118 protein-coding genes, 1 tRNA gene and 1 pseudogene (2 of these 120 running past the window's edge) are annotated in these 106,958 nt (G+C 73.1%); 43 read left to right on the forward strand and 77 right to left on the reverse strand.

Annotation, left to right across the window (positions count from 1 at the left end; all coding sequences use genetic code 11):
- Positions 1-1,070 carry the 5' portion of a sodium/proline symporter PutP gene (gene putP / locus JQT67_RS00285; RefSeq protein ID WP_208063033.1) on the reverse strand. It extends 490 nt beyond the left edge of the window, so only the first 1,070 of its 1,560 coding nucleotides appear in the window; its start codon is at positions 1,068-1,070; its stop codon lies beyond the left edge, outside the window.
- 254 nt (positions 1,071-1,324) lie between these two features.
- Here putP and JQT67_RS00290 point away from each other — a divergent pair, with 254 nt between their 5' ends.
- The 3 genes from JQT67_RS00290 to JQT67_RS00300 all read left to right on the forward strand — a co-directional run bounded on the left by JQT67_RS00290 (position 1,325) and on the right by JQT67_RS00300 (position 4,881).
- A complete protein-coding gene (locus tag JQT67_RS00290) occupies positions 1,325-1,819 on the forward strand; it encodes a PadR family transcriptional regulator (protein ID WP_208063380.1) in 495 nt (164 codons plus the stop codon).
- A gap of 36 nt (positions 1,820-1,855) precedes the next feature.
- Positions 1,856-3,571 carry an AarF/ABC1/UbiB kinase family protein gene (locus JQT67_RS00295; protein ID WP_208063034.1) on the forward strand — a complete coding sequence of 572 codons (1,716 nt, stop codon included), beginning with the start codon at positions 1,856-1,858 and terminating at the stop codon, positions 3,569-3,571.
- A gap of 80 nt (positions 3,572-3,651) precedes the next feature.
- A complete protein-coding gene (locus JQT67_RS00300; RefSeq protein ID WP_208063035.1) occupies positions 3,652-4,881 on the forward strand; it encodes a cobalamin-independent methionine synthase II family protein in 1,230 nt (409 codons plus the stop codon).
- A 147-nt stretch (positions 4,882-5,028) separates the two neighbouring features.
- On the opposite strand, the gene JQT67_RS00305 is transcribed toward JQT67_RS00300, so the two are convergent.
- The 12 genes from JQT67_RS00305 to JQT67_RS00360 all read right to left on the reverse strand — a co-directional run bounded on the left by JQT67_RS00305 (position 5,029) and on the right by JQT67_RS00360 (position 17,276).
- Entirely contained in the window at positions 5,029-5,691 is a 663-nt protein-coding gene (locus JQT67_RS00305; RefSeq protein WP_208063036.1) for an alkylhydroperoxidase domain protein, read from the reverse strand.
- Positions 5,688-6,347 carry a CMD domain protein gene (locus JQT67_RS00310; RefSeq protein ID WP_208063037.1) on the reverse strand — a complete coding sequence of 220 codons (660 nt, stop codon included), beginning with the start codon at positions 6,345-6,347 and terminating at the stop codon, positions 5,688-5,690. The genes JQT67_RS00305 and JQT67_RS00310 overlap by 4 nt, the downstream gene beginning before the upstream one ends.
- Positions 6,337-7,398, reverse strand: a complete 1,062-nt coding sequence (locus JQT67_RS00315) for an LLM class flavin-dependent oxidoreductase (protein WP_208063038.1) — start codon at positions 7,396-7,398, stop codon at positions 6,337-6,339. The genes JQT67_RS00310 and JQT67_RS00315 overlap by 11 nt, the downstream gene beginning before the upstream one ends.
- Positions 7,398-9,059, reverse strand: a complete 1,662-nt coding sequence (locus JQT67_RS00320) for an ABC transporter ATP-binding protein (RefSeq protein ID WP_208063039.1) — start codon at positions 9,057-9,059, stop codon at positions 7,398-7,400. The genes JQT67_RS00315 and JQT67_RS00320 overlap by 1 nt, the downstream gene beginning before the upstream one ends.
- A complete protein-coding gene (locus JQT67_RS00325) occupies positions 9,056-9,901 on the reverse strand; it encodes an ABC transporter permease (RefSeq protein WP_031223167.1) in 846 nt (281 codons plus the stop codon). The genes JQT67_RS00320 and JQT67_RS00325 overlap by 4 nt, the downstream gene beginning before the upstream one ends.
- Complete coding sequence (locus JQT67_RS00330) at positions 9,898-10,833, reverse strand: ABC transporter permease (protein ID WP_208063040.1); 936 nt, start codon at positions 10,831-10,833, stop codon at positions 9,898-9,900. The genes JQT67_RS00325 and JQT67_RS00330 overlap by 4 nt, the downstream gene beginning before the upstream one ends.
- 4 nt (positions 10,834-10,837) lie before the next feature.
- Positions 10,838-12,487, reverse strand: a complete 1,650-nt coding sequence (locus tag JQT67_RS00335) for a TIGR04028 family ABC transporter substrate-binding protein (protein ID WP_374222112.1) — start codon at positions 12,485-12,487, stop codon at positions 10,838-10,840.
- A gap of 93 nt (positions 12,488-12,580) precedes the next feature.
- Positions 12,581-13,864: an O-acetylhomoserine aminocarboxypropyltransferase/cysteine synthase family protein gene (locus tag JQT67_RS00340; protein ID WP_021009351.1), complete on the reverse strand. Its 1,284-nt coding sequence runs from the start codon at positions 13,862-13,864 to the stop codon at positions 12,581-12,583.
- Positions 13,861-15,042 (reverse strand): MalY/PatB family protein, encoded by a 1,182-nt coding sequence (locus JQT67_RS00345; RefSeq protein WP_021009352.1) that lies wholly within the window; start codon positions 15,040-15,042, stop codon positions 13,861-13,863. The genes JQT67_RS00340 and JQT67_RS00345 overlap by 4 nt, the downstream gene beginning before the upstream one ends.
- Before the next feature lie 424 nt (positions 15,043-15,466).
- Positions 15,467-15,997 carry a DUF6328 family protein gene (locus JQT67_RS00350; RefSeq protein WP_208063042.1) on the reverse strand — a complete coding sequence of 177 codons (531 nt, stop codon included), beginning with the start codon at positions 15,995-15,997 and terminating at the stop codon, positions 15,467-15,469.
- A 27-nt stretch (positions 15,998-16,024) separates the two neighbouring features.
- Positions 16,025-16,282 carry a Rho termination factor N-terminal domain-containing protein gene (locus tag JQT67_RS00355; RefSeq protein WP_208063043.1) on the reverse strand — a complete coding sequence of 86 codons (258 nt, stop codon included), beginning with the start codon at positions 16,280-16,282 and terminating at the stop codon, positions 16,025-16,027.
- A 55-nt stretch (positions 16,283-16,337) separates the two neighbouring features.
- Complete coding sequence (locus tag JQT67_RS00360) at positions 16,338-17,276, reverse strand: EamA family transporter (protein WP_307864126.1); 939 nt, start codon at positions 17,274-17,276, stop codon at positions 16,338-16,340.
- 47 nt (positions 17,277-17,323) lie between these two features.
- On the opposite strand from JQT67_RS00360, the gene JQT67_RS00365 reads away from it, so the two are divergent.
- From JQT67_RS00365 to JQT67_RS00380, 4 genes are read left to right on the forward strand one after another with little or no spacing between them, the layout of a single operon-like run.
- The gene (locus JQT67_RS00365) at positions 17,324-18,100 is read left to right on the forward strand and encodes an EI24 domain-containing protein (RefSeq protein WP_208063044.1); all 777 of its coding nucleotides are present in this window, start codon (positions 17,324-17,326) and stop codon (positions 18,098-18,100) included.
- Between the two features lie 29 nt (positions 18,101-18,129).
- Positions 18,130-19,215, forward strand: a complete 1,086-nt coding sequence (locus JQT67_RS00370; protein ID WP_208063045.1) for a GNAT family N-acetyltransferase — start codon at positions 18,130-18,132, stop codon at positions 19,213-19,215.
- Entirely contained in the window at positions 19,212-20,264 is a 1,053-nt protein-coding gene (locus tag JQT67_RS00375) for a peptidoglycan bridge formation glycyltransferase FemA/FemB family protein (protein WP_208063046.1), read from the forward strand. The genes JQT67_RS00370 and JQT67_RS00375 overlap by 4 nt, the downstream gene beginning before the upstream one ends.
- Positions 20,265-20,304: 40 nt before the next feature.
- Positions 20,305-21,372: a GNAT family N-acetyltransferase gene (locus tag JQT67_RS00380; protein WP_208063047.1), complete on the forward strand. Its 1,068-nt coding sequence runs from the start codon at positions 20,305-20,307 to the stop codon at positions 21,370-21,372.
- 15 nt (positions 21,373-21,387) lie between these two features.
- Here the strand turns inward: JQT67_RS00380 and JQT67_RS00385 are convergent, their stop codons facing one another.
- Positions 21,388-21,852, reverse strand: coding sequence for an HD domain-containing protein (locus JQT67_RS00385; protein WP_208063048.1), 465 nt, complete (start codon positions 21,850-21,852; stop codon positions 21,388-21,390).
- A 34-nt stretch (positions 21,853-21,886) separates the two neighbouring features.
- On the opposite strand from JQT67_RS00385, the gene JQT67_RS00390 reads away from it, so the two are divergent.
- Positions 21,887-22,402 carry a hypothetical protein gene (locus tag JQT67_RS00390; protein WP_021009362.1) on the forward strand — a complete coding sequence of 172 codons (516 nt, stop codon included), beginning with the start codon at positions 21,887-21,889 and terminating at the stop codon, positions 22,400-22,402.
- Here JQT67_RS00390 and JQT67_RS00395 read toward each other — a convergent pair.
- Positions 22,360-23,412: an aromatic acid exporter family protein gene (locus JQT67_RS00395; RefSeq protein ID WP_208063049.1), complete on the reverse strand. Its 1,053-nt coding sequence runs from the start codon at positions 23,410-23,412 to the stop codon at positions 22,360-22,362. The genes JQT67_RS00390 and JQT67_RS00395 overlap by 43 nt on opposite strands.
- A gap of 59 nt (positions 23,413-23,471) precedes the next feature.
- Here JQT67_RS00395 and JQT67_RS00400 point away from each other — a divergent pair, with 59 nt between their 5' ends.
- Complete coding sequence (locus JQT67_RS00400) at positions 23,472-24,653, forward strand: phosphotransferase family protein (protein WP_021009364.1); 1,182 nt, start codon at positions 23,472-23,474, stop codon at positions 24,651-24,653.
- On the opposite strand, the gene JQT67_RS00405 is transcribed toward JQT67_RS00400, so the two are convergent.
- The 5 genes from JQT67_RS00405 to JQT67_RS00425 all read right to left on the reverse strand — a co-directional run bounded on the left by JQT67_RS00405 (position 24,650) and on the right by JQT67_RS00425 (position 29,949).
- Positions 24,650-25,687 (reverse strand): LLM class flavin-dependent oxidoreductase, encoded by a 1,038-nt coding sequence (locus JQT67_RS00405; RefSeq protein ID WP_208063050.1) that lies wholly within the window; start codon positions 25,685-25,687, stop codon positions 24,650-24,652. The two genes, JQT67_RS00400 and JQT67_RS00405, sit on opposite strands and share 4 nt — an antisense overlap.
- A 62-nt stretch (positions 25,688-25,749) precedes the next feature.
- A complete protein-coding gene (locus tag JQT67_RS00410) occupies positions 25,750-27,342 on the reverse strand; it encodes a ubiquinol-cytochrome c reductase cytochrome b subunit (RefSeq protein WP_208063051.1) in 1,593 nt (530 codons plus the stop codon).
- Complete coding sequence (locus JQT67_RS00415) at positions 27,339-28,451, reverse strand: ubiquinol-cytochrome c reductase iron-sulfur subunit (RefSeq protein ID WP_243755484.1); 1,113 nt, start codon at positions 28,449-28,451, stop codon at positions 27,339-27,341. Before JQT67_RS00415 ends, JQT67_RS00410 begins: the two co-directional genes overlap by 4 nt.
- Before the next feature lie 30 nt (positions 28,452-28,481).
- Positions 28,482-29,297, reverse strand: coding sequence for a c-type cytochrome (locus JQT67_RS00420; protein WP_307864128.1), 816 nt, complete (start codon positions 29,295-29,297; stop codon positions 28,482-28,484).
- Positions 29,298-29,304: 7 nt separating this feature from the next.
- The gene (locus JQT67_RS00425) at positions 29,305-29,949 is read right to left on the reverse strand and encodes a heme-copper oxidase subunit III (protein WP_208063053.1); all 645 of its coding nucleotides are present in this window, start codon (positions 29,947-29,949) and stop codon (positions 29,305-29,307) included.
- Positions 29,950-30,018: 69 nt separating this feature from the next.
- Between JQT67_RS00425 and trpD the strand changes: the two genes are divergently transcribed.
- Both trpD and JQT67_RS00435 read left to right on the forward strand, forming a co-directional pair.
- Positions 30,019-31,074: an anthranilate phosphoribosyltransferase gene (gene trpD, locus JQT67_RS00430; RefSeq protein WP_208063054.1), complete on the forward strand. Its 1,056-nt coding sequence runs from the start codon at positions 30,019-30,021 to the stop codon at positions 31,072-31,074.
- Positions 31,075-31,081: 7 nt separating this feature from the next.
- The gene (locus tag JQT67_RS00435; protein WP_208063055.1) at positions 31,082-32,026 is read left to right on the forward strand and encodes a hypothetical protein; all 945 of its coding nucleotides are present in this window, start codon (positions 31,082-31,084) and stop codon (positions 32,024-32,026) included.
- 57 nt (positions 32,027-32,083) lie between these two features.
- Here the strand turns inward: JQT67_RS00435 and glpK are convergent, their stop codons facing one another.
- Both glpK and JQT67_RS00445 read right to left on the reverse strand, forming a co-directional pair.
- Positions 32,084-33,595, reverse strand: coding sequence for a glycerol kinase GlpK (gene glpK, locus JQT67_RS00440; protein ID WP_208063056.1), 1,512 nt, complete (start codon positions 33,593-33,595; stop codon positions 32,084-32,086).
- A gap of 74 nt (positions 33,596-33,669) precedes the next feature.
- The gene (locus JQT67_RS00445) at positions 33,670-34,401 is read right to left on the reverse strand and encodes an MIP/aquaporin family protein (protein WP_374222113.1); all 732 of its coding nucleotides are present in this window, start codon (positions 34,399-34,401) and stop codon (positions 33,670-33,672) included.
- Between the two features lie 235 nt (positions 34,402-34,636).
- Between JQT67_RS00445 and dhaK the strand changes: the two genes are divergently transcribed.
- Genes dhaK through dhaM form a run of 3 tightly spaced genes read left to right on the forward strand, consistent with a single transcriptional unit; the run spans position 34,637 to position 36,941 of the window.
- Positions 34,637-35,641: a dihydroxyacetone kinase subunit DhaK gene (dhaK, locus tag JQT67_RS00450; RefSeq protein WP_021009374.1), complete on the forward strand. Its 1,005-nt coding sequence runs from the start codon at positions 34,637-34,639 to the stop codon at positions 35,639-35,641.
- Positions 35,638-36,258 carry a dihydroxyacetone kinase subunit DhaL gene (dhaL, locus tag JQT67_RS00455; protein WP_021064836.1) on the forward strand — a complete coding sequence of 207 codons (621 nt, stop codon included), beginning with the start codon at positions 35,638-35,640 and terminating at the stop codon, positions 36,256-36,258. The genes dhaK and dhaL overlap by 4 nt, the downstream gene beginning before the upstream one ends.
- Complete coding sequence (gene dhaM / locus JQT67_RS00460) at positions 36,255-36,941, forward strand: dihydroxyacetone kinase phosphoryl donor subunit DhaM (RefSeq protein ID WP_208063057.1); 687 nt, start codon at positions 36,255-36,257, stop codon at positions 36,939-36,941. Before dhaL ends, dhaM begins: the two co-directional genes overlap by 4 nt.
- Before the next feature lie 3 nt (positions 36,942-36,944).
- Here dhaM and JQT67_RS00465 read toward each other — a convergent pair whose 3' ends face one another.
- Positions 36,945-37,226, reverse strand: coding sequence for a GNAT family N-acetyltransferase (locus JQT67_RS00465; protein WP_021064837.1), 282 nt, complete (start codon positions 37,224-37,226; stop codon positions 36,945-36,947).
- 64 nt (positions 37,227-37,290) lie between these two features.
- Here JQT67_RS00465 and JQT67_RS00470 point away from each other — a divergent pair, with 64 nt between their 5' ends.
- Positions 37,291-38,184, forward strand: a complete 894-nt coding sequence (locus tag JQT67_RS00470; RefSeq protein WP_021009378.1) for a LysR family transcriptional regulator — start codon at positions 37,291-37,293, stop codon at positions 38,182-38,184.
- A 3-nt stretch (positions 38,185-38,187) separates the two neighbouring features.
- Here the strand turns inward: JQT67_RS00470 and JQT67_RS00475 are convergent, their stop codons facing one another.
- A complete protein-coding gene (locus JQT67_RS00475; RefSeq protein WP_208063058.1) occupies positions 38,188-38,886 on the reverse strand; it encodes a lysoplasmalogenase family protein in 699 nt (232 codons plus the stop codon).
- 198 nt (positions 38,887-39,084) lie between these two features.
- Here JQT67_RS00475 and JQT67_RS00480 point away from each other — a divergent pair, with 198 nt between their 5' ends.
- Positions 39,085-40,800, forward strand: coding sequence for a thiamine pyrophosphate-dependent enzyme (locus JQT67_RS00480; RefSeq protein ID WP_307864129.1), 1,716 nt, complete (start codon positions 39,085-39,087; stop codon positions 40,798-40,800).
- Between the two features lie 2 nt (positions 40,801-40,802).
- Here the strand turns inward: JQT67_RS00480 and JQT67_RS00485 are convergent, their stop codons facing one another.
- Both JQT67_RS00485 and JQT67_RS00490 read right to left on the reverse strand, forming a co-directional pair.
- Positions 40,803-42,980, reverse strand: a complete 2,178-nt coding sequence (locus JQT67_RS00485) for a protealysin inhibitor emfourin (RefSeq protein WP_208063059.1) — start codon at positions 42,978-42,980, stop codon at positions 40,803-40,805.
- A 71-nt stretch (positions 42,981-43,051) separates the two neighbouring features.
- Complete coding sequence (locus JQT67_RS00490; RefSeq protein ID WP_208063060.1) at positions 43,052-43,339, reverse strand: DUF1905 domain-containing protein; 288 nt, start codon at positions 43,337-43,339, stop codon at positions 43,052-43,054.
- A 65-nt stretch (positions 43,340-43,404) separates the two neighbouring features.
- Here JQT67_RS00490 and JQT67_RS00495 point away from each other — a divergent pair, with 65 nt between their 5' ends.
- The gene (locus JQT67_RS00495; protein ID WP_208063061.1) at positions 43,405-44,073 is read left to right on the forward strand and encodes a thioredoxin domain-containing protein; all 669 of its coding nucleotides are present in this window, start codon (positions 43,405-43,407) and stop codon (positions 44,071-44,073) included.
- A gap of 12 nt (positions 44,074-44,085) precedes the next feature.
- Here JQT67_RS00495 and JQT67_RS00500 read toward each other — a convergent pair whose 3' ends face one another.
- Positions 44,086-44,454 (reverse strand): DUF2255 family protein, encoded by a 369-nt coding sequence (locus tag JQT67_RS00500; protein ID WP_031223179.1) that lies wholly within the window; start codon positions 44,452-44,454, stop codon positions 44,086-44,088.
- Between the two features lie 34 nt (positions 44,455-44,488).
- Here JQT67_RS00500 and JQT67_RS00505 point away from each other — a divergent pair, with 34 nt between their 5' ends.
- Positions 44,489-45,358, forward strand: coding sequence for a hypothetical protein (locus JQT67_RS00505; protein ID WP_021009385.1), 870 nt, complete (start codon positions 44,489-44,491; stop codon positions 45,356-45,358).
- Positions 45,359-45,370: 12 nt separating this feature from the next.
- On the opposite strand, the gene JQT67_RS00510 is transcribed toward JQT67_RS00505, so the two are convergent.
- From JQT67_RS00510 to JQT67_RS00520, 3 genes are all read right to left on the reverse strand, one after another.
- Entirely contained in the window at positions 45,371-46,867 is a 1,497-nt protein-coding gene (locus JQT67_RS00510; protein ID WP_021009386.1) for a sodium:alanine symporter family protein, read from the reverse strand.
- A 79-nt stretch (positions 46,868-46,946) separates the two neighbouring features.
- Positions 46,947-47,741, reverse strand: coding sequence for a thioesterase family protein (locus tag JQT67_RS00515; RefSeq protein ID WP_208063062.1), 795 nt, complete (start codon positions 47,739-47,741; stop codon positions 46,947-46,949).
- 17 nt (positions 47,742-47,758) lie between these two features.
- Positions 47,759-48,277, reverse strand: a complete 519-nt coding sequence (locus JQT67_RS00520) for a hypothetical protein (RefSeq protein WP_208063063.1) — start codon at positions 48,275-48,277, stop codon at positions 47,759-47,761.
- Between the two features lie 40 nt (positions 48,278-48,317).
- Between JQT67_RS00520 and JQT67_RS00525 the strand changes: the two genes are divergently transcribed.
- Positions 48,318-48,887: an ASCH domain-containing protein gene (locus JQT67_RS00525; RefSeq protein ID WP_243755485.1), complete on the forward strand. Its 570-nt coding sequence runs from the start codon at positions 48,318-48,320 to the stop codon at positions 48,885-48,887.
- Positions 48,888-48,964: 77 nt separating this feature from the next.
- Here JQT67_RS00525 and JQT67_RS00530 read toward each other — a convergent pair whose 3' ends face one another.
- Positions 48,965-49,447 carry a pyridoxamine 5'-phosphate oxidase family protein gene (locus JQT67_RS00530; RefSeq protein WP_208063064.1) on the reverse strand — a complete coding sequence of 161 codons (483 nt, stop codon included), beginning with the start codon at positions 49,445-49,447 and terminating at the stop codon, positions 48,965-48,967.
- 66 nt (positions 49,448-49,513) lie between these two features.
- On the opposite strand from JQT67_RS00530, the gene JQT67_RS00535 reads away from it, so the two are divergent.
- Both JQT67_RS00535 and JQT67_RS00540 read left to right on the forward strand, forming a co-directional pair.
- Positions 49,514-49,936: a GNAT family N-acetyltransferase gene (locus JQT67_RS00535; RefSeq protein ID WP_021009391.1), complete on the forward strand. Its 423-nt coding sequence runs from the start codon at positions 49,514-49,516 to the stop codon at positions 49,934-49,936.
- Positions 49,933-50,682, forward strand: coding sequence for an alpha/beta fold hydrolase (locus JQT67_RS00540; RefSeq protein ID WP_208063065.1), 750 nt, complete (start codon positions 49,933-49,935; stop codon positions 50,680-50,682). The genes JQT67_RS00535 and JQT67_RS00540 overlap by 4 nt, the downstream gene beginning before the upstream one ends.
- Positions 50,683-50,735: 53 nt before the next feature.
- On the opposite strand, the gene JQT67_RS00545 is transcribed toward JQT67_RS00540, so the two are convergent.
- The 7 genes from JQT67_RS00545 to JQT67_RS00575 all read right to left on the reverse strand — a co-directional run bounded on the left by JQT67_RS00545 (position 50,736) and on the right by JQT67_RS00575 (position 55,643).
- Positions 50,736-52,175 (reverse strand): serine/threonine-protein kinase, encoded by a 1,440-nt coding sequence (locus JQT67_RS00545; protein WP_208063066.1) that lies wholly within the window; start codon positions 52,173-52,175, stop codon positions 50,736-50,738.
- Positions 52,176-52,231: 56 nt separating this feature from the next.
- Positions 52,232-52,750, reverse strand: a complete 519-nt coding sequence (locus JQT67_RS00550; RefSeq protein ID WP_208063067.1) for a metallophosphoesterase — start codon at positions 52,748-52,750, stop codon at positions 52,232-52,234.
- A gap of 35 nt (positions 52,751-52,785) precedes the next feature.
- Positions 52,786-53,289 (reverse strand): hypothetical protein, encoded by a 504-nt coding sequence (locus tag JQT67_RS00555; RefSeq protein WP_208063068.1) that lies wholly within the window; start codon positions 53,287-53,289, stop codon positions 52,786-52,788.
- A gap of 73 nt (positions 53,290-53,362) precedes the next feature.
- Positions 53,363-54,181 carry a nitroreductase family protein gene (locus tag JQT67_RS00560; protein ID WP_208063069.1) on the reverse strand — a complete coding sequence of 273 codons (819 nt, stop codon included), beginning with the start codon at positions 54,179-54,181 and terminating at the stop codon, positions 53,363-53,365.
- A gap of 7 nt (positions 54,182-54,188) precedes the next feature.
- Positions 54,189-54,521, reverse strand: a complete 333-nt coding sequence (locus JQT67_RS00565; RefSeq protein ID WP_208063436.1) for a hypothetical protein — start codon at positions 54,519-54,521, stop codon at positions 54,189-54,191.
- Positions 54,518-55,435 carry an oxygenase MpaB family protein gene (locus tag JQT67_RS00570; protein WP_208063070.1) on the reverse strand — a complete coding sequence of 306 codons (918 nt, stop codon included), beginning with the start codon at positions 55,433-55,435 and terminating at the stop codon, positions 54,518-54,520. Before JQT67_RS00570 ends, JQT67_RS00565 begins: the two co-directional genes overlap by 4 nt.
- Before the next feature lie 46 nt (positions 55,436-55,481).
- Positions 55,482-55,643 (reverse strand): hypothetical protein, encoded by a 162-nt coding sequence (locus tag JQT67_RS00575; protein WP_021009399.1) that lies wholly within the window; start codon positions 55,641-55,643, stop codon positions 55,482-55,484.
- Between the two features lie 95 nt (positions 55,644-55,738).
- Here JQT67_RS00575 and JQT67_RS00580 point away from each other — a divergent pair, with 95 nt between their 5' ends.
- Together JQT67_RS00580 and JQT67_RS00585 are read left to right on the forward strand one after the other, a co-directional pair.
- On the forward strand, positions 55,739-55,987 hold the full coding sequence (locus JQT67_RS00580; RefSeq protein WP_208063071.1) for a type II toxin-antitoxin system Phd/YefM family antitoxin: 249 nt from the start codon (positions 55,739-55,741) through the stop codon (positions 55,985-55,987).
- Positions 55,987-56,385, forward strand: coding sequence for a type II toxin-antitoxin system VapC family toxin (locus JQT67_RS00585; protein WP_243755486.1), 399 nt, complete (start codon positions 55,987-55,989; stop codon positions 56,383-56,385). The genes JQT67_RS00580 and JQT67_RS00585 overlap by 1 nt, the downstream gene beginning before the upstream one ends.
- A gap of 171 nt (positions 56,386-56,556) precedes the next feature.
- Here JQT67_RS00585 and JQT67_RS00590 read toward each other — a convergent pair whose 3' ends face one another.
- The gene (locus JQT67_RS00590) at positions 56,557-56,946 is read right to left on the reverse strand and encodes a heavy metal-responsive transcriptional regulator (RefSeq protein WP_092919343.1); all 390 of its coding nucleotides are present in this window, start codon (positions 56,944-56,946) and stop codon (positions 56,557-56,559) included.
- A gap of 93 nt (positions 56,947-57,039) precedes the next feature.
- Here JQT67_RS00590 and merA point away from each other — a divergent pair, with 93 nt between their 5' ends.
- Positions 57,040-58,431 (forward strand): mercury(II) reductase, encoded by a 1,392-nt coding sequence (gene merA, locus JQT67_RS00595; RefSeq protein ID WP_208063073.1) that lies wholly within the window; start codon positions 57,040-57,042, stop codon positions 58,429-58,431.
- A gap of 273 nt (positions 58,432-58,704) precedes the next feature.
- Here merA and JQT67_RS00600 read toward each other — a convergent pair whose 3' ends face one another.
- The 9 genes from JQT67_RS00600 to JQT67_RS00640 form a co-directional block, all read right to left on the reverse strand.
- Complete coding sequence (locus tag JQT67_RS00600) at positions 58,705-59,166, reverse strand: signal peptidase II (RefSeq protein WP_177220388.1); 462 nt, start codon at positions 59,164-59,166, stop codon at positions 58,705-58,707.
- Positions 59,167-59,264: 98 nt separating this feature from the next.
- Positions 59,265-59,873 carry a cadmium resistance transporter gene (locus JQT67_RS00605; RefSeq protein ID WP_208063074.1) on the reverse strand — a complete coding sequence of 203 codons (609 nt, stop codon included), beginning with the start codon at positions 59,871-59,873 and terminating at the stop codon, positions 59,265-59,267.
- The gene (locus JQT67_RS00610) at positions 59,874-60,527 is read right to left on the reverse strand and encodes a cation transporter (RefSeq protein WP_092919808.1); all 654 of its coding nucleotides are present in this window, start codon (positions 60,525-60,527) and stop codon (positions 59,874-59,876) included. It lies immediately after the preceding gene.
- On the reverse strand, positions 60,524-60,877 hold the full coding sequence (locus tag JQT67_RS00615; protein WP_208063075.1) for a helix-turn-helix transcriptional regulator: 354 nt from the start codon (positions 60,875-60,877) through the stop codon (positions 60,524-60,526). The genes JQT67_RS00610 and JQT67_RS00615 overlap by 4 nt, the downstream gene beginning before the upstream one ends.
- A gap of 312 nt (positions 60,878-61,189) precedes the next feature.
- Positions 61,190-61,603, reverse strand: a complete 414-nt coding sequence (locus JQT67_RS00620; protein WP_026374373.1) for an arsenate reductase ArsC — start codon at positions 61,601-61,603, stop codon at positions 61,190-61,192.
- Positions 61,604-61,615: 12 nt separating this feature from the next.
- Complete coding sequence (locus JQT67_RS00625; protein WP_208063076.1) at positions 61,616-62,602, reverse strand: metalloregulator ArsR/SmtB family transcription factor; 987 nt, start codon at positions 62,600-62,602, stop codon at positions 61,616-61,618.
- The gene (gene arsB, locus JQT67_RS00630; protein WP_279537635.1) at positions 62,599-63,720 is read right to left on the reverse strand and encodes an ACR3 family arsenite efflux transporter; all 1,122 of its coding nucleotides are present in this window, start codon (positions 63,718-63,720) and stop codon (positions 62,599-62,601) included. Before arsB ends, JQT67_RS00625 begins: the two co-directional genes overlap by 4 nt.
- Positions 63,717-64,676 (reverse strand): thioredoxin-disulfide reductase, encoded by a 960-nt coding sequence (gene trxB, locus JQT67_RS00635; protein WP_374222103.1) that lies wholly within the window; start codon positions 64,674-64,676, stop codon positions 63,717-63,719. The genes arsB and trxB overlap by 4 nt, the downstream gene beginning before the upstream one ends.
- Positions 64,677-64,743: 67 nt before the next feature.
- The gene (locus JQT67_RS00640; RefSeq protein WP_208063077.1) at positions 64,744-66,045 is read right to left on the reverse strand and encodes an NAD(P)-binding domain-containing protein; all 1,302 of its coding nucleotides are present in this window, start codon (positions 66,043-66,045) and stop codon (positions 64,744-64,746) included.
- Between the two features lie 77 nt (positions 66,046-66,122).
- On the opposite strand from JQT67_RS00640, the gene JQT67_RS00645 reads away from it, so the two are divergent.
- Positions 66,123-66,467 carry a helix-turn-helix transcriptional regulator gene (locus JQT67_RS00645; protein WP_035255235.1) on the forward strand — a complete coding sequence of 115 codons (345 nt, stop codon included), beginning with the start codon at positions 66,123-66,125 and terminating at the stop codon, positions 66,465-66,467.
- 228 nt (positions 66,468-66,695) lie between these two features.
- On the opposite strand, the gene JQT67_RS00650 is transcribed toward JQT67_RS00645, so the two are convergent.
- Complete coding sequence (locus JQT67_RS00650; protein WP_208063386.1) at positions 66,696-67,121, reverse strand: GNAT family N-acetyltransferase; 426 nt, start codon at positions 67,119-67,121, stop codon at positions 66,696-66,698.
- 100 nt (positions 67,122-67,221) lie between these two features.
- Between JQT67_RS00650 and JQT67_RS00655 the strand changes: the two genes are divergently transcribed.
- Positions 67,222-68,385 carry a M20/M25/M40 family metallo-hydrolase gene (locus tag JQT67_RS00655; RefSeq protein WP_208063078.1) on the forward strand — a complete coding sequence of 388 codons (1,164 nt, stop codon included), beginning with the start codon at positions 67,222-67,224 and terminating at the stop codon, positions 68,383-68,385.
- A gap of 18 nt (positions 68,386-68,403) precedes the next feature.
- Positions 68,404-68,658, forward strand: a pseudogene (locus JQT67_RS00660) (peptidase M20); the annotation flags it as partial.
- Positions 68,659-68,663: 5 nt separating this feature from the next.
- Here the strand turns inward: JQT67_RS00660 and JQT67_RS00665 are convergent.
- Positions 68,664-69,140, reverse strand: coding sequence for an HIT domain-containing protein (locus JQT67_RS00665; protein WP_208063079.1), 477 nt, complete (start codon positions 69,138-69,140; stop codon positions 68,664-68,666).
- A gap of 10 nt (positions 69,141-69,150) precedes the next feature.
- Positions 69,151-69,681 carry a MarR family winged helix-turn-helix transcriptional regulator gene (locus JQT67_RS00670; protein ID WP_208063080.1) on the reverse strand — a complete coding sequence of 177 codons (531 nt, stop codon included), beginning with the start codon at positions 69,679-69,681 and terminating at the stop codon, positions 69,151-69,153.
- Positions 69,682-69,782: 101 nt separating this feature from the next.
- On the opposite strand from JQT67_RS00670, the gene JQT67_RS00675 reads away from it, so the two are divergent.
- Positions 69,783-70,142: a hypothetical protein gene (locus JQT67_RS00675; RefSeq protein ID WP_208063081.1), complete on the forward strand. Its 360-nt coding sequence runs from the start codon at positions 69,783-69,785 to the stop codon at positions 70,140-70,142.
- Positions 70,143-70,148: 6 nt separating this feature from the next.
- Here JQT67_RS00675 and JQT67_RS00680 read toward each other — a convergent pair whose 3' ends face one another.
- The gene (locus tag JQT67_RS00680) at positions 70,149-70,649 is read right to left on the reverse strand and encodes a DUF2231 domain-containing protein (protein ID WP_208063082.1); all 501 of its coding nucleotides are present in this window, start codon (positions 70,647-70,649) and stop codon (positions 70,149-70,151) included.
- An 87-nt stretch (positions 70,650-70,736) separates the two neighbouring features.
- Here JQT67_RS00680 and JQT67_RS00685 point away from each other — a divergent pair, with 87 nt between their 5' ends.
- The 3 genes from JQT67_RS00685 to JQT67_RS00695 all read left to right on the forward strand — a co-directional run bounded on the left by JQT67_RS00685 (position 70,737) and on the right by JQT67_RS00695 (position 72,541).
- A complete protein-coding gene (locus JQT67_RS00685) occupies positions 70,737-71,240 on the forward strand; it encodes a sigma-70 family RNA polymerase sigma factor (RefSeq protein WP_208063083.1) in 504 nt (167 codons plus the stop codon).
- The gene (locus JQT67_RS00690; protein ID WP_208063084.1) at positions 71,237-71,938 is read left to right on the forward strand and encodes a zf-HC2 domain-containing protein; all 702 of its coding nucleotides are present in this window, start codon (positions 71,237-71,239) and stop codon (positions 71,936-71,938) included. Before JQT67_RS00685 ends, JQT67_RS00690 begins: the two co-directional genes overlap by 4 nt.
- A 66-nt stretch (positions 71,939-72,004) precedes the next feature.
- A complete protein-coding gene (locus JQT67_RS00695; protein WP_208063085.1) occupies positions 72,005-72,541 on the forward strand; it encodes a hypothetical protein in 537 nt (178 codons plus the stop codon).
- 30 nt (positions 72,542-72,571) lie between these two features.
- Here the strand turns inward: JQT67_RS00695 and JQT67_RS00700 are convergent, their stop codons facing one another.
- Positions 72,572-72,754 (reverse strand): hypothetical protein, encoded by a 183-nt coding sequence (locus tag JQT67_RS00700; protein ID WP_208063086.1) that lies wholly within the window; start codon positions 72,752-72,754, stop codon positions 72,572-72,574.
- A gap of 9 nt (positions 72,755-72,763) precedes the next feature.
- Positions 72,764-73,834: a PLP-dependent aspartate aminotransferase family protein gene (locus tag JQT67_RS00705; protein ID WP_208063087.1), complete on the reverse strand. Its 1,071-nt coding sequence runs from the start codon at positions 73,832-73,834 to the stop codon at positions 72,764-72,766.
- A gap of 78 nt (positions 73,835-73,912) precedes the next feature.
- Between JQT67_RS00705 and JQT67_RS00710 the strand changes: the two genes are divergently transcribed.
- Genes JQT67_RS00710 through JQT67_RS00720 form a run of 3 tightly spaced genes read left to right on the forward strand, consistent with a single transcriptional unit; the run spans position 73,913 to position 77,016 of the window.
- Positions 73,913-75,040: a DNA glycosylase AlkZ-like family protein gene (locus JQT67_RS00710; RefSeq protein WP_208063088.1), complete on the forward strand. Its 1,128-nt coding sequence runs from the start codon at positions 73,913-73,915 to the stop codon at positions 75,038-75,040.
- 9 nt (positions 75,041-75,049) lie between these two features.
- Positions 75,050-75,964, forward strand: coding sequence for a diacylglycerol kinase family protein (locus JQT67_RS00715; protein WP_208063089.1), 915 nt, complete (start codon positions 75,050-75,052; stop codon positions 75,962-75,964).
- Positions 75,961-77,016, forward strand: a complete 1,056-nt coding sequence (locus tag JQT67_RS00720) for a hypothetical protein (protein ID WP_208063090.1) — start codon at positions 75,961-75,963, stop codon at positions 77,014-77,016. The genes JQT67_RS00715 and JQT67_RS00720 overlap by 4 nt, the downstream gene beginning before the upstream one ends.
- A gap of 2 nt (positions 77,017-77,018) precedes the next feature.
- Here JQT67_RS00720 and JQT67_RS00725 read toward each other — a convergent pair whose 3' ends face one another.
- From JQT67_RS00725 to JQT67_RS00735, 3 genes are read right to left on the reverse strand one after another with little or no spacing between them, the layout of a single operon-like run.
- Positions 77,019-77,399: a VOC family protein gene (locus JQT67_RS00725; protein WP_307864131.1), complete on the reverse strand. Its 381-nt coding sequence runs from the start codon at positions 77,397-77,399 to the stop codon at positions 77,019-77,021.
- Between the two features lies 1 nt (position 77,400).
- Entirely contained in the window at positions 77,401-79,410 is a 2,010-nt protein-coding gene (locus JQT67_RS00730) for a S9 family peptidase (RefSeq protein WP_208063091.1), read from the reverse strand.
- Positions 79,410-80,231, reverse strand: a complete 822-nt coding sequence (locus tag JQT67_RS00735) for an SDR family oxidoreductase (RefSeq protein WP_307864132.1) — start codon at positions 80,229-80,231, stop codon at positions 79,410-79,412. The genes JQT67_RS00730 and JQT67_RS00735 overlap by 1 nt, the downstream gene beginning before the upstream one ends.
- Before the next feature lie 95 nt (positions 80,232-80,326).
- Here JQT67_RS00735 and JQT67_RS00740 point away from each other — a divergent pair, with 95 nt between their 5' ends.
- From JQT67_RS00740 to JQT67_RS00750, 3 genes are read left to right on the forward strand one after another with little or no spacing between them, the layout of a single operon-like run.
- Positions 80,327-80,785, forward strand: coding sequence for an NfeD family protein (locus tag JQT67_RS00740; protein WP_307864133.1), 459 nt, complete (start codon positions 80,327-80,329; stop codon positions 80,783-80,785).
- Between the two features lie 24 nt (positions 80,786-80,809).
- Positions 80,810-82,072, forward strand: a complete 1,263-nt coding sequence (locus tag JQT67_RS00745) for an SPFH domain-containing protein (RefSeq protein ID WP_243755487.1) — start codon at positions 80,810-80,812, stop codon at positions 82,070-82,072.
- A gap of 13 nt (positions 82,073-82,085) precedes the next feature.
- Complete coding sequence (locus JQT67_RS00750) at positions 82,086-82,838, forward strand: glycerophosphodiester phosphodiesterase family protein (protein ID WP_307864134.1); 753 nt, start codon at positions 82,086-82,088, stop codon at positions 82,836-82,838.
- Between the two features lie 179 nt (positions 82,839-83,017).
- Here JQT67_RS00750 and JQT67_RS00755 read toward each other — a convergent pair whose 3' ends face one another.
- Genes JQT67_RS00755 through JQT67_RS00800 form a run of 10 tightly spaced genes read right to left on the reverse strand, consistent with a single transcriptional unit; the run spans position 83,018 to position 93,426 of the window.
- Positions 83,018-83,746: a glycosyltransferase gene (locus JQT67_RS00755; protein ID WP_021009422.1), complete on the reverse strand. Its 729-nt coding sequence runs from the start codon at positions 83,744-83,746 to the stop codon at positions 83,018-83,020.
- Entirely contained in the window at positions 83,739-85,319 is a 1,581-nt protein-coding gene (lnt, locus tag JQT67_RS00760; RefSeq protein ID WP_208063093.1) for an apolipoprotein N-acyltransferase, read from the reverse strand. The genes JQT67_RS00755 and lnt overlap by 8 nt, the downstream gene beginning before the upstream one ends.
- The gene (locus JQT67_RS00765; RefSeq protein ID WP_208063391.1) at positions 85,316-87,697 is read right to left on the reverse strand and encodes an RNA helicase; all 2,382 of its coding nucleotides are present in this window, start codon (positions 87,695-87,697) and stop codon (positions 85,316-85,318) included. The genes lnt and JQT67_RS00765 overlap by 4 nt, the downstream gene beginning before the upstream one ends.
- Positions 87,698-87,726: 29 nt before the next feature.
- Positions 87,727-88,518, reverse strand: coding sequence for a twin-arginine translocase subunit TatC (gene tatC / locus JQT67_RS00770; RefSeq protein ID WP_243755488.1), 792 nt, complete (start codon positions 88,516-88,518; stop codon positions 87,727-87,729).
- 3 nt (positions 88,519-88,521) lie between these two features.
- Positions 88,522-88,731 (reverse strand): twin-arginine translocase TatA/TatE family subunit, encoded by a 210-nt coding sequence (tatA, locus tag JQT67_RS00775; RefSeq protein WP_208063094.1) that lies wholly within the window; start codon positions 88,729-88,731, stop codon positions 88,522-88,524.
- Positions 88,732-88,764: 33 nt separating this feature from the next.
- The gene (locus tag JQT67_RS00780) at positions 88,765-89,703 is read right to left on the reverse strand and encodes a YafY family protein (protein WP_208063095.1); all 939 of its coding nucleotides are present in this window, start codon (positions 89,701-89,703) and stop codon (positions 88,765-88,767) included.
- On the reverse strand, positions 89,700-90,722 hold the full coding sequence (locus JQT67_RS00785; RefSeq protein ID WP_208063096.1) for a YafY family protein: 1,023 nt from the start codon (positions 90,720-90,722) through the stop codon (positions 89,700-89,702). The genes JQT67_RS00780 and JQT67_RS00785 overlap by 4 nt, the downstream gene beginning before the upstream one ends.
- A 13-nt stretch (positions 90,723-90,735) precedes the next feature.
- Positions 90,736-91,707 carry an FKBP-type peptidyl-prolyl cis-trans isomerase gene (locus JQT67_RS13695; protein WP_208063097.1) on the reverse strand — a complete coding sequence of 324 codons (972 nt, stop codon included), beginning with the start codon at positions 91,705-91,707 and terminating at the stop codon, positions 90,736-90,738.
- 31 nt (positions 91,708-91,738) lie between these two features.
- Positions 91,739-92,740 carry a tRNA (adenine-N1)-methyltransferase gene (locus JQT67_RS00795; protein ID WP_208063393.1) on the reverse strand — a complete coding sequence of 334 codons (1,002 nt, stop codon included), beginning with the start codon at positions 92,738-92,740 and terminating at the stop codon, positions 91,739-91,741.
- The gene (locus JQT67_RS00800) at positions 92,740-93,426 is read right to left on the reverse strand and encodes an HAD family phosphatase (protein ID WP_208063098.1); all 687 of its coding nucleotides are present in this window, start codon (positions 93,424-93,426) and stop codon (positions 92,740-92,742) included. Before JQT67_RS00800 ends, JQT67_RS00795 begins: the two co-directional genes overlap by 1 nt.
- A gap of 57 nt (positions 93,427-93,483) precedes the next feature.
- Here JQT67_RS00800 and JQT67_RS00805 point away from each other — a divergent pair, with 57 nt between their 5' ends.
- Complete coding sequence (locus JQT67_RS00805; protein ID WP_021009430.1) at positions 93,484-94,419, forward strand: PAC2 family protein; 936 nt, start codon at positions 93,484-93,486, stop codon at positions 94,417-94,419.
- 3 nt (positions 94,420-94,422) lie between these two features.
- Here JQT67_RS00805 and mshC read toward each other — a convergent pair whose 3' ends face one another.
- From mshC to JQT67_RS00820, 3 genes are read right to left on the reverse strand one after another with little or no spacing between them, the layout of a single operon-like run.
- Positions 94,423-95,682, reverse strand: coding sequence for a cysteine--1-D-myo-inosityl 2-amino-2-deoxy-alpha-D-glucopyranoside ligase (gene mshC / locus JQT67_RS00810; protein WP_208063099.1), 1,260 nt, complete (start codon positions 95,680-95,682; stop codon positions 94,423-94,425).
- Positions 95,682-96,515 (reverse strand): undecaprenyl-diphosphate phosphatase, encoded by an 834-nt coding sequence (locus tag JQT67_RS00815; protein WP_208063100.1) that lies wholly within the window; start codon positions 96,513-96,515, stop codon positions 95,682-95,684. The genes mshC and JQT67_RS00815 overlap by 1 nt, the downstream gene beginning before the upstream one ends.
- A gap of 21 nt (positions 96,516-96,536) precedes the next feature.
- Positions 96,537-97,829, reverse strand: a complete 1,293-nt coding sequence (locus JQT67_RS00820; protein WP_208063101.1) for a M20/M25/M40 family metallo-hydrolase — start codon at positions 97,827-97,829, stop codon at positions 96,537-96,539.
- Between the two features lie 113 nt (positions 97,830-97,942).
- Here JQT67_RS00820 and JQT67_RS00825 point away from each other — a divergent pair.
- Together JQT67_RS00825 and JQT67_RS00830 are read left to right on the forward strand one after the other, a co-directional pair.
- Positions 97,943-98,028: transfer RNA gene (locus tag JQT67_RS00825), tRNA-Leu, on the forward strand.
- 94 nt (positions 98,029-98,122) lie between these two features.
- A complete protein-coding gene (locus JQT67_RS00830) occupies positions 98,123-98,365 on the forward strand; it encodes a PspC domain-containing protein (RefSeq protein WP_208063102.1) in 243 nt (80 codons plus the stop codon).
- Between the two features lie 27 nt (positions 98,366-98,392).
- Here JQT67_RS00830 and dinB read toward each other — a convergent pair whose 3' ends face one another.
- Positions 98,393-99,637 carry a DNA polymerase IV gene (dinB, locus tag JQT67_RS00835; RefSeq protein WP_208063103.1) on the reverse strand — a complete coding sequence of 415 codons (1,245 nt, stop codon included), beginning with the start codon at positions 99,635-99,637 and terminating at the stop codon, positions 98,393-98,395.
- A gap of 83 nt (positions 99,638-99,720) precedes the next feature.
- Here dinB and JQT67_RS00840 point away from each other — a divergent pair, with 83 nt between their 5' ends.
- On the forward strand, positions 99,721-100,533 hold the full coding sequence (locus JQT67_RS00840) for an SGNH/GDSL hydrolase family protein (protein ID WP_021009436.1): 813 nt from the start codon (positions 99,721-99,723) through the stop codon (positions 100,531-100,533).
- Here the strand turns inward: JQT67_RS00840 and JQT67_RS00845 are convergent.
- Together JQT67_RS00845 and JQT67_RS00850 are read right to left on the reverse strand one after the other, a co-directional pair.
- Positions 100,530-101,789, reverse strand: coding sequence for a D-alanyl-D-alanine carboxypeptidase family protein (locus JQT67_RS00845; RefSeq protein ID WP_208063104.1), 1,260 nt, complete (start codon positions 101,787-101,789; stop codon positions 100,530-100,532). The two genes, JQT67_RS00840 and JQT67_RS00845, sit on opposite strands and share 4 nt — an antisense overlap.
- Positions 101,786-102,583 carry an RNA methyltransferase gene (locus tag JQT67_RS00850; RefSeq protein WP_208063105.1) on the reverse strand — a complete coding sequence of 266 codons (798 nt, stop codon included), beginning with the start codon at positions 102,581-102,583 and terminating at the stop codon, positions 101,786-101,788. Before JQT67_RS00850 ends, JQT67_RS00845 begins: the two co-directional genes overlap by 4 nt.
- Between JQT67_RS00850 and JQT67_RS00855 the strand changes: the two genes are divergently transcribed.
- Entirely contained in the window at positions 102,582-103,451 is an 870-nt protein-coding gene (locus tag JQT67_RS00855) for a Sir2 family NAD-dependent protein deacetylase (protein ID WP_052588556.1), read from the forward strand. The two genes, JQT67_RS00850 and JQT67_RS00855, sit on opposite strands and share 2 nt — an antisense overlap.
- 15 nt (positions 103,452-103,466) lie before the next feature.
- Here JQT67_RS00855 and JQT67_RS00860 read toward each other — a convergent pair whose 3' ends face one another.
- Both JQT67_RS00860 and JQT67_RS00865 read right to left on the reverse strand, forming a co-directional pair.
- The gene (locus JQT67_RS00860; protein ID WP_208063106.1) at positions 103,467-104,546 is read right to left on the reverse strand and encodes a glycosyltransferase family 1 protein; all 1,080 of its coding nucleotides are present in this window, start codon (positions 104,544-104,546) and stop codon (positions 103,467-103,469) included.
- Positions 104,546-105,445: an alpha/beta fold hydrolase gene (locus tag JQT67_RS00865; protein WP_307864135.1), complete on the reverse strand. Its 900-nt coding sequence runs from the start codon at positions 105,443-105,445 to the stop codon at positions 104,546-104,548. The genes JQT67_RS00860 and JQT67_RS00865 overlap by 1 nt, the downstream gene beginning before the upstream one ends.
- A 48-nt stretch (positions 105,446-105,493) precedes the next feature.
- On the opposite strand from JQT67_RS00865, the gene JQT67_RS00870 reads away from it, so the two are divergent.
- A complete protein-coding gene (locus JQT67_RS00870) occupies positions 105,494-106,240 on the forward strand; it encodes an exonuclease domain-containing protein (RefSeq protein WP_208063107.1) in 747 nt (248 codons plus the stop codon).
- Positions 106,241-106,463: 223 nt separating this feature from the next.
- On the opposite strand, the gene JQT67_RS00875 is transcribed toward JQT67_RS00870, so the two are convergent.
- Complete coding sequence (locus tag JQT67_RS00875; RefSeq protein WP_021009443.1) at positions 106,464-106,712, reverse strand: type B 50S ribosomal protein L31; 249 nt, start codon at positions 106,710-106,712, stop codon at positions 106,464-106,466.
- Between the two features lie 90 nt (positions 106,713-106,802).
- Positions 106,803-106,958 carry the 3' portion of an ABC transporter ATP-binding protein gene (locus tag JQT67_RS00880; RefSeq protein ID WP_208063108.1) on the reverse strand. The gene runs 630 nt beyond the window's last position, so the window shows 156 of its 786 coding nt (coding positions 631-786); its start codon lies off the right edge, out of view; its stop codon occupies positions 106,803-106,805.

Below are 106,958 nucleotides of genomic sequence, written 5' to 3' on the forward strand. Positions count from 1 at the left end.
AGGTCCTCGACGAGCGCCGAGGAGCAGACGATGAGCTGGCTCGAGAGCGTCGACATGATCGCCGCGAGCACCGCCGCGAGCACGAGACCCGCGACGAACGGGTGCAGCAGTGCCTGCGACATGGCGAGCACGATCGTCTCGGGGTTGTCGAGCCCGAGCCCCGACTGCTGCACGTAGGCGATGCCGATGAAGCCGGAGACGACGGCGCCGACGAGGGAGATGATCATCCACGAGATGCCGATGCGGCGGGCGGGCCGTGCCGCCGGCACCGACCTGAGGGCCATGAAGCGCACGATGATGTGCGGCTGGCCGACGTAGCCGAGGCCCCACGCGAGCGACGAGATGATGCCGAGCACCGCGAGGCCGCTGAGGTCGGCCGGGATGAGGCCCTGCAGCTCGGCGCCGGAGTCGGCGATGCCCTCCTGCACGCCGGCGAGGCCGCCGACCGTGAAGAACGCGATGACGGGGATGATGATGAGCGCGAGGAACATCATGAGGCCCTGCACGACGTCGGTGAGCGATGCGCCGAGGAAGCCGCCGAAGAGCGTGTAGAGGAGCGTCACGCCGCTCACGAGCAGCATGCCCCACACGTAGTCGGCGCCGAACGACGACTCGAAGAAGACGCCGCCGGCGACCATGCCGGAGGAGACGTAGAAGGTGAAGAAGACGAGGATGATGAGACCCGAGACGATGCGCAGCAGCCGCGAGCGGTCGCGGAGCCGGTTCTCGAAGAAGCTCGGGATCGTGATCGAGTTCCTCGCCACCTCGGTGTACGCGCGCAGGCGCGGCGCGACGAACTTCCAGTTGAGGTAGGCGCCGATCGTCAGGCCGATCGCGATCCACGCCTCGATGAGTCCTGCGGCGAAGATCGCGCCGGGGAGGCCCATGAGCAGCCAGCCCGACATGTCGGAAGCGCCAGCGGAGAGCGCCGCGGTGACGGGGTTGAGCTCGCGCCCCGCGAGCATGTAGTCCTCGTGGCTCTTCGTCTTCCGCGCGGCGTAGATGCCGATGGCGATCATCGCCGCGAAGTAGAGCCCGATGGCGAGCAGCTGGAAGGTCACGTCAGACATCGTCGTCTCCTCTGTCGGTGCGCTGCCCAGCCTATCCGGACGCCGTTCCGATGACGTCCGCCCTCTTCCGCTCGCGGCGCGAGCGATATATCGTTCGGTATCGCTCACGCGACGACGAGGAGGTCATCGTGCACGGTGAAAGGAGCGGCTACGGGCCGCCGAGGGACGGCTTCGAGCGCGGCAGGGACGGCTTCGGCTCCGGCCGCGACGGCTACGGGCCGCGGGGCTTCGGGTTCGGGCCGCCGGGAGCTGGCATGTGGGAGGCGATGGAGCAGCTGCGCTCGGCGTTCGACAAGCGCGGGGGACCGACGCGCATGGGCCGCGGGGACGTGCGGGCCGCGATCATCGCGCTGCTCGCCGAGCGGCCGATGCACGGCTACCAGATCATCCGCGAGATCGAGGAGCGCAGCGGCGGCGCGTGGCGCCCGAGCGCCGGCTCCGTCTACCCGACGCTGCAGCTGCTCGCCGACGAGGGCCTCATCGCGGCCGAGGAGGCGAACGGGCGGAAGACCTACTCGCTCACAGAGGCGGGGCGCGCGGAGGCCGACGAGGCCGCCGACCGGCCGGCCCCGTGGCTCGCGACCGAGCGCGGCGCCGGCGGGCACGGCGCGCTGCCGCGCGCGGGCATGGACCTGGCGCAAGCGGCGGCCCAGGTGCATCGCTCCGGCACGCCCGAGCAGGTGCAGCAGGCGGTGGAGGTGCTCGACGAGGCACGGCGTAGGCTCTACGCCATCCTCGCCCAGGACTGACCCGGATCCCCGCCGCGGCGGGCGCTAGGAGTGGCCATGCCCGACGCCGGCAGCACGCGAGCGCGCTACCGGCGCATCCTGCGCTTCGCCGCCCGCCACCTCGCGGTCCTGTGGTGGTTCGAGCTGGTGCTGCCGCGACTCGGCCTCGGCGCGCTCGTCGCGCGGGGCCGGAGCGCGCGCCTGCAGCGGCTCGCGCGCCGCTTCCACGTGCTCGCCGTCGACCTCGGCGGGCTCATGATCAAGGTCGGTCAGTTCATGTCGTCGCGGCTCGACGTGCTGCCGCCCGAGATCACGCGCGAGCTCGAGGGCCTCCAGGACGAGGCACCCGCGGTGCCGTTCGAGGCGATCCGCGCGCTCGCCGAGGCGGAGCTCGGCATGCCGCTCGAGCGCGCGCTCGCGTGGATCGAGCCCGAGCCGCTCGCGGCTGCCTCGCTCGGCCAGGCGCACCGCGCCCGCCTGACCGGGGCCGACGCATCCGACACCGGCTTCGACGCCGCGATCGTCAAGGTGCAGCGGCCCGGCATCGACGCGATCGTCGACGTCGATCTCGCGGCGCTGCGCCGCGTCGCGCGGTGGCTCAGCCGCGTGCGCGTCGTCGCGACCCGCGTCGACGTGCCCGCGCTCATCGAGGAGTTCGCGATCACGAGCCTCGAGGAGATCGACTACCTGCACGAGGCCGCGAACGCCGAGCGCTTCGCCGAGTCGTTCGCGGGCGACGCGCGCGTCAGCGTGCCCGACGTCGTGTGGGAGCGCTCGAGCCGCCGCGTGCTCGTGCTCCGCGATGTCGCGGCGATCAAGATCAACGACCGCGAGGCGCTCCTCGCCGCGGGCATCGATCCCGCCGAGGTCGCCGCGACCTTCGCCGCGGTCATGTTCGACCAGCTCTTCTCGCACGGCTTCTTCCACGCCGACCCGCACCCCGGCAACCTCTTCGTCACCTCGACGGGGCCAGATGCGTCGGGGCCTGATGCGTCGGGGCCGGATGCGTCGGGCCCGGGATGGCGCATCACCTTCGTCGACTTCGGGATGATGGGGGAGGTGCCGCCCGGCACGCGCGCGGGGCTGCGGCGCATGCTCATCGCGGCCGCCGGGCGCGACGGCCGCGGGCTCGTCGCCGCGATGCGCGACCTCGGCGCGCTCCTCCCGACCGCCGACGCCGACGAGCTCGAGCGCGCGATGTCGCACGCGTTCGCGCGCTTCGGGGGCATGGGCTTCGCCGAGCTGCGCGAGGTCGACCCGCGCGAGTTCCGCGACTTCGCGGTCGAGTTCGGCGACCTGCTGCGCACGATGCCGTTCCAGCTGCCCGAGGACTTCCTGCTCATCGTGCGCGCGATGTCGCTCACCTCGGGCATGTGCTCGTCGCTCGACCCGGGCTTCAACCTGTGGGATGCGGTGGAGCCCTACGCCGCGCGGCTGCTGCGCGAGGAGCGCGGCGGGCTCGCGCGCTCGATCGCGCAGGACGGCCTCGACGCGGCAGCGGTCGCGGTGCGGCTGCCCGGCCGCATCGATAGCGTGGTGACGCGCCTCGAGGAGGGGCGGCTCGCGGTCACCGCTCCCGCGCTCGAGCGGCGTATCGCGCGCGTCGAGCGCGCGCTGCGTCGGCTCGTCTCGGCGATCCTCTTCGCGGGCCTGCTCGTGGCCGGCGCGGTGCTGCTGCCGCAGGACGGCGTGGTCGGCACGGCGCTCATGCTGCTCTCGGCGCTGCCGCTCGCGCACGTCGTCGTGTCGAGCCTCGTCAGTCGTCGACTGTGACGAAGCGTGACCGGCACGGCTACCGGGCCGCTCGGCCGCGCGGATAGCGTGCCGAGCACCCGACCCGGAGGAGAACCGCCATGACTCGCATCGACGTCACCCACGCCGGCAGCCTGCCGCGCACGCCCGAGCTCATCGCCGCGAACGCCGCACGGACGTTCGCCGACGACGGCCTGACGCTCCAGCGCACTCCCGAGTTCGAGACGCTGCTCGCCGACGCCGTCGCCGACCTCGTCCGCCGCCAGCGCGACCTCGGCATCACGATCGTCGGCGACGGCGAGTACGGCAAGGCGATGTCGAGCTCGCTCGACTACGCCGCTTGGTGGACGTACGTGTTCCAGCGCGTCGAAGGGCTCGAGATCACGGGCGAGGACATCTTCACGGAGCCGCCGCAGCGCTCGGCGCCCGGTGACGTGCGCCTCACGTCGTTCCCCGACCGGCGCGACTGGGTGCGCTTCGCCGACGCCTACCTCGACCCCGAGCACCCGGTGCTCGAGCAGAGCCCCGCGACCGCCTTCCCCGCGACGACCGGCCCGCTGCGCTACACGGGGCACGCGGCGCTCGCGACCGACATCGCGAACCTCCGACGCGGCATCGCGTCGACCGGGGCCGAGCAGGGGTTCCTGACGGCCCTCTCGCCCGGCTCGGCCGCGCGCATCGCGAACCGCCACTACGCGAGCGAGGAGGAGCACATCTGGGCCTGGGCCGACGTGCTGCGCGAGGAGTACACCGCGATCACCGAAGCGGGCTTCATCGTGCAGATCGACGACCCGTCGCTCGCCGAGAACTGGGACCAGATCAACCCCGAGCCGTCGCTCGAGGACTACCTCGCCTTCACGCGCATCCGCGTTGAGGCGCTCAACCACGCCATCCGCGGCCTGCCCGAGGAGCTCGTGCGCCTGCACCTGTGCTGGGGCTCGTGGCACGGCCCGCACACGACCGACATCCCGTTCGCCGACATCGCCGAGCTCGTGCTCGAGGTGAACGCCGGCAGCTACTCCTTCGAGGCCGCCAACGCCCGCCACGAGCACGAGTGGCGCGTGTGGGAGCACGTCGAGCTGCCCGCGCACAAGCGCATCGCGCCCGGCGTCGTCGGTCACGCGACCAACGTCGTCGAGCACCCCGAGCTCGTCGCCGACCGCATCGAGCGATTCGCTCGCATCGTCGGGCCCGAGCGGGTCATCGCGTCGACCGACTGCGGTCTCGGGGGCCGCATCCACCCGTCGATCGCGGCGGCGAAGCTCGAGTCGCTCGGGCAGGGCGCGCGTCTCGCGGAGCAGCGGCTCGGGGCAGCCGTCACGATCGTCTGAGGGATCGCGCGGGGGCGGCGGCCGTAGCGGTCGCCGCCCCATCGTGCGCTCCCGCGCGTGCGATCGATCCCCCTGGTGAGTCGTGCGGTCGGCGTCAGCGCAGCACGACGGAGCGCCCGTCGAGCGCGATCTCGACCTCGAGGCCCATCAGCGCGCCCCCGTGCCCGCTGCCGACGACGATGCAGCGGTCGGTCCCTCCGAGGTCGCGGCCGCACCGACGACCTCGGGCTCGCCGAGCGAGAGCATGAGGCGGTTCGCCCAGTTGAAGAACGCCGCACCGCTGAGCTGGTCGACGATGCCCGCGTCGTCGATGCCGGCCGAGCGGAGGCACTCGACGTGCCCGCCGTCGAAGGCCGACGGCGTCGCCGTGAGCGCCGCCGACGCATCCGCGATCGCATCCCAGCGGTCGTCGACCCGCGCGCCGATGCCCTCGTCGAGCAGCCGCTGCACGTCGCTCTCGCGGCCCGAGAGGCGTGATGCGGCCCGCGCGTGCACCGACGCGCAGAAGACGCAGCCGTTGACGCGCGACACGGCGGCGGCCGCGAGCTCGCGCTCCCAGCGGGGCAGCCCGCCCTGCTCGTTGCCGAAGATGTCGAGGTCGGTGAGCGTGCGCGCGCGGAGCGCCGCGGGGTCGCGCGCGAGCAGTCGGAAGTAGGGGCTCGACGAGCGCGACGCCTCGATGAGCGCCTCGCGCTGCACGGCGGTCAGCTCGTCCTCGGGCACCGGCGGCGCCCACGGCACCCAGCCGAGCGGGCCCTGCGTGAAGCGGTCGGGACGCCGCAGCGTCGGGTGGTCGGTGATCTCGGTCATGCGCGGGTCTCCTGGAGGGTGGTCGAGGCGAGGTCGGGGGCGTCGGCGGCGGGCGCTGCCGCCCGGTGGGCGGCGAGCACCCGCAGGCCGTGCACGAGCCGCAGCTGGAACGCGAGGAACGCGACCAGCTGGCTGAGCGAGACCACCGCGTCGGCGCCCCAGCCGGCGGCCTCGAGCGCCCGCAGCGCCTCGGGCCGCGCGTCGCGCGGGTGCAGCGTCAGCAGGTGCGCGTGCTCGAGCGCTGCGGCGAGCGGAGCGCCGAGCGCGGCTCGGTCGAGCGCGGCCGCGGGGCCGACGACGCTCTCGCCGTGCAGCGCGGACTCGCGGTAGCGGCCGTACGGGCCGGATGCGCGGGCCGAGTCGGCCGCGCGGGCCACGGCGTCGACGATGGCGGGCTCGGCCTCGTCGGCGAGCAGCTCGAGGTAGAACGCCGAGGCACGGGATCGCTCGGTCGACGCGTCGTGGAGCAGCGCCACGAAGGCGGCCACGGCATAGCGGTCGACGAGCCGCAGCTGGCCCGGCTCGTCGGGCTCGAGCAGCGCGAGGAAGCTGCGCTGCGCGTGCTCGCGCGCGTCGGGCCGCAGCAGGCGGATGCGGGCGAGCGGTGATCCGGGCCGGATCCCGGCGAGGTGGTCGATGACGTCGTCATGCGACATGGCGATCCTCCTGGTGGTCGTCGTGGGTGAGGGTGGTGCGGTCGAGGGCGGCGCCGCCGACTCGCCAGCCGAGCGCCGGCGCGACCTCGCTCGCGAACAGCTCGAGCGAGCGGGCGGTGAGCTCTGAGCGGGGGTCGACGGAGTGCACCTGGATCGACACCTCCGTCGCGTCGGCGGCCGCGGCGTCGGCCGAGAGCGACTCGGCGACCTCGTCGGGCGTGCCGAGGTGCGTCTCGCTGCGCTCGAGCAGCTCGTCGAGGCTCAGCGAGCCGGGCGTGACGCCGTGCAGCTGCTGCAGCTGGCGGGTGAGGCCGGCCTCTGCGTGCGCGCGCACCGCGGCGCGCTCCGCGGCGTCGACCACGACGACCGAGCGAGAGGCGAGGATGCGCGGGGCGGCTCCCGCAGGCAGCGCGTCGAGGTAGGCGTCGACGACGGGGCGCTGCACGTCCCAGACGCGCGGCGGCAGCTCGGCGCCGGCGAGCCCGGCTGGCGGCGGCTGGACGCGGGAGAGCATGAGGCCGTCGCCGTGGGCGCCGATGAGGCTCGCGCCCTCGGCCGAGAACGTCGCTTGCCACAGCCGCCCGGCGAGGGTCTCCGCGCTCGGCTGCAGGGCGACGTCGGCGGTGCCGTCGAGCAGCGAGCGCACGCGCACGAGCTTCGCGTCGTAGATCGCCCGCCGGTGCGCGGGGTCCTCGCCGAACGCGCTGAGGCTCGCCGGGCTGCCGCCGGTGCCGAGGCCGAGCTCGAGCCGTCCGCCCGAGAGCGCGTCGAGCACAGCCGCGTCCTCGGCGGCGCGCGTCGGCTGCTCGTGGGCGAGCGTCAGGATGGCGGTGCCGAGCCGGATGCTGCTCGTGCGCGCCGCAGCTGCGGCGAGCAGCACGAACGGCGACGGCAGGCCGCCCTCGGCGCGGTCGAAGTGGTGCTGCGCCACCCACGCGCTCGCGAAGCCGAGCCGCTCCGCGAGCGCGATGTGCTCGAGGGCGATCGCGTACCGCGCGGGCGTGTCGGCGTCGTCGAGGACGCGGGTGAAGAAGCCGATCGTGGGAGCCATCAGGCCACCTCCAGGGGTCTCGGATCGATGCCGGCCGCGCTCGAGGTCCGCAGCCAGTCGGGGGAGGGCACGGCGTCGAGCAGCGCCCGGGTGTAGTCGTGTCGGGGCCGCAGGAGCACCTGCTCGGCGGTGCCGGTCTCGACCGCCCGCCCCTGGCGCAGCACCGTGACGGTGTCGGCGATGCGGCGCACGACCGCGAGATCGTGGGTGATGAAGAGGTAGGTGAGGCCGAGCTCGCCCTGCAGCCGCTCGAGCAGCGCCAGGATCTGCGCCTGCACGGTGACGTCGAGCGCCGACACCGCCTCGTCGAGCACGACGACCGCGGGCTCGATGATGAGCGCGCGCGCGATCGCGACGCGCTGCCGCTGCCCGCCCGACAGCTCTCGCGGGAGCCGCTCGCCGGCATCGGGCGGCAGCGCCACGTGCGCGATCGCCGTCGACACGCGGCGGGCGAGCTCCCGGCGATCGAGCCGGCGGCCGTCGGGTGCGCCGAGGTTCTGGAGCGGTTCGCCGATGGACTGCTCGACGGTGCGGCGCGGGTCGAGCGAGGCGAACGGGTTCTGCGAGACGAGCTGCACCACGCGGCGCAAGGACCGGTCCCGGCGCGCGGCGACCACGTCGCGGTCCCCGATGCGGATGCCTCCCGTGCTCGGTGCGTGGAAGCCCGCGACCGCGCGCCCGATCGTCGTCTTGCCCGAGCCCGACTCGCCGACGAGCGCGTGGGTCGTGCCGCGCTCGATACCGAAGCCGACGTCGTCGACGGCGCGGTGCGCATCCGCCCTTCGCCCGTACTCGTGCACGAGCCGCTCGACGACGACGAAGGGCTCTGCGGGCGGGCGCGGCGCCCGCGGCGCATCGTCGGCGAGCGCGGGCGCGTCGGCGAGCAGCGTCGCGGTGTAGCGGCTCGCGGGCTGCTCGAGCACCGCGCGCGTCGGTCCGGCCTCCTCGAGCCGCCCGCCGCGCAGCACCGCGATCGCGTCGGCACGCTCAGCGGCGACCGCGAGGTCGTGCGTGATGAGCAGCACGCTCGAGCCGAGCTCGCCGCGCAGGTCGTCGAGCAGATCGAGGATGCGCCGCTGCACGGTCACGTCGAGCGCGCTCGTCGGCTCGTCGGCGATGATGAGCTCGGGTTCGAGCGCGATCGCCGCGGCGATGAGCGCGCGCTGGCGCATGCCGCCGGAGAGCTCGTGCGGGTGCTGCCGGGCCCGACGCTCGGGATCATCGAGGCCGACGCGGTCGAGCAGCTCGACGACGCGTCGGCGGATCGCCTCGGGCCTGCCCCAGCGATGGATCCGCAAGGGCGCGGCGACCGAGGCGCCGATGGTCTGCACGGGGTTGAGGGAGGTGCCCGGGTCCTGCGGGACGAGCGCGACGCGGCGGCCGCGGATGTCCTCGAGCGCGCGCCCCTCGAGGCGAGCGAGGTCGATCGGGCCGCCCGCGAGGCGCAGGGCGATCGAGCCGCGATCGATGCGGCCGCCCTCGGGCAGCAGGCCGACGATCGATTGCGCGGTCGTGCTCTTGCCCGAGCCGGATTCGCCGACGAGCGCGAGCACCTCTCCTCGGCCGAGCTCGAGGCTGAGCCCTTCGAGCGCGGTGCGACGCTCCCGGCGGGCGCGATACGAGACGGCGAGGTCATCGATGGTGAGCAGGGGCTCGGTCATGCGGAACTCTCCCTGATGGCTGCGGCGATGCGGTTGGCGGCGAGCACGACGGCGGCGACGACGAGCCCGGGCAGCGTCGTGAGCCACCAGGCGGTCGCGACGTAGTCGCGGCTCTCGGCGATGAGCAGGCCCCACTCCGGGATGGGCGGCGGAGCGCCGTAGCCGAGGAACCCGAGGGTCGAGATCTGCAGGATGGCGCTGCCGAACTGCAGCGCGGCGAGGGCGACGACGGCGCCGAGCGAGTTGGGCAGCACGTGCCGCCGCAGCACCGCGAGGAACGTGCCGCCCGAGCCGAACGCCGCCTCGACGTAGTCGGTGCGGCGCACCCGCACGACCTGCGAGCGGGCGAGTCGCGCGAACACCGCGATCGACGTGATGCCGACGGCGATCGCGGCGTTCGTGACGCCGAAGCCGAGCAGCACGATGACGCTGAGCGCGAGCAGGAGTCCGGGGATCGCGAGCAGCACGTCGACGACGCGCATGAGCGCCTCCTCGACGAAGCCGCCGCTCGAGCCGGCGAGCACGCCGATCGCGGTGCCGGCGATGAGCCCCACGAGCACCGCGAGCGCCGCGCCGGCGAGCGAGTTGCCGGCTCCGAAGACGACGCGCGCGAGCAGGTCGCGGCCGGTCGCGTCGGTGCCGAACGGATGCGCGGGGCTCGGCGGCTGCAGCGCCTCGGCCGCGACGCCCGCGAGCGGGTCGTGAGCGGTGAAGAGCCCCGGCACGAAGGCCCACGCGAGCGCGATCGCGAGGATGCCGATCGCGAGCACGAGCGTCGCGCGGGGGCGCGGACGGGCCCTGCCCACGCGCGGGCTCGGGAGCGCGCCGATCACCGCGCTCATGCGTGCACCGCTCGGCGCAGCCGCGGGTCGATCGCCGGGGCGGCGAGGTCGACGGCGAGGTTGATGAGCACGAAGCCGATCGCCGAGATGACGACGACCGCCTGCAGCACGGGGATGTCGCGGTTCGCGACCGCCTCCTGGGTGAGTCGGCCGACGCCGGTGCGCGCGAAGACCGTCTCGGTGACGACCGCCCCGGCGACGAGCTCGCCGAACAGGACGCCGGCGATCGTGAGCGTCGGCAGCGCCGCGTTGCGGGCGACCTCGCGCCCGAGCAGCCACCGCGTGCCGGCTCCGCGTGCGCGCGCGACGGCGATGAACGGCTCGGCGACCGTGTCGTCGATCGCGCCGATGAGCACTTGCGCGAGCGGCGCGGCGATGGGCACCGCGACCGTGAGCACCGGCAGCACGAGCGCCTGGGCGGGGCTCGCGTTGATGACGGGGATGAGCCCGAGCTGGAAGGAGAGCACCTGCAGCAGCACGATGCCGAGCCAGAAGACCGGGATCGAGACGAACAGGGGCGGCAGCGAGCGGAACGCGCGGCGCAGCCACTCGGCTCGGCCGAAGGTCGCGACCGCGGCGATCGCGACCGCGAGCGCGACCGCGGCGAGGAAGCCGAGCGCGGCGAGCGTGAGCGTCGACGGCAGCGCGGCCGCGAGCAGCGTCTCGACCGCCGCGCCGCTCTGCAGCGACGTGCCGAGGTCGCCGGTGAGGAAGCCGGTGGCGGAGGCCCACAGCTGCTCCCACACCGGCCGGTCGGTGCCGTAGACCGTGCGGAGCTCGTCGAGCTGCGCGTCGGTGAGGCCGAGCTCGGGGCTCGCGTACCGGGCGACGATCGCGTCGCCCGGCAGCGCCTGCAGGAGGAGGAACGCGACGACGAACGTCGCGACCACCACGAGCCCGGCCTGTGCGGTGCGTCGGAGGGCGTACGGCATCGGCTCAGCCCTCGAGCGAGACGTCCGAGAAGTCGGGGCGCCCGACCGACTCGGTCGCGAAGCCGTCGACGCCCGGCCGCACGCCGTAGACCTGCGGCTCCTCGAAGAACGGCAGCACGTACGCGTGCTCCGTCAGGTGCGCCTGCACGGCTGCGGATGCCGCGGCGCGCCCCTCGGTCGTCGGCTCCGATGCGACGCGCTGCAGCAGCGCCTCGAGCTCTGCGTCGATCGGCGCGCCGCTCTCGTCGTCGTTCTGCAGGGTGTTGCGGTTGGCGATCGAGAACTGGCTCTTGATGACGTCGAAGTCGGCTCGCCCGACCATCGAGTGGTAGATCTGGATCTGGTCGATGTCGGCGGACGCCGCGGTCTGCGCCGCCTGGTCGCCCTGGAAGAGCTCGAGCTCGACGCCGATCTCGCGCAGCTGCTGCGCGATGAGGGTGATGACGTCGCGGGAGCGCGGCTGGGGGAGCGCCTCGTTCACGACCAGGCGCAGCCGCTCCCCATCCCGCGTGCGGATGCCGTCGGCGCCGACCTGCCACCCGGCCTCGTCGAGCAGGCGGTTGGCGAGCGCCGGGTCGTGCGCGTACGCGTCGGCCTGCTCGGCGTACCCGAGCGCCGTGCGGCTGAGCGACGAGGTCGCGAGCGGGTAGCCCTCGGAGAAGATCGACGAGACGAGCTCCTCGCGGTCGATGCCGGCGATGAGCGCCCGCCGCACCGCGATGTCGGCGAGCAGCGGGTGGCCGAAGCGGAAGCTCAAGCCGTTGTTGACGCCGTTCGTCTGCGCCGCGACGATCTCGAGACCCGCGGCGGCGACCTGCGCCTCGTGCTGCGGCTCGACCTGCCGCGCGATGTCGGCCTGGCCGGCGACGAGCGAGCCGATGCGCACGCTGTCCTCGGGGGCGATCACGATGTCGACGGCGTCGAGGTGCGGGCGCCCCTGCACGGCCGCCGACGGCGGCGCCCACGCGTAGTCCTCGCGCGCGGCGAGGCGGATCGAGGTGCCGACCTGCTCGGACTCGACCACGAACGGGCCCGCGCCGATGATCTCGGCCGCGTTCCCCGGGCCGAAGCCCTCCGAGTCCCGCTCGAGCGTCGCATCCGCCAGCAGTCCGGAGTTGATCGTCGACACCGCTTGCGCGAACCCGGGGGCGGGGGCGCTGAAGTGGAAGCGCACGGTGTCGTCGTCGACGACCTCGCCGCGCTCGTAGTTGTTGATCGCCTCCGAGACGATGAGCGCCCGCGAGGGGTCGCCGAGGCCGAACAGGTCGAAGTTGGCGACCACGTTCTCGGCCGTGACGGGGGTGCCGTCGGAGTAGGTGACGTCGGTGCGCAGGTCGAAGGTGTACTCGGTCGCGTCCTCGTTCACCTCGGGCAGCGCTGCGGCGACCCAGGGCTCGAGCTCGAGCGTCGCGGGGTCCTGGTGCAGCAGGCGAGCGGTCACGTTGTTGACGAGCGCGCCGTTGGGGTAGAAGCCGGCCGCCGGCGGGTAGAGCGAGGTGTACGCCTGGTGCTCGAGATAGGTCAGCGTGCCGCCCGTCGCGGCGCCGCCGTCGGATGCATCGGGCGAGGCGGCGCTCGCGGAGCACGCGCTGAGCGCGATGGCGGACGCGGTGGTGACGGCGACGACGGCGCCGGCGCGGGAGCGGGTGCGGATCACGGATGACCTCCATAAGCGGTGCTTGGGTGTGATCAAAGTAGAGCCGATCACCGCTCCCGACGCACGGCGCGACGACACACGCCGTCACAATCAGGGCTCGAGACCCCCGAGCGCCTGCTGCAGATCCGCGACGATGTCGTCCGCGCGCTCGATGCCGACCGAGATCCGCACGAGCCCCGGGGTGATGCCGAGCGCGAGCCGCTCGTGCTCCTCGAGCTTCCCGTGGATGGTGCTGCCCGTGTGGATCGCGAGCGAGCGCACGTCGCCGATGTGCGTCATCTGGCTCACGAGCCGGAGCCGGTCGAGGAACGCGCGCGCGGCGTCGCGCCCGCCGTGGAGCTCGATCGAGACGATCGAGCCGGCCCCGCGGGGGAGCATCCGCTGCGCGACGTCGGCGCGCGCGTCGCCCACCGCGCCCGGGTAGTGCACGCGCGCGACGGCGGGATGCGGCTCGAGCGCGGCGAGCACCGCGTGCGCGTTCGCGACGTGCCGCTCCATGCGCAGCGACAGCGTCTCGATGCCGTGGAGCAGCAGGAACGCGCTCGTGGGCGGGAACGTCGGACCGTGCTCGAGCACCGTCACGGCGCGCAGGTGAGCGCCATAGGCGGAGCCCCCGAATCGCGCCGCGAAGGAGGGCGCACCGTGCGGTCGCGGCTCGTGCAGGTGCGGGAAGCGCTCGGGCGACCAGGCGAAGCCGTCGCCCCAGACGATCGCGCCGCCGATGACGGAGCCGTGGCCGCCGAGCCACTTCGAGGTCGAGTGGATGACCACGGCCGCGCCATGCTCGAGGGGGCGGCACAAGTAGGGGGTCGCGACGGTGTTGTCGACGACGAGCGGCACCCCGGTGCGCGCGGCGACGCGACCGAGGAGCGCGAGGTCGGCCACTTCGCCGAGCGGGTTCGCGATCGACTCGGCGTAGATCGCGCGGGTGGTCGGCCGCACGGCCGCGACCCAGCGCTCCTCATCGGCGTCGATCGGCAGCGCCTCGAACTCGAGCCCCGCGCGAGCGAGCGAGCCGCGCACCATCTCGCGCGTCCCCTCGTAGAGCCGATCGGTCGTCAGCACGTGGTCACCCGCGCGGGCGAGCGCCTGCAGCGCCGCGGCGATCGCTGCTTGGCCGCTCGCGACGAGCACGCCGTCGACGCCGCCCTCGAGGTCGGCGATGCGCCGTGCCGCGACGACGTTCGTGGGGTTGTCGTTGCGCGAGTACGCGCGCTGCGCGCTCTGGCCGGCGAAGCGGAGGGCGCCGTCGTCGAAGCTCTCGAACACGTAGCCCGCGCTCTGGTAGATCGGCGTGACCCGCGCGCCGGCCTCGCTGTCGATCACCGCGCCGGCGTGCACCTGCCTGGTCTCGAAGCCCCAGCCCGCGCTCATCGCGCGCGCACCGCGGCGACCGGCCGCACCGCTGCCGCGATGCGGTCGACGGCCTCTTCGAGCACCGGCGCGGGGGTCGCGAAGACGAGCCGCACGTGGTCATCGAAGCCCGAGCCGCACAGCGCGCCGTCGGTGAGGGTCACGCTCGCGCGCTCGCGGAGTGCTGCTGCCGGCGAGCCCGGCAGGCCGAGCGCGCTGACGTCGAGCCACGCGAGGTACGTCGCCTCCGGAGGGCTCCAGCGCACCTCGGGCAACCGCTCGGCGAGCAGCTGCGCGAGGAGGTCGCGATTGCGCTGCAGGTAGGCGTTCGCCTCCGCGAGCCACGCCGAGCCGTCGCGGTAGGCGGCCGTCGAGGCGATGACGCCGAGCGTCGACGCGCCGTGCGCGACGGCGAACCCGAAGCGGCGGTAGCGCTCCTCGTCGGCGTCGTTCGAGGTGATGAGCTGAGCCGCCTTGAGCCCGGCGATGTTCCACGCCTTCGACGCGCTCGTGCCCGTGATCGTGTGCGCCGCGGCCGCGGCGCACACGGATGCGTAGGGCACGTGCGCGCGCCCGTCGTAGCGGATGGGCGCGTGGATCTCGTCGGCGAACACGCGCCCGCCGTGACGCTCGACGATGCGCGCGATCGCCTCGAGCTCGTCGCGCGGAACGACGGTGCCGGTCGGGTTGTGCGGATTGCAGAGCACGAGCGTTCCGGCGCCGGCGGCGAACGCGCGATCGATCCCCTCGAGGTCATGGCGCCAGCGGCCGCGATCGACGACGCCGGGCACCTGGAGCACCTCGCGGCCGAGCGTCGCGAGGTAGGTGTGGAACGGCATGTACGAGGGCGTCGGCACGATGACGGGGGAACCCTCCGCGGAGTACTCGGTCACGGCGACGCCGAGCGCCGCCATGACGTCGGAGACCGCGTGCACGCGCTCGGGGTCGACCCTCCAACCGTGCTCGCGCGCCTGGAACGCCGCCGTCGCCTCGCCGAGCTCTGCTGCGGTCGCCGGCGCGAGGTAGCCGAGCACGTCGTCGCGCACCGCGCGCTCGAGCGCGGCGCGCACGGGCGGCGCCGTGCCGAAGTCCATCTCCGCCACCCACGCGCCGATCGTGCCCGGGTGCAGGCTCCACTTGCGGCTCGAGGGCCGCTCGAGCGCCGCCCTGCTGATCCCGTCCCATGCCTGCGCGCCCATCGCCGCCTCCTCCGTGCCGATTGGACGCCACCCTCGCAGTGGCCGAGCCGCGCCGACCACTCCGCCGAGTAACACGGCGAAACGCACTCGTCGATCGCTCGCTCGATCCCGGCGGGCAGCACCCCGAGGTGAACGGGCGGCAGCGCCGGACGCCGTCAGACGCGCGTGTCGCCGTCGTCGTCCGCGTCGTCGGAGGATGCCGGGGCAGCTCGCGCGGCGCGACCGTCGCGGGCGGGATGCGCGGCGTGAGCACCGAGGCCGCGTCGGTGGCGATCCCGTAGTGGAACATCGTCCACACGACCGACTCGCCCGCGGCCGCCGTCGTCATGCCCTCGCCCGACGGCGGGTCGAGGTACTCGGCTGCTCTTCGCCGCGCAGGGTCGTCGCTCGACCTCCCGCGGTACGCCACTCGCGGCGGGCCCGATCACCCGTCGGCCGCCGATCCGTCGGCGCCGCTGCGCGCCGACTCGCGCCGCACCGCCCACGCGAGGATCCAGAGCGCCACGACGACGACGCCGCTGAGCATCGAGGCCCACAGGCCCGCCGCCGGCGAGACGACCACCTCGAAGATGAAGCTCGTCACGGCCACGACGAGCAGCGACACCACGACGACGGTGATGATGAGCAGCGCGTTGCCGAAGCGCACGATCTGCTCCTTCATCCGCCGCCGGAAGTGGAGGCGGTGCACGAGCACGGGGGTGAGCCCGAGCAGCGTCGCGAGCCCGGCGAGGGCGACGAGCACGAGGTAGTGCTGCACCTCGTCGGCGTCGAGGTCGCGGAAGCCCGACTGGAACGCGACGGCGAGCAGGAAGCCGGAGATGAGCTGCGTGCCGGTCATGACGACGCGCAGCTCCTGCAGGATGTCGGCGAAGTTGCGGTCGGCGCGCTCCTCGCGCGTCTCATCGCGCCCGCGCCGGCCGTCTCTCGCGGGGGCGTCAGCGCCACCGTCCTCCATGGTCGGCATCCTGCCACCGGCTATGCGTCAGTGGTTGCGGAGCCTGTCGATGAGCTCGGCCTTCTTGAGCTTCGACGTGCCCTCGATGCCGAGCTCCTTCGCGCGGTCGCGCAGCTCGTCGACGGTGCGGTCCTCGTAGCGCTCCGCGTCGCCGCCGCGCTCGCCGAGCTTCTCGCGCCCGTCGCGCGCCGCCGCGTTGGCGATCCTGGCCGCCTTCTCGGACGAGTTCCCCTCGGCCTTGAGCTTCCGGTAGAGCTCCTCGTCCTTGATGCTCGGGTTCGGCATCCGATCCTCCTCGCCTCCGCGCCCGACGGATCCGGGCGCCCGGTGGGCGGCGATGCTACGCCGGTCGGCTGGAAGCGCCTCGGGAGGGGAGCGCGAGCAGCGCGATGCCCGCCGCGACGATCGCGAGCCCCGTCCAGCCCACGGCGCTCGGCCGCTCGCCCACGACGAGCACCGCGAGCAGCGTCGCGACGACGGGCTCGGCGAGGGCGAGCGTCGTCGCGCTCGAGGAGGTGAGCGCTCGCAGCGCGTAGCCGAAGAGCAGGTAGGCGAGCGCCATCGGCACCAGGGCGAGGTAGGCGATCGTCGCGAGCCCCGCGGGCGCGGCGAGCGGGCCGAGCCCGACGATCGCGAGCCAGCCGAGGCACGCGGCGCCGCCGACGAGGAAGAGCGCGCCCATCGCGCCGCTCGCCGGCTCACCGCGACCGATGATGCGCGCCCCCGCGAAGGCGTAGAGCGCGTAGCCGAAGCCGGCGGCGAGCGCGAGACCGACCCCCGAGAGCGCGGCCTGCGCATCCGCCGCCTCGACGCCGCCGTGCCCGCCGATCGCGAGCAGCACGATGCCGACGAGCGCGAGCGCGGTCGCGAGGCTCCAGCGGCGGTCGGGCCGGCGGCGGTCGATGGCCCACTCGAGCAGCGCCGCGAAGATCGGTCCGGAGCCGAGCGCCACGACGTTGCCCACCGCGACGCCCGCGAGCGCCATCGACGGGTAGTAGGCGGTCGGGTAGAGCACGACGCCCGCGGCGCCCGCGAGCACCCAGCCGAGGTGCGCGCGCTGCCGCAGCACGCCGAGCACGCGGCGCGCCGAGACGAGCGCGAGCACGACGCCGCCGATGCCGAAGGTCGCGAGCCCGATCGCGAGCGACGACGAGCCGGCGGGCGCGAAGTGCGCGACCGTGCCGGTCGTGCCCCACAGCACCGCCGCGAGCAGCACCGCGACCGCGTGCGAGGCGCCCGGCACCGCGATCGCGCGCGGCGGGGCGGCTGGCTCGGGCACCCTCGATTCTAAGCACGAGCGGCGCCGCCGCGTGCGAGCATGGCGGCATGGGCAACCGCATCTCCGAGCTGCTCGCCGGCGCCGGCCTCATGCTGCGCGGCTTCGGCACCTGGGCGCGCGATCCGCGGCTCATGCTGCTCGGCGCCGTGCCCGCGCTCATCGTCGGCGCGCTCATGCTCGCCGTCGTGGTCGTCGTGAGCTTCCAGGTGGGCGGATGGGCGACATGGCTCACGCCGTTCGCCGACGGGTGGGACCCGGGCTGGGCGGGCGCGCTGCGCGTCGCGCTCGCGCTCGGGCTCATGGTCGGCGTCGTGGTGCTGTGCGTGCTGACATTCGCCGCGGTCACGCTCGCAGTCGGCGATCCCTTCTACGAGCGCATCTCGCGCACGGTCGACGAGCGGCTCGGCCGTGCGGGCGAGGCGCCGGAGCTCGGCTTCTGGCGGTCGGCGGCGAAGGGCGTGCGCGACGCGGTCAAGCTCATCGCCATGGCGATCGGCACGGCGGCCGTCGTCTTCGTCGTCGGGCTCGTGCCGCTCGTCGGCACGGTGCTCGGCCTCGTCGTCGGCGCGGTGCTCGGCGGCCGGGCGCTCGCGCGCGAGCTCACGGGCTACGCGGGCGACGCGCGCGGACTGAGCCTCGACGAGCGTCGCGCGCTGCTCGCGGCGCACCGGTGGCGCTCGACGGGCTTCGGGATGGTCGCCTACGTGCTGCTGCTCGTGCCGGTCGTCGCGGTCGTCGCGACCCCCGTCGCGGTCGTCGGCGCGACCCTGCTCGTGCGCGACCTCCGCGGCGAGCCGACGACCGCTCCGTCGCCCTCGTCGTAGGCTGGGGGATCCCCCGACCGAGAGGTTCCATGCCCGCTGCAACCGTCCGCCGCGCGACCCCTGGCGAGATCGCCGACTGGGATGCGCTCATCGAGGCGAACCCCGACGGCGGGCACATGGTGCAGTCGAGCGCGTTCGCCGCGACGAAGCGCTTCGACGGGCTCGAGCCCGTGCACCTCGTGATCGACGCCCCGCTGCCCGCCGCCACCGCGACCGGGGAGACCACCGAGCGCATCCACGCCCTCGCGCTCGAGGGCAAGGTGTCGCTCGGCCGCTACTGGTACCTGCCGATGGGGCCGACGGCGACCGACATGGCGCCCGTCGTCGAGGCGCTCCGCGCGTTCGCGAAGGCCGAGCCGGGGCTGCTCGTCGTCAAGATCGAGCCGCACCTCGAGCGGAGCGCCGAGCGCATCAACGAGCTCGTCGCGCTCGGCCTCGAGCAGAGCCGCGACATGCAGGTCATGACCCACACCGTCGTGCTCGACCTCTCGCAGGGCGAGGAGGCGCTCTTCGCGTCGTTCTCGCAGATGATCCGCCGGCAGGTGCGCGGCGCGCTCAAGAAGGGCTACCGCGTCGAGCGGCCGGAGCCGACGCAGGAGACCTTCGACCGCATGCACGCGATGATGCTGACGGTCGCGGGCGGCAAGGGCATGGCGGGCATGCGCGAGCGCGCCTACTACGACCGCTTCTGGAGCGAGTTCGCCAAGGCCGGCACCGGCCGCTTCTACTTCGGCTACGACGACGACTCCGGCGAGCCGCAAGCCGGCATCTTCGTCACGACCGCGGGTCGCACGGCCGTCTACAAGGACGGCGGCTCGCGCCCCGACCGCAAGATCAACGGCGGCTCGGCGCTGCTGCTGTGGACGGCGATGCAGGACGCGATCGCCGATGGCAAGCTCGCCTTCGACCTCGCCGGCACGCCGCCGCCCGAGCGCGCCGACGACCCGACGCATCCATTCCACGGCCTCGCGCAGTTCAAGCTGCGCTTCGGGCCGATCACGAGCTTCCTGCCGTCGTTCGACCTCGTGCTGCATCCCGTGCGCCACCGGTTGTGGGAGGACGTCGTGCGGCGCGTCGAGTGGCGCATCAAGAAGGGCCCGGACACGCTGCGATGACCGACATGCGACTGCGACGGGCGACCGAGGCCGAGCTGCGCGACTGGGACGAGCTCGTGCTGTCGAACCCCGACGGCGGCCAGTTCACCCAGACGCTCGCGTTCGCCGAGCTCAAGCGCTGGGACGGCTTCGAGACCCACCACCTCGTCTTCGACGCCGAGCAGCCGGTCTACGCGCTCGCGCTCGAGCGCGACGCGTGGATCGGCCGCTTCTGGTACTTCCCGTGCGCGCCGTTCCACCCCGACATGGCGGCCGTCGTGCGCGCCGTGCGCGCCTTCGTCGAGCGCGAGCACCCGCGCCTCATCTCGGTCAAGCTCGAGCCGAGGCTCCCGCGCGACGCGACGACGCTCTCGATGCTCGCGGATGCCGGGCTCGCGCAAGCGGAGGACGTCCAGCTCCACACGCACACCGTGATCATCGACCTCGAGCGCACCGAGGAGGAGATCCTCGCCTCGTTCTCGAAGACGGCGCGCAAGCTCATCCGCCGCGCGGAGCGCGACGGCTTCACGGTCGAGCGCGTCGAGGGCGACGAGGCGCTCTTCGACCTCGCGTGGCAGCGGATGCAGACGATCCGCGGCGGGCAGGGCCTCGAGGGCATGCGCGGCGAGGACTACTACAAGACCATCTGGCGCGCGTTCACGAAGCGCGGGCAAGCGGACTGGTGGCTCGGCCGCGACGGCGGCGACGGGCCGCAGACGGTGACCTTCACGATCCCGTTCGGCCGCATCGCGATCGACAAGGACGAGGGCTCGCGGCCCGATCGCCGCATCGAGGGCGGCGCGCACTACGGCCGCTGGATGCGCGCGCGGCACTACCGCGAGCGGGGCTTCGCCGGGCTCGACATGATGGGCGCACCGCCGACGTGGGCGAAGGACGACCCGGACCACTGGATGGCCGGGCTCAGCCGCTTCAAGCAGCAGTTCGGCGAGGTCGTCGACTTCGCGCCGAGCCACGACCTCGTGCTGCGGCCCGGCGCGCAGCGGCTGTGGCGGAAGGCCGTGCGCCCCGTCGAGTGGCGCGTGAAGAAGCGGTACACGGGTGTCTGGTGACGGCACGTCTAGTGGCGGCACGTCTGGTGATGGAGGAGTGATGCAGGGCTCGGGCTTCGCGCTGCGCGACGCGACCGCGGCGGAGATCGCGGACTGGGACGCGCTCGTCCTCACGAACCCGGACGGCGGGCAGTGGACCCAGTCGAGCGCCTACGCGACGCTCAAGCGCACCGAGCGGCTGCACCCGCGGCACCTCGTGCTCGAGGGGCCCGAGACGGTCTACGCGCTCGCGCTCGAGCACCGCTCGCTCGCCGGCAGGTTCTGGTACTTCGCGACGGGGCCCGGCGCCTCCTTCGAGCACTTCGGCGCGATCGCCGACGCCATCCGCGCAGCACGCGACGGCGCGGCGAAGGGCGTCTACGCCGTCAAGGTCGAGCCGTTCGAGGTCGACACCCCCGAGCGCCGCCGAGCGCTCGCGGCCGCCGGCTACCGCGCGGCGAACCCCGTGCAGCAGAACACCTACACGGTGCTCGTCGACCTCACGCGGCCGGTCGACGAGATCTTCGCCGGCTTCAAGAAGAGCCTCCGCAACCACATCCGCTACGCCGAGCGCAACGGCTACCGGGTCGAGAAGGTCGAGCCGGGCGAGGAGACGTACCGCACGATGTACGCGCTCATGCAGACCGTCTCGGGCGGCAAGGGCGTCGAGGGCATGAAGCCCTTCGAGTACTACTGCACCCTGTGGGGCGCCGCCGTCGCGCAGGGGAGCGGCCACTTCTGGTTCGGGTACGACGGCGCGCACGACGGGCCCCAGGCATCCGCCTTCATGATCCGCTTCGGTCGCTACGCCCTCGCGAAGGACGGCGGCTCGGTGCCCGACCGCGCGATCCGCGGCGGCGCGCACCTCATCCGCTGGAGAGCGATGCAGTGGTTCAAGGAGCAGGGCGCGGAGGTCTACGACGCCTACGCGACCCCGCCGTCGTGGCAGGCGGACGACACCTCGCACCGCCTGCACGGACCGGGCGTCTTCAAGCGCGTCTTCGGACCGATCGTCGACCACCTGCCGACGCACGACCTCGTGCTCGACGCGCGCCGCTACCGCCTCTTCCTGCGCCTGCTGCTGCCGATCGAGCGCCGGGTGCGGCGCCGCCCGTGGGGCATCTGGTAGCGCGAGCGGCTCGGCTCAGCTGACCGCGCGACCGCAGATCTCGTCGAGGGTCGTGCCGAGCAGCTCGGCCGAGCGGCGGTACTTCCGCAGCATCTTCTCGCGCGTCGCGGCGTCGGGCATCGCGTCGAGCCGCCACTGCTGCGCGTTGTCGCGGAGGTCGGCGCGCTTGACCTCGAGCGCGAGCTCGTCGTCCTGGATGCGCGCCATCCACTCGCGCATCGGCTCGTCGTCGCGCCGCGTCATCGCGTCGATCGCGCGCATGATGTGGGGCGGGAACCGCTCCCCGACGAGCTCCTGCACGGTGATCGACCCCCACTCGAGCACGTCGTGGAGGATCGCGACCGTGCGCGCCTCGTCGCCCTCGACGTCGAGCATCACGCGCATCGCGTGGGCGACGTAGGGCTCGCCCTGACGGTCGGTGCGACCGTCGTAGGCGCGCGCGGCGACCGAGATCGCGTGCAGCAGGTCACCGTCCACCATGCCTCCGAGGGTATCCGGCGGCTATCCTGATCGCATGTCACGCGTCGCCGACCCCGCAGAGCTCGCTCGCCTGCTGCGAGGCACGTGGGCGATCCGCGCGACGACCTTCCCGTACTGGACGCACGCGCAGCGCAAGAACCCGCGGGTGACGTTCGAGCTCGTGCAGAGCTCGCCGCTGCAGCTGCGCGAGGTCTACGAGTACCACCGGCCCGACAAGGGCGACCGCGAGGTGATCGCCGAGGCGCTCTGGGCCGGCCGGCACTTCTCGTGGCGCATGCTCGGCCGCTCCCGGCTGCTCTCGAGCGCCTACGTCGTCTCCGACACGCCCGCGACGCCCGACATCGTCGCGATCCACTACGGCAAGTCGTCGCTGCTCGGGCAGAGCGCGGTCTCGATCCTCGCGCGCGCCCACCTCGACCCTGACGCGGTGCGCCGCGCGGTCGCAATCGACACGCACTCGTTCGAGCTCACCGCCGAGGAGTTCTGGCGCCTCCAGTGGCTGACGCCCTACGCGCCCTCGGCGCCCGCCTCGAGCGACTCCCGCGCCTGACGCACGTCCTCGAGCAGCGCGCCGATCAGCACCCAGTGGCGCGGGTGCGGCCGGGGCACGGCGATGGGTGCGGTGAAGCCCGGCCCCTCGATCGCGGGCAGGGTCGTCGTGCGCCCGTCCTCGAGCGCCTGCCGGTCGACGAGCACGCGCACCTCGCGGGCGATGCGGCGCGACTCGCCCGCGATGCGGCGCACGCTCGCGTCGTCGACGAGGGATGCGTCGAAGCGGTCGACGATCGTGCGCGACATCCCGATCGCGCGGTTGACGAGCACCGTGAGGGTCAGCAGCAGCCGCTCGTCGCGCTCGATGCGGTCGCTGAGCCGCCTCGCCCGGGGGTTCAGGCGCGTCGACTCCTCGAGCGCGTCCATGGCCGCGCGCGTGCGCTTGATGCCGGCGCGCAGCTCGCGCGCCTCGGCGAGCAGCGCCTCGCCGCGATCGGCGTCAGCCGCGGTGAGGGCGCCGGCGATCCGCTCGAAGGCGTCCGCGACGCTGTGGGCGAGCTCCCGCATGGAGCGCTCCGCCGGCTCGTGGTGCACGGGCGCGACGACGACGAGGTTGATGACGAGCGCGACGACGGCGCCGATGATCGTCTCGACGACGCGCTCGAAGCCGAAGAGCGGCCCGGTGCCGGCGCCGAGCGCGAGCAGCACCATGGCGCTGATCGGCAGCTGGTTCGCGGCCATCGGCGCGAGCCGCAGGAGGCGCGCGAGCACGACCCCGATGAGCGTGACCGAGAGCACGACGAGGCCCGTGGTCGGGAGCACGAGCGTCGCGAGCCACGCGAGCAGCACGCCGCCGATGACGCCGACCGAGCGCCCGATGCCCTTGCCGAGCGACTGGTTGACGCTCGGCGCGACGACGAGCAGCGCGGCGATCGCGGCGAAGATCGGCAGCTCCATGTCGAGCAGCAGCCGGCTGGCAGCCCAGGCGATGATGATCGCGACGGCGACCTTGAGCACCTGCAGCCACGAGTCCTGCTCGCCGGTCGTGAACCGCTCGAGCCACCGCATGGCTCCACGATACGCATCTCTCGGCGCACGCCAGGCCGTCGGGGTGTTGGATGGGGCTCATGCTCGACAACCCCGCCGGAGTGCTCTCGAGGCTCGTCGCCGAGAGCGGCAGGGAGCTCGTCGACTTCCAGCAGAAGGACGTCGAGCCGGTCAGCGAGGGCTTCGTCGTCGGCTACGCGTGCGGCGTCCGCACGCGCGAGGATGCGATCGAGCGGCTGACGATCTACGTCAACACCTCGCCGAGCGCGCCCGTCGACGAGCACACCGTCGAGCTGCTCGACGCCGCGGGCCGCCGGCTCACCGCGTGGGTCTACCCGCAGGATCCCTCGCTGCCCTCGCTGCCCGCCGTCTCGTATCCCGAGGCCGCGGGCGTCGTGCTCGCGAAGTTCGGCATCGCGGCCGAGGGCGCGACGCTGCGGATGGAGGCCTACCGGCCCGGCAAGCGCGCGGTGCTGCAGGTCGCGACCGCGACCGAGCGCTGGTTCGCGAAGGTCGTGCACCCTTCGCTCGCCGCGACGATCCACGACCTGCACGAGCGCTTCCGCGCCGCGGGCGTGCCCGTGCCCCGATCGATCGGCTTCTCCGACGCCGGGCTCGTGCTGCTCGGCGAGCTGCCCGGGGTGCCGGCGATCGACGTGTTCGAGCGCATCGATCGCGCCCGCTTCGCCCGCGGCCTCGACGAGCTCACGCAGCACATCGCGCGGGTGCCGGTGACGGTCGGCGCGCGCGAGTCGCTCGCGCGGCGCGTCGACTGGTACGCCGAGCGCATGGAGGAGACGGCGCCGGTGTTCGCGCGCCAGACCTCCCGGCTCGCCGCGATCGTCGCCGAGCGCTACGCCGCCACGAGCGTCCCCCGTCCCGTCACGATCCACGGCGACCTGCACCTCGGTCAGATCTTCGTGGCCGAGGACGACCCGTCGCGCATCACGGGCATCCTCGACATCGACACGGCGGGCCTCGGCGACCCCGCGGACGACCGCGGCGCGCTCTTCGGGCACGTCGTCGTGTCGTCGGTCGAGCGGGAGTCCGGCACGCCCGCGGTGGCCGCGCTCGCCGCCTTCGCCGACGAGCTGCAGGCGGGCTGGCACGGCGACGAGCGCGTGACGGCGATCGCCGCGACGCACCTGCTCGGGCACGCGCTCGCCAACGCGGGGCGCGGCGACGACCGCGGCGCGGCCGCGGCGCAGCGGCTGCTCGAGCGCGCCGCGTCCGTGCTCGGCGCGGCGCCCGCCTCCCTCTAGCCGCCGAGCAGCGCGCGCACGCGAGGCACGACCTCGGTGCCGAGCAGCTCGATCGAGCGGAGGTTGTCCTCGTGCGAGGTGCCGGAGTCGTACTTGAGGTCGAAGCGCTCGACGCCGAGCGTCTCGACCGCCCAGACGATCTTCTGCGCGACCGTCTCGGGGCTCCCGACGAAGATCGCCCCGTGCTCGGCCGCGCTCGCGTCGAACTCGCGCTCGGTGGCATCGCCCCAGCCGCGCTCGCGCCCGATGCGATTGCGGTAGACCATCCACTGGGGCATGAGGATGCGCTTGGCCTCCGCGTCCGTCTCGGCGATGAGTCCGGGGGAGTGCATGCCGACGCGACCGCCCGAGTGCCCGAACTGCTCCATCGCCCGGCGGTACAGCCCCGAGAACGGCGCGAACTGCGCGGGGCTGCCGCCGATGATCGCGAGCATCAAGTCGAAGCCGTGGCGCGCGGTGCGGATGACCGAGTCGGGGGTGCCGCCGACCCCGACCCAGACGGGCATGCGCCCGCCGTGCTCCGCCGCGTGCGAGCGCGGGTGCACGCGCTGGTCGGTGAGGGAGGAGCGCAGCCGGCCTGACCACGTGACGGGCTCCTCCTTCACGAGCTCCGCGAGCAGCTCGAGCCGCTCGTCGAAGAGCGCCTCGTAGTCCTCGAGCCGGTACCCGAACAGCGGGAACGACTCCACGAACGAGCCCCGGCCGACGATCATCTCGGCGCGGCCGCTCGAGATGCCGTCGAGGGTCGAGAACTGCTCGAACACGCGCACGGGATCGTTGGAGGAGAGCACCGTGACCGCGGTGCCGAGGCGGATGCGCTCGGTCACGCTCGAGAGCGCGCCCAGCACGATCTCGGGCGCGCTCGCCGCGAAGTCGGCGCGGTGGTGCTCGCCGACGCCGAAGAACGACAGGCCCGCGCGATCGGCGGCGATGCCCTCCGCGACGACGTCGCGGAGGACGCGGGAATGGGGGAGCGGCACACCGCCCTCCTCCGGGACGGCGGCGAACGTGTGGACTCCGAACTCGAGGGGCATGCCCTGGACAACGACGGAGGGCCCGGGAATCATCCCGGGCCCTCCGTCGTGATCGCGTCGACCTAGTGGTCGTCGTGCTGCTTCGCGACCTCGAGCTCGCGCGGCGTCACGGGGCTCACGCGGTCCTCGAAGAACCAGCGCGTGAGCGCTGCCCGGAGGTGCGTTGCCGGCGTGATCTTGCCCTTCGCGTTCGGGCGCACCATGACCGGCGCGTACGACTCGTAGGCCTTGAGCTTCCACGCCTCGTACTCGTCGAGGGGCTGGTGCACCTCGATGAACTCGCCACCGGGGCGGCGCACGATGCGGCCGCTTTCGTAGCCGTGCAGCAGGATCTCGCGATCCTTCTTCTGCAGGCCGAGCGCGATGCGCTTCGTGAGCCAGTACACGATGACCGTGCCGACGATGAGCATCGCCTGCAGCGCGTAGGTGACGTGGAACACGTTGAGGCGGAAGTGCGTCGCGATGAGGTCCGACGAGGCCGCCGCCCACATGATCGCGTAGAACCAGACGCCGGCGGCGCCGATCGCCGTGCGCGTCGGGTTGTTGCGGGGACGCTCGGCGATGTGGTGCTCGCGCTGGTCGCCCGTGATCCACTGCTCGATGAACGGGTAGATCATCACGATCACGATGAACAGGCCCAGCACCGCGATCGGTATCAGGATGTTCCACGACAGCGTCCAGCCGAAGATCTCGCTCTCCCAGCCCGGCATGAGGCGCAGCGCGCCGTCGGCGAAGCCGATGTACCAGTCGGGCTGCGTGCCGGCCGAGACGGGCGATGGGTCGTAGGGCCCGTACTCCCACAGCGGCAGGATCGTGAAGGTCGAGGCGATCACGACGAGCACGCCGAACACGATGAAGAAGAACGAGCCGGCCTTCGCCGCGAACAGCGGCATGATCGGCGCGCCCACGACGTTGTCGTTCGTCTTGCCGGGGCCGGCGAACTGCGTGTGCTTGTTGATGACCATCAGCACGAGGTGGATGCCGATGAAGGCGATCACGAGCGCCGGCAGCAGCATGATGTGCAGCACGAAGAGCCGCGGCACGATGTCGTCACCCGGGAACACGCCGCCGAAGAGCAGGTACGAGATCCAGGTGCCGACGATCGGGATGCCCTTGACCATGCCGTTGATGATCGCGAGGCCGTTGCCCGAGAGCAGGTCGTCGGGGAGCGAGTAGCCGGTGAAGCCCTCGGCGAGCGCGAGGATGAAGAGGATGAAGCCGACGACCCAGTTGATCTCGCGCGGCTTGCGGAACGCACCCGTGAAGAACACGCGCAGCATGTGCAGGCCGATCGCGGCGATGAACAGCAGCGCCGCCCAGTGGTGCAGCTGCCGCATGAGCAGGCCGCCGCGCACGTCGAACGACAGGTCGAGCGCCGAGGCGTAGGCCGCCGACATCGCGACGCCCTTGAGCGGCACGTAGGAGCCGTCGTAGTGCACCTCGGTCATCGAGGGCTCGAAGAAGAACGTCAGGAACGTGCCGGAGAGCAGGATCGCGACGAACGAGTACAGGATGACCTCGCCGAGCATGAACGACCAGTGGTCGGGGAAGACCTTCCGGCCGAGGGTCGCCACGAGGGTCGAGATGCTGGTGCGCTCGTCGAGGTAGTTCGACGCCTTCGCGGTGAGGCTGGGGCGCGTGGCGGTCGCGGTCATGCGCGGGTCTCCGTCTCAGCGGCCGACACCGGCACGTGGTCCGGGTCGATGTGGTTCAGGCGCTCCCAGAACGACGGGCCGATGGGCTCGGTGAAGTCGCGCTGGGCGATGAGGTAGCCCTCGGCGTCGACGGTGATCGGCAGCTGGGGCAGCGGCCGCTTCGCGGGACCGAAGACGACCTTCGCGTGCTCGGTGACGTCGAACGTCGACTGGTGGCACGGGCAGAGGAGGTGGTGGGTCTGCTGCTCGTACAGCGCGACGGGGCAGCCGACGTGCGTGCAGATCTTGGAGTAGGCGACGATGCCGTCGTACGACCAGCCCTCGCGACCGGGCGCCTCCTTGAGGCGGTCGACCGGGAGGCGGACGAGCAGCACGGCGGCGAGCGCCTTCTTGTCGAGGTAGCCCTCGTTGTGGCTGATGTCCTTGAGCGACTCCGGGATGACGTGGAACGCCGAGCCGATCGTGACGTCGTCCGCCCGGATCGGGGTGCCGGTCGGGTCGAGCGCGAGGCGCTCGCCCTCGGTCCACATCGTGTGCGCGATCGCCTCGACGGCGTCCTGCGCGGGGGCGAGGTCGCGGAACAGCACGATCGCCGGGAGCGGCATGAGCGCGACGGCACCGATGAGCGTGTTGCGGATGAGCGTGCGGCGCGAGAAGCCCGACTCCTGGTCGCCGAGCTGGAAGATCTCGACGGCGCGGGCCCGGCTCTTCTCGGAGCCGCGCGACAGGTGGCGCTCCTCGACGACCTCGTGGCTGCTCATGAGCTGGCGCGCCCAGTGCATGCCGCCGATGCCGACGGCGAGCAGCGCGAGCGCGATCGCGAGGCCGAGGAACAGGTTGTTCGTGCGGACGCTCGCCATGTTGCCCGGCTCGATCGGCAGGGCGACGTACGCGACGATCGCGAGCACCGAGCCGAGCATCGAGATCAGGAACCAGGTGACGACCTGCCGCTCGGCGCGGCGCTCCTTCTCGGGGTGGAGGTCGGTCTGGCGCGGCCGGTGCGGCGGCAGGCCCGGGTTCTTGAACCCGTCCGACTGCTCGATCGCTGCGCCACGGTCGTAGGCGACGACGCTCTGCTCGCTAGGAGCCGACTGGTCTTCAGCCGACATGCTGTTCCTCTCGTTGTCGTTCGCCATGGATCAGTTGGGCCTCGAGGTGAGCCACACGGAGACGGCCACGAGGCCGCCGAGGCCGAAGATCCAGATGAAGAGGCCCTCCGACACCGGTCCGAGGCTGCCGAGGTCGAACCCGCCGACCGACGGGTTCTCGTCGAGGTAGTTCAGGTACGCGATGATCTCGCGCTTCTGCTCGGGGCTGATGTTCGCGTCGTTGAAGACGGGCATGTTCTGCGGGCCCGTGAGCATCGCCTCATAGACGTGCACGGGGTCGATGTCGCGCAGGTGCGGGGCCCACTTGCCCTCGGTCAGCGCGCCGCCGGCGCCCGCGACGTTGTGGCACATCGCGCAGTTGATGCGGAAGAGCTCGCCGCCGCGGGCGATGCCCTCGTCGTCGACCTGGCTGACGTCGAGCCACTCAGCGTCGGGCACGTCGGGTCCGGGCGCGAGCGCGGCGATGTACTCGCCCATCGCGTCGGACTGCTCCTGCGTGAACTGCGGGTCGCGCTGCTCGGCCTGCGGGCCCTGGAAGGCCATCGGCATGCGGCCGGTCATGACCTGGAAGTCGACGGATGCGGCGCCCACGCCGATGAGGCTCGGCCCGGCCTCGGTGCCCTCGGCCTCGAGCCCGTGGCACGAGGCGCAGTTCGCGCGGAAGAGCAGCTCGCCGTCCTCGGCGGTCAGCTGCTGCGCGTGCGGGGCGACGGCGGGCTCGGCGTTCGCGACCGTGCTCACCGCGACCGAGGCGCCGCCGGCGACGACGAGCCCGATCATGAGCAGGGCGGCGCTGGCGAGGGGGTGCCGGCGTCCGGTCTTCTTGCGTGCTGTCAACGTTCTCACCAAACCGTTACTTGAGCCAGTAGATGACGAGGTACAGGCCGATCCAGACCACGTCGACGAAGTGCCAGTAGTAGGAGATGACGTGCGCGCTCGTCGCCTCCTTGTGTCCGAAGCGCTTGACCGCGTAGGCGCGGCCGATCACGAAGAGGAAGGCGAAGAGCCCGCCGGTGACGTGCAGGCCGTGGAAGCCGGTCGTCAGGTAGAACGCCGAGGCGTACGAGTTCGACTGGATCGCGACGCCGTGGTGCACGAGCTCCACGTACTCGAACACCTGGAGCATGATGAAGATCGCGCCCATGGCGTAGGTCAGGTAGAACCACTCGACCATGCCCCACTTCGAGAACTGCAGCGCTCGACCGGTGCGGAAGACCTGGTGGTGCTCGGCGGCGTTCGCGCCCGCCTGGCACGTGAAGCTCGACAGCAGCAGGATCGTCGTGTTGATCGTGGCGAAGAGCACGTTGAGCTTCTCGGCCTCGGTCGCGAACAGGTCGCCCGACATGGATCGGAGCGTGAAGTAGATCGCGAAGAGGCCGGCGAAGAACATGACTTCGCTGCCCAGCCAGACGATGGTGCCGACCGCCACGGTGTTCGGCCGGCGGATCATCGGCGCGGAGGGCGACGAGGAGAGCGCAGTAGTGGACACGAAGCCCATCCTAGTGACAGTTCTACGGGCCGTAGTGACCCGACGAGCCAGTCGAGCGCAAAAAGATAGGCTCGAGCCATGGATCGCCTCTTGACCTGGCCATGCGTGCTCGAGACCCTGCTCGAGGGCGACGACCTGGCGATCCGGCAGGCCGAGTGGGCGATGGCCGAGGTGGTCGCCGGGCGCGCCTCCGAGGCGCAGATCGCGGGCTTCCTCATCGCCCTGCGGGCGAAGGGGGTCGTCGCGGAGGAGCTCGTGGGCTTCCGCGACGCGATCCTCGAGGCCGCGGTGCCGCTCCCGGGCGACACGCGGGTCGTCGACATCGTCGGCACGGGCGGCGACCGCCAGCACACCGTCAACATCTCGACGACCGCGAGCATCGTCGTCGCCGCCTCGGGCGTGCCGGTGCTCAAGCATGGCAACCGCGCCGTCTCCTCCTCCTCGGGCGCGTCCGACGTGCTCGAGGCGCTCGGGCTCGTGCCGTCCGATGACGACCCGGCGGCAGTGCGGCGCATCCTCGAGCGCGCCGGGATCTCGTTCGCGTGGGCGACGCGCTTCCACCCCGGGTTCCGGCACGCGGGACCGGTGCGCGCCGCGCTCGGGGTGCCGACCGTCTTCAACTACCTCGGCCCGCTCGTCAACCCGGCGCGGCCGGAGGTCTCGCTCGTGGGCGTCGCCGACAAGCACATCATCGAGCAGTTCGTCGGCGTGTTCGCGACCCGCGGCGCGACCGCGCTCGTCGTGCGCGGCGAGGACGGCCTCGACGAGCTCACGACGACCGGCCACTCCGAGCTCTGGGAGGTCGCGCGCGGCGACGTCGTCGAGCACGACATCGACCCGCGCGAGCTCGGCATCCGCCGCGCGTCGCTCGACGACCTGCGCGGCGGCTCCGCGGAGCACAACGCCGACGTGCTGCGCCGCACGCTCGCGGGGGAGCCGGGGCCGGTGCGCGACATCGTGCTGCTCAACGCGGCTGCCGCGCTCGTCGCGTGGCGGCTCGACGGCGATCCGCGGCAGAAGGACCGCCCGCTCGTCGAGCGCATGCGGGAGGAGCTCGAGGTCGCCGGCACCGCGATCGACTCCGGGGCCGCGACGCGCACGCTCGATGCGTGGCGCGCCGCCGCTGCGGCATGATGCCGAGGTGAGCAGCCGGACCATCGAGCGCGCCGACCGCCAGTCGACGTGGTCGCGCGCCGAGGTGTGGCACTCGTGGCCGCTCGCGTGGGCCGACCGCACCTCGCGATCGCTGCTGCTCGTCGCGCTCGCCGTCGCCGGGCTGCTGTCGTGCTACGGCCTCACGCTGCTGCTGCACCGACCGCCCGACCTCGCCCCGTCGCTCACCCTGCGCGGCATCGGCGCGCTCCTGCTCGTGCTCGCGGCGATCGTCGCGCCGGCCTCGCGGAGCTACCGCTTCGGCGCCTTCTACTGCATCGTGCTCTTCGCGTGCGCGCAAGCGGCCGTGCTGCTGCTGCAGTCGACGCCGCTCATCGGCGCCTCGACCTACGGCGCGCTCGACGCGATCAACTTCGTCTCCTTCGGCACGCTCGTGGTCGCGTGGATGCTCGTGCGGATGCGGCACCCGCTCACGATCCTCGTCGTCGTGACGGGCTACGCGATGGCAGGCGCCGCCTTCTTCGCCCGCGCGCTCCCCGCCGTCCGCGCACGGCTGTTCGACAACCCGTGGCAGGAGGAGGGGACAGCGATCGACGAGCTGATCGGTCGCAGCGCCGCGCTGCTGCTCGTGCTGAGCCTCGTGCTGCTCGCGTGGTGGCTCGACGGGTGGATGCGGGCGCTCCTCCCGGTCGCGAACGTCGCCGAGCCGCACGGCTCGGGCCGCGCGCATCGCACGGGCGAGCGCCCGCGCGTGCGGGTCGCGGTCGTCGCGATGCTCTGCTGCCTCGACCTGCTCGCGCTCGCCGTCGCGATCTCCGCGAAGCAGCCGACCTCGCGCGGTCGGCTCTCGGAGGCGGATGACTGGTGGTGCTCGGTCGTGATCGCCGTCTCGACCGCGCGCACGGCGATGGTGGTCATCGCGATCGCGGCCGCCGTCATCTGGCTCTCCGATCCCGTGCAGCGCGCGGTCTGAGGGAACGCGGAAGGGGGCCGCTCGCGGCGGCCCCCTTCGCACCCTGAGGTGCAGCGATCACTCGACGTCCTCGTCGACCCAGTCGAGCGTCTTCTGCACCGCCTTCTTCCAGTTGCGGTACGTGCGGTCGCGCGCCTCCTGATCCATCTGCGGCTCCCAGCGGCGGTCCTCCTGCCAGTTCTGGCGCAGCTCGTCGAGCGAGCCCCAGAAGCCGACCGCGAGGCCCGCGGCGTAGGCCGCGCCGAGCGCGGTCGTCTCGGCGACGACGGGTCGCACGACCGGCACGCGCAGCAGGTCGGCCTGGAACTGCATGAGCGTGTCGTTCGCGATCATGCCGCCGTCGACCTTGAGCTCCGTGAGGTCGACGCCCGAGTCGGCGTTGACCGCGTCGACGACCTCTGCGGTCTGGAACGCCGTCGCCTCGAGCGCCGCTCGGGCGATGTGGCCCTTGTTGACGTAGCGCGTGAGCCCCACGAGCGCACCGCGCGCATCCGACCGCCAGTACGGCGCGAACAGGCCCGAGAACGCCGGCACGAAGTACGCGCCGCCGTTGTCGTCGACGCTCTTCGCGAGCTCCTCGACCGCGGGGGCGTTCGGGATGATCCCGAGGTTGTCGCGCAGCCACTGGATGAGCGAGCCCGTGACGGCGATCGAGCCCTCGAGCGCGTAGTGGGTCGGCTGGTCGCCGATCTTGTAGCCGACGGTCGTGATGAGCCCGTTCTTCGAGTGGACGATCTCCTCGCCCGTGTTGAAGATGAGGAAGTTGCCGGTGCCGTAGGTGTTCTTCGCCTCGCCGGTGTCGAACGCCGCCTGGCCGAACGTCGCCGCCTGCTGGTCGCCGAGGATGCCCGTGATGGGCGTCTCCCGCAGGAGCGACTCCGACGCCGCGACGCCGAACTCGCCCGACGACGGCCGGATCTCGGGGAGCATCGAGCGCGGCACGCCGAAGTCGGCGAGGATCTCGTCGTCCCACTCGAGCGACTCGAGGTCCATGAAGAGCGTGCGGGAGGCGTTCGTGACATCGGTCGCGTGCACGCCGCCGTTGACGCCGCCCGTGAGGTTCCACAGCACCCACGAGTCGGTCGTGCCGAAGAGCAGGTCGCCGGCCTCGGCGGCCTCGCGCGCGCCCTCGACGTTCTCGAGGATCCAGACGATCTTCGTCCCCGAGAAGTAGGTCGCGAGCGGCAGGCCGACCTTCTTCTTGTAGCGGTCGGTGTCGCCGTCGGCGAGCCGGTCGACGATCTTCTGCGTGCGGGTGTCCTGCCAGACGATCGCGTTGTAGACGGGCTCGCCGGTGGTCCTGTTCCACACCACGGAGGTCTCGCGCTGGTTGGTGATGCCGATCGCCTTGACGTTGTGGCGGGTGACGTTGGCCTTCGAGAGCGCCTGGCCGATCACCTCGCGCGTGTTGTTCCAGATCTCCATCGGGTCGTGCTCGACCCAGCCGGCGTGGGGGAAGATCTGCTCGTGCTCGAGCTGTCCGGTCGAGACGATGCTGCCGGCGTGGTCGAAGAGGATGGCTCGCGTCGAGGTCGTGCCCTGGTCGATCGCGATGACGTAGTCGGTCATCTGTGCTCCTTGGTTCGGTTGCGGATGCGGTGGGGGAGACGGCGGAGGGGGACCCGACGGTCCCCCTCCGGCGCTCAGGCGGCGAAGCCGGCCACGCCGGCGATCATCGTGGGCGCGAGCAGGCCGGCGAGCACGCCGCCGACGATCGGGCCCACGATCGGGATCCACGAGTAGCCCCAGTCGCTCGAGCCCTTGCCCTTGATGGGGAGCACCGCGTGGGCGATGCGCGGACCGAGGTCGCGCGCCGGGTTGATCGCGTAGCCGGTGGGGCCACCGAGCGACGCGCCGATGCCGACGACGAGGAGCGCGACCGGGAGCGCGCCGAGCGACGCGAGGCCGGCCGGCACCGACGCATCCGCGTCGCCGTTCTGCGCCCCGAACGCGATGACGACGAACACGAGCACGAAGGTGCCGATGATCTCGGTGATGAGGTTCCAGCCGGTCGAGCGCAGCGCAGGGCCGGTCGAGAAGGTGCCGAGCTTGGCGCCCGGGTCCTCCTCGACGTCGAAGTGCTGCTTGTAGGCGAGCCAGCACAGCACCGCGCCGAGGAACGCGCCGAGGAACTGCGCGCCGAGGTAGATCGGCAGCAGCGCCCAGTCGTAGTCGGCGCCGGTCGCGAGGTCCTGCGCGAGCAGGCCGAGCGTGACGGCGGGGTTGATGTGGGCGCCGGAGTAGATCGACACGATGACGCCCGCGAAGACCGCGAGACCCCAGCCGAAGTTGATCATGAGGAAGCCGCCGCCGAAGCCCTTCGTGCCCTTGAGCACGACGTTCGCGACGACCCCGCAGCCGAGCAGCACGAGCATCGCCGTGCCGACGAGCTCAGAGAGGAATACCAGGCCGGGGTTCAGATCCACAGGTCCCTGCTTTCTCTTCCACGGGCGTCCTTGCCCGTACCGCTCCCTCGAGCGGTGGCCACACTCTAACCGCGCACCGCCCGATCTTGCGAAACCGGTTGCGATTTCCTCAGATCCATCGCGGGATCAGCATCCTGGGCGTACGGTGTGAGCCACCGACACCCCGAGGGAGAGGACCGACGTCGTGAAGAAGCTCATCAACGATCCCGGCAAGACGGTCGACGAGGGGCTCGCGGGCTTCGCCGCGGCGCACCCCGACCTCGTGCGCCTCATCGTCGACCCGCCGTTCGCGGTCGTGCGCGCCGATGCGCCGCTCAACGGCAAGGTCGGCCTCGTCTCGGGCGGCGGCTCGGGCCACGAGCCGCTGCACGCCGGCTTCGTCGGCCACGGGATGCTCGACGCCGCCGTGCCGGGCGCGATGTTCACCTCGCCGACGCCCGACCCGATCCTCGAGGCGACGCGGCACGTGAACGCCGGCGCCGGAGTGCTCCACATCGTGAAGAACTACACGGGCGACGTGCTCAACTTCGAGACCGCCGCGGAGCTCGCGCTCGCGGAGGGCATCGAGGTGCAGTCGGTCATCGTCGACGACGACGTCGCGGTGAAGGACTCGCTCTACACTGCCGGGCGCCGCGGCGTCGCCGGCACGATGCTCGTCGAGAAGCTCGCGGGCGCCGCGGCCGAGCGCGGCGACAGCCTCGATCAGGTCGCCGAGGTCGCGCGCACCGTCAACAGCCGGGTGCGCTCGATGGGCATGGCGCTCGCGCCGTGCACGGTGCCGCACGCGGGCGAGCCGAGCTTCGAGCTCGGGGAGGACGAGGTCGAGATCGGCATCGGCATCCACGGCGAGCCCGGGCGGGAGCGCATCGCGCTCGAGCCCGCCGATCGCATCGTCGACCGACTCATCGAGCCGATCCTCGAGGACCTGCCGTTCCAGCAGGGCGATCGCGTCGTGCTGCTCGTCAACGGCATGGGCGGCACCCCGCAGTCCGAGCTCTACATCGTGTTCCGCCGCGCGGCCGAGGTGCTCGCCGACCGCGGCATCGTGCTCGCCCGCTCGCTCGTCGGCTCGTACGTCACGAGCCTCGAGATGCAGGGCGTCTCGATCACGCTCCTGCAGGTCGACGACGACCTGCTCGAGCTCTACGACGCCCCGGTGCAGACGGCGGCGCTCCGGTGGGGCCGGTGACGCTCGACGGCGCGTGGACGCGGCGCTGGGTCGAGGCGGTCGCGGCCGAGGTCTCGCGCCGCAAGGCCGAGCTCACCGCGCTCGACCGCGCGATCGGCGACGCCGACCACGGCGAGAACCTCGACCGCGGCTTCCAGGCGGTGCTCGGCAAGCTCGACGCGCTCGACGACGGCGCGACGCCCGCCGCTGTGCTCCGGCTCGTCGCGACGACGCTCATCTCGACCGTCGGCGGCGCGGCGGGGCCGCTCTACGGCACGGCGTTCCTCAAGGCGTCGATGGCGGCTGGCGATCGCGACGAGCTCGACGCGCCCGCGCTCGTCGAGGTGCTCACGGCGGCGCGCGACGGCATCGTCGCGCGCGGCAAGGCGGAGTCGGGCGACAAGACGATGGTGGATGCGTGGACGCCGGCGGTCGAGGCGGCGTCTGCGGCCGGCGACGACGTGCGCGCGGCGCTCGCCGCTGCGGCGGCGGCCGCTGCCGAGGGCGCGGTCGCGACGGAGCCGCTCGTCGCCCACAAGGGCCGGGCCTCCTACCTCGGCGAGCGGGCCGTGGGCCACCGCGACCCGGGCGCGGAGTCGACCGCGCTCATCCTCGCCGCGGCGGCGGAGACGACGTGACCGTCGGGCTCGCGATCGTCTCGCACTCGGTTCGCATCGCCGAGGGTGTCGTCGAGCTCGCGGCCCAGATGGCGCCGAGCGTCGCGATCGTCGCGGCCGGCGGCACCGACGACGGCGGCCTCGGCACGAGCTTCGACCGCGTGCAGGCCGCGATCGCCGAGGCCGACTCGGGCGACGGCGTCGTCGTGCTGTGCGACCTCGGCTCGGCGGTGCTGACCGCCCAGACCGCCCTCGACTTCGCCGAGGCGCCCGAGCGCATCCGCATCGCCGACGCGCCCCTCGTCGAGGGCGCGGTCGCCGCCGCCGTCGCCGCCGAGGGCGGCGCGGGCCTCGAGCAGGTCGTGGCGGCCGCCGAGTCGGGGCCGCAGGGGGCGGCGCGACCGGAGCCGACCGCCGGCGGGGGCGCGGTCGTCGAGCCGGAGGACGGCGCGGCGGTGCTCGAGCTCGAGCTCGAGAACGAGCACGGGCTGCACGCGAGGCCCGCGGCGCTGCTCGTGCGCGCCGCGAGCGGCTTCGAGGCGGAGGTGACGGTGAACGGCGTCGACGCCTCGAGCCTGCTGCTCGTGCTCGCGCTCGGCCTCGACCGCGGTGCGACCGCGCGCTTCGAGGCGACGGGACCGCAGGCCGACGAGGCGATCGCGGCGATCCGCGAGCTCGCCGAGAGCGGGTTCGGCGAGGGCTAGCGGCTACGCGCGGTGCGCGGCGAACTCGTCGAGCGCCGCGCGCGCGACGACGAACGAGCACTGCGGCCGGATGCGCTTGCCCTCGGCGATCGTCGCGCGGAGCGCCTCGTCGACGAGCCGGGAGCCGATGCCGCGCCCGCCGAAGGACGGGTCGACCTCGGTGTGCGGGAAGGCGCGCACGTCGTCGGCGTCGCGGTAGTCGGCGATGCCGGCGAGCGCGCCGTCGACGCGCGCCTCGAAGCGCTGCGCCGCGGGGTTGTCGACGATCTCGATCTGCTCGCTCATGCCCGCGAGCCTAGCCACGCGCGCTGTGAGCCCCGTGGGCGGGAGCGTGCGGCATGCTGGAGCCATGCAGCTCGATCCGCGACGCATCCTGATCTTCCGCACCGTCGCGCGCGAGGGGTCCGTCTCCGGCGGCGCCAGGGTGCTCGGGTGGACGCAGCCTGCCGTGAGCCAGCACATCCGGCTGCTCGAGGAGGAGGTCGGCCAAGCGCTGCTCCTGCGCTCCTCGACCGGCGTGACGCTCACCGAGGCGGGGGAGCGGCTGCTGCGCCACGCCGACGGCATCGCCGGGCTGCTCGGCTCGGCCGAGGCCGAGCTCGCGTCGCTCGCCGAGGGCGCCGGGAGCGTTACGATCGCGGCGTTCCCCTCCGCGCTCGCCGACTTCGTGCCGCGCTCGATCGCGGCAGCGCGGCTCGCCGTGCCGGGGCTCACCGCGCGCGTCATCGAGCTCGAGCCGCCCGAGGCGATCGACGCGGTGCTCGCAGGCGACGCCGACGTCGCGGTCGCCTTCGAGTACGACGAGCTCCACGACGACGTGCAGCTCGCGCGCATCGAGCTCGGGCCCGATCCCTCGCGCATCGTGCTGCCCGCGTCGCACGAGCTCGCGAGCGGCGCCCCGGTCGACATCGCGTCGCTCGCCGGCGCCGAGTGGGTCGGCGGGTGCGAGCGGTGCCGCTCCCACCTCGAGGCGCTCGCGACCGAGGCGGGCTTCGCCCCGCGCATCCACTTCGAGACCGACGACTTCGTCGCCGCGCAGTCGTTCGTCGCCGCCACGGGCTCCGTCACCCTGCTGCCCGACATGGCGCTGCGCGTGCTCACTCGCGACGACGTGGTCGTCGCGCCGCTCTCGGACGGCTCGGGCCGCACGGTGTCGCTGCGGCACCGGCACGGCGCCGAGCGGGTGCCGGCGGTGCTGACGGTGCTCGAGGCGATGCAGCGGCTCTGGGCCGAGGGCCGCTGAGGGTCAGGCGCGCTCGGGCGCCGCGATCGCCCGGCCGAGGCCGAGCCGCTGCTGCAGGCTCACGGCGAGCAGGGCCTGGCCGAGCACGTACATGACGAGCACCGCGAAGGCGCGGAGCGCATCCGGGATCTCGATGAGGAAGAGGCCGATGCCGAGCACGAGCACGCTCGAGAGCAGCAGCAGGCCGCCGAGCAGGCCCGCGGTGTCGATCGCCGCGAAGGCGGCGACGGCGGCGATGAGGAGCGCGTAGAGCAGCACCGGGACCGCGAGCGGGCCGGCGCCGAGCGCGATGACGCCGCCGGAGATCGCGCCGACGAGGCCGTAGCCGATCGCCGCCCAGCCCCACGCGAGCGAGCGCCGGCGCGAGGGCCACAGGGCCGCGAGGAAGGCGACGGCGGCGAGCAGGAACATGCCGAGCAGCACGACCGTCTCACCGGTGACGGAGCCGAGCCCGTCGCCGAGCCAGCACAGCAGCACGGCCGCGACGTGGCAGGCGCCGGGAGCGCTCCGCCACGCGCCGAGCACGAGCAGCGCGACCGCGATCGGCGGCGCGAGCAGCCACATGGTCAGGTCGCGAGCGAGCGTCAGCAGCGCCGGCTCGCCGACCTCGAGGTCGAGCAGCAGCGCCGCCACGAGGTTGATCGCGAGCGCCGTGCCGGAGACCGCGAACCCCGCGCGGAGGGCTCGGGGCAGCTGCGGCATGCCAGCCATGCAACCACGGGCCTCGCGCTCGGCCGCGCCCGCGGGCGCGTGTCGGGGACTCGGCTAGCATCGACTCGTCAGGCGCCCCGGCGCCGGTCACGACAAAGGCGACCACGCGCTCCGCGCGCGACACACATGGATCCTCGACTCGAGGCTCCGTGCGTGCCGCGAGAGCCTCCGGACCCCCTGGAGTGCACCGTGCCCGACACCGCCCCCTCGACCGCCGACCGCGCCGCGACCGCGGTGACCACCGTCTCCGCCGCCATCGCCGCCGAGCTCGAGCGCCACGCATCCGTCGTGTTCGCGCTCATGGGCAACGGCAACGCCTGGTTCCTCGACGCCGTCGTGCGCCGCGGCGCGATGGCCGTCACGACCGTGCGCCACGAGGCGGCGACCGTGGCCGCGGCCGACGCGCACCACCGGGCGAGCGGCGCGCTCGCGATCGCGACGACGACCTACGGCCCCGGCTACACGAACGCCATCACGCCGCTCGCCGAGGCGGCGATCGCGCGCGTGCCGCTCGTGCTCGTCGTGGGCGACCAGCCGACGGCCGGCCCGCGGCCGTGGGACATCGACCAGCGCGCGGTCGCGACCGCGGTCGGCGCGCCGACGATCGTCGCGACGCGCGCCGACGCCGCCGGTGCCGCCCGCCGGGCGGTCGAGACCGCGCTCGTCGAGCGGTGCCCGGTCGTGCTCGCCATCCCGTACGACATCGCGCACCTCGAGGTCGAGGAGGCAGCGCTCGAGCCCGCCGCCGATGCCGTGGCCGAGCCCTTCCTCTCGATCGACGCCGAGCAGCTCGCGGGCGTCGCCGAGCAGCTGCTCGAGGCGCGGCGGCCGCTCGTGCTCGCGGGCCGCGGCGCCCACCTCGCCGGCGCAGCCGAGCCGCTGCGCGCCCTCGCCGCGGCGCTCGGCGCCCGCACCGCCTCGAGCGTGCTCGGCAGCGGCATCTTCGCCGACGACCATCGGCACCTCGGCATCTCGGGCGGCTTCGCGTCCGAGCGAGCGGCCGCGGCGATCGAGCGCGCCGACGTCGTGCTCGTGGTGGGAGCGAGCCTCAACCAGTTCCAGACGCGCTTCGGCGACGCCTTCGCGCCCGACGCGCGCATCGTGCAGGTCGACGTGCTCGAGGGCGCGACGAACCCGCGCGTCGACGAGCACGTGCGCGGCGACGCGCGGCTCGTCGCCGACGCGCTCGTCGCGCTCGTCGGCACGGAGGGCGCGGATGCGCACGGCGACGCGGGCTGGACGGAGGCCGGCTTCGGCGACGTCACGGGCGCGCAGCGGGACCGGGAGCCCGGCGACGCGATCGCATCCGACGGCCGGCTCGACCCGCGCAGCCTCTTCCACGCGCTCGAGCGCATCCTGCCCGAGGACCGCGTGATCGTCTCGGACGGCGGCCACTTCATCGGCTGGGCGCCCACCCACCTCTCGGTCGCCGACCCCGAGCGGCTGCTGCTCGTCGGCACCGCGTTCCAGACGATCGGCCTCGGCTTCCCGAGCGCGGTCGGCGCGGGCGTCGCGCGGCCCGAGTCGACGATCGTGCTCGTCTCGGGCGACGGCGGCGCGCTCATGGGGATCGCCGACCTCGACTCGGTCGTGCGCTCGGTGCGCCACGGCGTGATCGTGCTCGTGAACGACGCCGCCTACGGCGCCGAGATCCACCAGTACGCGGTGCGCGGCGTCGCCGAGGAGCCCATGCTCATCGAGCAGGTCGACTTCGCCGCGGTCGCGCGCGGCTTCGGCGCCGAGGGCGCGGTCATCGAGTCGCTCGACGACCTCCGCCACCTCGAGGCGTGGCTCGCGAGCGGTGCCGACGGCGTCTTCCTCGCCGACTGCCGCGTGAGCCGGGAGGTCGTCGCGCCCTACATGCTCGAGGTCGTCGAGGCCGCGAAGCGCGCGTCGCGCGGCTGACGTCAGCGCTCGTCGAGCTCGAGCAGCCGGCGGAAGAGCGCGAGCACCTCGTCGGGCAGCAGCGGCTCGGCGACGGTGACGTCGCAGCGCGTCTCGATCGTCACGCGCCACAGCGGCGCGTCGGGCAGCACTCGCCCGTCGAGCTCGGCGAGCACGCCCGAGGCGACGAGCGTGTCGAGCCGCTCGCGGTCGTCGCCCGGGATGATCTCGAGCTCGAGCGTCGCCGCGCGCGTGCGGCCGAGCATGCCGCCCGTGCGGGCGACGCGCACGGCGTCCTCGACGGGGGCGTCCGGCTCCGCGTCGCCCGTCACGCCGACCGCGCGCCACGCCGAGCGCACCGCCTCGGTCTCGCGCGCATCCGCACCGAACCTCGCCTCGGCGGCCGCTTCCGTCGCGCGCGCGAAGGCGGCGAAGTCGGCCTCGCGGTCGAGGCCGCCCGTGAGGGCGTCGAACCAGATCTGCCCCGGCGCCTCCCACGCCGGTCCGCCGATCGTCGTCGCGACGAGGTGGAAGGCGCGGTTGGGGATGCCGGAGTTGATGTGCACCCCGCCGAGGTCGTCGCGCGTGACGACGAAGTCGCGCATGTGGCCCGGCTGCGGGTCCTCGCCGAGCACGGGGTCGTCGAAGGCCGTGCCGGGCGCCGCCATCGAGCGCAGCGCGACGCCCTGCACGCGGTCGGTGAAGACGCCCGCGCCGATGAGCCAATCGGCCTCCTCGGCGTCCTGGCCGAGCGAGTGCTGCTTGACGAGCGAGCCGAGCACGTCGGCGATCGACTCGTTGAGCGCCCCCGGCTGGTCGCGGTAGACGAGGTCGGCGGTCGCCGCGATGACGCCGTGCCCGAGCTCGTGCCCGATGACGTCGATCGCGCCGGTGAAGCCCGCGAACACCTCGCCGTCGCCGTCGCCGAAGACCATGCGCTCGCCGTCCCAGAACGCGTTGTCGTAGCGCTCGCCGTAGTGCACGGTCGCGCGCAGCGGCATGCCGCGCCCGTCGAGCGAGTCGCGGCCGAAGGCCTCGAGCAGCAAGCGCCACGACGCCCCGAGGCCGTCGTAGGCTTCGTCGGCGGCCGCGTCGCCCGTCGGCGGCGCGCCCTCCGTACGCACCTCGTCGCCCGGCAGCGTCGTCGTGCCGCGCGCGTCGCTGATGATGCGGTCGGGGGAGGGCTCGCCTGGGACGCGCGCCGGCGCGGGAGCGCCGAGCCCCCGCCGCCGGGGACCGACGGCGCGCTCGACGCGCACCTCGCGGTCGACGCCGAGCGTCTGCGCGGCGACGCGCGCCGCGGGGAGGTCGGCCGCCGCGAGGCGCTCGAGCAGGTAGGGCGGCACGATGCCGCGCCGGCCAGCGAGCTGCGACGGCGAGCGCGCCCCGAGCGCCTCGTGGAGCCCCGGCGCGATGAGGCCCGCCCACAGCGCGTAGCCCGCCCCGGAGGGATGGAAGCCGTCGGATGCGTGCCACTGCGGCTCGAGGATCGCGGGCGTGGGGAGGTGCACGACGTCGGGCGCCGCGGCGGCGAGGCGCTGCAGCGCGTCGTCGAGGCTGCGCGCGTGCCCGCCGAGCAGTGAGCGGATCGGCTGCGGGAGCCACGCGAAGGTGTCGATCTGCGGGGCGCCGGCGACGCCGATGAGCCCGCCGGGCCGGAGGTGGCGGCGGAGCCCCTCGAGGAGCGTGCGCACGGTCGCGGTGAAGGCGCGACGGCTCGCGAGCTGGAGCGCGTCGTTCGCGCCGACGAGCACGAGGATGACGTCCCACGGCTCGTGCGCCTGCCGGTCGAGCACGGCGAGGTGCCGCTCGAGCACCGCGGCGGAGGTCGAGCCCTCCTGCCCCTCGATGCGCCACTCGACGCTGCGGTCGGCGAGCGCCGCGAGCTGCTCGGCGAGCCGCACGGCGAGCGCGTCCTCGAGCCGGTCGGCGCCGACGCCGGTCGCGGTCGAGTCGCCGACGAGCAGCAGCCGCAGCGGCTCGCCGCCGCGCGCCTCGCCGACCGTGCCCCAGCGCCGGCCCTGCGGCTCCGGCAGCCACACGAGCGCCGACTGCAGCTGCTTGGCCTGCCGCAGCAGCAGCGGCGCGAGCGCGAAGGTCGCCGGCCGCGCGAGCCGGTGGATGCCGCGCTCGGCGCGGCGGACCGTCGTCGCGCCGAGCGCGCCGACCCGCTCCGCGAAGCCCCGTCCGTCGATTCCCATGGCGCCCCCTCGATCGCGGCGATGCTACTCCGGGCCGCTGACCGCCCGCCCGCCGACCGCCTCGCGCCCGCCTAGCGGCCAAAGCGCATCCGCACCGCCACCTCGTCGCCGAGCCCGACGCCCTCGGCCCGCTGCACGGCGACCTTGAGCGGCAGCAGGTAGCGGCCCTCGCGCGGGAAGAGCGAGGTCGTGAACGTCGTGCCGCCGACCGTGGCCTCGACCGGGATCGCGCCCCAGCCGTAGGTGAGCTCGCGCGCGCTGTCGTGGATGAGCTCCGACTCGTCGGGCGGGACGGGCACGAAGACGAAGGGCGCCGGACCGCGCCACTCGATCGCGGTCGCCGAGAACTCGAGCTCCATGCGGGCACGCTAGCGCCGCACGCCGACGCGGGGGAGGGCCGAGCCCGGCCGGTAGCCTGGACCCCATGCCCAGAAGCGCCGCCGTCTCCATCGCCGCCGTCGTCGGGGCCCTCGTGCTCATCGTCGGCGTCGCCCTGCTCGTCGTGCGGCCGTGGGAGTCGCCGACCGCCGCGTCCGCGCCCGCGCCCGGCTCGAGCGCCGCATCCGCCGAGCTCGTCGACGACTCGACCCACCTGCTCTCGGACGCGGGCGAGGGCGCGCCGGTCGTGGTCGAGTTCTTCGACTACGAGTGCCCCGCGTGCGGGCAGTTCGCGCCGATCGTCGACGACCTCGTCGAGCGCCACGGCGACGAGGTGACGTTCGCGGTGCGCTACTTCCCGCTCCCGAGCCACCCGAACGCGATCCCAGCGGCCGTCGCCGCCGAGGCGGCCGCGCAGCAGGGCGCGTTCGCCGAGATGCACGCGCTGCTGTTCGAGCGCCAGTCGGAGTGGGCGGGCGCCGACGGCGCTGAGGCGACGTTCCGCGGCTACGCGGAGGAGCTCGGACTCGACCTCGAGGCGTTCGACGAGGCGGTCGCGGCCGACGCGACGCTCGACCGCGTCGCGCTCGACGCGAACGCCGGCATCGCGCTCGGCGTGCCGTCGACGCCCACCTTCTACGTCGACGGCGAGCAGCTGCAGCTGCGCGACTACGGCGACCTCGAGGCCGCGATCGAGGCGGCGCTCGCCGAGTAGCCCGCCCGCGGCTCAGGCGGGCCGCAGCCGCAGGGTGTGCGCGTGCCCCACGACCGTCGCGACGATCGGCGGCTCGAAGCGCGCGTACTTGCGCCGGTACTCGTCGTCGATCGCGCGCTGGTCGAGGCCCGAGCCGTCGTCGATCTCGACGTCCTGCTCCACGTCGCCGCAGCGGATGCGGCCCGCGCCGCGCTCGAGCGCCCGGCGGTACCAGCCGTTCTGCGCGCCGTAGGCGGAGCGCACGACCACCTCGCCGCCGATCGCGACCGCCCAGATCGTGATCGCGGGGCTCAGGCTGCCGTCGGCGCGCCGGGAGGAGAGGTGCAGCTCCTCGGTCATGCCGATCGCGGCGAGGTCCTCCGGGTCCCACGGCGCGCTCATGCCGCCATCCTCGCGCAGTGGCAGGATGAGCGCCATGCTCGAGCGGCGAGGCGCAGCGGCGGTCGCGGGCCTCGTCGCGCTGGTCGCGGTCGCGGGCTGCGCGGGCACGCCGGGGCCGGCGCCGAGCCCGGTGCCGGCGGCCGACGCGAGCGTCGTGCTCGAGGTCGTGCAGCTGCGCGGCGACGTCGCGAGCGGCCACATCGAGCTGCGCGTGACGAACGAGGGGGAGGCCGCGCTCGAGGTCGCGCGCGCCGTCTACGAGTCGAGCCGGTGGAGCGCGCCGATGGAGCGCGCCGAGAGCGACGCGGTGCCGCCCGGCGCCTCGCGCAACCTGCGGCTGCAGCTGCCCGAGCCGACGTGCGACGAGGGGCCGCTCGAGCACCGCGCGATGCTCGAGCTCGCCGACGGCCGGGCGGTCGAGGGCGCGCCCGGCGACCCGCTCGGCCAGCTCGAGTCGATCGACGACGCCGCGTGCGCGCTGCGCGCGTTCGAGCGCGAGGTCGCGAGCGTGCGCTGGCTCGATCCGGTGATCCCGGCGGATGGGTCGGGCCCGGCGACCGTGCGGCTCGAGCTCGACCCCGTGGCGGGGGAGGGCGCCGCGGGCGGCACCGTCGTCGAGGTCGGCCCGACGGTCCTGCTCGCGCCCGTCGACGCATCCGGGAACCGCATCGAGTCGCTCCCCGTCGGCATCGCGCTCGAGCCGGGCGGCGGGGCGTCGGTCGTCGAGGTGCCCCTCACGCCCGGGCGCTGCGACGCGCACGCGATCGCGGAGGACAAGCAGGGCACGATCTTCCGCGTCCGGGTGAGCATCGGCGGCGCGCCGGCCGAGCTGCTGCTGCCGAGCCCCGACGCGCAGCGCGACGCGCTGCTCGCGTGGGTCGTCGCGCGCTGCGCGCAGCCCTGACGCCGCCGCGCGTCAGCGGGGCGCGCGGCGCAGGTCGATGCGCGAGGTGCCGATCTCGTCGCCCGCCTTCCAGTCGGCCCAGCCCGGCTGATCGGCCATGAACGCCTCGATCTCGTCCTTCGACGCCTCGAGCCGCGGGTCGTGCCGCAAGTAGTGGCGCGTCTCGCGCGCGACGAGCCCCGAGAGGATGAGCAGGCCGATGAGGTTGGGCAGCGCCATGAGGCCGTTCGCGATGTCGGAGAAGGTCCACACGAGCGAGAGCTCGGTCGTGCAGCCGACGAAGACGACGAGCGAGAACAGCACGCGGAAGGGCATGACGAGCCGGCGGCCGAAGAGCCGCTCGACGTTGCGCTCGCCGTAGTACGACCAGCCGAGGATCGTCGAGTAGGCGAACATCACGAGCCCGATCGTCACGACCCAGTGGCCCCAGTCGCCCGGGAGGCCGGTCGAGAACGCCTCGCCGGTCATGAGCGCGGCGCTGATCTGCTCGCCCGCCTCGTCGACGTCGTCCCACACGCCGGTCACGACGATCGTGAGCCCCGTGATGCTCACGACGATGAGCGTGTCGATGAAGGTCTGCGTCATCGAGACGAGGCCCTGCCGCACGGGGTGCGTCGTGCGGGCCGCGGCGGCGGCGATCGCGGCCGAGCCGAGGCCCGACTCGTTCGAGAACAGGCCGCGCGCGACGCCCATCTGCACCGCGATGATGAGCGCCGAGCCCGCGAAGCCGCCGATCGCGGCCGTGCCGGTGAACGCATCCGTGAACACCTGCGCGAGCGCGGCGGGCAGCGCCGTGACGTTCGCGCCGAGGATCCAGAGGCCGCCGAGCACGTAGAAGACGATCATGACCGGCACGAAGCCGGCCGTGACGCGGCCGATCGACTTGATGCCGCCGACGAGCACGACGAGCGTGAGCGCCGCGAGCACGATGCCCGTCGCCCACGTCGGGACGCCCCAGCTGAACTCGACGTTCGAGGCGATCGAGTTGCCCTGCGTCATGTTGCCGATGCCGAAGCACGCGACGACGGTGAAGATCGCGAACGAGACGGCGAGCACGCGGCCGAGCGGGCCGGGGATGCCGCGCCGCAGGTAGTGCTGCGGGCCGCCCGACTTCTCGCCCGCCTCGTCGGTCGTGCGGAAGCGCACCGCGAGGTAGGCCTCGGTGTACTTCGAGGCCATGCCGACGAGGCCCGTGACCCACATCCAGAAGAGGGCGCCGGGGCCGCCGATGCCGATCGCGGTCGCGACGCCGACGATGTTGCCGGTGCCGACGGTCGCGGCGAGCGCGGTCGTGAGCGCCTGGAACTGCGAGATGTCGCCCTCGGCGCCGTCGTCCTTGCGGCGCAGGAGCCCGAGGCGCAGGCCCGCGCCGAGCTTGAGGAACTGCAGCCCGCCGAGCCGGATCGTCAGGTAGAGGCCGGTGCCGACGAGCAGCGGGATGAGCAGGAACGGCCCCCAGATGATGCCGCTCAGGCTGTCGAGGACGGCTTGCAGCGGCGTCAGGTCCATCGTCGGTCGGTCTCCTCGCGGGTCTCGTCGTGCGTAGGGTGCAAACCTACCTCCGCGCGCGACGTGCCCCGCGCATCCGTCAGCGCGTCGGGGTCGGCCGCACGGTGAGCGTCTGCGACGCGTGGCCGACGTGCCCGCGCTCGTCGTGCAGCGCGGTGTGCGTCTCGCCCTGACCGGTCGGGCCGAAGGCGACGCGCGTGTCGAAGCCGACCCACGGGCCCTCCGGCTCGCGGTGGAGGTGGATCGTCAGGTCGAGGTTGGGGAACATCCACGCGTCGGGCCGCTCGCGCACCGCGATGCCGTTCGCGCCGTCGACGAGCCCGATCCAGCGCGCGAGGGCGCTCGCCTCCTCGCCCTCGACGAGCGGATGCGTCGTGCGCTTCCACGCGCGGTTGCGGCCGGGCGCGCCGTCGCCCGCGACGCGCAGCTCGACCGAGCGCACGTAGCCGCCGCCCCACTCGGCCGCGAACGCCGACGGGCGCATCGCCTCGGGCGCGGGGAGCGGCTCGGCCTCGCCGCCCGCGACCGCGCGCGTGTCGACCTCGACGCTGTGCCACGCGCGGGCGATCGCGACGTCGCGACCGGCGATGGATGCGGTGGCCTCGGTGAGCTCGATCGTGCGGCCCGGGCGGCGGGTCTCGACCCGCACCGCGACGTCCTCGAGCGCGAGGAAGCCCAGGATGTCGAAGGCGATGCGGCCGAGCCGCAGCGACGCGGCCCCGACGTCGGCGCGGTGGCGCTCGACCGCGTGGGTGAGGAGGCCCGCGAGCGGCGCGAAGTGGATCTCGCCCTCCTGCCACGCGCCGACCGCGTGCTCGGTGGGTCGGTAGTGGCCGTCGCCGAGCGCGACGAAGTAGGCATCGCTGGGCTGCATGCCTCCGACGCTAGCCGCTACGCGCCCTGCGGCGGGTGCAGCAGCAGGTCGGCGAGGTCGTCGAGGTAGCGCTCGAGCGGCACGGGCGCGTCAGCGCCCCAGCGCACGAGCGCCTCGCCGTCCTCGACGAAGAGCGGTCCGGGGCCCCCGATGAGCGACTCGTCGATCGGGATGCGGCGGACGCCGTGGTTCACCGTCTCGCCCATCGGGAAGCGGCCCTGGAGCGCGGCCGCGCGGTAGGCGCGGCGCTGCTCGACGGAGGCGGAGTGGAACTGCGGGCGGCCGGGCTCGGCCACGCGCGTCGAGATGCCGGTCTGCCACGCCGAGCCGTCGCGCTCGACGAGCAGCGCGCCGAGCCGCCACGCGCGGCCGAGCGAGCGCATCGTGGGCCGCCGCGGGATGCCGAGCAGCGGCTTCGGCTCGACGTGCTCCGCGAGCGCCTCGTCTCGAGCGCCGGCCTCGGCGAGCCGCTCGGCCATCGCGCCCAGCAGCGCGCGAGCGCGCTCCACGGCGGCGAGGTCGGCATCGGTCGGCACGCGGGCATCGTATGCGCTCTCGTCTGGCACGATGGAGCGCATGACCGCCGAGAGCGCCCGGGTGCCCGCCGCCGCCCCCGACCGAGACGCCGCCGCGGCGATGTGGGCCGCCTACGCCGAGGCGCACCCCGAGGCGGTCGCGGGCACGCCCGATCACACCGTGGAGGGCTTCGGCGACTCGGCCGAGCTCGCCGACGCGCTCCTCGCGCTCGTGCTCGAGGGCGGCAAGCGCGCGACCTCCGAGCTCGTCGCTGAGTTCGTCGCGGCGGGGGAGCAGCTGCCGCGCGTCGGCTCCCACTGGATCGCGTGCGACGGTGCCGGCCGGCCGCGCGCGATCCTGCGGAGCGTCGAGCTGCGCATCGGGCCGTTCGGCAGCGCCGACGCCGCCTTCGCGGCCGACGAGGGTGAGGACGACCGCTCGCTCGAGTCGTGGCAGCGCGAGCACCGCCGATACTGGACGCGCACCGCCGCCGCGCGCGGCGCGACGTGGTCGGAGGACGACGAGATCGTCTTCGAGCGCTTCGCGGTCGTCTGGCCGCCGGAGCTCGCCGACGCCACCCCGTTGGTCGAGCAGCCGGCGCAGCGCGCGCACCACCCGTTGGTCGAGTAGCCGGCGCAGCCGGCGCATCGAGACCAGCGATCACCTCGATGCGGCCCTCCGGGCCTCCTCGATGAGCAGGGGCGGGCTCAGAGGCGCACGACGCCGGACTCGCCCATGTCGGGCTGCTCGTCGCTCACGATGCCCTTCACGAGCTGCACCGCGACGGCGACCGCGCCGGGGGAGTCCCAGTACTCGGCGCTCGACGCCGTGATCTCGAGCAGGCCGTTGTCGGGGTCCTCCGGCTTCCCGCTCATGAACGCATCCGCCGACGCATCCCACAGCTGGCGCAGCTTCTCGCGGTCGTCGACGAAGCGCGCCGTGCCGGCGAGCGACACCCAGCCGCCCTTGCCCGCGTAGTGCACGTTGACGCGCGGGTCGGCGGCGATCGCGGCGACCTTCTCGGTCGAGCGTTCGGTCAGGAACCAGACCGTGTGCGGGTGCTCGAAGTCCTGCGTGCCCATCGGCACGGAGACGAGGTCGCCCTGCTGCGAGACGTACGCGAGCGACGCGACCTTCGTCGAGCGCATGATGTCGGTGATGGTCTTGAGCTGATCGGTGTGATCGGTCATGCCCTCACGCTCGCATCGGGCCCTGGACGCGGCCTGGACTCAGGCTGAGTGGCCTAGGGTCGCGGCATGATCACGTTCGAGGACCGCATCCCGACCGCGGCGGAGCAGCGCGCGGTCGCCGAGGCGGTCGGCTGGCTCGACCACTTCGACTGGGCGACGATCGACCGCTCGCTCGAGCGCTCGCTCCACGGCGTCGTCGTGCGCGACGGCGACCGCCCGGTCGGCGTCGGCCGGCTCGTCGGCGACGGCGTGCGCTACTGGTACGTGCAGGACGTCATGGTCGACCCGGATGCGTCGGAGCAGGGCATCGGCACGCGGATCGTCGAGCGGCTGCTCGACCACGTGCGCGCCGAGGCGCCGGCCGAGGCGGTCGTCGGCCTGTTCTCGAGCCCCGAGGCGGTGTCGGTCTACGAGGAGCTCGGCTTCGCCGCCGCGACGGGCGACCCGCTCGGGATGACGCTCGACCTGCCCGGCCCGGACGCCGCGTGAGGCGCCGGCGCGCGCACCGCGTCGACGTCGGCGACCTCGCGTTCCGGCTGACGGCGGATGCGTGGGCACCCGACCGGACGCTGCCGACGGTCGTGCTCGTGCACGGCATCGGCGTCTCGCGGCGCTACTTCGCGCGGCTGCACGGCGTGCTCGCCGCTCGTGCGCGCGTCGTGTCGGTCGACCTGCCCGGCTTCGGCGGGATGCCGAAGCCCGATCGCGACGTCGACGTGCCGACGATGGCCCGAGCGCTCGGCGAGGCGCTCGACTCGCTCGGCACCGGCCCGATCGTGCTCGTCGGCCACTCGATGGGCGCGCAGTGGGTCGTCGAGCTCGCGCTGCAGCGGCCCGAGCTCGTCTCGCTCGTCGTGGCGATCGGCCCCGTCGCCGATCACCGGCACCGCACGCCGACCGCGCAGGCGAGGGCGCTGCTCGTCGACGGGCTCCGCGAGCCGCCGAGCGGCAACGCCGTCATCCTGAGCGACTACGTGCGCGCGGGGCCCGCGTGGTACCTCGTGCAGCTGCGGCACATGATCGGCTACCCGCTCGAGCGGGCGGTCGAGCGGCTCGAGGTGCCGCTGCTCGTCGTGCGAGGCGAGCGCGACCCGATCGCGGGGCTGCGCTGGAGCCGCGAGCTGCGCGATCGCGCGCCGCGAGCCCGGCTCGTGCACGTGCCCGGGCATCCGCATGCCGTGCAGCACACCGCGCCTCGAGCGGTCGCGTCGGCGATCCTGGCGCACACGGCCTGACGCGCGCCCGGGCGTCCGCTCCGCTCCTCGCGACCTCGCGGACGGGCGCGGCGCTACGGCCGGATGCCGTTGCCGTTGCCGTTGCCGCTGTTGCCGTTCCCGTTCCCGTTGCCGCTGTTGCCGTTGCCGGGGTTGCCGTTGCCGGCGTTCCCATTGCCATTGCCATTGCCGTTGCCGTTGCCGTTGCCGTTGCCGTTGCCGTTGCCGGGGCCATCGTCCACGGGCGTCACGACGACCGCCGGCTCCGGCTCCACGACCGGCTCCTGGGCAGGCTCCGCGACCTGCTCGGGCTCGGTGAGCGCGGGCTCGGCGACGCCGGGATCGGGCACGAGCCCGGGGAGGTCGGCGAGCTCGATCTCGACAGGGGACTTCGCCGTCGAGCTCGGCTGCTGCGAGAGCACCGGGATCGCCACGAGCGCTCCGGCGGCCACGAGGCCCGCGGCGAGCACGAGCCCGCGCTTGCGCCTGCGTCGTCGCGGCGGGGCCACCGCGGTGCGGGCGGTCGTCACGGCCGCCTCCGCGGTCAAGCGCTGCGTCGCATCGGCAGCTGCGGCGCTCGAGGCGGCGGTCGCCCCGGCTGCGATCGCGCCCGACGCGCCGAGCGCGGCAGCCGCGGCAGCGGTCGTCGCTGCCGTCGCGTCGGCGCTCGCCTCCGGCGCGGAGAGCCGCTCGAGCACGGCCGCCGCGCTCGGCCGCTGCGCCGGGTCTCGCGTCGTCATCGCGGTCAGCAGCGACTTCCAGCGGTAGCCGAGCTCGCCGGGGATCTCGGGGTCGCGCGCGAGGCGCGCGCTGAGCGACTCGACGAGCGAGCCGGGGTACTCGCGCCGACCGGTGAGCGCCTCGAGCAGCACGAGGCCGAGGGAGTAGATGTCGGAGGCGGCGTCGACGCGCGTGCCGGTCGCCTGCTCGGGGCTCAGGTACGCCGCGGTGCCGAGCACGGTGCCCGTCGCCGTGAGCCGCTCGCCGCCGACGAGCGCGGCGATGCCGAAGTCGGCGAGCTTCGCGTCGAACGCCCCGCGGTGCAGCGGAGCGGGGGAGAGGAGCACGTTCGCGGGCTTGACGTCGCGGTGCACGATGCCGTGCGCGTGCACGACCGCGAGCGCCTCTGCGAGGTCGCGCGCGAGCCGCTCGACGTCGGCCGGCGGCAGCGGCCCCTCGTCGAGCCGCTGCGCGAGGCTCGGCCCCTCGACGAGCTCCATCACGAGGAACGAGACAGGCAGCCCGTCGACGAGCGCCTTGCCCGCATCGAAGAGCGTCACGAGCGAGCGGTGGTGCAGCGAGGCGAGCAGCTCGATCTCGGCCCGTTCGCGGCGCTCGGCCGCGTCGTCGCCGACCGGGCGCACGACGGCCTTGACCGCGACCGTCCGCCCAAGCAGCTCGTCGGTCGCTCGGTGCACGGCCGCGGTGCCGCCCGAGCCCAGCATCGGCCCGATGCGGTAGCGCTCGGCGAGCAGCCGCCCCGGCGCGAGCGGATCGGCTCCTGTCGCGATCATCGCGTCCCCCTGTCCGCGAGGGACGCTACGCGGGCAACCCGAGCATCCCCTCCACGTCAGCGCGGCGTCTCGACGAGCCGCACATCGCGCAGCTGCCCGTCGTCGGCCGTCGCGGTCATGACGGTGCCGACCGGCTGGCGGCGCCGGTCGGTCGGGGAGCCCGGGTTGAGCAGCCGCACGCCTCCGGGCGTGACCGAGTCCCACGGGATGTGCGAGTGGCCGAAGACGAGCACGTCGCACGGCTCGGCGGAACCCGGTCCGAAGCGCTCGTCGCAGCGGCGCTCGCGCCCGGCGGCCGCCCCGGTCTCGTGCATGACCGCGATGCGGACGCCGTCGAGCTCCACGCGCGCCTCGCCGCCGAGCCGCGCCCACAGCGCCGGCCCGTCGTTGTTGCCCGCGACGCCGATCAGCCGCCGGGCGCGCGACTCGAGCTCGTCGAGGAACGACTCCGCGACCCAGTCGCCCGCGTGGACGACCGCATCCGCCTCGTCGACGAGCCGCCACACCTGCTCCTGCAGCGCCTTCGCGCGCTTCGGCAGGTGCGTGTCGCTGAGGAGCAGCAGGCGGGTCGTCACCGCGCCATCCTCGCGCACCGCCCCGCGGGAAGCGCTCAGGTGACCTCGATCTCGGCGCGCATCGTGCCGGCGTGCGGGTCGCACACGATCTCGTAGGTGCCGGGCTCGAGCGTCACCTCGACGGTCGACTCGTCGGAGCCCGCGACCTCGGTCGCGACGTCGACGCCGGGTCCGCGCAAGCGGAAGTTGTGCATGCTCGAGCCGTCGGCGAACGTGAGCGCGTAGGTGCCGGCCGGGAGCGACTCGACCGGGGCTCCGGATGCGTCGAGCAGCGCGATCGCGTAGGCCTCGGGGTCGTCGTCGGTGCCGACGACGCCGGTGAGCGGCGTCGCCTCCGCGGGCGCCCCGCTCCCGGGCGATGGCTCCGCCCCCGGCGCGGGCGTCGAGGCGGCAGGCGCTTCAGTGGCCGGGCCCTCCGCGCCGGGGCTCTGCGCGCCGGCGCTCTCGGCCGTCGGCTCGGCAGAGCCGCCCGCGCACCCGGCGAGCGCGAGCGCGACCGCGCTCGTGAGCGCGACGACGACGTTCCGGGGGTGACGCATCCGATCTCCGTCCTCGACCACGGGTCTCTCGCGAGGAGTCTCGCACCGCCGACGTCCGGCGGGAAGTGCCCGATCAGTCGTCGTGGCGCGGGGTGACCTGCGCGTCGTCCCAGCCGAGCTGCGGGGTCTCGCACGTGTCGCGGAAGACGATCTGCGACGGCAGGCGGCGCTCGGAGCTCGTCCAGTCGATGCGGGGGCGGCGGCGCTCCTCGGGCACGTAGCCGAGCCGGTAGACGGCCATGAGCTCGAGGTCGTCGGGCACGCGGAAGAGCTCGACGAGCTGCTCCCACTGCCCGGGCACCTCCATCGGGAACGAGACGAACTGGATGCCCATGCCGAGCTCGACGGTCGTGAGCCAGAGGTTCTCCATCGCGGCGCCCATGCTGAAGAGCGAGTAGAAGGAGGAGAGCTCGCCCGGCCGGTGCTCGGCGCGGTCGAGCATGACCGCGAGCATGAGCGGAGACCCGGCGACGAGCTTGCGGTTCTCCTCGCCGAGGGTCTGCGGCACGCGCATGGCGTTCATGAGCCGCTGGCCCCCGGCGGTGAAGACCTGGCTCGTGAAGGGCCGCAGCGGCGCGGGCAGCTTGTCGAAGAGCATGCCGTCGCGGCGCTCGTCCATCTCGCGCTGCGAGAAGCGGAAGTAGCGCTTGTAGCGCTCGAAGAACGTGCCGTTCGACATCGCCTCGGTCATGCTCGCGCCGCTGATCGCCGCGACCTTCTCGATCGTCGCGCGGTCCTCCGTGATGACGAACCGCCACGGCTGGCTGTTGAGCTGCGAGGGCGCGCGGCCGGCCATCTCGATCAGGAGGCGCTGGTGCTCCTCCTTGACGGGGTCGGGCAGGAACGCGCCGTTCGTCGTGCGGCGGCGGCGGATGGCGTCGATGAGCTCCACGATGCTCCTATCGGGGTCGGCGGACGATGGCGGCGATGAGCCACGGGGCGGCGGTGAGGGCGACGAGCGGATGCTTGCGCGAGCGCGTCGAGACGCGGGGGAGCGCGGCGAGCGGCACGAGCGCCGCGGCCGCGAGCGCGGCGCGCGTGCCGTCGTGCTCGCGTGCGAGGCTCACGGCGACCGTCGCGGAGGTGAGCGTGACGGCGGCGATGTAGCCGACGTGATGGACCCAGCGATTGCGCTCGTTGCGCCAGAGCCCCGTCGCGAGGCCGACGCCGAGCATCGCCGTGGAGCCGTAGACGGCGCTGGCGGCGGTCGCGAGCGAGCGGGCGGCGCTCACGCGGCGCGCTCCCGCTCGAGCCGGCGGAGGCGCAGCCGCGCCCAGTCCTGCGCGCGCCGGCCGTCGCCGCTCGCGAGCGCCCGACCCGCGATCGCGAGCACGACGCGCGTGAGCGTCACGACGGGCAAGGGGGAGCGGCGCACGCCGAGCAGCTGCCGGTAGCGGCGGGGAAGCGTCGCGACGGCGCCCGCGAACAGCAGCCGGTAGCCGATGCCCGCGACGCCCCGGACGGGCGGGCGGCGCAGGAAGGCGACGACCTCGCGCACGCGCTCGTCGCTGCGGAGCTCGCCGCGCTCGAGGTAGCCGTCGATGCGGCGGCGCAGCTCGGCGGCCGTGCTCGGCGGATCGTCGACGCGCATGAGCCGCCCGGCGGTCGCCCACTCGGCCACGTACGCATCGGGGCCGCCCGGGATCCGGCCGCCGTCAGGCATCCGCTCGCCCCAGGTCTCCTGGCACGTGAGGAACGCGTCGGCGAAGGCGAGGTGCACCCAGTCGGCGAGCCCCGGGTCGGCGGCGCTGTAGGAGCGCGCGGCGCCGCGGCCGTCGACGTAGGCGCCCTGCACGCGGGCGTGGAAGCGGCCGACGCGCGCCGTCTCGCGCTCGGCCTGCGCCGTCGAGCCGTAGGTGAGGCAGACGACCCAGCGGACGGTGCCCGCGAGCCGGCCGAGCGGATCCTGGCGGTAGGTCGAGTGCTCGTGCACGCCGGCCATCGCGCCGGGGTGGAGCGCCTGCAGCAGCAGGGCGCGGATGCCGGCGACGAGCGTCGCCATGCTGCCGTGCACCGTCCAGGCGGCGCCGTCCTCGGCGAAGTGGCCCGCGTCGTCGCCCTCGGCGAGCTCGCGGATCCAGGCGGGGGAGCCCTCGGGGTCGCCGGCGAGCGCTTCGAGCAGTCGCGCGCGCAGCCTCATCGCCATGGCGTCAGCATGCCAGCCGACGCTGTGGAAGCCGCGAGGCCGAGGGTCAGTCGGCGCGGCCGAGCGCCGTCATGACGAACGCCCCCGCGATGCCGACGAACGCGAGCGCCGTCACGAGGCTCGAGGCGATGATGAAGAGGTTCATCGGGTCGTCGAGCGGGATGCCCGCGTCGTGGGCGGCGGCGGAGGCGGCGACGAGGAGCTGCATGCCGCCATCGTAGCCGTGGCGACCTGGACTGCGGCCCGCGGCGGCCAGCGGGGGCGGCTCTCGCGAGATGTAGACTGTTGATCTACAATTGCCGCATGAAGACCGTCTCGGTCCGGGAGCTCCGCCAGAATCCCGCGCAGATGCTGCGCGACGTCGAGGCGGGGGAGAGCTACACGATCACGTCGTACAACCGACCGATCGCCCGGGTGGAGCCGGTCGCGTCGTCGACCCAGGTCATCCCGCCGAAGCGCACCGGTCGCCCGGCGCTCGAGTCCTTGCCGCGCCACGAGCTGCGGACAGCCGCATCGATCGACGAGCTGCTGGACGACCTGCGGGGGGAGTGATGGCGACGTTCTACGTCGACGCCTCCATCGCCGGTCGAGCGATGCTGCGGCACTCGACGAGGGCGGTTGCCTGGTTCGTGGACGCGGCGGAGTCGGACGAGCTCGTGTCGTCCCGGCTGCTCAAGACGGAGCTCACGCGCCTCGCGCGCCGCGAGGGCATCCCGTTCGCCGAGCGCGACGAGGTGCTCGACTTCGTCGGCGTGATCCCGATGGATCACGCTGTGCTGATCGAGGCGGAGGCGATCGTGCCGCACGTGCGCACCCTCGACGCGATCCACCTCGGCACCGCTCTGCGATCCGGCATCGAAGACCTCGTGGTCGTCTCGCATGACGCCCGGATGCTCGACGTCGCCGCCGAGCTCGGCCTCGCGACGCTCGATCCCTGTGCAGGCGAGTGAGTCGAACCGGCGACCGGGACGATGGCGGAGGGGAGGCGGGAGCGGTGCAGTGCTTCCTCGACTGGATATCGGGGATATCAACCCAGGTCGTGAACCTGAGCACAGAGTCGCCTTGAGCAGTCCGCACCGGTCGTCATGCGCTACCGCCGCGGCCTTATGGCCACGAAGGGCTCACAGGTATCGGCATACGTCCTTGGACTGGCATTCGGAGGGGTTGGCTTGTGCGGCGTCGTCTCGGAGGTGGGCGACGTTGGTGCGGAGCGCTTGTAGGTCGGCGATCTGCTGGTCGAGGGCAGTGAGGCGGATGTCGAGGAGCTCCTTGACGTGGTGGCACGGGGCGGTCCCGGCATCTCGAATATCGAGCACCTCGCGGACCTGAGCGAGTGTGAGTCCGGTGGCGCGCCCTCGCCGGATGAAATCCAGCCTGGCGATGGCATCCTGGTCGTAGTCGCGGTATCCGCTGACGGTCCGTTCGGGGGGCGGCAGCAGTCCGCTGTCCTCGTAGAACCGCAGGGTCTTGGTGGTCGTGCCAGTGGCCTCGGCGAGTTCACCGATTCGCATGGCGGTCTCCGCTCTCGGTACTTGACCTTCTACTGCACTGGAAGGTCCATGGTGGGTGATGGATGGGCGAATACCAAACCGGAGGAGCTTGAGATGAGCGCGGAGTACGACGTTGACCTGGCCGTAATCGGGTCGGGAGGAGCCGCGATGGCAGCAGGTATCGCGGCCCGCAAGGCGGGCGCCGAGGTCGTACTGATCGAGCGCGGCGCTCTGGGCGGGACCTGTGTCAACGTCGGCTGTATTCCGTCCAAGACCCTGCTGGCCGCTGCCGGGACACGGCACAGTGCGCTAACCAACCCGTTCGACGGCGTTCCCACCTCCGCGGACGGCGTGGACCTGGACGCCTTGGTGGCGCAGAAAGCTGAGTTGATCGACCGACTCAAGCAGCACAAGTACACCGAGGTCGCTGACGCGTGGGGGTTCCCGCTGATCTCAGGTGAGGCTCGCTTCGCCGACAAGGACACGGTGGAGGTCGACGGGAAGCCGCTGCGGGCACGGTCCTACGTGATCGCGACCGGTTCGCAGCCCACGGTGCGCGGCATCGACGGGATCGAGGATGTGGAGTACTTGACGTCGACGACTGCGATGGAACTGACCGAGGTGCCCGAGTCGCTGGTGATCATCGGTGGCGGCTATGTCGGGATGGAGCAGGCCCAGCTGTTCGCGCACCTCGGCGCTCGCGTGACTGTGATCGGGCGCCTGGCGTCGCGCGCAGAGCCGGAGTTGCGCGAGGTCATGGCCGGTGTGTTCGCCGATGACGGTATCGCCGTGATCGCCGAACACGCGACCGGTGTCGAGACCGCCGAGGAAGGCGGCGTCAGAGTGATCACCGCGTCCGGGAACCAGGTGACTGCGGAGCGACTGTTGGTGGCGACCGGCAGGCACTCCGACACCATCGCGTTGGATCTCGCGGCAGCGGGCGTCGACACCGACGCCCGGGGCTTCGTCGTGATCGACGAACACCAGGCCACGTCCAACCCGCGGGTGTATGCAGCGGGCGACGTTGCGGGCACTCCGCAGTATGTGTACGTCGCCGCCGCCTCTGGACGGGTCGCTGCCGTCAACGCACTCGGCGACGGTGGGGCAAAGCGTGAGACGGTGGACTACACCGGCCTGCCGGCGGTGATGTTCACCCGCCCACAGTTGGCCTCGGCAGGGCTCACTGAGAAAGAAGCGCTTGAGCAAGGCCACCCGTGTGCCTGCCGCACTTTGGCGTTGGAGGACGTGCCGAGAGCACTGGTGAACCGCGACACTCGCGGCGCGCTGAAACTGGTCGCCGACGCACGCACCGGCAAGGTCCTAGGCGTCCACGCGGTCGCTGACGGAGCGGGCGAGATCATGCTCGCCGCCACTTACGCGATCAAGGCCGAGATGACCGTCGACGACCTCGCCGACACCTGGGCTCCCTACTTGACCATGGCCGAGAGCCTGCGGATCGCCGCCGGGCTGTTCCGCAACGAACTACCCACCTCCTGCTGTGCCTGACCCGACCCGGGCCGCACCGGCCGGGCCGTAGGACGCCGGGTTGGTGCATTGTCTGCATCACCTATGAGCGGTGAGCGCTCGTTAAGAGTTCACCACGCACGGAAAACGCCCGGTCAGGCGCGAGTTTCCGCCAGGGCGCGTCGTGGGCGTGAAGTGATACCAACGTGCGAGTGGGGGTACTGCCCACCTTGACTGGATATCGGGGATATCGACTCACGTCGTGAGCTGCCGCGCTCGGACTCGGCCGAGCGCGGCACAGCCAGGTCCTGAGGATTAGGACCGCATGGGTTTGCCCTTGAAGGCGAGGGCGATGCAGAGCGTCAGGCCGCCGAACACGAACACGTCTGCGACGTTTCCGATGAACCAATCGGCGTAGGCGATGAAGTCCACCACGTGGCCTCGGCCGGGACCGGGGTGCCGTACCAGGCGGTCGATGACGTTCCCGAGGCCACCGCCGAGGATGAGGCCAAGGCTCAGCGCCCAGGGTAGCGACGTGGTTCTCCAGGTGAGCCAAGCCGCGAATAGAGTGCCCGCAGCTGCGAGGGCGGTGATGAGCGGTGTCGCGCTGGCGCCGAGCGAGAGTGCCGCACCCGGGTTATAGGTGAGTTGCGTTGCGAGCATGTCGCCCAGCAGTGGATGACGCTCGCCCACAGCGAGGGTCGCCTCTGCCCAGATCTTGCTGAGTTGATCGATCGCCACGGCGGCGAGCGCAGCGAGGTAGCCGAGCAGGGTCACCCTCCACAATCGAGGTGTCGTGTGTGGCGGGGAGGCGCCTCCCGCGGCGACTGCCGGTGCTGCCGCGGGACTTGGCGAGCTGTTGCCAGTCGTCGACATTAGGCCAGTGCCTCGAAGAGGCGGGGGACGACGCCGGATTTGATCAGGATGAACAGGCCGAGGCCGATGAACACGGCGGGCACGAGCCAGTGCTCGATGCGCTCGAGAGTCTCGGTGACGGCCTTGTGCGTGCCGATGACCTTACCGAAGAGGCACCAGACGCTCACCAGAGCGAGGAACACGACGATGGTGATCGTGGTGTCTGCGGGCGAGATGGTTCGGAACACCGGCGTGTAGAGGCTGATGTTGTCCGCCCCATTCGCGATGGTGATCCCGGCGATGCCGAGCAGGCCGAGGCCCTTCATCGTTGACTCGTCAGGATCTGCATCGTCGCGCTCGCGCAGTCCCCGGATGAGTCCGATTACACCGATCAGCAGGGGGAGGAGGCCAAGGAAGCCGACCCACTCGTCCGGGATGATCGTGAGCCCGAGTGCCGCGACAACGCTGATCGCAACGAGGGTTGCGAATCCCAGGTATTGGCCGAGGACGATCTGCCAGGGTCGAGGCCCGCCGCGGGACGATGCGAGGAAGAGCACGGTGAGTATGACGATGTCGTCGATGTTGGTTGCCGCGAACATGCCGATCGCGGAGGCAATGGTCGCGAGCATCTAGAGGTCCTTCTCCTCGAGATCGCCCAGGACCTCGAAGGGCGATTCGACATCGCCGCGCCATGCCTCGACGCCTTCGCGGATCGCGAGTCCCGCGACAACGAGTGCAGCCACGGAATCTGCCCACATCCAGCCGAAGAGCAGGTTGAGCAACAGGCCGACGAGCACCGTGCCGGACAGGTAGATGCACAGGAGCAATTGCTTGGCGTCCGCCTGCACGCTGCGCGAACCGAGCTCGCGACCGGTGCGGAACTCGAACCAGGCCAGTGCCGGCATGACGAGCAGGCTGAGGCTGGCGATGCCGATGCCGAGCGGGCTGTGATCGACCTCTTCCACCCCGGTCAGCGTGAGCACCGCGTCGATGATGACGTACGCGGCGAGCGCGAAGAACGCGATGCCGATCGCGCGGACGGTCGCCTTCTCCCACCGTTCCGGATCCTTGCGCGTGAACTGCCATGCGACTGCGGCCGCGGAGAGCACCTCGACGATCGAATCGAGCCCGAACCCGATCAGCGCGGCCGAGGAGGCCATCGAGCCCGCCCAGATCGCGACGATCGCCTCAATGAGGTTGTAGGTGATCGTGAAGCCGACGATGAACCGCACTCGGCGATGCAGGGTGGTTCGTCGTGCCTCGGTGAGCGTCTCTGCGCTCATCGGGTCGACTCGCAGCAGCCGGGGACCGGGCACTCCGGATCCAGGCACGGTGCTTGCTCGTCGACAGCCAACGTCACCTCGACCAGCGCGGTCAGTGCCTGGGCGAGGTGTGGGTCGGCGATCTCGTATCGCGTCTGCCGGCCTTCGGGCTCGGCCACGGCGATGCCGCAGTCCCGCAAGCAGGCGAGATGGTTCGACACGTTCGAGCGTGTCAGCTCGAGCTCGCGCGCAAGGACAGCGGGGTAATTCGGTCCCTGTAGCAAGTTCAACAAGATGCGTGAGCGCGTCGGGTCCGCCAGTGCCCGGCCCAGCCGATGCATCACGTCCAGTCGATTCGCAATAGTCAGCATGCACTGACTATACAGCAGATGCTGACCTACGACGCCCGAGGCGCTGGATGACTTGCATTCATGGTGGTGCAAAATTTGCACCAATCAGGAGCGGCGCCCGTCGGCCGGCGTCCGGCCCTGCGCGGAAAACGCCCGGTCAGGAGCGGGTTTTGGTGGGATCTGTTTGCTGAGTTGGGCCTCAGGGAGAGTGGGGCCGGAGCTTCGGTATCAACTCGACTGGATACCGGGGATATCAACCTAGGTCGTGAGCTCCTTCGCGAAGTCCTCTGGTTCTGAGGTCGACGCGCTCCACGCGCATGAACCCTCGACGCGCTATCGACGAGCGGGGGCGATCTCCTCGATCAGGCTGGCGATGCGTCCGCGGATCTCGTCGCGGATGGGGCGCACGTCCTCGATGCCCTGACCCGCGGGGTCGTCGAGCTCCCAGTCCTCGTAGCGCTTCCCCGGGAAGATCGGGCAGGCGTCGCCGCAGCCCATCGTGATGACGACGTCGGACTCGCGCACGGCGTCGACGGTCAGCACCTTCGGCTGCTCCGCGGTGATGTCGATGCCTTCCTCCGCCATCGCGGCGACGGCAACCGGGTTGATCTGGTCAGCAGGCATCGAGCCTGCCGACCGGACGTCGATGCGGCCTTCGCCGAGGCTGCGAAGGTAGCCGGCGGCCATCTGCGAGCGGCCGGCGTTGTGAACGCAGACGAACAGGACGGTGGGCTTGGAATCGGTCATGGGTCTTTCCGTTCAGCGGGTGGGGGAGAGGTCGGTGAGGAGCTGCTGGACGCGGGCTGCGATGTCGTCGCGGATCGCTGCAACGCCCTCGGGGGAGGCAAGGGCGGGGTCGCCCACGGCCCAATCCTCGTAGCGGACGCCGGGAATGACGGGGCACACGTCGCCGCAGCCCATCGTGATGACGACGTCCGCGGCACGGACTGCGTCGTCGGTCAGCGGCTTCGGGAAGGCGGTCGCCGCGGTGGGGGCGTCGATCTCCTCGAGGAGGGGTCGCACGTTCGGGTGGACGTCGGCGGCGGGCGTCGAGCCGGCGGAGCGTGCGACGACGCGACCGCCGGCGTACTGATTGACGAGCGCGGCCGCGAGCTGGGAGCGGCCAGCGTTCGCGACGCACACGAACAGCACCTGCGGCACCGAGCCACCGCGATCGCGCTCGAGGTCGCTCAGGCGCTGCCTGGCGAAGCGCTCCGTCAGCAGCACCAGGTGCGCGGTGACGCGAGCCGTGCGAGCGAGTCCCGTGTAGGACTCTCGGACGATGGATGCGACGACGTCTGCGCTGAGGGCTGGATGAGTGGCGGCGAGGGTGTGGGCGAGGTGGTCGAGCGCCTCGTCGACGTCTGCCAGGCCGCGGTAGCCGTCGCGGACGGCGGGATTCACGGCGGCGGGCGCGAACGAGTCGAGCAGTGTGGTGACGGCGGGCTGGAGTGCGGGGGTGATGCGGTACCAGACCCAGGTGCCGCGACGTTCGGAGGTGACGACGCCGGCGTCCTTGAGAACCTTGAGGTGATGCGAGACGGTCGGTTGCGACACCTCAGCGAGCTCGGCGAGGTCGCACACGCACGACTCGCCGCGTCCGTCGGTGGCGATCGCGGACAGCATCCGCAGCCGCAGCGGGTCGGAGAGCGCCTTCAGCGTCGTCGCGAGCGATCCGGCAGCGGCCTCGCTGATGGCGTGCGTGTCGGCGGCGACGCAGGCGTCCGTGGTGGTGGGAGTGCTCATCGTCGAGTCCTCTCGATGGGCCGCGCGGCCGCGGTGGAATCCGGGTCGGTGGCGGTGGGGTCGGTGCGGAACCAGGATCGGGCGATCCAGAGCGAGACGTAGACGAGGCCCACGAGCACGGGGACCTCGATGAGGGGGCCGACGACGCCTGCCAGCGCTTCGCCGGAGGTCGCGCCGAAGGTGCCGATCGCGACGGCGATCGCGAGCTCGAAGTTGTTGCCGGCGGCGGTGAACGCCAGCGTGGTGGCGCGGGCGTAGCCGAGGCCGAGCAGCTTGCCGGTGACGATGCCGATGGTCCACATGAGCGCGAAGTAGGCCAGCAGCGGCAGCGCGATGCGCACCACGTCGAGCGGCTGCGAGGTGATCGCGTCGCCCTGGAGGGCGAACAGCAGCACGATCGTGAACAGCAGACCGTAGAGCGCCCACGGTCCGACCTTCGGCAGGAATCGGTCCTCGTACCAGGCGCGTCCCCGGCGGCGCTCGCCGATCCACCGCGACGCGAATCCGGCCAGCAGCGGCAGGCCGAGGAAGATCAGCACGTTCAGGGCGATCTCGCCGATCGAGACGTTCAGACCCTGCGAGTCGAGGCCGAGCCAGCCCGGCAGGACGGTCAGGTAGAACCAGCCGAGCAGGGCGAACGCGACGACCTGGAAGGCGGAGTTGATGGCGACGAGCACCGCGGCGGCCTCTCGGTCGCCGCATGCGAGGTCATTCCAGATGACGACCATGGCGATGCAGCGGGCGAGGCCGACGATGATGAGGCCGGTGCGGTACTCGGGCAGGTCCGGCAGGAACGTCCAGGCGAGCGCGAACATGAGCGCAGGCCCGACGATCCAGTTGAGCAGCAGCGATGCCAGCAGCAGCTTCCGGTCGCCGGTGACCGCGGCGACGCGGTCGTAACGGACCTTCGCCAGCACCGGGTACATCATCACCAGCAGGCCGAGCGCGATCGGGATCGAGATCCCGCCGACCTCGAGCGCGGCGAGCACGTCGGACACGCCCGGCAACGCGGAGCCGATGACGAGCCCGGCGACCATGGCCAGGCCGATCCACGCGGGCAGCCAACGGTCGAGCGTAGATAGGCGACGCATCGCGCCCGTCCCGGTCGCGTCGGTCATGCCACGACCGCCTCAGGGGCTGCAGCCGGAGCGTCGGCGTCGAGGGCGGAGAGGTAGTGCTGCGCGTCCTGCGCGGCGGCGCAGCCGGTGCCGGCTGCGGTGATCGCCTGCCGGTAGGTGTGGTCGACGAGGTCGCCGGCGGCGAACACGCCCGGCAGGTTCGTGCGGGTGGAGGGGTGGTCGACGAGCACGTAGCCGTCGGCGTCGACGTCGACCTGGTCGGCGACGAGCTCGGAGCGCGGGTCGTGACCGATCGCGACGAACACGCCGGTCGCGTCGAGTACGCGCTCGGCGCCGGTGACGGTGTCGCGCAGCGTCACGCCCTCGATCTTCGCATCGCCGACGAACCCCGCGATCTCGCTGTTCCAGGCAACCTCGATCTTCGGGTCGGCGAGGGCACGAGCAGCCATGATCGCCGACGCGCGAAAGGTGTCGCGGCGGTGCACGATCGTCACCTTCGACGCGAACCGGGTCAGGAACAGCGCCTCCTCCATCGCCGAATCGCCGCCACCGACGACGACGATCTCTTGCTGGCGGAAGAAGAATCCGTCGCAGGTCGCGCACCACGACAGGCCGTGACCGGTCAGGCGCTCCTCGTCGGCCAGCCCCAGCTTGCGGTAGGCAGACCCCATCGTGAGGATCGCAGTGCGAGCGAGGACCGCCTCGCCAAGCCCCGTCTCGACGCGCTTCACATCGCCCGCCAGATCGACCCGCACCGCGTCGTCGAACACGATGCGCGCACCGAACCGCTCGGCCTGCGCACGCATCGACTCCATCAGGTCAGGGCCCTGGATGCCGTCGACGAAGCCGGGGAAGTTCTCCACCTCGGTCGTCGTCATGAGCGCGCCGCCGGCGGTCACCGACCCGGCCAGCACCACCGGCTCCAGGCCCGCGCGCGCGGCGTACACCGCTGCGGTATAGCCGGCCGGCCCCGATCCGATGATCACGACATCCATGATCTGATTCGACATGCCTCTATATTGAGGTTCGTCGAATTAGCGCGCAAGTCGCGCCGGATGAACATCAGGTGACGGGGCGCGCGCCGATCTGGACCAGGGCGGGCGCGGGCGCGCAGCATCCGGAGGCGGCAGGCGCGTCGAACGCGCTCGCGCCGCCGCAGACGCCGGTGTCGGGCAGGACGAGCTCGTCGCGGGCTGCAGCCTCATGGTCGCCAGCGATGTGCGCTGCGACGCTGCGGACCTGCTCGTATCCGGTGAGCGCGAGGAACGTCGGGGCGCGACCGTAGGACTTCGCGCCCACGACGAAGAGGTTCGCGTCGGGCTGGGCGAGCTCGGCCGCGCCGGTGGCACCGACCGAGCCGCAGGAGTGGAGGTTCGGGTCGATCGACGCGGCGATCCCGTCGACGGCGTCCAGCGACGAGTCGATCGCCAGTCGCAGCTCAGACAGGATCGACAGGTCGGGGCGGAATCCCGTCAGCGCGAACGCATGGCCGACGTCCTGGATGACGCGTCCGTCCTCGCCGACGATCGCGAGCCCGTCGCCGCTCTGCCGCACCTCAGCGACCCGGAACCCGCTGACGAGGTCGACGCGGTCGGCGTCGACGGCGCGACGCGCCCGCGCGCCCAGCGCTGCCCGCTCGGGCAACTCGTCGCCGATGCCGTCGCCGAACACGTTCGCCGTCGAGCCGCTGCGCAGCAGCCAGGTGATGCGCGTATCGGGTGCGCGTCGCGCGAGGCGATCGAGCTGCAGCAGCGCATGCGTGGCCGAATGGCCGGCGCCGACGACCACGACGTGCTGACTGGCGAACGCCTGAACATCGTCCGGGATCCGGTACGAGATCCGGTCGGCTGCAGCACGCTCGCCGATGGCGGGCACGCCATCCGCGCCCATCGGACCCGGCTGCCCCCACGTGCCGCTCGCGTCGACGACGGCGCGTGCGCTGATGCGCTCCTCGCTGCCGTCTGCGCCGGTGACATGCACGATGAACGGAACCTCCACGCGACCCTGCGAGACGACCTTGTCTCGGCCCTGCTTCGTCACCGCCGTCACCCTCTGGCCGGTGCGCACCCGCTCGCCCAGGGCGGCAGCCAAGGGTGCGAGGTAGCGCTCCACCCACTGCGCACCTGTCGGGTAGGCGCGCTCGGGAGCGACCCACCCAGACCGCTCGAGCAGTCGAACCGCTGCGGCGTCCACGAGCTCATCCCATGCCGAGAACAGCCGAACATGGCCCCACTCGGCCACCGCTGCGCCAGCAGATCCGCCGCGCTCGAGCACCACCGCCTCGACACCCCGCTCCGTCAGATGCGCCGCCATCGCAAGTCCCTGCGGACCCGCACCGATCACGACCACCGGCTGCTCAGCCATCACCACTCCTAGGATCGAAGAACGTCGATGCGATGAGCATGCAGCATCCATCGACGAACGTCAATCAATGTGTCAGGATGGTGCGCGTGACGACCACGACCGCCGCCGACGCGTGCTGCACTCCTGTGGGAGAGGCGGCGATCGATGCCGCCGCCGCTGAGCAGCTCGCAGTGCGCTTCAAGGCGCTCGGTGACCCGACGCGTGTGCGTCTGCTGTCGCTGATCGCTGCGAGCGACGGGGGAGAGGCGTGCATCTGCGACCTCACCGAGCCGGTGGGACTCTCCCAGGGCACGGTCTCGCACCACATGAAGATCCTCGCCGAAGCGGGCTTCGTCACTCGGGATCAGCGCGGGCGCTGGGCGTACTACGCGATCGCACCCGGTGCCCTTGACGCCACTGCGTCGTCCCTCCGCGCACTCTGACGTGACCGCCTCCGTCGACGAGCGCCTCGACTGGCGTCTCGCCGCCCTCGCCGTCGGCCAGGTCATCAGCTGGGGCTAAGCGCCGGTCAGAGGTTGATTCCTTCGTGCCTACCCGGTCGCACGGGGAGGCGTATCGCCACGACGTGAGTACTTCATCCCTCTTTCAATCAGACATAATGTGCATTATCGGCGCTTCGTGGCGTCGGGCGAGAGCGGCCCGACGAGGCGTCAGGACCGCGCGAGCGCTGCGAGCGCGTCGCCCGTGAGGCGCTGCGTCGTCCACTCGTCGAGCGGCTCAGCGCCGATCGAGCGGTAGAAGCCGATCGACGGCTCGTTCCAGTCGAGCACCGTCCACTCGAAGCGCCGGTAGCCTCGCTCGACGCACTCCGCCGCGAGCGCCGCCATGAGCGCTCTGCCGTAGCCGCGGCCGCGCTGCGCCTCGTCGACGTAGAGGTCCTCGAGCCAGATGCCGTGCGTGCCCGTCCAGGTGGAGTACGTGAGGAACCAGATCGCGATGCCGACGATCGCGCCGTAGCGCTCGACGACGTGCGCGAACGCTCGAGGCTCGTCGCCGAAGAGCGTCGCCGTGAGCATCCCCTCGGTGTTCTCCACCGCATCCGGCTCTCGCTCGTAGACCGCGAGCGCGTGGATCATGGCGAGGATGCCCGGCTCGTCGCCGGGCCGTGCGCGGCGCAGCAGCGCACCGTCGGAGAGGCTGCGGGACGTCACCCACGGAGCCTACGGGGTCGCGGCTGTGGCGTTCCCGGCCCACGCCGGTACGCTGTGCGGCCAGGAGGTCGCGATGGAGCGGGCCGAGTCGGACATCAGGGCGTTCGTCGACGCGCACGCCCACGAGCTCGTCGCGCAGCTGGCCGCGTGGGTGCGCATCCCCTCGGTCGCGGACGTCCCCGAGCGCGAGCACCACCTCCGCAGGTCGGCCTCGTGGCTCGCCGGCGAGCTGCGCGCCGTGGGCTTCCCGCTCACGGAGATCTGGAGCGGCGCGGACGGCCCCGCGGTCTACGCCGAGTGGTGCGAGGCTCCGTGCGCGCCGACCGTGCTCGTCTACAGCCACCACGACGTGCGCGCCGTCAAGGACGAGAACTGGGACGAGACGGCGCCCTTCGAGCCGGTCGAGCGCGACGGACGGCTGTACGGGCGCGGCAGCTCGGATGCGAAGGGCCAAGTGCTCGCGCACCTGTGGGGCATCCGGGCGCACCTCGCCGCGAGCGGGCGGGCGGCGCCGGCCGTCAACCTCAAGCTCATCGTCGAGGGCGAGGAGGAATCCGGCTCGGCAGGGCTCGCCGCGATGCTCGACGAGCACCGCGAGCGGCTCTCCGCCGACGTCGTGCTGTTCTCCGACACGCTCCTGTGGCGCGCCGATCACCCGGCGCTCTGCACGAGCATCCGCGGCATGCTCGGCGCGCGCATCGAGGTCTACGGCCCGCTCACCGACATCCACTCCGGCGCGGTCTCGGGGCCGGCGCCGAACCCCGCGATCGAGCTCGGCCGGCTGCTCTCGCTCCTGCACGACGACGAGGGCCGGATCGCGCTCCCGGGCTTCTACGATGACGTCGAGTCCATCCCGGAGCGGCGCCGCGCCGAGCTCGCGGCGCTCCCCTTCGACGAGCGCGACTGGCTCGAGCGCTCGCACACGCGCAGCATCGGCGGCGAGGCGGGCTACACGGTGCTCGAGCGGTTGTGGGAGCGGCCAGCGCTCGAGGTGATCGCCATCGCGGCCGGCGACCCGGTCGGCGTCAAGCGCGCGGCCGTCCCGTCGATGGCGTCGGCCGACCTCAGCATCCGCACCGTCGCCGGGCAGCGCGTCGAGCGGGTCGCGGAGCAGCTCCGCGCCTGGCTCGAGGAGGCGATCGGCGACCGCTTCGAGTGCAGCCTCGAGCTGCAGCAGGAGATCGCATAGGAGAGCTATCGCACGCCCGACTCCCCCGTCGTCGACGCCCTCGCGCGCGCGATGGCGGCGGGCTTCGGCGTCGCGGAGGTCGGTCGGATGGGCAACGCGGGCGGTGGGCCAGCCGAGCTGCTCGCGCGGGCCCTCGAGGTGCCGATCGTCTTCTTCGGCACCGGGCTCGTCGAGGACAACTGGCACGACAGCGACGAGAGCGCGTCGATCGCGATGCTCCTCGCCGGCGCAGCGACGCTCGCCAACCTCTGGGGCGAGCTCGGCCCCGACTGAACCGCTCAAGCGGAGCCGCTCGCCCGTCCGGGTGCGCGCAGCGCGGCTGCGATGGCCCTGCCGCGCTCGGCGATCGCTCCGCCGTCGGCCGGTCGCCCCGGCTCGAAGGGCAGCTCGAGCCGATCCCTGCCGCGGTCGAGGTAGCGCGGGATCACGTGCAGGTGGAAGTGCGGCACCGTCTGCCACGCGGCGGCGCGGCTGCACTGCAGCAGGTTCACGCCGTCGGCGTCGAGCGCCGGGAGCGCCGCCCGGGCGATCCGCTGGGCGGCGAGCACCGCGGCGGCCAGGTCGTCGGATGGGATGTCGAGGAGGTCGGCGCTGTGCCGCTTGGGGATCACGAGCAGGTGCCCGTCAGCACCCGGGTCGGTGTCCATGAAGGCGATCGTCGTCGCGTCCTCCGCGACCGGCTCGCACGGCACCGTGCCGTTGACGATCCCGCAGAAGACGCATCCATCAGCCTGACCGCCGCGCTCCTCGCCCACGGTGGGGATGCTACGCGCCGCCGACCTCTCCGTGCTCGTGCTCGTCGACGTGCTCGATCGCCGCGACCATCCGCTCGAGGAACCCGGCGACGGCCTCGGTCTGCTCGTCGTCCATCGCGTCGATGACGTCGATCATCCGGCGGTGCATCGCGCCGAGCGTGGCCCGGACCTCGGCGTCGGTGTCGCTCGTCGGCACGACGATCGTCGCGCGGCGGTCGTCGGGGTGCGGCTCACGGCGCACGTGACCGCTCTTGACGAGCCGGTCGACGAGCGCGGTCACCGAGGGCGACGCGAGGCCGAGCGCCGCCGCGAGATCGCGCTGCCGCAGCACGTCGCCGCGTCGCTCGGCCCGGAGCAGCAGGCGCAGGGCGAGCAGGTCGGTCTCGCCCATGCCCATCGACGACCGCGTGCGCGCCCGCATCTCTGCTTCCGCCGCGCGGTACCGCCGCAGCAGGTTGAGGACGTCGACGCTCGTCGGCCTGCCGTGCTCCGGGTACCAGTAGCCCGAGCGGGCAGTCCCGCGCTGCTCGATCTGCGTCATCCCGCTCCTCCGCCGGATCCGTCCTGCTTCGTCACCACCATACCGTTCGAACGTGATACATTTCGATCATCGAACTAATGATCGTGACGAAGGAGCAGGACATGACCGACACGCTGACTCGCCCCGAAGCCTCGGCCACCGCTCCCGCGACCCTCGCCGAAGCGGCGCACGCCGTCGGCGGCTCGTCGCGCATCACGTGGGCCTCGCCCGGAACCGGCCTGTGGGTCGCGAGCCGCGGCGGCGTCGAGGGCACGACCTTCCTCGGCTTCGTCGAGGAGACGCTCGAGGAGTACGTCGCCGTCGACGGCGCCGGGCGCTCGCTCGGTCGCTTCAGCGACCTGCGCTCGGCGCAGGCCGCGTTCGCGGCAGGCAGCCCCTCCCCCGCCCTGACGACCGGCCCGATCCCGTGGATCGACGCGGGGGCGCGAGTCGTGGCCCGGTCGAGCCTCCGCTTCGGCTGAGTCGCTTCAGCCGAGGATCCCGCCCCACACCGCGCGCGCACCCGAGTCGCCGATGAGCACGACCATCGTGGTCGAGCCGGCCGCGACGGCGATGGCGAGCGTCGCGAGCACGATCGAGACGATCCGCGCGCGTCCCTCCGACCGCGCGGCGACACGCGGCTCGCCCCAGCGGAACCACGCCCACTGCGCGGTCGCGACCGCGAGCATCCCGAGCACCCACGGCAGCAGCATCCGCCCGTAGTCCCCGTGCGCGACGACGGCAGGCTGGGCGCCCACGACCTCCGCGAGCGCCTCGCCGGCGGCCACCGTGACCGGCACGAGCACGACGAGCAGCAGCGCCGAGAGCGGGGTGACGATGCCGAGCCGTCGCCGAGCGGCCGGCCAGACGCTCCCGAGCACGAGGGCGAGCGCGGTGAGCGGCGTGAGCACCACCACGGCGTGGACGACGAGCGGGTGCAGCGGGAGGCCGGCGACCTCGAGCGAGCCGGAGATGCTGAGCGGGTCCATACTCGGGGACACGAGAACGGCCAGTCGAGGGTTCACCGTTGAACCGAGGCCGCCGTCGCCTCGTGTCCTCATCGAGGAGGTGACCGAGTGCCGCTCGACGACGCCCAGCGCCTGGAGGCGCTCTACGACTCGCACGCCGCCCCGGTGTGGCGCTACGTCGTGCACCTCACGGGCGACCGGGCGGGCGCCGACGACGTCGTCCAGGAGACGCTGCTGCGGGCGTGGCGGAGCTCGAAGATCCTCGCCGACCCCGACGCGGCCCGCGCATGGATGCTCACCGTCGCGCGCCACATCGTGATCGACGAGTCGCGCAGCGCCCGCCGCCGCCACGAGCTCGCGGTCGCCGAGCTGCCGGAGAGGGCCGCCGAGGACGCGATCGACGCGCGCTTCGACGCGCTCGTGATCGCGCAGGCGCTCGCGGAGCTGAGCCCGGAGCACCGCGGCGTCATCATCCGGGCCTACTACGGCGGCCGTCCCGTCGCCGAGATCGCCGCCGAGCTCGGGGTCCCCGAGGGTACCGTCAAGTCGCGGCTGCACTACGGGCTGCGCGCCCTCCGGCTCGCGCTGCAGGAGAGGGGTGTGACGCGATGACCGCCGGCCACGCGCGGTTCGCCGAGTGGGATGCCGCCTACGTGCTGGGGGCGCTGAGCCCCGCCGATCGCCGCGCCTTCGAGGAGCACCTCGACGCGTGCGACCGCTGCGTGCGCGCGATCGCCGAGATCGCGCCCACCCTCGGCCTGCTCGCGCAGGTCGAGCCCGAGCGCGCGACCGCGCTGCTCGCCGACGCGCCGGAGGATGCGGGGCTCCCCGCCGCGCCGCGCGGCAGGGCCCGCCTGCTCGAGCGGGCGCGTCGCGAGGGCCGTCGCCGACGCGCGACCTGGGCCGGAGCGATCGCCGCGGCTGCGGCGGTCGCCGGCGCCATCGCCGTGCCGCTCTCGGGCGCGCTCGACGACCGGGGCGCGCACTCGGTCGAGCTCGAGGCGCTGCTCGACCTCCCGCTCGAGGCGAGCGTCGAGCTCGAGCCGGTCGCGTGGGGCACGCGGCTGGAGCTCGAGTGCAGCTATGAGGGCGACGCCGATCCGGCATCCCCTGACGGGCTCCCCTACGTGCTCGTGCTCACCGATCGAGCCGGGAACGCGAGCGAGCTGTCGAGCTGGCGCGCGGCGCCCGGGCAGACCGCGCGGCTCACGGCCGCCACGGCGCTCTCGACCGACGAGATCGCCTCGATCGAGATCCGCCTCGACGACGGCGATGTCGCGCTCATGCGCGCGGAGCTCGGCGAGGGGTGAACCCGCGGGGCCTCTGCCTCGTGTTCCCATCGGCCGCGACCGCGGCCGCTCGAGAGGGGAACTGCCATGAACACCAGGACCACCGCGGCCGCGCTCGCCGCCGGACTGCTCGTCGTCGCGCTCGCCGGCTGCACGAGCGCCGCCCCCGAGTCGGACACACCGACCGCCACCGCGTCGCAGGCCGCCGAGCCGTCGAGCGAGCCGACGACCGAGCCCGACGACACCGCATCCGCCGAGCCGGGTGCGACGGCGCTCGAGCTCGCGGTCGCCGAGAGCCCGCTCGGCGAGATCGTCGTCGACGGCGAGGGGATGACGGTCTACATGTTCGACAGCGACACGCAGGGCGCGGCCGTGAGCACGTGCGAGGGCCAGTGCGCCACGAACTGGCCGGCGGTCACGACCGACGGCGGCGCGCCGGATGCGGAGGGCGTCACGGGCGAGCTCGGCACCATCACCGGCGTCGACGGCTCGACGCAAGTGACGCTGAACGGCTGGCCGCTGTACTACTTCGCGGGCGACACCGCGCCCGGCGCCGTCGCGGGCCAGGGCGTCAACGACGTGTGGTGGGTGCTCTCCCCCGAGGGCGAGCGCATGGCGGAGTGACCGCGTCGCGACGATCCCGGCGAGGGGCCGTCAGCCCTCGCGCGAGCGGCGCCCGATGAGCGAGCGCAGCGCGACGAACACCACGACCGCGACGACGGCGACGATCGCGAGCTTCCCGATGAACCACAGCAGGCTGAAGACGACGTCGACGACGATCCACGCGATGATGACGGCGAGGATGGCGCAGATGACTGCCCACGCGGTGCGGCTCATGCTCCGAGGCTAGTCGACGGCGCCGTCGCCGAGCGCCGCGAGCAGGTCGTCGGCGAGGTCGTCGACGTGCTCGATGCCGACCGAGAGCCGGATGAGCCCCTCGGGGATCGTCGGCGCCTCGGTCGCCCAGCGGCGCCGCCGCTCGAGCGTCGACTCGACGCCGCCGAGGCTCGTCGCGGGGATCCAGAGCCGCACGCGCTCGACCGTCCGATCGGCGGCCGCGGCATCGCGCAGCACGACCGCGAGCACGGTGCCGAAGCCGGGGTCGCGCACCTCGACGACGCCGGGTGCGCCCTCGAGCCGGGCGGCGAGCTCGCGCGCGTTCGACGCGGCGCGCTCGAGCCGCACCGAGAGGGTGCGCAGCCCCCGCAGCGCGAGGAACGACTCCATCGGCCCCGGGATCGCGCCGTGCAGGCCGCGGTGGTGGCGGATGCGCGCGGCGAGGTCGGGATCGTCGGCGACGACCGCGCCGAGCACGATGTCGCTGTGGCCGGCGATGAGCTTCGTGACCGAGTGCACGACGACGTCGGCGCCCTGGCCGAGCGGGCGCTGCAGGAGCGGGGTCGCGAAGGTGCTGTCGACGACGCTCAGCGCACCGGCGGCCCGGGCCGAGGCCGCGAGCCGCTCGACGTCGGCGACCTCGAGCGCGGGGTTCGTGGGCGACTCGATCCACACCATCGCCGCGCCGGCCATCGCGGCCTCGACCGCGCCGGCGTCGGCGATGTCGACGCGGCGCACCTCGAAGCGACCCGCTTCGGCGCCGCCGTCGAGCAGCGCGAGCGTGTGCTGGTAGGCGTGGCGCGGCACGACGACGGCGCCGCCGTGCGGCACGAGCGCGGCGACGGCGCTCACCGCCGCCATGCCGCTCGCGAACGAGACGCACTCCCCGCCCTCGAGCGCGCCGAGCGCATCCTCGAACGCCGTCCAGGTCGGGTTGCCGTAGCGGGCGTACTCGGGGTCGCCGCCCGCGACGAAGGCGCTCGCGAAGGTCACCGGCTCGCTGAACGGCGTGCCCGGCACGTGGGGCGGGCGGCCCGCGCTCACGACGACGGTCTCGGGGCGCAGGCGCTCATCTCGCATTGCGCCATCCTCCCACCGCGACGAGCCGCCGGCCTCGCGCGGGCGCCTCGTGTCGGCAGCCTCGGCTACCGTCGTCGCGTGGCGACGATCCGCTCCATCTCGCGCGAGGAGGCGCGTCGCATCGCGGTGCGCGCGCAGCTGCTCGACGCCGACCGCGCGCTCGTCGACGGCTCGGAGGAGCTCGCCGACGTCGTCGCGCAGCTGACGCTGCTGCCGCTCAACCCGACCGACATCGTGTGCCCGTCCGCCGAGCACATCGCGCTCTCGCGGCTGCCCGAGATCGACTCGGGCGGCGTGCGGCGCGCTGTCGAGGTCGAGCAGTCGCTCTTCGAGCACCTCGGCCCGCACCGGCACCCGATGGAGGCGTGGGCGATCGGGCTGCGCGCGATGCGCGACCTGCCGTGGCTGCGCGCGCTCGGCCGCGCGCCCGAGGCGATCGGCGAGGGGAGCCGAGCGTGGCTCGAGGCGAACGACGGCTTCCGCGAGCGGGTGCTCGAGCAGCTCCGCACCGACGGGCCGCTCCCCCAGGGCGAGATCGCCGACACCGCCGACGTGCCCTACCGCTCGAGCGGGTGGAACACCGGCCGCGATGTCGCGATGATGCTCGAGCTGCTGCAGGTGCGGGGCGAGGTCGTCGTGGTCGAGCGGCTCGGGCAGCTGCGCGTGTGGGACCTCGCCGAGCGCGTGCTGCCACCCGTCGAGGCGCCCGACGCCGCTGCCGCGCTCGAGACGTGGCAGCGCCGCTGGCTGCGCTCGCTCGGCGTCGCGCGGCCCACCCACGTCGGCGACGCGGGCGAGCGCGTCCGCGTGCAGGGCACGCGCGGCGAGTGGCGGCTCGCCGACGGCGCGACCCCGGCCGGCTTCACGGGCCGGGTCGTGCTGCTCTCGCCCCTCGACCGCCTCATCGCCGATCGCCGCCGCATGCGCGAGCTGTGGGGCTTCGAGTACGCGCTCGAGCAGTACACGCCGGTTGCCAAGCGCCGCTGGGGCGTGCACGCGCTGCCGATCCTGGACGGCGACGCGCTCGTCGGCAAGGTCGACGCGCGCACCGACCGCGACGCGGGCGCGCTGCGGGTCGCGCGCATCCACTGGGACGTCGAGCCCGACCACCGGCTCCGCTCGGCCGTGCTCGACGAGCTCGAGCGCTTCTCCGCCTGGCTCGGCGGTCGGCTCGCGCTCGCCGACGGCGCGGCCGAGCCTCGCTAGCCTGGCGCGGTGCCCGCCATCGCCGTGATCGGCAACCCGACCGCTCGCGGCTTCGCGCGCGGCGTCGACGCGGTGCTGCGCGAGGCGGCGCGATCGGGCGCCGACGCGCGCGTGCTGCCGACCGAGCCGCTCGCGACCGGCGGGCCCCAGGCGCGCGATGCGCTGCGGTCGGGGGCGGATGCGGTCGTCGCGGTCGGCGGGGACGGCACCGTGCGCGAGGTCGCGGCCGTGCTCGCCCACTCGGGCGTGCCGCTCGGCATCGTGCCCGCCGGCACCGCCAACCTCTTCGCGCGCAACCTCGACCTGCCGCTGCGCGACGTCGAGTCGGCCGCGCGAGCGGCGGTCTCGGGCCCGACCTCGCGCATCGACCTCGGCCGCGTCGTGCTCAGCCGGGCCGGCGCGCGCGAGGAGGAGCGGCCGTTCCTCGTGGTCGCGGGCGTAGGCCACGACGCGCTCGCCGTCGAGGCGGCCTCGCTGCTCGCGAAGCGACGGCTCGGCTGGGCCTCCTACATCGCCGCGGGACTCGGCCGGCTCGGCAGCCCGAGCTTCGCCGTGCGCGGGCGCTTCGACGGCGGCCCCGTCGAGTCGACGCGCGCGTGGAGCGTCCTCGTGCACAACGCCGCGCGCATCCCCGCGGGCCTCGCGGTGCTCCCCGGGACGCGGCTCGACGACGGCTCGCTGCACGTCGCGACCGTGAGCCCGCGCCACCTCGCGCACTGGGGCCGGATCGCGGCGGCCGGGGCGGGCATCGCGCGCGCCGAGGGCGTGCTGCGCCACCGGAGGGTCGAGCGCGTGACGCTCGGCGCGGTCGACGGCCCGCTCCCCGTGCAGGTCGACGGCGACGCGGCGGCACCCGTCGATCGGCTCGACGCGCGCATCGACCGCGCCGCCCTGAGCGTGCGGATGCGAGGATCGGGAGCGTGACTCCCGACCAGGCACTCGCTCGCTTCCGCAGCGCCCCCGCAGGAGGGCTCGAGCCCCTCCTCGCCCAGATCGACCTCGATCGCACCGTCGCGGCGATCGCGGGGAACCGCTTCACCGGCCTGTTCCGGCGCGCCCAGCGCGAGGCGCTCGTCGAGCTGCTGTGCGTCGAGCGCGTCGCCGAGCTCAGCCCGCGCATGCGCGCGCGCGTCGTGCACGCGCTGCGCGAGCTCGCGCCGAGCGCCGTCATCTCGCGCGGCATCCGCTCGTGCCTCCTCTCCCTCACCGGCGAGCCCTTCCGCGACATGAAGTACCTGCTCAACTCGACCGGCGACCGGCACGATCTCGAGCACGTCGTCTTCGAGCGGCTCACGCCCGTCGATCGCGAGGCGGTGCTCGCGCACATCGCCGCCGAGGCCGCCGACGCGCCCGTGCACGACCTGCGCATCCTGTGCGACATCGACGACACGGTGCGCGCGATGCTGCACGAGACGCGCTTCCCGCGCGGCTCGGTCTACCCCGGCGTCGTCGAGCTGCTCATCGAGCTCGACGAGGGCCACGCCTCGCAGCCCTCGCGGCCGGGCGATCTGACGTTCGTCACGGCCCGGCCCGAGGGACCGCGCGGGCTCATCGAGCAGTACACGCGCAACGGTCTCTCGGGCCTCGGTCTCCCGCCCCACGCCGTGCTCGGCGGGTCGTTCCTCAACCTCTTCACGAAGCAGTCGATCCAGGCCCGCAAGCTGCAGAACTTCGTGCGGGAGCGCGCGCTCTTCCCCGAGTGCCGCTTCATGTTCATCGGCGACAGCGGGCAGGCGGATCCGCAGGTCGGCGCCGAGATGCTCCGGCTCGGCGGGGCGCACGGCGTCGCCGTGCTCATCCACGAGGTCGTGCCCGTCGAGGGATCGGTGCGCGCCGAGCTCGAGGCGGCGGGCATCCGCTTCTTCCGCGGCTACGACGAGGCGGCGCACATGGCGCACGACCTCGGGCTGCTCGACGCGCCCTCGCGCGACCGGGTGCTGCTCGCCGTCGCGGCGGACGGCGCGCCGATGACCTGAGCTCAGCCCGCGCCGTGCTCCACGAGCGCGATCGTGTTGCCCTCGCTGTCGAGCACGAAGGCCATCCGCTCGACCGTGCCGGCCGGCCCGAGCGCGTCGTCGTCGTGCTCGAAGATCGCGTGCGGCTCGCTCACGATGCCGACCCCGGATGCGCGGAGCCGCTCGACGCGCTCGTCGAGGTCGTCGACGGCGAAGTAGAGCAGCGCCGAGGGGGCGCCGCGCTCGAGCAGCAGCCGCGTGTCGCCGAGCACGAGGAACGCGAGGCCAGGCGGGTCGAAGGTCGCGGCGACGGGCACGTCGAGCAGGTCGGCGTAGAAGGCGGCGGCCCGCTCGAGATCGACGGCGCGCTGCGCCACCTGCACGAGCGGGCCGTCGCCGATCACGTCAGCCCCCGTGGTTCTCGGTCGTCGGCAGGTGCTTGCCCCACCAGCGCAGCACGTGCTCGAAGCGCTCGATGCGGTGGCGCGGCTGCCCCGAGCGCGTGAGCTCGTGGTTCTCGCCCGGGAACAGCAGGAGCGCCGTCTCGACGCCCTGCCGCTTGAGCGCGGCCCAGTAGCGCTGCGCCTGCTCGGGCGGGCAGCGCCAGTCCTGCTCGGAGTGGACGACGAGCGTCGGGGTGCGCACGTCGCCGACGCGCGCCATCGGGCTCTGCGCCCGCATCGCCTCCGGGTCGGTGCCGGTGTACTCGCCGCCGAAGAACCAGCCGATGTCGCTCGTGCCCGTGAACGACTCGGGGTCGAGGAAGCCGCGCTCGACGATCGCCGCCGTGAAGCGGTGGTCGTGCGCGATCGTCCACGCCGTGAGGTAGCCGCCGTACGAGCCGCCCATGATGCCGAGCCGCTCGCGGTCGAGCTCCGGGTGCGCGTCGAGCGCGCCGTCGAGGAAGTCGAGCACGTCGTGGAGGTCGACGGTGCCCATCGCCTGCTTGATCGCGACGCCGTGCTCGCGGCCGTAGCCGGCCGAGCCGCGCGGGTTGCACTGCACGACCGCGTAGCCCGCGTCGACCGCGACCTGCGCCTCGTCGAAGACGCCCACGCCGTACTGCGCGAACGGCCCGCCGTGGATGTTGAGGAGCACCGGGTGCGGTCCCTCACCCTCCGGCACCCACACCCAGCCGTGCACGGGGCGCCCGTCGCGGCCGGTGATCTCGTGCTCGGTCGGCAGCACGACGCCGGCCTCCGCGAGCGGTGCGCCGAAGTCGGTGATGACGCGCACGCCGCGCTCGTCGAGCACGGCGACCTCGCCGGCCGACGTCGGCGTCGCGACGGTCGCGACGGTGACGCCTGCGCCGACGCCGTGGCCGATGACCTCGAGGTCGCCGCCGATGAGCTCCCGCGAGCCGCCGCCCGTGACGTGCACGAGCCGGTTGCGGCCGCGCGTGCGCTCCTGCACGAGCACGCCGTCGTCGACGACCGTCGCGTGGCTCCCCTGCTCGCCGAGGTCGACCGACTCGCCGTCCGTGACCTCCTCGGCGTGCGCGCCGGGGTGCTCGAGCACGAAGAGCTGCGTGCTGCGAGCGACGAAGTCACGACCCGTCTCGCCCATGTGCTGCGCGAGCAGCACGAAGCCGCCGTCCGGCGTCGGCCGCACCTCGCCGACCGAGAGCCCGGCGCGCGAGGAGAGGATCGTGTGGGGCTCGCCCTGGGCGACGCCGGCGTCGAACTCCACGACCGCGTTGACGAGGTCGTCGTCGCGCGAGTCGTGCCGCGCCGTGACGCACAGCACGCGCGCGCCGTCGATCGAGAACACGGGCGCCGAGTGGTCGAAGTCGCCGTGGCTCAGCTGCACGGCCTCCGGCGCGAACGGCGCGTCGTCGTGGGTCTCGGCGGTGTCGTGCGGGTGCGGGGCGCGGTCGTAGCGCGGCTCCCCGTCGAGGTCCGGCAGCTGCGCGACGAAGAGGTGCGAGCGACGCCCGATGAGGCTCCCGACGCCGTTCGCGAGGTTGCGGTTGCGCGTGATGAGGCGCGGCGACTCCTGCGCCGCGCCGAGCCCCTCGACGCTCCCGTAGCGGCCGGGCTCGACGACCGTCGCGGCGAACGCGATGCGGTCGCCGTCGGGCGAGACGGCGAACTCGCGCACGCCGCCCGGCTGGGCGGTCGCCTGCACGGCCTCGCCGCCGTCGGCGCGCATCGCCCACACCTGCGGCTTGTCCTTCGCGTCGTCGCGGAGGAAGAGCACGGTCGCGCCGTCGGGCGTCAGCTGCGGCTCGCGGTCCGCGACGCCGCCCGTCAGCCGGCGACGCGCGCCGTCGGCGAGCGAGACGCGCCACAGCTGCCCGACGTTGCGGTTCGCGCGCACGCTCGGGCGGCTCGAGGCGACGATCGCCCACTCGCCGCTCGGGTGCACCGCGGGGCGCGAGAGCGAGACGAGGTGCTCGATGTCCTCGGCGCGCATCAGCCGCGCACCCCCTCGGCCTCGCCGAAGCCCGAGACGTCGCCGACGAGCCGCGTGCTGTCGGCGGGCACGGGCTCGACCGCGGCGAGCGCGACCTCCCTCGCGAACTCGTCGACGTCGTAGAGGCGGCCCGCCTCCTCGCGGCGGCTCGCGATCGCGCCGGGATTCGCGCGCTCGAGGAGCGTCGCGGTGATCGTGCCCTCGATCATGTCGCCCGAGACCACGACGAGCTCGATGCCGCGCTCGGCGAGCGACGGGATGCGCTCGCGCAGCGCGTCCTCTCCCGCTCGCTTCGATCGGGCGACGGGCTCGTACTCGGGCATCGTCGGCGTCGTGCGGATGAAGTGCGCCTGGTGGCTCGTGACGAACACGACGCGGGCGCCGTCGCGCAGCACCGGCAGCGCCGCCTCGAGCAGGCCGACCTGCGCGGCGCGGTTGAGCCGCATGGCGTAGTCCTCGCCCATGCCGCTCTCCATGCCCCCGGATGCGTTCATGACCAGGATGTCGAGGCCCCCGAAGCGCTCGCGCGCGGCCTCGAACATCGCCGCGACGCTCGCGGGGTCGGTGAGGTCGGCCTGCACGACGAGCGACTGGACGCCGTGCGCCTCGGCGGCGGCGGCGACCTTCTCGGCGCGCGGCGCCTTCGCGCGGTAGTTGACGACGACGTCGGCGCCCGCGGCCGCGAGCAGCTGGACGGTCGCCGCGCCGATGCCGCGGCTCGATCCGGTGACGAGGGCCGTGCGGCCGGCGAGCGAGCCCGGCGCGAGCGGCGCGGTCTCCTCTCCGGCGGGATCGGGATTCGTCGCGTCGGCATTCGGCACAGGGATCTCCTTCGTTCGACTCGACACTACTGCGCGCCCCGTGCCGCTCGTGCGCGCCTCGAGCGCTTCCGGCATCCGCTCAATATGCTGGGCCCGTGGACCTTGCCCAGTACGCGTGGATCGTGTGGCTCGTCGTCGCGCTCATCTGCTTCATCATCGAGATGGTCACGCTCGAGTTCACGTTCCTCATGATCGGGATGGCCTCGATCGGCGGGCTCGTCTCGAGCATCACCGGGCTGCCCGTGTGGGCGCAGGTGCTCATCGCTGCCGCCGCCGCGCTCCTGCTGCTGCTGCTCGTGCGGCCCAAGCTGCTGCAGCGGCTGCACGAGTCGGGCGAGCTCAACCTGCAGGGCGTCGACGCCCTCATGGGCATGGCCGGCGAGGTCACGCGCACGTTCGTGCGCGGCGCTGGCGAGGTCACGCTCTCGAACGGCGACGTGTGGACGGCGCGCCTCTCCCCCGCGGTGCAGCCGCGGGATCCCGACGTCGGCGAGCGCATCGTCGTCACCGCAATCGAGGGGGCGACCGCCATCGTCGTCCCCGCTCAGCGATAACCGACCGACAACCAAGGAGCCCCCATGCCGATCGACGGAAGCTTCATCCTCAACGGATTCCTGCTCGTGCTCGTCGCGCTCATCGTCCTGTTCGTGCTCGTCACGCTCTTCCGGTCGATCCGCATCATCAAGCAGGGCTTCACGGGCGTGGTCGAGCGGCTCGGCCGCTTCCACCGCGTGCTGCAGCCGGGCCTCAACTTCCTCGTGCCGTTCATCGACCGCGTCTCCTACTCGGTCGACATGCGCGAGCAGGTGCGCTCGTTCCCGCCGCAGCCGGTCATCACCGAGGACAACCTCGTCGTCTCGATCGACACGGTCGTCTACTTCCAGGTGACCGACGCGCGCGCCGCGACGTACGAGATCGCCGACTACCTCTCGGCCGTCGAGCAGCTCACCACCACGACGCTCCGCAACGTCGTCGGCGGCATGAACCTCGAGGAGGCGCTCACGAGCCGCGACACGATCAACGGCCAGCTGCGCAACGTGCTCGACCAGGCCACCGGCAAGTGGGGCCTGCGCGTCGGCCGCGTCGAGCTCAAGGCGATCGACCCGCCCCACTCCATCCAGGACTCGATGGAGAAGCAGATGCGTGCCGAGCGCGACCGCCGCGCCGCGATCCTCACCGCCGAGGGCTCGAAGCAGTCGCAGATCCTCGAGGCCGAGGGCCTCCGCCAGTCCGAGATCCTGCGCGCCGAGGGCCAGGCGAAGGCCCAGGTGCTGCGCGCCAAGGGTGACGCCGAGGCGCAGGTGCTGCTCGCGAAGGGTGAGTCGGAGGCGATCGAGCGCGTCTTCGCCGCCATCCACGAGGGCGACGCCGACGACAAGCTGCTCGCCTACCAGTACCTCCAGACGCTCCCGAAGCTCGCCGAGGGCGACGCGAACAAGCTCTGGATCATCCCGTCGGAGCTGACGGATGCGCTGCAGGGCGTCGGGCGCGGATTCTTCGAGGGGCGCGCGCAGGTGCCGTTCCAAAAGGGCGCGTCGAAGCACGACGGCGAGGCGGCCGAGCCGTCGATCCTCGATGAGACCTTCCAGGCCGACTCCGTGAGCGACGTCGAGGTTCCCTCGATCGCCGAGACGCTGCAGGCGAGCGGCATCGACCCGCGGGGCGCGGGCTCGACCGACACCGTCTCGTCGTCGACGTCGCTCGCCGACGAGACGCCGAGCACCGACTACAGCGAGGCGGTCGAGGCGGCGCGACAGGCGGCCAACGAGGTGCCGGACGCCGAGCCCGGTGCCCAGGGCGGCGCCGACGACGCGACCGACGGCAGGGCGCCGCAGGCGTGACGCGCCTGTGCCCGTGACCGGCTACCTCGATCCGCGACCGCCGCGCGTGCTCGCGCACCGCGGCCTCGCGCTCGAGGCGCCCGAGAACACCATGTCGGCGTTCATCGCGGCGGTCGACGCGGGCGCGCGGTTCCTCGAGACAGACGTGCACGCGACGGCCGACGGCGTCGCCGTCATCGCGCACGACCCGTCGCTCGACCGCGTCGCCGGCCGCGACATCGAGATCGAGCAGACGCTCTTCCAGGACCTGCAGCGCGTCGACCTGGGCCAGGGCGAGCACGTGCCGGGACTGCGCGAGGCGCTGCTCGCGCTGCCCGACGCGCACTGGAACATCGACCTGAAGACGGATGCGTCGGTCGTGCCCGCGGTGCGCGCGGTCGTCGAGGCCAAGGCGACGGATCGCGTGCTGCTCACGTCGTTCTCCGAGCGCCGGCGCCGCCAGGCGGCGGAGCTCGTGCCGGGCGTCGCCACGAGCGCGTCGCAGTCGATGGTCGCGAGGGCGGTCGTCGCGCAGCGGCTCGGGCTCGCGGGACGGCTGCGCCGGATCCTCGCGCCCGTCGTCGCGCTGCAGGTGCCGCGACGGCATCGCGGCGTCGAGATCGTGACGGAGCGCAGCGTGCGGGCGTTCCAGGCGGCGGGCGTCGAGGTGCACGTCTGGACGATCAACGACGAGGCCGAGATGCGGGAGCTCCTCGCGCTCGGGGTCGACGGCATCGTGACCGACCGCTGCGACCTCGCGCTGCCGCTCCTCCCGCCCCTCCGCTGAGCGGCGGCAGCCCCCACCCCTCTCCGATGATCGAGTAGCGGCCGCCCCCACCCCCCCCCGTTGATCGAGTAGCAGCAACCCTCGTTGATCGAGTAGCGGCCGGAGGCCGCGTATCGAGATCCGGCCGGCGGCGTCTCGATGCGGCGCCTGCGGCGCCTGCTCGACGAGCGGAATGGCGGTCAGCGCGGGGGCTTCGGCAGCGCCCGCACGCCCGAGAGCGACCACTTCGTGACGGCGCCGACCGTGCCGAGCTCGTCGCCGAGCCGCATCTTCGAGCTGCCGGTCGCGCGCTCGATGAAGTGGATCGGCACCTCGGCGATCGTGCCCCCGGCTTGCGCGACGCGCACGGCCATCGCCACCTGGAACGCGTACGCGTCCACCTGGATCGCGTCGAGGTCGATCCGCTCGAGGATGCGCGTGCGGTAGACGCGCAGCGAGCTCGTGAGGTCCTGCACGCCGGTCTGGAGCATGCTGCGCGCGTAGACGTTGCCGATGCGGGCCGCGAGGCGGCGCCGGAGCCCCATGTTGCGCACGTCGCTGCCCTCGACGAAGCGCGAGCCGATCACGAGGTCGACGCCGTCGGCCGAGACGCCGAGCAGCTCCGGGAGGTCGTCGGCGTCGTAGGAGCCGTCGGCGTCGGTGATGACGACGCGCGTCGCTCCGCGCGACATCGCGAAGCGCATCCCCTCGATCACCGCGGAGCGGTAGCCGCGCTCCGTGCGGTGCACGACCATCGTGCCGGCGTCGCGCTTCGAGAGGCTCTCGGCGAGCTCGCCGGTGCCGTCGGGGCTGCCGTCGTCGACGATGACGAGCTCGGCGTGCGGCACGGATTGCCGCAAGCGACCGACCGTGCGCTCGAGGCCGTCGATCTCGTTGTAGGTCGGCACGACGATCATGACGTCAGGCATGCGGCCTCCTCGCTGCTGTCCGGTTCACGACCCCGAGGCCCGCGAGCGCGAGCGCCGCGCCGATGATGAGCGCGAGGTCGATCCATGCTCCCAGACGGATGCCGGGGGTGACGGTCGTCGACAGCGGCAGCTCCTCGGCCATCGTGCCGGGCTCGTATTGCGGCAAGCGGTCGATCTCGGCGCCGTCGGGGCCGATGATCGCGCTCGTGCCGACCGTCGAGATGTTGACGAGCGCGCGGCCCGCCTCGGCGGCGCGCAGCTGCGCGATCGCGAGCTGCTGCACGTTCTCGGCCGAGCCCTCCCCGAAGTCGGCGTTGTTCGTCGGCGCGAGGATGATCTCGGCGCCGTGCTCGAGCACCATCTCGCGCGCGAGGTGGTCGTCGATGATGTCGAAGCAGATCGCGAGGCCCGCGGTCGTGCCCGCGACCTCGAACGCGTTCGCGCTCGAGGGGTCGATCGAGTAGTCGCGCGGGATGTACTGCAGGAACCCGAGCGCCTCGAGGATGGGCTCGAAGAACCCGCGCGCCGGCAGGTACTCGGCGAACGGCACGGGGTGGCGCTTGCGGTACTCGGCGACCGCGCCCCGACCGGGCTCGACCTGGATGAGCGCGTTGTAGGTGTCGTCGCCGTCGCGCGTGATCGTGCCGGTCACGAGCGGCGCGTCGAAGCGCTCGGCCACGCGGTCGAGCGCCGCCATGGTCGCGGGCGTCTCGTCGGCGTACCACTCCGCGGCGTTCTCGGGCCAGACGAGCAGGTCGAGCTCCTCGCCCTCGAGTCCGCGCGTCGCCTCGAGGTGTTGCTCGAGGATCTGACCGGGCACGCGCGGCGCGAGCAGCCCCGCCTCGCTGTCACCCTGCACGGCGCCGACGCGGATGCTCCCGGTCGCCTCGACAGGGAACCCCGGGATCGCGACGAGCAGGATGAGCGCGGCCGCGCCGATCGTCAGGCGCCGGCGGAGGATCGTGCGGTGGTGCAGCACGAGCTGCACGAGCAGGGCCGAGACGGCGGCGAGGAGGAACGTGAGGCCCGAGAAGCCGACCCAGCTCGTGGTGTCGGCGAGCGGGCTCGCGGCCTGGGAGTGCGCGAGCCTGCCCCACGCGAAGCCGCCCCACGGCACGCTCGACGAGAGCGACTCGCGCGCCGTCCAGACGGCACCGAGGAGCAGCGGCATGCCGGCGAACGCGCCGAGCGGTCCCTGCATGCGCGGATCGCCCCATCGCCACGCGAGCGCGAGCGCCATGCCGCCGAGCCCCCACCACGCCGCCATCCATGCGGTGAGCGCGACGAGCGGCACGAGGCCGAGGTAGACGGTGATCCACTGGATGTGGAGCAGGAAGAAGATCGCGCCGGTCGTGAAGCCGAGCCCGAAGGCGGCGCCGAGCGATCGCCCGCGCAGCGAGACGATCGCGAGGCCGACGGCTGGCACGATGAGCGGCCACCAGCCGAACGGCTGGAACGCGAAGGGCATGATCGCGCCGGCCGCGATCGCTGCCGCCAACGCGTACGCGAGCGGCAGCGGCGCGCGCGAGCGCGAGCGTCGCGCGGCTGCGGTCGCCGCCCTCGTCGCTGTCACAGCGCCGACCCCGAGGCTTCGACGACGCCGCGGCGGATGCGGTCGACCGCCTCGTCGGCCGTGCGGCGCAAGCGCTTCGGTGCCACTTGCGCGAGCTGCTCGAGCACGTCGATCGTCTGCTTCGTCCAGCGCACGAAGTCGCCCGCCGCGAGCTCGGTGTCGCGCAGCACGCCCTCGAGCGGGTAGCCGCGCGCCCAGCGGTGCATCGCGAGCGTGAGCCCCGTCTGCAGCGGCAGCGAGCCGGGCAGCCGGTGCGACTGCTCGAGGTCGTCGAGCTGCGCCCAGAGCCGCTGGGTCGCGTCGAGCGCCTCGACGAACGGACCCTTCGGCAGCATCCGCTCGGGCAGCATCCCCTCGTCGCGACGGCCCTCGAAGACGAGCGCGCTCGCCATTGCCGCGAGCGCCGGGGCGTCGAGCTGCGCCCAGAGCCCGCGCCGCAGGCTCTCGGCGGTCAGCAGGTCGCGCTCGCCGTAGATGCGGCGCAGCACCTCGCCGGCCTGCGTGACGCGCTCGCCGTCGTCGGCGTGCTCGATGTAGCCGAGCTCGCGGAGGATCTCGGTGATGCGGTCGAAGGCCTGCGCGATCTGGCCGGTGCGGCGGTCGATCTGCCGCTCCGCCTTCTCGATGTCGCGACGGAGCCGCCAGTAGCGCTCGCCCCAGCGCGCGTGCTGCTCCCGCTCGGGGCACGCGTGGCACGGGTGCGCGCGCATCCGCCGCCGCACGCCCTGCAGCTGTCGCTGCAGCCGCTCGTGCTCGCCGTGGCTCAGCCCCGCGCGCGCGGCGTCGCGCTCGAGGTCGCTCACCTCGCGCCGCAGCGCCGCGTACTCCGAGAAGTCGCCGAGGTGGCACCGCATCGACTCCTCGTAGCCAGCGAGGCTCGCGCGCTGGTCGACGACCCGTCGCGCGAGCTGCACGACCGAGCGGTCGGCCTGGAACTGCGCGAACGAGGTCTCGAGCACCTCGCGCGTGCCGGCGACCCCGAGCCGGTCGACGAGGTTGACGGCCATGTTGTAGGTGGGCCGGAAGCTCGAGTGGAGCGGGTAGGTGCGACGGGAGGCGAGCGAGGCGACCTCGACCGGCTGCAACTTGCCGTTCCAGATCACGACCGCGTGGCCCTCGGTGTCGATGCCGCGCCGCCCGGCGCGGCCCGTGAGCTGCGTGTACTCCCCCGGCGTGATGCGCACGCGCGCCTCGCCATTGAACTTCTCGAGCTGCTCGAGCACGACGGTGCGTGCCGGCATGTTGATGCCGAGCGCGAGCGTCTCTGTCGCGAAGACGACCTTGAGCAAGCGGGCGCGGAAGAGCTCCTCGACGACCTCCTTGAACACCGGCAGCAGCCCCGCGTGGTGCGCCGCGACGCCCCGCTCGAGGCCGTCGAGCCAGTCCCAGTAGCCGAGCACCGCGAGGTCGGCGTCGTCGAGCAAGCGGGTGCGCTCGTCGACGATCGCACGGATCTCGGCGCGGTCCTCCGGGGTCGTGAGCCGCACGCCGCCCGAGACGACCTGCTGCACCGCCGCGTCGCAGCCGGCCCGCGAGAAGATGAAGTCGATCGCGGGCAGCATCTCGCGGTCGTCGAGCATCGCGATGAGCGCGACACGGTCGACGCGTGCCGGGAAGCCGCCGCCCTGGCCGGGGCGGCGGCCGCCCTTCGGCGGGCGGCGGGAGCGGTAGCGGTTGTGGCCGCCGCGATCGCGATGGCCGTGCGCCGCCGAGTCGGCGAGATCGGTGCCGCGCGCGAGCTCGACGAGCTCGCGGCCGGGCCGGTGCGTCTCCTCGCCCGCCTTCGAGTCGAACAGGTCGACGAGGCGCCCGCGGATGTGCACGTGCGCGTCGAGCGGCACCGGCCGGTGCTCGCTCACGATCACGCGGGTGTCGCCGCGCACGGGGTCGAGCCACGCGCCGAACTCCTCGGCGTTCGAGACCGTCGCCGAGAGCGAGACGAGCCGCACGTGCCGCGGGAGGTGGATGATGACCTCTTCCCACACGGGCCCCCGGAACCGATCCGAGAGGTAGTGCACCTCATCCATCACGACGTACTCGAGCGCCGAGAGGTCGCGCCCCTCGTAGAGCATGTTGCGCAGCACCTCGGTCGTCATGACGACGATGCGGGCGTCGCCGTTGATCGACGTGTCGCCGGTGAGGAGACCCACGGATGCGTGCCCGTAGACCTCGGTGAGCTCGCGGTGCTTCTGGTTCGACAGTGCCTTCATGGGCGTCGTGTAGAAGACGCGGCCGGTGGGCGCCTCCATCGTGATGCGGATGGCGAACTCGGCGACGACCGTCTTGCCCGCGCCGGTCGGGGCGGCGACGAGCACGCTCGAGCCGGCCTCGATCGCCTCGCACGCCTCCCGCTGGAACGGGTCGAGCCCGAACGGCATCGCGCGCGCGAACGCCTCGGTCGCGACGCTCACGCGGCCGCTCCGCTCGCCTCGAGCGCGCTCTCGCGCTTGGCGCGCCGCCGGTCGACGAGCAGCGCGATGCCGGCGGCGGCGAAGTACAGCACGACCATCGGTACGGCGATGATGAACATGCTCAGCACCTCGCCGGCCGGGGTGACGAAGGCGCCGAAGAGCGTCGCGGCGAGCACCGCCCAGCGCCAGCCCTTGATGATCGCCGCGCCGCTCAGCACTCCCGCGAGGTTGAGGAAGACGACGATGACGGGCAGCACGTAGGAGACGCCGACGGCGAAGACGAGCTTGAGCGAGAAGTCCCAGTAGTCGGATGCGCCGAGGAAGGCGGTGAACCCGTCGGGGGTGAAGCCGACGAACAGCCGGATGATGCGCGGCAGGACGAACCAGCCGGTCGCGCAGCCGGCGATGAAGAGCGGCACCGCCGCGGCGATGAAGCCGAGCACGTAGCGCCGCTCGATGCCGCGCAGCGCCGGCACCACGAAGGCGAGCAGCTGCCAGATCCAGATCGGGCTCGAGAGGATGAGGCCGAGGAAGAAGGCGATGCGCATCTGCACGTCGAGCGCCTGCGTGATGTTCGTCACGTTGAGCTCGACCGGGAGCCCCGAGGCCTGCAGCTCGTCGAGCGGTGCGCTCAGCAGCTGCAGGAGCGGTGCGGCGAGGAAGAAGCCGCCGATCGCGGCGACGACGAAGGCGACGCCCGAGATGAGGAAGCGCCGCTTGAACTCGCGCAGGTGACCGGCGAGACGCATGGTCGCCTCAGGGTTCGACTGCCGCCCCTTGCGGGCCATGCGCTACTTCCGGTCGGAGCTGGAGGCCTGGTCGTCGGTCTCGGAGGACGCGGGCGCATCGGTGCCGTCGCCCTTGACCTCCCTCTTCAGGATGTTGACCGACTGGCCGAGGCTGCGCGCGAGCGCCGGGAGCTTCGAGGCGCCGAAGATGAGCACGACGATGATGAGGATGATCCACCAATGCGAAGCCGCATTGTTGAAGAAACCGGGCATGATCGTCCTCCGCGCTCGTCCGACTCCCCTATCCTACCCGGCCGTCGCCTGCCCGTCCCCCAGCGCAGCCGTCGCGAACCTGTGCATCGCGCGACGCAGGCTCGCGGGCGCGATGATCTCGGCGTCGCCGCCGCACGAGGCGACCGCGCTCAGCACGCTCGCCTCGCTCCACAGCTCGATGTCGAGCCGCACGCGATCGCCGTCGACCGAGACGGGATCGCTCGTGGCGTAGTCGGCGAGCAGGGCCGCCGCAGCGCGCGTCGCGACGATCTGCGCCGTGCCCGTGACGGGACGCTCGAGCGCGGGCATCGGGTGCGGCCACGGGAGCTCGGTGCGCTCGATCGACTCGATGCGGTCGAGCCGGAAGGTGCGCGCATCCTGCCGGTCGAGGTCGAAGCCGCGGACGAAGACCTGGCCCTCGCGCAGCTCGAGGCGGGTGGGAGCGACGGTGCGACGGCGCGACCCCTCGCCGGGCTTGCGGTAGTCGATCGACAGCACCGTGCGGGCGCGGATCGCGTCGCGCACGAGCTGCGCGGCCCGCGGCACCTCGAGCCGGTCGACGGCGACGGTGTCGGCGCCGCGCGAGGCAGCGCCGCGCAGCTTCTCCTGCAGCGCCTCGACGCGCTCGGGGGCCGCGTCGGTGTAGCCGGCGACGAGCGAGAGCCCCGCGATGAGGGCGCTCGCCTCCCGCGGCGAGAGCCGCACGGTCTCGTCCTCGAAGGCGGGCCGCATCGTCACTGAGATGACGTCCTGCTCCTCGAACGCGTCGAAGTCGATGTCGAAGCGGATGAAGTCGCCCGCGCCGTCCGGGACGCCCGACATGAACACGCGCCGCACGGCCTCGCGGATGCGCTCGTCGTCGACGCCGAAGTGCGCGGCGGCCTCCGCGACCGTGACCGAGCCGGATGCGGTGACGTACTGGATGAGGGAGAGCAGCAGTCCGATGCCGCGTTCGACGCGCGACGCGCTCATGCCGCCTCCTCCGGATCGGCGTGCGCATCGCGCACGCGCTCGAGCCTCGCGCGCACGAGGGCGCGCTGCTCCTCGGGCCAGACGACCTGCACGTCGGCGCCGAAGGCCGCGAGCTCGTCGGCGAGCAGGTGGCGGTCGGCGTGGTGCACGACGAGCAGCCCGTCCTCCTCGGTCGTGCCGGGCCGGTGGCGCAGCCGGATGTCGGCATCGCTGCCCGGCACCGCGAGCACGCCGACCGAGGCCCCCGCCCAGATCTCCTCGAGCTTCGCGATCGCGCCGCTCGCCGCATCCGCCGGCACCTCGAAGGGCGTGCGCGCGGCGCGGTCCTTCACCGGCGAGACGATGCGCTGCATGAGGAACGTGCGGGAGTCCTCGGCGCCGAGGTCGAAGCCGACGAGCATCCAGCGGCCGCGGAACAGCACGGTCGCCCAGGGCTGCACCGTGCGCGTGCGGGGCGAGCGCTCGCCGGGCTTGAGGTAGTCGAAGACGACCTCGCGGCCGCGGTCCGCGGCCCGCTTGAGCGACTGGAAGGCGCTCTCGCGCGGGCGCTGGCGCGGCAGCAGCACCTCGGCTGCCGCGGGCTCCTCGGTGCGGCCGGGCGTGCGCTCGAGCGGCAGGCCGCCGCGGAACTCGGGGTCGGCGCGCAGCTTGAGGGCCGCGCGCTGCGCCTCCTCGGTGAGCCCGCCCTCGTGCCAGACGCGCAGCGCGAGGTCGAGCAGCTCGCGCTCGTCGGCGTCGAACTGCAGCTCGGCGGGGTCGCCGAGCACGCCGTCGAGCACGCGGTAGCGCGCCTGCTGGTTGCTGTCGTCGCCCGGCGGCTGCACGACGTCGATGACGATGCCGTGCTCGCGCAGCGCGTCCTTGTCGCGCTCGAACATGCGCTCGAGCGCGTCGCCGGGAGGCTGGCCCTGGTAGCCGGCGACCCGCTCGAAGAGCTCGTGCTTCGTGAAGCCGGCGCGCGCGTCGACGAGCGCGAGCAGCAGCGAGAACTGCCGCTCCTCCGCCTCGATCCTCGCCATCAGCGCGCGGGCCTCACTCGGCGGCGTCGACCCGGTCGAGGATGTCGATGACGAACAGCAGGTGCTCGCCCTCGCCGATCGACGCGGGCCGAGTGGCGGGATCGGCGTAGCCGAGCTCCTGCGGGATCGAGACGACGACCTGGCTGCCGACCGGCTGGCCGACGACGGCGTCGACGAAGCCGGGGATGAGGTTCGCGTCCGAGATCGTCATCTCGGTGGGGCTGCCCTTCTCCCACGACGAGTCGAAGACCTCCTCGGTCTCCCAGATGATGCCCGTGTAGTGCAGCAGCACGGTGTCGCCCTCGGCGACCTCGGGGCCGGTGCCCTCGATGCTCTGCATGACGGTGAGCTCGGCGGGCGCCGGCGAGCCGGGGAAGGTGACGCCGGGCTGGCCGTTCGGGGCGAGCGCGATCGCGGGCATGCCCTGCTGGCCGGGGCGCGGGTTGCCCTCGGCGCGACCGGGCCGCACGTCGCTCACGCCGAGCACGACGACGGCGGTGTCGGCCGGCCCGATGTCCATCGACTCGGATGCCGCGCCGGGACCGAAGAGCTCGGCGATCGTGGTGGTGAGGACGACGTGGCCGCCGGGTGCGCCGCACGCGACCGCCTGGGCGAGCACCGACTCGCCGCCGACGCTCACGCGCAGCGGGTTGGCGGCGGCGCCGGCGCCGCCCGCGTAGGAGCTCGAGATGAGCTCGCCCGTCTTGCCCGAGTACACGACGTAGTCGGTGTCGACCGTGTCGCCGTCGGCCGCGCGCTCGCCCTCGCCGCCGAGCACTTGCGCCTGGTTGCCGTCGGTCACGAGCGGCACCTGGAAGCTCGCCTCGGGAGCCTCACCCGACGCGTCGACCGAGACCTCGCCCGTCGCGGCGCCCGGCTGCAGGAGCGGCTCGCAGCCGTCGAGGCCGTCGGCGGGCGCCTGGCACGCGGTGAGGCCGGCAGCTGCGACGAGCAGCGCGGCGATCGAGAGGGGGCGAGTGCGCACGGCGAAGCCTTTCGAGGTATGTGAATCGCCGTCAGTCTAGCGGCGGCGCGGTGGCGGCCCCGGCCTCGCCATCGCCGAGGATCGCCTCAGCCTGGCGCTTCGCGTCGCGCACGGCGCGGCGCATCCGCTTGTCGCTCGGCGTGCGGTCGCCGAGCGCGCCGGGCGTCCACGCCTCGATGTCGGCCTCGGCGAAGTCGGCCTTCGCCGCGCGGCGGCGGAACGAGGGCAGCTCGACGCCGTCCGCGACGCGCCGCGCGGTCATGAGGAAGCCCGTGTGGGCGACCATGCGGTGGTCGGGCCGCACGGCGAGGCCCTCGACGTGCCAGCCGCGCACGAGCGTCTCGGACGAGACGGGTGCGGTGAAGCGGCCGTCGGCGCGGATCGCCTCGACGGTGCGCGAGAGCTGCGTCACGGTTGCGACGTACGCGAGCACGAGCCCGCCGGGTCGCAGGGCCTGCGCGGTCGCGTCGACGCACTCCCACGGCGCGAGCATGTCGAGCAGCACGCGGTCGGCCTCGCCGTCGGCGACGTGCTCGGGCAGCGCCTCGGCGAGGTCGCCGAGCACGGTCGTCCAGTTCTCGGGCCGCTCGCCGAAGAAGCCGGTGACGTTCGCCTCGGCGACGTCGCGGAACTCCTCGCGACGCTCGAAGGAGACGAGCCGGCCCGTGCCGTGGAGTGCGCGCAGCAGCCAGAGCGAGAGCGCGCCGGAGCCGACGCCCGCCTCGACGACCGTGAGGTCGGCGTGGATGTCGGCGAAGCCGAGGATGTGGGCCGCGTCCTTCGGGTAGATGATCGCGGCGCCGCGCGGCATCGACATGACGTAGTCGTGCAGGAGCGGCCGGATGGCGAGGTACGGCGCCTCGCCGACGTGCACGAGCGAGCCGTCGTCGAGCCCGATGAACGACTCGTGCGCGAGCGCGCCGTGCTGCGTGTGGAAGTGCTTGCCCTCGGTGAGCACGATCGTGTTGAGCCGCTGCTTCGGGCCGGTCAGCTGCACGACGTCGCCCCACTGGAAGGGGCCGGTCCTGCCCATCACGAGCGGGCCTCCGCGATCGCCGCGGCGAGGTCTGCGGGCGTGCGACCGGCGAGCGAGGGCCAGTGCACGATCCCCGGCACGCCCTGCAGGTCGACGGCGTGCGGAACGCCGATCGTCACGAGCCCGGCGGCGAGCGCGCTCGCCGCACCCGTGCGCGAGTCCTCGATCGCGACCGCGTCGGCCGCGCCGACGCCGAGCAGCTCGAGCCCGCGCCGGTACGGCTCGGGGTCGGGCTTGCCGCGCTCGCACTCGTCGCCCGCGACGGTCGCGTCGAACGGCGAGCCGCCGAGCGAGCGAGCGAGCGCGGCGTCGACGCGGTCGACGATCGAGCGGGTCGACATCGTCACGAGCGCGATCGGCACGCCCTCGTCGCGGAGGGCGCGCAGCAGCTCGAGGGCGCCGGGACGCGCGGGGAGCACGTCGTCCATCCACGCGAGCACTTCGCCCACGAGCCGGTCGACGATCTCCTGCTCCCCCATCGGCACGCCTCGCTCGATGAAGTAGCGGGCGCCGTCCCACAGGTCGGAGCCGACGAGCGCCTCGGCGTCGGCGGGCGTCCACTCGACGCCGTGCTCCTCAGCGAGCCGCGCCTCGGCGGCCATCCAGGCGGGCTCGGTGTCGACGAGCGTGCCGTCGAGGTCGAACAGCACGGCACCGATCGGTCTGGAGGGGGCTGGGGTCACCGCGCCAGCCTAGCCGGGCGGCATAGAGTGGGCGTCCGACGTGAGGAGGTGCCGGGCGTGGCACGAGGACCCATCGAGGGCCGCATCATGGTCGTCGCGTTCGAGGGCTGGACCGATGCCGGCGATGCGGCGAGCACCGCTGTGCGGCGGCTCGTCGAGGCGTGCGAGCTCGAGCCCTTCGACGAGATCGAGCCCGACGAGTACGTCGACTTCGCGATGCACCGGCCGGTCGTGCGCACGCTCGACGACGGCACGCGCGCCCTGCAGTGGCCCTCGACGATCGCGTACGCCCCCACGCGCCCCTCGGCGCGGAAGGCGCTCGCCGCCGACGCGGGCCTCGACGTCTCGAGCGGCAACGAGGGCGAGGTGTTCGCGCTCGTCGGTGCCGAGCCGAGCCGCAACTGGGCCGCCTACGCGGCGGAGTTCCTCGAGATCGCCCGCGGCTGCGAGGTCGAGGCGATCGTCTTCGTCGGCGCGATGCTCGCCGACGTGCCGCACACGCGCCCCATCGCGACCTCGATCTCGAGCGACAGCCGCGAGCTGCAGTCGCGGCTCGGCGTGCTGCAGAGCGAGTACGAGGGGCCGACGGGCATCATGACGGTGCTCTCGCTCGCCGCGCAGGACGCGGGCATCCAGACCGCCTCGCTCTGGGCATCCGTGCCGCACTACGTGCACAACGCCCCCGCCCCGAAGGCGGTCATCGCGCTGCTCGACCGGCTCTCCGAGATGATCGACGTGACCATCCCGCTCGGCGACCTCATCGAGCAGTCGGGCGAGTGGGAGCGCGGCATCGACGAGATCACCGAGCGCGACGACGACATGCGCGCCTACATCGGCAAGCTCGAGGAGCAGCGCGACGCGGTCGAGAGCCCCGAGGCCTCGGGCGAGGCGATCGCGCACGAGTTCGAGCGATTCCTGCGCGACGAGAACCGCCGCCCGCGGCCCGACGCGCAGGGCGACGGCGACCGGCCGGACGACGCGCCGCCCGTCTGAGCCCTAGCGCCGCTCGACGGCGCGGAGGTCGATGCCCAGCAGCGCGTCGATCGCCGCGAGGCTGCCCTCGTCGGCGGGCGCCCGCAGCGCGAACGCGTCGACCGCCTGCAGCGCCGCCGGCGTGTTGAGGTCGTCCTGCAGCGTCACGCGCAGCCACGGCACGACGCTGTCGTCGCGCGAGGGGTCGTCGGCAGGGATCGCCGCCCACTCGAGCCACCGGTCGAGCCGGGCCTCGGCGGCCTCGAGCTCGCCCGGCATCCACTCCCAGTCGGAGCGCCAGTGGTGGTCGAGCAGCGCGAGCCGGATCGCAGCGGGCCGCGCTCCCTGCTCGCGCAGCCGCGAGACGAGCACGAGGTTGCCGCGCGACTTCGACATCTTCTCGCCCTCGAACGCGACGAGCCCGGCATTCAGCCGCACGTCGCTGAAGAGGTCGGCACCGAGCGCGAGCGCGTGGTGGCCCTGCATCTCCTGGTGCGGGAAGCGCAGGTCGCGGCCGCCCGCCGCGACCGTGAAGGGCGCGCCGAGCTCGGCCATCGCGATGACGGTGCACTCGACGTGCCAGCCGGGCCGCCCGCGGCCGAGCGGCGAGTCCCACGCCGGCTCCCCCGGTCGCTCGGCGCGCCACAGCAGCGGGTCGAGCGGCGAGCGCTTGCCCGGTCGGTCGGGGTCGCCGCCGAACTCGCGCGTGAGCTCGAGCATCTCGGCCTCGTCGGTGCGGCTGCCGGCGCCCATGGCGAACTGCCGCGTGCGGCTCGCGTCGAACAGCACGTCGACGCCGTCGACGCCCTCGGCCGGCAGCGTGTAGGCGTCTCCCGTGTCGAGCATCCGCTGCACCGCCTCGGCGATCGGCTCGATGCGCTCGGTGACCGCGACCCACGAGTCGGGCGGCAGCACGCGCAGCGCCGCCATGTCCTCGCGGAAGAGCTGCTGCTGCGCCTCGGCGAGCTCGCGCCAGTCGACCCCGTCGCGCGCCGCGCGCTCGAGCAGCGGGTCGTCGACGTCGGTGGAGTTCATCGCCGTGCGCACCTCAAGGCCCGCGTCGAGCCACACGCGCGTGAGCGTGTCGAAGGCGAGGTAGGTGAAGGCGTGCCCGAGGTGGGTCGCGTCGTAGGGCGTGATCCCGCACGTGTACATGGATGCCGTCGGTCCCGCGGGCACGACCGCGCGCCCGTCGCGCCGCACGTCGTGCACGCTCGGCCGCTCCCCCTCGCCGTGGCCGAGCTCGGCGAGCGAGGGCACCGCGGGACGCTGCCAGGAGCGCATCAGAGGGCCTCGATCCAGCCGGCCGAGAGGGCGACGAGCAGCACGCCGCCGAGGGCGATGCGGTAGATGACGAACGGCGCGAAGCTGCGGCGCGAGATCCACGCCATGAGCCAGCGGATGACGGCGAGACCGACGACGAAGGCGACGGCGGTCGCGAGGATCGTCGGGCCCCAGCCGAGGCCGATCGACGACGGCTCGGTGAAGGCCTGGTAGGCCTCGTAGAAGCCGGAGCCGAAGACGGCCGGCACCGCGAGGAAGAACGCGTACTTCGCGGCGGCGGGCCGCTCGTAGCCGAGCGCGCGGCCCATCGTGACCGTCGCCCCGGAGCGCGAGACGCCCGGGATGAGCGCGAGCACCTGCGCGACGCCGATGAGCAGGCCGTCGCGGTAGGTCGTCGTCTCGAGCGTCTTGACGCGCTTGCCGAGCATGTCGGCGAGGCCGAGGATGACGCCGAAGACGATGAGCACGGTCGCGGTGATCCAGAGGCTGCGCAGCTGGTCGCGGATGAGGTCCTGGAAGAGCACGCCGGCGATGACGATCGGCACGGTGCCGATGATGACGAGCCAGCCCATCTTGACGTCGGGGTCGTCCTTCGCGACCGTGCCGCGGAAGGAGCCGAACCACTTCGCGATGATGCGCGAGATGTCGCGCCAGAAGAAGATGACGACGGCGAGCTCGGTGCCGATCTGCGTGATGGCGGTGAACGTCGCGCCGGGATCCTCCGCGCCCGGCAGCAGCTCGCCCGCGATGCGCAAGTGGGCGCTCGACGAGATGGGCAGGAACTCGGTGGCGCCCTGCAGCGCCCCGAGCACGATCGCGATCAGCCAGTCCATGGTCCTCTGGTCGGTAGGAGGTCAGTAGGTGAGCAGCAGGTCTTCGAGCACGTCGGTGCCGAAGTCGAGGGCATCGAGCGGCACCCGCTCGTCGACGCCGTGGAACATCGCGGCGAAGTCGAGGTCGGGCGTGAGCCGCAGCGGCGCGAAGCCGTAGCCCGCGATGCCGAGCTCGGCGAGCGACTTGTTGTCGGTGCCGCCCGAGAGCATGTACGGCAGCACGGGCGCCTCGGGGTCGAAGCGGCCGAGCGAGGCGGCCATCGCGTCGACGAGCGCGCCGCCGAACGGGTGCTCGATGCCGATGTCGCCGTGCACGAGCTCGATCTCGATGCCCTCGCCGATGAGGTTCCGGATGGCGTCGATCGCCTCCCGCTCGCGGCCGGGCAGCGGGCGCACGTCGATGCGCGCCTCGGCGACCGAGGGGATGACGTTGTGCTTGTAGCCCGCGTCGAGCATCGTCGGGTTCGCCGTGTGGCGGAGGCTCGAGCGCAGGAAGCGCGAGACGGTGCCGGTGCGCTCGGCGACCGCGTCGGGGTCGTCGTCGTCGACGCCGAGCAGCGAGGCGACCCGCGCGATGAGCTCGCGCGTCGTGTCGGTGAGCTCGACGGGGAACTCGTGCGCGCCGACCGCGGCGACCGCGGCGGCGAGCTTCGTCACCGCGTTGTCGCGCATGTGCTGCGAGCCGTGCGCGGCCGTGCCGCGAGCGCGGAGCAGGATCCACTGCAGCGCCTTCTCGCCCGTCTGGAGGAGGTAGGCGCGGCGGCCGCCGACCTCGATCGAGTAGCCGCCGACCTCGCTGATCGCCTCGGTCGCGCCCTCGAAGAGCTCCGGATGGTTGCGCACGAGCCACTGGGCGCCGTAGGCGCCGCCCGCCTCCTCGTCGGCGAAGAACGCGACGACGAGGCCGCGCCGGGGACGGCGGCCGCTCGCGAGGATGCGCTCGAGCGCCGCGAGGATCATCGCGTCCATCTGCTTCATGTCGACCGCGCCGCGGCCCCACAGCAGGCCGTCGCGGATCTCGCCCGCGAAGGGATCGACGCTCCACTCGCTCGCGTCGGCGGGCACGACGTCGAGGTGGCCGTGCACGACGAGCCGCGGCAGGCTCGGGTCCTCCCCGTCGATGCGGGCGACGACGCTCGCGCGGCCGGGCGCCGACTCGAAGGTCTCGCTCTCGACGCCCATCGACGCGAGCACCGCGCTCACGTAGGCCGCCGCATCTGCCTCGCCGGACGATCGCCCACCGCCCCAGTTCTGCGTGTCGATGCGGATGAGGTCCCGGGCGAGCTGCACGGTGCGGGAGAGGCCATCGGTCACCGCTCAAGGCTAGCCGCCCCGCACTCCCGGCCCCGTGCGCACCGGGTGGTCATCGACCCCCTCCGGAGCGTGCTAGAGTCATTTCTCGGTCCTGCAAAGGAGACCGACACTCTGCGCGGGTGGCGGAATTGGCAGACGCGCTAGCTTGAGGTGCTAGTGCCCGTATTAGGGCGTGGGGGTTCAAGTCCCCCCTCGCGCACGAGAGAGGTCCGGAGCGATTCGCTCCGGGCCTCTTCCCGTTCCTGGGGGAAGTCCCCCTCCCGCCGTCCAGCCGGCGCGGCTAGCGTGAGCCCATGGCCTCCATCTTCGACTCCATCCGCCGGGCGGGCTTCCGCCGCGGCCCGCAGCGGATCCTCGCCGGCATCTGCGGCGGCATCGCCGCGAAGACGCGCATCAACGTGTGGCTCGTGCGCCTCGTCACGCTGCTGCTGTTCGCGCTGCCGGTCGTCGGCTGGGGCCTCTACGCGGTCGTGTGGGTGCTGACGCCGAACCACCGCGGCTCGATCCCGCTCGAGCGCTGGCTCGGGCGCGGCTGACGCGGCAGGCGCCGCATCGCTCGCGGCTCAGTCGCCGCCGGAGGGTCCCGTGTCGTCGCGCTTCCGCTCGCGCCGCAGCATGCTCGCGGGTGCGACCGCGGCGGCGCCGAAGCGGTCGTGCACCGCGTCCATCGCGCGCTCCGCGCTCCCCCACGTCTCGGTGTCGTCCCACAGCAGCCCGTGGTCGGCGGCGTCCTGCACCGAGCTCGCCCGCACGCCGAGGAGCCGCACGGGCGGCAGCTCGCCGAGCCCGTCGAGCAGCGACCACGCCGTTTCGACGAGCACGCGCGTGACGTCGGTCGCCTCCGGCAGCGTGCGCGAGCGGGTGATGGTGCGGAAGTCGTGGAAGCGCACCGTGAGCGTCACGGTGCGCGCCTGCACGCCCGCGTCGCGGAGGCGCCGGCCCACGCCCGTCGCGAGGCGCAGGATCTCGCCCTGCAGCTCGGTGCGATCGAGCACGTCGTGCGAGAACGTGTGGTTGTGCCCGAAGGTCTTCTCGTGACCGCGCTCGCGCACCTCGCGCGCATCCCGTCCCCACGAGAGCTCGTGCAGGTGGCGGCCGGTCGCCTCGCCGAACCACGCCTCGAGCCGCTCGAGCGGCGTGCGCGCGACGTCGCCGACGGTGTGGAGCCCGTAGCGCGCGAGGCGCTCCTGCTGCTTCGGCCCCACGCCCCAGATGGCGCTCGCGGGCTGCGGGTGGAGGAAGTCGAGCACGTGCTCGTCGGGCACGACGAGCAGCCCGTCGGGCTTCGCACGACCGGAGGCGAGCTTCGCGACGTGCTTCGTGCTCGCCGCGCCGACGGAGGCGACGAGACCCGTCTCGGCCCGGATGCGCTGCCGGAGCCCCGGTCCGATGCGGTTCGCGCCGCCGGAGAGGCGACGCAGGCCCGCGATGCCGACGAAGGCCTCGTCGATGCCGAGCCGCTCGACGTCGGGCGAGACGTCGTCGAGGATGCCCATCACGTGCTTCGAGAGGCGCGAGTAGAGGTGGAAGTCGGGCTCGAGCACGATCGCGTTCGGGCACAGCCGCAGCGCCCGCCCCATCGGCATCGCGGAGTGCACGCCGTACTTGCGGGCCTCGTAGGTCGCGGCGGTGACGACCGAGCGCGTCGAGTCGTGGCCGATCACGACCGGGAGCCCGACGAGGTCGGGCCTCGCGAGCAGCGACGCCGAGGCGAAGAACGCGTCGAGGTCGACGTGCAGGATCGTCGCGGTCGAGTCGTCGACGTCGTGGCCCGAGACGAGCCGGTTCGACCCATCCTGCTTGCTCACGCATCCATCGTCCCACGTACCGGCGACACGGCTTCGAGACACCGCTCGATCGACGACGGCGGAACGCACGGCAGGATGGAGGCATGCAGCACCCAGGCCTCGAGCACCCGTTCACCCGCTACGTCGCGCTCGGCGACAGCTTCACCGAAGGAGTGGGCGACGAGGAGCCGAACCTGCCGAACGGCGTGCGCGGGTGGGCCGACCGGGTCGCGGAGGAGCTCGCGCGCTCGCGGCCCGACTTCGAGTACGCGAACCTCGCGATCCGGGGCCGGCTGCTGCAGCAGATCGTCGACGAGCAGCTCGAGCCGGCGATCGCGCTCCAGCCAGACCTCGTGACGATCTCGGCGGGCGGCAACGACCTCATCCGGCCCGGCGGCGACCCCGACGCGCTCGCGGCGCGGCTCGACGAGGTCGTCGGGCGGCTGCGCGCGACGGGCGCCGAGGTCGTGCTCTTCAACGGCCCCGACATCGCGATGACGCCAGTGCTGCGCGCGATCCGCGGGAAGGTCGGCATCTACAACGCCAACCTGCACGGCGTCGCGGCGAAGCACGGCGCGGTGATCGCCGACATGTGGTCGGCGCGGCAGCTGCAGCAGCCGCAGATGTGGGCCGCCGACCGGCTGCACTTCTCAGCGCTCGGCCACCACGCGATCGCGATCATCGTGCTCGACGCGCTCGGCGTGCACCACGCGCTCGAGCCGATGGCGCCGGAGCCGCTGCCCGTGCGCACGTGGCAGCGCATGCGGCGCGACGACCTGCAGTGGGCGCGCGAGCACCTCGCGCCCTGGGTGCTGCGACGGCTGCGCGGCCAGTCCTCCGGCGACACGATCTCGCCGAAGCGGCCCACCGCCGCGCCGGTCGTGCTGCCGCGCGACGACGAGGGCGCCGCCGGCTAGTCGAAGTACCAGCCGAGCACCTGCGGTGCGTTCGTGATGCGCCACCACGCGTCCGGGGGCGCCAGGAGGCTCGCGGTGCGCACGGGAGCGACCGCGTCGCCGCGCTCGAGCCGCACCTCGCCGACCGGCTGCGGCACGGCGCCCGCCTCGATCGGTTCGACCGTCGCGCTCCACCCGGGGGCGTCGTCGGCGAAGACGTGCGCGTCGAGCGGGGCGGTCGCGACCGCTCGCGTCGACGCTCCCCACGGCGCCCGGTACTCGGCGACGACGGTGCCCGGCTCGACGATCGTGCGCGTGGCGAAGCTCGGCCACAGGCTCTCGAGCAGCCCGATCATCGCGGCGTCGGTCTCGTCGGCCGCGATCGTGCCCATCACGATTCCCACGACCCGGCGCTGCTCCCCGTCGACCTCGCGCGTGGCCGTGACGAAGAGGTTCCGACCCCAGACCTTGAGCGTGCCGGTCTTGCCGCCGTCGATGTCGTGCTGGCCGAGGATGCGGTTCGTGTTGGGTGCGATGCCGATGCCGGGGATGCGCACCGACTCGAGCTGGATCGTCGCGAGCACGACGGGGTCGGCGACGGCCATGAGCGCGATGCGCGTGAGGTCGGGCGCGCTCGAGACGGAGCGGGCGTCGAGTCCGGCGGGATCGGCGAGCACCGTGTCGTCGAAGCCGTGCCGATCGGTCCAGGCGGCGGCCGCCGCGGCGAAGCCGTCCATGTCGCCGAACGCCCAATTGGCGAGCGACCAGATCGCGTTGCCGGCCGAGTCGACGAGCGACCACTCCACGAGGTCGCGCTGCGTCACCTGCATGCCGTCGAAGACCGGCGCGATGGGCGCGTTCTCGCGCACCGCTCGCGCTTGCGCCGCGACGTCGTCCGCGTCGAGCGTGATGACGGCGCCGCGCGAGTCGCCCTCGATCGGGTGCGCGTCGAGCACGACGAGCACGGTGACGAGCTTCGCGACGCTCGCCATCGGGTGCGCGTCCTCGCTCCCCCACGCCTCCCACACGTCGGGGCCGCCGTCGATGCCCACGACGCCGTAGCCGGCGGCGCGCGCTGCCTCGGGCCACGCGACCTGCGCGGCCGGCAGCTCGGCCGGCGCGGCCTCCACCGGCTCGCCCGCGACCGCCGGGGCGGGAGCGACGAGCACGGCGGCGGCGAGCGCGACGGCCGCGACGAGCGCGACGACGAGGAGCGAGCGCAGCAGCACGACGAGCGGATGCGTGCGGCGGGCGGCCGCGGGCGCGCGTGCGGTCATCGCAGCGCCCACATCGCGACGGCGGCCGAGGCCGCGACGTTGAGCGAGTCGACGCCGTGGTGCATGGGGATGCGCACGACGCGGTCGGCGGCGGCGATCGCTCGCGCCGAGAGGCCAGGTCCCTCCGAGCCGAAGACGAGCGCGACGCGCTCCGCGGGCGCCGCCGCGTACTCGTCGAGGTCGACGGCGTCGTCGCGGAGCGCCATCGCGACGACCTCGAAGCCCGCGTCGTGGAAGACGGGGACGGCTGCCTCGAGCGAGTCGATGCGCGCCCACGGCACCTGCAGCACCGTGCCCATCGAGACGCGCACGCTCCGCCGGTAGAGCGGATCCGCGCACGTCGAGGTCACGAGCACCGCGTCGCCGCCGATGCCGGCGACCGATCGGAACGCCGCGCCGACGTTCGTGTGGTCGACGAGGCCGTCGAGCACGACGACGCGACGGGCGCGCTCGAGCAGCGCCGACGCATCCGGCAGCACGGGTCGGCGCATCGAGGCGAGCGCGCCTCGGTGCAGGTGGAAGCCCGTGATCTGCTCGAGCACGCCCTCGTCGCCGACGAAGACCGGTACGTCGAGGCCGCCGACGAGCCGCTCGACGTCGGGCAGCCAGCGCGGGGCGACGAGCACCGAGCGCGGCTCGTGGCCCGCGCGCAGCGCGCGCTCGAGCACCGTCTGCGACTCGGCGATGTAGAGGCCGCGCTCGGGCTCGGTGCGGCGGCGGAGGGCGACGTCGGTGAGCCCGACGAAGTCCTCGAGCCGGGGGTCGGCGAGCGAGTCGATCGACACGATCTGCATGCGCTCCCAGCCTTCCCCCGCCGGGCTCGAGGATACCGGGGCTAGGGTCGTGACCGTGCTCGACACCGCCATCGACCTGCTGCGCGGTCGCCGCATCGCGGTCGTGACCGGCGCGGGCATCTCGACCGACTCCGGCATCCCCGACTACCGGGGTGCCGGCGCGCCGCCGCGCAACCCCATGCTGTTCGAGACGTTCCTCGCGAGCGCTGACGCGCGACGCCGCTACTGGGCGGGCAGCCACCTCGGCTGGCAGCGCTTCGCCGGCGTGCAGCCCAACGAGGGCCACCGGGCGCTCGCGCGGCTCGAGCGCGCGGGGCTCACGACCGGCATCGCGACGCAGAACGTCGACGACCTGCACGAGCGCGCCGGCTCGACGAACGTGACGCACGTGCACGGGCAGCTCCACACCGTCTCGTGCCTCGACTGCGGCACGACCTTCGACCGGCACCGGATCGCCGACGAGATCGAGCGGCTGAACTCGTGGATCCGCATGCCCGAGCGAGTGCGGCTCCAGCCCGACGGCGACGTCGAGATCGACGCGTCGCAGCGCTTCGAGGTGCCCGCGTGCCCGGTGTGCGGCGGCATCCTCAAGCCCGACGTCGTCTTCTTCGGCGAGCTCGTGCCCGTCGACGTCTTCGCCGCGGCGCGCGACATCGTCGCGGCGGGCGAGGTCGTGCTCGTCGCGGGCTCCTCGCTCGTCGTGAACTCCGGCACGCGGCTGCTCGAGGTCGCGCGGCGCGAGGACGTGCCGATCGTGATCGTCAACCGCGGGCCGACGAAGTGGGACGGCCGCGCGGCGGCGCGCGTCGAGGGTGGCACGAGCGAGTCGCTCTCCGCGATCGCCGACGCGCTCGGCGCGCCGGCCTGAGCCGCGACTGCGGCGTCAGCGCGCGCGGCGACGCGGCGACGCCGCGGCGACCTGGGCGAGGAAGGCGCCGAGCCGCTCGGCTGAGGCGCGCCAGCTGAACCGCGCGGCCTGCTCGCGGGAGGCGCGCGAGACGGCCGCCCACTCCCCCTCGAGGGCGCGCACGGCGCGCGCGAGCGCATCCGCGTCTCCCACCGGGAAGTAGCGCGCCGCATCGCCGCCCACCTCGCGGAAGATCGCGGTGTCGGCCACGACCGCGGGCACGCCGAGGCTCATCGCCTCGAGCAGCGGGATGCCGAAGCCCTCGTCGCGCGACGCGTGCACGAGCGCCGTCGCGCTCCGCAGCAGCTCGGCGTACTCGGCGTCGGTGACGCCGTCGTGGAAGACGACGGATGCGCCTGCCGCGAGCCGTGTGAGCCGCTCGCGCGTCGCCGGGTCGACGCGGCTGCACAGGTGCAGCTCGTGCTCGGGCAGCAGGCGCGCGGCGGTGACGAGCGTCTCGACGTCCTTGTAGGGCATGAACGAACCCATGTAGACGAGCCGGCGAGTGGGCGGCTCGGCGTGCCCGACGGGCTCGCCGAGCGGCGCGAACGCGTTCGGCACGACCGCGACCGGCCGCCGCGTGAGGCGGTGCCGCTCGATGAGGCCGCGGGTGGTCTCGGAGACGGTCGCGACGCCGTCGACGGCGTCGAGCAGCATGCGCTGCGGCGCGAAGGAGCGGTGGTAGAGCCGCCACAGGAGCCGCACGGGGGCCGGGAGGCTCGGCGGCGGGGTCGGGTGGCGGTAGTAGATGAGGTCGTGCACCGTCGTCACGAGCGGCCACGCGCGGCCGATCGAGCCGATCGTCTGCATCGGCGAGAACGCGACGTCGGCGCGCACGCGTCGCAGCCGCCACGACGTGAGCGGCTCGAGCGGACCGGTCGGCGAGGGGCCGAGCACGTGCGGCAGCCGCGGGAGCATCGAGAGCTGCCGCTCGTCGCTCACGAGCATCGTCACGTCGTGGTCGCGCGCGAGCTCGGCGACGAGCTCGGCCGAGAAGCGCGAGATGCCGTCGTGCCGCTCGAGGCGCACGTAGCGGCAGTCGAACAGGATGCGCATCAGCGCGCGGCGCCCTCGGCGAGGAAGCGGCGGACGACGGCGGCGGCCTCGCGCGGCTGCTCGTAGTGCACGAGGTGGCCGGTGCCGCGGAGCACCGCGAGGCGCGCGTCGGGGAAGCGAGTGCGCAGCCGGTGCTGCTCGCGCAGCGGCGTGATGTCGTCGCGATCGGCGGCGATGAGCTGCACGGGCTGCGCGATGCGGGCCGCGACCTCGCCGACCGTGTGGCGGATGGAGGCGTCGAACGCCTCGAGCACCGACCGGCGCGAGGCGTAGCTCGAGAAGTAGGCGTCGTGCTGGCCGTGGATCCAGGCGCGCAGCCCCCGGTCGCGCGTCTTCGCCATGAACGCGCTCATGCCGCGCACGATCGGCGGCGCGCCGAGCAGCGCGAGGCCCGCGCGCTCGGGCAGGGCGGCCGCCGCGCGGTAGTAGCCGAGCGCGAGCGCCGAGCCGAGCCGGTTGGGGCCCGAGAGGGCGGGCGTCGCGATGGGGTTGACGAGTACGATGCGGCTCGCGTCGAGACCGCTCGCGGCGGCGTGCGCGACGACGATCGAGCCGAACGAGTGGCCGAGCACGGCGGCGCCGGGCGCCTCGCTCGCGACGAGCGCGCTGAGCCACGTTGCGTAGGCGTCGATGGATGCGGTGGACAGGGCCTCGGAGTCCCCGAAGCCGGGGAGGTCGGGCACGATGACCCGCATGCCGGGCAGGTGCGCGGCGATCGGCTCGAGCCCGTGGTGATCGCCGCGGAATCCGTGCACGAAGACGATCGGGCGCGCATCCGGCTCGCCGTACTCGAACACCGCCGTGGCGGTGCCGTCGACGTCGATCGAGCGCTCGCGCCGCGGGAGCGCGTCGAGCAGCGCTCGGTACGGCGACGGGCGCGATCCGCTTTCCACTGGCACCGGTCGAGCCTACCCGCGGGTGTGGGAGGTGCGGGCTACCGTGGGCGCATGACGGAGACGAGCGTGCAGCTGCGGAGGCCGATCCTCGAGGTGAGCCCCGAGGCGCCCGATCGCTGGATCGATCGGCTCGCCGTCTTCGACCTCGAGACGACGGGCATCGATCCCGCGCAGTCGCGCATCGTCACCGCGTTCGTCGGTGTGCTCGATGCGAGCGGCGCCGTCATCGAGGGCCGCTACTGGATCGTCGACCCCGGCGTCGAGATCCCGGCCGCGTCGACCGCCGTGCACGGCGTCACGACCGAGCGGGCGCGCGCCGAGGGCGCGCAGGCGCCGATCGCGGTGCAGGAGATCCGCGACGAGCTCGCCCGCCACTTCGCCGGCGGGCTCGCGGTGTGCGCGTTCAACGCCGCCTACGACTTCTCGCTCCTCGCCGCCGAGTGCCGCCGCTACGGCATCGAGCCGCTCGACGCGCGGCCGGTCATCGACCCGATGGTCATCGACCGCCAGGTCGACCGCTACCGCCGCGGCAAGCGCACCCTCACGGTCGCGGCCGAGGTCTACGGCATCGAGCTCGTCGACGCCCACGACGCAAGCGCCGACGCGATCGCCGCGGGCCGGCTCGCGCAGGTCATGACCGCCCGCTACCCCGAGCTGCGCATCGACCCGATCTCGCTCCACGAGCTCACCGAGCGCTGGGCAGATGAGCAGGCGGCGGGCTTCGAGGAGTTCAAGCGCCGCTCCGACCCGACGTTCAACGCGGGCCGCGGCTGGCCGCTGCGCGCGGTGGAGCTCTAGAGCGAAGACCCCTTCGGCTCTCCGCCGCCCCAGCGCCGAGGCCTGTCTCGCGCCTCGGCGGCAGAGTGCCGACACGCTGCGGTCTGCCAGCGCCGTCAGCGCAGAGTTCCGGCACTCTGCGGTTCGCGGCCGCCCTCAGCGCAGAGTCCCGGCACTCTGCGCGCGGGGCGACGAGAGAGGGCGACGAGCCGAAGCCCGTCGCCCTCTGTGCGTGCTGCTGCGATCAGCCGCCGAAGCCCTTGTAGCGGTTCTTGAACTTCTCGACGCGGCCGGCCGAGTCCATGATGCGCTGCTTGCCCGTGTAGAACGGGTGCGAGGCCGACGAGATCTCGACGTCGATGACGGGGTAGGTCTCGCCGTCGAGCTCGATCGTCTTGTCGCTCGTGATCGTCGAGCGCGTGAGGAACGTCTCGCCCGAGGCGAGGTCGCGGAACACGATCGGGCGGTAGTCGGGGTGGATCTCGGTCTTCATGGGTTTCCTTGGTCGCTCGGGCGCGGAAGTCTTCGGTCGGCGTGCGGGCCGACAGACGAGTGTATCAGGTGGGAAGGGCTCGGGTGCGGCTCAGCGCTTCGCGCGCGCCGACCAGCGGCCGCCCTCGCGGGCGATGGCGAGCGGGATGTCGAAGGTCTCGGTGAGGTGCGCATCCGTCAGCACGTCGTCGAGCGGCCCCGCCGCGACGATGCCGCCCTCGCGCAGCAGCATCGCGTGCGTGAAGCC

The organism is Agrococcus sp. TF02-05, assembly GCF_017565345.1.
Lineage (GTDB): Bacteria > Actinomycetota > Actinomycetes > Actinomycetales > Microbacteriaceae > Agrococcus > Agrococcus pavilionensis.

Excerpts from the sequence above, each read along its gene's own strand:
- merA (WP_208063073.1), top strand. The coding sequence starts at position 57,040 with ATGAGCGCGGAGTACGACGTTGACCTGGCCGTAATCGGGTCGGGAGGA.
- JQT67_RS00320 (WP_208063039.1), bottom strand. The coding sequence starts at position 9,059 with ATGACCGAGCCCCTGCTCACCATCGATGACCTCGCCGTCTCGTATCGC.
- JQT67_RS00620 (WP_026374373.1), bottom strand. The coding sequence starts at position 61,603 with ATGACCGATTCCAAGCCCACCGTCCTGTTCGTCTGCGTTCACAACGCC.
- JQT67_RS00795 (WP_208063393.1), bottom strand. The coding sequence starts at position 92,740 with ATGGGCAGGACCGGCCCCTTCCAGTGGGGCGACGTCGTGCAGCTGACC.
- JQT67_RS00505 (WP_021009385.1), top strand. The coding sequence starts at position 44,489 with ATGCTCGAGCGGCGAGGCGCAGCGGCGGTCGCGGGCCTCGTCGCGCTG.
- JQT67_RS00875 (WP_021009443.1), bottom strand. The coding sequence starts at position 106,712 with ATGAAGACCGAGATCCACCCCGACTACCGCCCGATCGTGTTCCGCGAC.
- JQT67_RS00330 (WP_208063040.1), bottom strand. The coding sequence starts at position 10,833 with ATGCCGTACGCCCTCCGACGCACCGCACAGGCCGGGCTCGTGGTGGTC.
- JQT67_RS00870 (WP_208063107.1), top strand. The coding sequence starts at position 105,494 with ATGACGGAGACGAGCGTGCAGCTGCGGAGGCCGATCCTCGAGGTGAGC.
- JQT67_RS00755 (WP_021009422.1), bottom strand. The coding sequence starts at position 83,746 with ATGCCTGACGTCATGATCGTCGTGCCGACCTACAACGAGATCGACGGC.
- JQT67_RS00425 (WP_208063053.1), bottom strand. The coding sequence starts at position 29,949 with ATGGGCTTCGTGTCCACTACTGCGCTCTCCTCGTCGCCCTCCGCGCCG.
- JQT67_RS00815 (WP_208063100.1), bottom strand. The coding sequence starts at position 96,515 with ATGGACTGGCTGATCGCGATCGTGCTCGGGGCGCTGCAGGGCGCCACC.
- JQT67_RS00680 (WP_208063082.1), bottom strand. The coding sequence starts at position 70,649 with ATGGACCCGCTCAGCATCTCCGGCTCGCTCGAGGTCGCCGGCCTCCCG.
- JQT67_RS00495 (WP_208063061.1), top strand. The coding sequence starts at position 43,405 with ATGCCCAGAAGCGCCGCCGTCTCCATCGCCGCCGTCGTCGGGGCCCTC.
- JQT67_RS00580 (WP_208063071.1), top strand. The coding sequence starts at position 55,739 with ATGAAGACCGTCTCGGTCCGGGAGCTCCGCCAGAATCCCGCGCAGATG.
- JQT67_RS00670 (WP_208063080.1), bottom strand. The coding sequence starts at position 69,681 with ATGACGCAGATCGAGCAGCGCGGGACTGCCCGCTCGGGCTACTGGTAC.
- JQT67_RS00785 (WP_208063096.1), bottom strand. The coding sequence starts at position 90,722 with ATGGCGAGGATCGAGGCGGAGGAGCGGCAGTTCTCGCTGCTGCTCGCG.
- JQT67_RS00830 (WP_208063102.1), top strand. The coding sequence starts at position 98,123 with ATGGCCTCCATCTTCGACTCCATCCGCCGGGCGGGCTTCCGCCGCGGC.
- JQT67_RS00730 (WP_208063091.1), bottom strand. The coding sequence starts at position 79,410 with ATGCGCGCCGAGGACATCGAGCACCTCGTCTCGCTCTCGCGCCCCGCG.
- JQT67_RS00515 (WP_208063062.1), bottom strand. The coding sequence starts at position 47,741 with ATGCAGCCCAGCGATGCCTACTTCGTCGCGCTCGGCGACGGCCACTAC.
- JQT67_RS00695 (WP_208063085.1), top strand. The coding sequence starts at position 72,005 with ATGAACACCAGGACCACCGCGGCCGCGCTCGCCGCCGGACTGCTCGTC.
- JQT67_RS00745 (WP_243755487.1), top strand. The coding sequence starts at position 80,810 with ATGCCGATCGACGGAAGCTTCATCCTCAACGGATTCCTGCTCGTGCTC.
- JQT67_RS00350 (WP_208063042.1), bottom strand. The coding sequence starts at position 15,997 with ATGGAGGACGGTGGCGCTGACGCCCCCGCGAGAGACGGCCGGCGCGGG.
- JQT67_RS00640 (WP_208063077.1), bottom strand. The coding sequence starts at position 66,045 with ATGGCTGAGCAGCCGGTGGTCGTGATCGGTGCGGGTCCGCAGGGACTT.
- JQT67_RS00295 (WP_208063034.1), top strand. The coding sequence starts at position 1,856 with ATGCCCGACGCCGGCAGCACGCGAGCGCGCTACCGGCGCATCCTGCGC.
- JQT67_RS00380 (WP_208063047.1), top strand. The coding sequence starts at position 20,305 with ATGCAGGGCTCGGGCTTCGCGCTGCGCGACGCGACCGCGGCGGAGATC.
- mshC (WP_208063099.1), bottom strand. The coding sequence starts at position 95,682 with ATGCGCTCCTGGCAGCGTCCCGCGGTGCCCTCGCTCGCCGAGCTCGGC.
- trpD (WP_208063054.1), top strand. The coding sequence starts at position 30,019 with ATGGATCGCCTCTTGACCTGGCCATGCGTGCTCGAGACCCTGCTCGAG.
- JQT67_RS00375 (WP_208063046.1), top strand. The coding sequence starts at position 19,212 with ATGACCGACATGCGACTGCGACGGGCGACCGAGGCCGAGCTGCGCGAC.
- JQT67_RS00625 (WP_208063076.1), bottom strand. The coding sequence starts at position 62,602 with ATGAGCACTCCCACCACCACGGACGCCTGCGTCGCCGCCGACACGCAC.
- JQT67_RS00555 (WP_208063068.1), bottom strand. The coding sequence starts at position 53,289 with ATGCGTCACCCCCGGAACGTCGTCGTCGCGCTCACGAGCGCGGTCGCG.
- JQT67_RS00585 (WP_243755486.1), top strand. The coding sequence starts at position 55,987 with ATGGCGACGTTCTACGTCGACGCCTCCATCGCCGGTCGAGCGATGCTG.
- JQT67_RS00570 (WP_208063070.1), bottom strand. The coding sequence starts at position 55,435 with ATGGCGATGAGGCTGCGCGCGCGACTGCTCGAAGCGCTCGCCGGCGAC.
- JQT67_RS00485 (WP_208063059.1), bottom strand. The coding sequence starts at position 42,980 with ATGGGAATCGACGGACGGGGCTTCGCGGAGCGGGTCGGCGCGCTCGGC.
- JQT67_RS00385 (WP_208063048.1), bottom strand. The coding sequence starts at position 21,852 with ATGGTGGACGGTGACCTGCTGCACGCGATCTCGGTCGCCGCGCGCGCC.
- JQT67_RS00290 (WP_208063380.1), top strand. The coding sequence starts at position 1,325 with ATGTGGGAGGCGATGGAGCAGCTGCGCTCGGCGTTCGACAAGCGCGGG.
- JQT67_RS00780 (WP_208063095.1), bottom strand. The coding sequence starts at position 89,703 with ATGAGCGCGTCGCGCGTCGAACGCGGCATCGGACTGCTGCTCTCCCTC.
- JQT67_RS00405 (WP_208063050.1), bottom strand. The coding sequence starts at position 25,687 with ATGCCCCTCGAGTTCGGAGTCCACACGTTCGCCGCCGTCCCGGAGGAG.
- JQT67_RS00615 (WP_208063075.1), bottom strand. The coding sequence starts at position 60,877 with ATGCTGACTATTGCGAATCGACTGGACGTGATGCATCGGCTGGGCCGG.
- arsB (WP_279537635.1), bottom strand. The coding sequence starts at position 63,720 with ATGACCGACGCGACCGGGACGGGCGCGATGCGTCGCCTATCTACGCTC.
- JQT67_RS00530 (WP_208063064.1), bottom strand. The coding sequence starts at position 49,447 with ATGACCGATCACACCGATCAGCTCAAGACCATCACCGACATCATGCGC.
- JQT67_RS00325 (WP_031223167.1), bottom strand. The coding sequence starts at position 9,901 with ATGAGCGCGGTGATCGGCGCGCTCCCGAGCCCGCGCGTGGGCAGGGCC.
- JQT67_RS00445 (WP_374222113.1), bottom strand. The coding sequence starts at position 34,401 with ATGCTCGTGCTGCTCGGCTGCGGGGTCGTCGCGAACGTCGTGCTCAAG.
- JQT67_RS00340 (WP_021009351.1), bottom strand. The coding sequence starts at position 13,864 with ATGAGCGCGGGCTGGGGCTTCGAGACCAGGCAGGTGCACGCCGGCGCG.
- JQT67_RS00475 (WP_208063058.1), bottom strand. The coding sequence starts at position 38,886 with ATGCCGCAGCTGCCCCGAGCCCTCCGCGCGGGGTTCGCGGTCTCCGGC.
- JQT67_RS00400 (WP_021009364.1), top strand. The coding sequence starts at position 23,472 with ATGCTCGACAACCCCGCCGGAGTGCTCTCGAGGCTCGTCGCCGAGAGC.
- JQT67_RS00310 (WP_208063037.1), bottom strand. The coding sequence starts at position 6,347 with ATGTCGCATGACGACGTCATCGACCACCTCGCCGGGATCCGGCCCGGA.
- JQT67_RS00840 (WP_021009436.1), top strand. The coding sequence starts at position 99,721 with ATGCAGCACCCAGGCCTCGAGCACCCGTTCACCCGCTACGTCGCGCTC.
- JQT67_RS00510 (WP_021009386.1), bottom strand. The coding sequence starts at position 46,867 with ATGGACCTGACGCCGCTGCAAGCCGTCCTCGACAGCCTGAGCGGCATC.
- JQT67_RS00855 (WP_052588556.1), top strand. The coding sequence starts at position 102,582 with ATGCGCTCCCAGCCTTCCCCCGCCGGGCTCGAGGATACCGGGGCTAGG.
- JQT67_RS00305 (WP_208063036.1), bottom strand. The coding sequence starts at position 5,691 with ATGACCGAGATCACCGACCACCCGACGCTGCGGCGTCCCGACCGCTTC.
- JQT67_RS00690 (WP_208063084.1), top strand. The coding sequence starts at position 71,237 with ATGACCGCCGGCCACGCGCGGTTCGCCGAGTGGGATGCCGCCTACGTG.
- JQT67_RS00705 (WP_208063087.1), bottom strand. The coding sequence starts at position 73,834 with ATGCGAGATGAGCGCCTGCGCCCCGAGACCGTCGTCGTGAGCGCGGGC.
- tatA (WP_208063094.1), bottom strand. The coding sequence starts at position 88,731 with ATGCCCGGTTTCTTCAACAATGCGGCTTCGCATTGGTGGATCATCCTC.
- JQT67_RS00765 (WP_208063391.1), bottom strand. The coding sequence starts at position 87,697 with ATGCCGTTCGGGCTCGACCCGTTCCAGCGGGAGGCGTGCGAGGCGATC.
- JQT67_RS00465 (WP_021064837.1), bottom strand. The coding sequence starts at position 37,226 with ATGAGCGAGCAGATCGAGATCGTCGACAACCCCGCGGCGCAGCGCTTC.
- JQT67_RS00395 (WP_208063049.1), bottom strand. The coding sequence starts at position 23,412 with ATGCGGTGGCTCGAGCGGTTCACGACCGGCGAGCAGGACTCGTGGCTG.
- JQT67_RS00675 (WP_208063081.1), top strand. The coding sequence starts at position 69,783 with ATGACCGACACGCTGACTCGCCCCGAAGCCTCGGCCACCGCTCCCGCG.
- JQT67_RS00645 (WP_035255235.1), top strand. The coding sequence starts at position 66,123 with ATGGTGCGCGTGACGACCACGACCGCCGCCGACGCGTGCTGCACTCCT.
- JQT67_RS00545 (WP_208063066.1), bottom strand. The coding sequence starts at position 52,175 with ATGATCGCGACAGGAGCCGATCCGCTCGCGCCGGGGCGGCTGCTCGCC.
- JQT67_RS00300 (WP_208063035.1), top strand. The coding sequence starts at position 3,652 with ATGACTCGCATCGACGTCACCCACGCCGGCAGCCTGCCGCGCACGCCC.
- JQT67_RS00390 (WP_021009362.1), top strand. The coding sequence starts at position 21,887 with ATGTCACGCGTCGCCGACCCCGCAGAGCTCGCTCGCCTGCTGCGAGGC.
- glpK (WP_208063056.1), bottom strand. The coding sequence starts at position 33,595 with ATGACCGACTACGTCATCGCGATCGACCAGGGCACGACCTCGACGCGA.
- JQT67_RS00590 (WP_092919343.1), bottom strand. The coding sequence starts at position 56,946 with ATGCGAATCGGTGAACTCGCCGAGGCCACTGGCACGACCACCAAGACC.
- JQT67_RS00845 (WP_208063104.1), bottom strand. The coding sequence starts at position 101,789 with ATGACCGCACGCGCGCCCGCGGCCGCCCGCCGCACGCATCCGCTCGTC.
- JQT67_RS00535 (WP_021009391.1), top strand. The coding sequence starts at position 49,514 with ATGATCACGTTCGAGGACCGCATCCCGACCGCGGCGGAGCAGCGCGCG.
- JQT67_RS00850 (WP_208063105.1), bottom strand. The coding sequence starts at position 102,583 with ATGCAGATCGTGTCGATCGACTCGCTCGCCGACCCCCGGCTCGAGGAC.
- trxB (WP_374222103.1), bottom strand. The coding sequence starts at position 64,676 with ATGGATGTCGTGATCATCGGATCGGGGCCGGCCGGCTATACCGCAGCG.
- JQT67_RS00410 (WP_208063051.1), bottom strand. The coding sequence starts at position 27,342 with ATGACCGCGACCGCCACGCGCCCCAGCCTCACCGCGAAGGCGTCGAAC.
- JQT67_RS00345 (WP_021009352.1), bottom strand. The coding sequence starts at position 15,042 with ATGGGCGCGCAGGCATGGGACGGGATCAGCAGGGCGGCGCTCGAGCGG.
- JQT67_RS00605 (WP_208063074.1), bottom strand. The coding sequence starts at position 59,873 with ATGCTCGCGACCATTGCCTCCGCGATCGGCATGTTCGCGGCAACCAAC.
- JQT67_RS00610 (WP_092919808.1), bottom strand. The coding sequence starts at position 60,527 with ATGAGCGCAGAGACGCTCACCGAGGCACGACGAACCACCCTGCATCGC.
- JQT67_RS00525 (WP_243755485.1), top strand. The coding sequence starts at position 48,318 with ATGACCGCCGAGAGCGCCCGGGTGCCCGCCGCCGCCCCCGACCGAGAC.
- JQT67_RS00575 (WP_021009399.1), bottom strand. The coding sequence starts at position 55,643 with ATGCAGCTCCTCGTCGCCGCCTCCGCCGCCGCCCACGACGCGGGCATC.
- JQT67_RS00315 (WP_208063038.1), bottom strand. The coding sequence starts at position 7,398 with ATGGCTCCCACGATCGGCTTCTTCACCCGCGTCCTCGACGACGCCGAC.
- JQT67_RS00650 (WP_208063386.1), bottom strand. The coding sequence starts at position 67,121 with ATGATCCACGCGCTCGCGGTCTACGAGCGAGAGCCGGATGCGGTGGAG.
- JQT67_RS00490 (WP_208063060.1), bottom strand. The coding sequence starts at position 43,339 with ATGGAGCTCGAGTTCTCGGCGACCGCGATCGAGTGGCGCGGTCCGGCG.
- JQT67_RS00370 (WP_208063045.1), top strand. The coding sequence starts at position 18,130 with ATGCCCGCTGCAACCGTCCGCCGCGCGACCCCTGGCGAGATCGCCGAC.
- JQT67_RS00355 (WP_208063043.1), bottom strand. The coding sequence starts at position 16,282 with ATGCCGAACCCGAGCATCAAGGACGAGGAGCTCTACCGGAAGCTCAAG.
- JQT67_RS00365 (WP_208063044.1), top strand. The coding sequence starts at position 17,324 with ATGGGCAACCGCATCTCCGAGCTGCTCGCCGGCGCCGGCCTCATGCTG.
- tatC (WP_243755488.1), bottom strand. The coding sequence starts at position 88,518 with ATGGCCCGCAAGGGGCGGCAGTCGAACCCTGAGGCGACCATGCGTCTC.
- JQT67_RS00415 (WP_243755484.1), bottom strand. The coding sequence starts at position 28,451 with ATGTCGGCTGAAGACCAGTCGGCTCCTAGCGAGCAGAGCGTCGTCGCC.
- JQT67_RS00700 (WP_208063086.1), bottom strand. The coding sequence starts at position 72,754 with ATGAGCCGCACCGCGTGGGCAGTCATCTGCGCCATCCTCGCCGTCATC.
- JQT67_RS00860 (WP_208063106.1), bottom strand. The coding sequence starts at position 104,546 with ATGCGCATCCTGTTCGACTGCCGCTACGTGCGCCTCGAGCGGCACGAC.
- JQT67_RS00470 (WP_021009378.1), top strand. The coding sequence starts at position 37,291 with ATGCAGCTCGATCCGCGACGCATCCTGATCTTCCGCACCGTCGCGCGC.
- JQT67_RS00500 (WP_031223179.1), bottom strand. The coding sequence starts at position 44,454 with ATGAGCGCGCCGTGGGACCCGGAGGACCTCGCCGCGATCGGCATGACC.